Origin of the sequence: Mesorhizobium sp. M0074 (genome assembly GCF_040322975.1) — a bacterium.
GTDB lineage: Bacteria > Pseudomonadota > Alphaproteobacteria > Rhizobiales > Rhizobiaceae > Mesorhizobium.
In genome coordinates, this window is record NZ_JAMYUM010000016.1 from 1 (window position 1) to 109,981 (window position 109,981).

Here is a 109,981-nt window from a genome sequence, read left to right on the forward strand (position 1 = left end):
AACCGCTTCGACGCACCTCCTGCAACAAACAGAAGCGGACATCTGATGTGCTACAAAAACCGGACAACTTGAAAAGCTACCGACATGACCGCAGGGCTCGGTCGCGGACGCGCGCGCATCGAAGATGCGCGTCCGGCTGTGCCAGTGCCAAAAAATGTGAACTCCTGGAACGCGCTCTCGCATGGGCTCGACCGAAACAGGAATATCATTGTTGTCGACCTCAGACCGGCAGTCCGTTCTGCTTTCGCAGGCTCTTGTCGAAAGCGGATGCGGGGACGAAACGGCGCAGGAAACTGACCTGGCGCGCCATTTTTCCAGCCGCATAGCGCCCCTTCGGAGCGGGATCGGTCGCAGCCGCCAAAACGGTCCTGGCCACCACTTCCGGCGCATCGCCTTTTTCCATCGCTTTCCGCACAGCTGCATTCATGCCGGCGCGCGCAGAGTCATAGATGTCAAGCAACTGATCCGGCCTGGCGAGATTTTCTTCAAATGAGGTGCGGGTATAGGCGGGCTCCACCAACACGACGCGAATTCCGAAAGTACGCAGTTCGTGGTCGAGCGATTCGGAATAGCCCTCAACGGCATGCTTGGTCGACGAATAAAGCGCGAAATAGGGAGCTGGAATGAACCCCTGCACCGAGCTCAAATTGACGATTCTGCCCTTGCCTTGGCGGCGCATTGTCGGCAACACCGCTTTGGTTACTCGCATAACGCCAAAGACGTTCACGTCAAACAACGACTTGGCCTGGGCCATCGAGGACTCCTCCGCGCCACCAAGCAGGCCAACGCCGGCATTATTGACAAGCAGGTCGATGCGCCCGGTCTCGGCCAGCACGTCCTGGACAAGTTTCGCCACGGACGTGTCATCGGTCACGTCACAGGCCAGCATGGTAACGCCATCGGATCGGTCGACGACCGCGCGACGGCTGGTTCCGAACACGCGAAAGCCCCCGTTCTGCAGGGCTTTGGCCGTTGTGTGCCCGATACCGCTGGATGCCCCCGTCACCAGGGCGACGCCTAGATTGGTCTTGTTCATGGAGGTCACTTCTTTCTTCGTTTTGGATTGGCGTGGGAGAAGCACGACAGGTCGGAGCGAAAGGCGTCAATCATGAGCGCCTCCGGTACTCGCGCCGGCCAGATCATCCGTCCAGCGCCGGAACAGCGCGCTGGCATTAACGCCTCCGAAGCCGAAGCCATTGGAGATTGCATAGCCCATCGCCATCGGCCGGGCCCGGTTTGCGACGAAGTCGATCCCGTCGCCGGCCGGATCGGGAGCGCTCAGATTGAGGGTCGGCGGTGTCATCTGATCCCTGAGCGCCAGGATTGCGAAGATTGCTCCGAGCCCGCCGGCGGCTCCGAGCAGGTGTCCGGTCGCCGATTTCGTTGCACTGACAGCTATCGCGAAATCGCGCCCGAACACGCTCTTGATCGCTTCGATCTCACCCAGGTCGCCCACCGGCGTGGAGGTCGCATGGGCATTGAGATGACGAACCTCGCGGGGCGAAATCCCTGCTTGGGCGATTGCGATCTCCATGGCCCGGCGCGCACCGTCGCCGTCCTCGGGACCGGAGGTGACGTGATGAGCATCCGCCGTCGTGCCGTAGCCGACAAGCTCGGCCAGCGGTCTTGCGCCGCGCGCCAGCGCGTGGCTCAATTCCTCGATGACCAGCATGCCGGCTCCTTCGCCCATGACGAAGCCGTCCCGCGACTTGTCGAACGGTCGGGAGGCCTCATCAGGACGGTGATTAAAGGACGTCGAAAGAGAGCGTGCCGCGGCAAACCCACCGAGGCTGACAAGATTCATGCATGCTTCCGTCCCGCCGCACACGGCAATATCGGCCTCGTTGGCGCGGATTAGGCGAGCCGCATCGCCGATCGCCTGAATGCCGGCCGCGCACGCCGTCACGGGTGCACCGAGCGGACCTTTGAAGCCATAGCGGATCGAGACGTGGCCTGCCGCGAGGTTCACCAGGAAGGACGGCACCGTAAAAGGTGATAGACGGCGGACGCCGCGCCGGTCGACCGTGCGCACCGCCTCGGTTATGGCCGGGAACCCGCCGACGCCCGAGGCGATGATCGTGGCCGTGCGCAAGCGATCCGCTTCCGAGACGGGGGCCCATCTTGCTTGGGCGAGCGCCTCTTGTGCCGCGGCCAGCGCAAAGAGAATGAACCGGTCTACCTTGCGCTGATCCTTCGGCGGAAGGATGGCTTCCGGATCGAAACCAGCGTCCGGATCTTCTTCTGTCGAGGGCACCACCCCGCCGACCTTCGCCGGCAGGTCGCACACCACGTCATCCGCAAGCCTCCGGATCCCAGAGCGGCCGGCCAGGAGACGCGACCAGGACGCTTCAACATCGGCAGCAAGGGGCGTAACCGCTCCCATGCCCGTAACAACAATCCGTCGCATCTATTTTCCTGTCAGTTTGGGCGCGCCGCAGGCGCCGCGACGCCGTTCAAGTGCCGGCTGATTCACGAACTTGATTGGCCGCCGCATCCAGAAAGGCCTGCGCGAGGTCAGGATCGTTGATGAGGCGCGATAACATCAGCGCACCGACCATCGTCGAGAGAATGGCCATGGCCCTGCCATCGAACTCCCCGCCACTGGTCTCAGCAATGAAACGGCCGAGGATCTCGAGATGCTCCTTGATCCCGGCTTCGAACGGCGCTTTCACGTCCTTGCCCTGTCTGGCGGCATCCGAGCCGAGCGCCACGATCGGGCAGCCGTCCATCTTTTCTCCGCGATGGTCCATACTGAGGTAGAACGCGATCACCGCGCCAAGCGGATCATCAGGGTTTGCCGCAGTCGCGGCCGACCATCGATGGGTGGCGCTCTCCATCGCCCGCCTGGACGCCTGCGCCGCCAGGTCGTCCTTGGATGCGAACTGCTTGTAAAATGCGCCTTGGGTCAGTCCGGCACCCTTCATCAGATCCTTAAGGCCGATACCGTCAAAGCCGCGCTCCCGAAAAAGGCGGCTTGCCACGTTGATGACGGTTTCTCGGTTTTCCGCTGCCTGAGTACGACTTACGCGCATTGTTGACCTCTTTTTTAGATTGCGTTCGTAATCTATAGCCTATATAGAGTTCGAACGCAATCTAAAAAGGAGATACGAAATGATCCGCAAAACCCTGAGCGCATCGCTCCTGGCCGCGCTGTTTCTTGCGACCCCGGCTTTTGCCGAGGAAGCCACCATCGGACGCCCGATCGAGGGCGGCAGCCTGCACGAGGGACACCTTGACATGGTTGTCTACTACGTCCCGGTCGACGGCGACCTCCTGGAGGTCACCGCCACCTTCGCGCCGAAGACCGGGGGCGATCCGCTGCGCGTCGTCATGGGCCTCGCCGACGACGACTCCGTGGCATTTTCCATGCCGGGCCACCAGGACTCGCTCTACGCGTTCTCAAGGTCCGGGGATGAGGTGACGGTCTCGACCGAGACTGACATGCATCTGCGAGCCGACGCGACAATACGCTGATCCGAAGTTCAGACCGCAGCCGGCGTGCTGCTGGCCGTGGGCTCTCGCGTCCGCTCGGCTCGCCGCACGGTGCCTCGATCACGCCATCGAATAAGTTTGGGGAGAGGTCAAATGCTATACAGTTATTTTGTCGAGAAATCGATCCGAGAGAGCTTCGACCACGTCAACAACCATCGCTGGGATGAGGCGGTGAAGGCACTCGCGCTGCATGTCCATCACCGCGTTTCCGGCGCCGACGCACTTGGTGGTGAGCGCCGCGACAAAGAAGCCATGCGCCGCTGGTTTGAGCGCCTCGGCCGCGTCCTGCCCAATCTCCATCTCACGGTCAACCACATCTGGGTGAAGGGCTGGCCGTGGCATACCACCGTGTTTGCCCAATGGGACGGTACCGCAACGCTGCTCAATGGCGACGCGTCGTACGTCAACCGTGGTCTCCACGTGTTCACCCTGCGGTGGGGCAGAGTCTATGCACTTGAGGAATTTTACGATTCACAAGCAGCGGCCCGCGGTCTTGCCGCCCAAGCGGCAGCTGGCCTCGAAGAAGCTGTCGCCGAACCAATTGTAGGCTAGCAGACGCTCAGTCAGAGCCCACCCGTTCCGTGAACGCGGGGGCGCTACCGCGTGGGCCAGCGCTTGGAGGGCGGTCGACTCAGCTCCGCAAATGCGTGCCACCAGCGATGCCTCCCTATCCTCGGCGCGTGGACGTCGGTCTGGAGATCACAGCCGATCAGCCGCTGATACACACCATCGTTTATCTGAAGCGTTTGCCTGGACCGCGCGCCCTAACTCGCGCGACCTCTACTGTTCAGTTCCTCGTGCGGATAGAGCTTGCCGAACAGTGGCAGGTACATCGCGCCCTTGCGCATCAGAAAATCGTGGAAGGTCGCCATCGCCGGCGAGATCGCGTGATCGCTGCGCATCACCGAAAACCATTGCCGGCGGATCGGCATGCCGACGACGTCGAGGATGACCAGCCGGCCGGCTTCGGTTTCGGCAGCGATGGTGTGGGCAGAGATGAAGGCGATGCCGAGCCCGGCCATCACCGCCTGCTTGATGGTCTCGTTCGAGCCCATCTCGACGCCCAGATCGTCGATGCGGCCAGGCACGTCGCTCAAAAATATTTCCAGCGAGATGCGCGTTCCGGAGCCGGGCTCGCGAATGAGGAAATGCTCCTCGGCGATCCGCTCCTTGGAAATGTCGCGTGCCGACGCCAGCGGGTGGTCGGGCGGTGCGATGATGACCAGCGGGTGATCGCCGAAGACCGAAGCACGCACCGGGACTTCCTTGGCCGGGCGTCCCATCAGCGCGATATCGATGTCGTGGTTCTTCAGATTGTCGATCGTCTCGGCGCGGTTGCCGATGGCAAGGCGCATGTCGATATCGGGATGTTCCTTCATGAAGGCGGCCATCAGCCGCGGCGCGAAATATTTGGCCGTGGAAACGACGCCGAGCCGCAAGCTGCCGGCGCGCACGCCCTTGATCGCATCCATCTTGTCTTCGAGCAGACGAAGCCGTTCCTCGATGGCCTGTGCCGTCTCGACGAAGGCCAGACCTGCGGCAGTGGGACGCATGCCGTCCGACGTCCGGTCGAACAAGGCCAGTTGGAACTCCTCCTCCACCTGCCGCAACTGGATCGTCACCGCTGGAGGAGACAGGCCTAACACCCTGGCCGCGCTGACGATTTTTCCGTGGCTGATGATTGCCTGAACGGTCTTGAACTGCTTGAGCGTGAGGTTTCTCATAGGGCATACTAAAATTTTTTAAGTGCCTGAGTAAAGTTATTGAATTTTACTTATCCAGCGTCGTTTGTTCTCCTTTCCCAATCCGGCCGACCCGAGGAGAGGCGGCTGGATCGGGAGGTTACGATGCCAGCGGCAACGCTCGACGCTTTTCTGAACTCCTATCTTGGCGAGCCGGACGAACTGCGCTCCGCCGTCGTAGCGACCATCCGTCAGCTGACGCAGGCGGCCACCACGATCCGCAACACCATCAATCAAGGGGTGCTCGGCACGGCCTTTGCCGGAACCCGCGGCGCCAATGCTGACGGCGACATCCAGAAGGATCTCGATGTCTTCGCCGATGACATCTTCCTCGACGCCATGCGCCACGCTCCGGTCGCGCTCTACGCTTCCGAGGAACTGGAGCAGCCGGTGCTGCTCGACAGGCAAGCGCCTCTTGCCATCGCCATCGACCCGCTCGACGGCTCATCCAACATCGACACCAACGTGTCGATTGGAACGGTCTTCTCGCTCCTCCCTGCAATTGGTGCGCCGGATGGGAATCCGGCCGCCTCGTTTTTGCAGGCAGGCGTGAACCAGCTGGGCGCCGGTTTCTTCATCTACGGCCCGCAGCTGGCGCTGGTTCTGTCGCTCGGCAGCGGCACCCATGTCTTCGTTCTCTCAACCCGGCTCGGCACCTTCGTCCAGGCCTACGAGAGCCGGATCATCCCACAGCGAACCCAGGAGTTCGCCATCAACGCCGCCAACTACCGGCATTGGGACGAGGCGGTGCGGCTCTACATCGATGACTGCCTTGAAGGCACCGAAGGCCCACGCGAGAAGGACTTCAACATGCGCTGGATCGCCTCCCTGGTCGCGGACTGCTACCGCATATTGATGCGCGGCGGCGTATTCCTGTATCCAGGCGATAAGCGCAAGACTTACCGCCAGGGGCGACTGCGCCTCGTCTATGAGGCAAACCCGATCGCCTATCTCGTCGAACAGGCGGGCGGTGCCGCCACCGATACGATCAACCGCATCCTCGAAATCGAACCAGAGAACCTTCACCAGCGCGTGCCCATGGTTTTCGGATCGGCGCGGGAAGTCGCGCGCATCACCCGCTACCACACCGAGCCGAGCGCCATCGGCGAGCGCGCGCCGCTGTTCAGCCGCCGCGGCCTTTTCAGGGCCTGAAGACCATGTCGGCAAAGCACCCCATCATTACCATCACCGGGTCGTCGGGCGCAGGCACCACCTCTGTCAAGCGCATCTTCGAGCTGATCTTCCGGCGCGAGAACATCGGGGCCGCCTTCATCGAAGGCGATGCTTTCCATCGCTACGACCGCGCCACGATGAAGGCGAAGGTGGCCGAGGAGGAAAAGGCGGGCAATCCGAACTTCACCCACTTCCACGCCGAGGCCAATGAACTGGCAATCCTCGAAGAGGTATTCGAGGAATATGGCCGCCGGGGAACCGGAAAGACCCGCACATACATCCATGATGAGGATGAGGAGAAGCAGTACGGCACGCCGCCGGGACATTTCACCGAATGGCGCGAATTTCCGCCGAGCGACCTGCTCTTCTACGAGGGCCTGCATGGCTGCATCGTCACCGACAAGATCAACCTGGCCAGGCACGCGGATCTCAAGATCGGCGTGGTGCCGGTCATAAATCTCGAATGGATCCAGAAGATCCATCGCGACCGCGCAACGCGCGGCTATTCCACCGAGGCGGTGATGGACGTGATCCTGCGTCGCATGCCGGACTATGTCCGCTACATCGTCCCGCAGTTTTCGCAGACCGCCATCAACTTCCAGCGCGTGCCGATCGTCGACACGTCCAATCCATTCATCGCGCGCTGGATACCGACGCCCGACGAATCGATGCTGGTTATCCGCTTCGCCAATCCCCGCGGCATCGATTTCCCCTACCTGCTTTCGATGATCCACGACTCGTTCATGTCGCGGCCGAATTCCATAGTGGTGCCCGGCAACAAGCTCGACCTTGCCATGCAGCTGATCCTGACGCCGCTCATCCTGCAATTGATCGAACGCAAGAACCGTGTGTCGTGAGGAGGACGCCATGAACAGCCAGGCAGCAGCACCGAAGCCCGTCGCCGCCGTCTCGGAGCGCGACATGGCCAACGCCATTCGCGCACTGGCGATGGACAGCGTCCAAAAGGCCAATTCCGGTCATCCGGGCATGCCGATGGGCATGGCCGATGTCGCAACGGTGCTGTTCAGCCGCTTCATCAATATCGATCCGTCGGCCCCCAACTGGCCCGATCGTGACCGTTTCGTGCTGTCGGCCGGGCACGGCTCGATGCTGCAGTATGCGCTGCATTACCTGCTAGGCTTTGAAGACATGCCTATCGAAGAATTGCAGCGGTTTCGCCAGCTGGGCAGCCGCACCGCCGGACATCCCGAATATGGCCATGCGCTTGGCATCGAGACGACGACCGGCCCGCTTGGACAAGGCATTTCGACCGCTGTCGGCATGGCGCTGGCGGAGCGCATGCTTGCGGCCCGCCACGGCGCCGATCTCGTCGACCATTTCACCTACGCGATCGCCGGCGACGGCTGCCTGCAGGAAGGCATCAGCCACGAGGCGATCGATCTTGCCGGTCACCTGAAGCTCTCCCGGCTGATCGTCTTTTGGGACGACAATGCGATCTCGATCGACGGGCCCACTTCCCTGTCGACATCGATGGACCAGCCGGCGCGGTTCAAAGCCGCTGGATGGCATGTCCAGTCGGTGAACGGCCACGACACCGAAACCGTTGCGGCGGCAATCGAAGCGGCGCAGCAATCGGACCAGCCGTCTCTGATCGCCTGCCGCACGGTGATCGGCAAGGGAGCGCCCAATCTGGGCGGTTCGGAAAAGACGCATGGCGCGCCGCTGGGCGATGCGGAGATCGCCGCGACGCGCGAAAACATCGGCTGGGCCTTCGCGCCGTTCGAGGTGCCGGACGATATCCTTTTCGCCTGGCGCGAGATTGCCGGCCGCGGTCAAGCGGCACGCCGTGCCTGGGAGCAGCGGCTTGCCGCCTCACCACGGCGGCAGGCCTTCGAGAGCGCGGTCACCGGCGCCCTGCCCGACGCGGTCTTCGAAGCACTCGGCGCTTTCCGCAAGGAGCATGTCGGGAAGGCGACCAAGGTTGCAACGCGAAAAGCCTCGGAAATGGCACTCGCTGCGATCAATGGCGCAACCGAACTGACCGTCGGCGGCTCCGCCGATCTGACGCATTCGAACCTGACGATCACCAAGGGTATGAACCGCATCGCGCCGGGTGACTACGCCGGCCGCTACATCCACTACGGAATCCGCGAGCACGGCATGGCGGCAGCCATGAACGGCATCGCACTGCATGGCGGCTTCGTGCCTTATGGCGGCACGTTCCTGTGCTTCGCCGACTACGCGCGCGGCGCGATGCGGCTCTCGGCGCTCATGGGCCAGCGCGTCATCTATGTGATGACGCATGATTCCATTGGTCTCGGCGAGGACGGCCCGACCCACCAGCCGATCGAGCACCTGGCGATGCTGCGGGCGACGCCAAACCTCAACGTCTTCCGTCCGGCCGACATCATCGAAACGGCGGAGTGCTGGGAACTGGCGCTGAGAAGCGAGAAGCGGCCGAGCGTGCTGGTGCTCTCGCGCCAGAACCTGCCGATGCTGCGCCAAGCACCTAGCGGCGAGCCACACAGCGACGAGAACCGGTCGAGCCGGGGCGCCTACATCCTGCGCGAGCCAGCCGGGCACCGCGCGGTGACGCTGATCGCCACCGGCTCGGAGGTCGAAATCGCGGTTGCCGCCGCCCTACGGCTGGAGACCGAGCACGGCGTCGCCGCCGCGGTTGTCTCGATGCCGTGCTGGGAGCTTTTCGAGGAGCAGGATGCCGGCACCCGCAAGGCCGTCCTCGGCTCGGCGCCCCGCATTGCCATCGAAGCCGCAGCACGGCTCGGCTGGGATCGCTGGATCGGCGACACCGGCACTTTCGTCGGCATGGCCGGTTTCGGCGCCAGCGCCCCTGCCCCGGATCTTTACCGGCATTTCGACATCACGCCCGAAGCCGTCGCGGCAGCGGCGCTGAAGCTCATCATCTAGGAGGACGACCATGGCCCGCATCACCCTTCGCCAGCTTCTCGACCATGCCGCCGAGCACGGCTACGGGGTGCCGGCATTCAACATCAACAACATGGAACAGGGCCTCGCCATCATGGAGGCCGCCAGGGCCTGCGATGCGCCGGTTATCATCCAGGCCTCGCGCGGCGCCCGTTCCTATGCCAATGACATCATGCTGGCCAAGATGATGGAGGCGTTGACCGAAATCCATCCGGCCGTTCCGCTATGCATCCATCAGGATCACGGCAACAACGAGGCCACCTGCCTGTCGGCGATCCGCCACGGCTTCACCTCGGTGATGATGGACGGATCGCTGATGGCGGATGCCAAGACACCGGCGAGCTACGACTACAACGTCGCCATCACCGAACGTGTCGCACGCATGGCGCATTGGGTCGGCGCTTCAGTCGAAGGCGAGCTCGGCGTGCTCGGCTCGCTGGAAACCGGCCAGGGCGAGGCCGAGGACGGGCACGGCGCTGAAGGTGCGCTTTCCCACGACCAGCTTTTGACCGATCCCGACCAGGCGGTCGACTTCGTGACCGCCACCCGGGTCGACGCGCTGGCGATCGCCTGCGGTACCTCGCACGGCGCCTATAAATTCAGCCGCAAGCCTGACGGCGGCATCCTGGCCATGCAGGTGATCGAGGCGATTCACGAAAAGCTGCCCAACACGCATCTGGTCATGCACGGGTCTTCCTCCGTGCCGCAGGAACTGCAGGACATCATCAACAACTATGGCGGCGAGATGCCCCAGACCTTTGGCGTCCCGGTCGAGGAAATCGAGCGCGGCATCCGCTACGGCGTGCGCAAGGTCAACATCGACACCGATTGCCGAATGGCCATGGCCGGGCAGTTCCGCCGCGTTGCGACGGAGGACCCGCGCGAATTCGATCCGCGTAAATTCCTGAAACCCGCCATGGACGCCCTGCGCGACCTTTGCCGCGATCGATTCGAACGCTTCGGCACCGCAGGCCACGCGTCGAAGATCAGGGTGATCGCCATGGATGAGATGGCGAAACGTTACGCCGCAGGAAAGCTCGACCCCCAAATCGCAACAGCGAAAGCCGCCTGAGCGGCAAACAGGAGACCTGCCATGAACAAGATCGACATGCCCTCAGCAGGCACGCTCAAGGAAGGAAAGGAACGCTACAGGTCGGGCGTCATCCCCTACAAGAAGATGGGCTACTGGGAGCCGGACTACCGGGCCAAGGAGACCGACCTGATCGCCATGTTTCGGATCACGCCGCAGCCCGGCGTCGACCACGAGGAGGCGGCCGCCGCCATCGCCGGTGAATCCTCTACCGCGACATGGACCGTGGTGTGGACCGACAGGCTCACCGCCTGCGAGCTCTACCGCGCCAAGGCATTCAAATCCGAGCCGGTGCCGAACACAGGTCCAGGCACCAGGATCGAGCAACAGTACTTCGCCTATATCGCCTACGACCTCGACCTGTTCGAGCCCGGCTCCATCGCCAACCTGACTGCATCGATCATCGGCAACGTGTTCGGCTTCAAGGCCGTCAAGGCCTTGCGGCTCGAGGACATGCGCATCCCGGTGGCTTACCTCAAGACCTTCCAGGGCCCGGCGACCGGCATCGTGGTGGAACGCGAGCGGCTCGACAAGTTCGGCCGGCCGCTGCTCGGCGCGACGACGAAGCCGAAGCTTGGCCTGTCCGGCCGCAACTACGGCCGCGTCGTCTACGAGGCGCTGAAGGGTGGCCTCGACTTCGTCAAGGACGACGAGAACATCAACTCACAGCCCTTCATGCATTGGCGCGACCGTTTCCTCTACTGCATGGAGGCTGTGAACAAGGCGTCGGCCGCCACCGGCGAAGTCAAGGGCCATTATCTCAACGTCACCGCCGGCACGATGGAGGACATGTACGAGCGCGCCGAATTTGCAAAACAGCTTGGCTCCTGCATCGTCATGATCGACCTCGTCATTGGCTACACGGCAATCCAGTCGATGGCCAAGTGGGCACGCCGCAACGACATGATCCTGCACCTGCACCGGGCCGGCAACTCGACCTATTCGCGCCAGAAGAACCACGGCATGAATTTTCGCGTCATCTGCAAATGGATGCGGATGGCCGGCGTCGATCACATCCATGCCGGCACGGTGGTCGGCAAGCTGGAAGGCGACCCGCTTATGATCAAGGGGTTTTATGACACGCTGCGCGAGGAGCGCACGCCGCAGAACCTCGAAACCGGGCTGTTCTTCGATCAGGACTGGGCCTCGCTCAACAAGGTGATGCCCGTCGCCTCCGGTGGCATCCATGCCGGCCAGATGCACCAGTTGATCCATTATCTCGGCGAGGACGTCATCCTGCAGTTCGGCGGCGGCACGATCGGCCATCCGGACGGCATCCAGGCCGGCGCGACGGCCAATCGCGTCGCGTTGGAGGCGATGATCCTCGCCCGCAACGAGGGCCGCGACTATCTGCGCGAAGGGACCAAAATCCTCGAACAGGCGGCCAGATGGTGCACGCCGCTCAAGGCGGCCCTGGAGACGTGGAAGGACGTCACCTTCAACTACGAATCGACCGACACGGCCGACTTTGTGCCAACCGCAACGCCGAGCTTCTAGACGAAAGGAACCGTCGCCATGATGACCAATCCCGGAAACAAGGTCACGCAGGGACAGTTTTCGTTCCTGCCCGAGCTAACCGATGAGCAGATTTCGGCGCAGATCAAATACGCACTGAAAAACCACTGGGCGGTCAGCGTCGAATACACGGACGATCCACATCCGCGAAACACCTATTGGGAAATGTACGGCAACCCGATGTTCGACCTGAGGGACCCGGCGGGCATCCTGCTTGAAGTCAACAATTGCCGGAAAGCCATGCCCAACATGTATGTCCGGGTCACCGCCTTCGATTCGACCAAGGGCTGGGAAGCACCGCGCATGTCATTCATCGTCAACCGGCCACCCAATGAACCCGGGTTCCGGCTGCTGCGCCAAGAGCGTGACGGCCGCAGTCAGGGCTATTCGATCGTGCCTTATGCGACCGACAGGCCCGAAGGCGAACGGAGCTAGGCGAACCATGCTGGACGCGATAGCAAAGAGCGCTGCCGCGCAGGGCGAATCGGTTGATCTACAGGCCGAGTTCGAGGCGTCCAACATCGACGAGGTGATGGACAAGCTCGACCGCGAACTCGTCGGCCTGAAGCCCATCAAGACCCGCATCCGCGAGATCGCTGCGCTGCTCCTGGTCGACCGGCTTCGCCGCAAGTTCGGGCTGATCTCTGGCGCGCCAACGCTGCACATGAACTTTACGGGAAATCCCGGTACCGGAAAGACCACCGTGGCGCTCAGAATGGCCGAAATCCTGCATCGTCTTGGCTATGTCCGCGAAGGGCACATGGTCGCGGTGACGCGCGACGATCTCGTCGGCCAGTATGTGGGCCACACCGCGCCCAAAACCCGCGAAGTGATCAAGCGCGCCATGGGCGGGGTGCTTTTCATCGACGAGGCCTACTATCTCTACAAGCCCGAGAACGAACGCGACTACGGCCAGGAATCGATCGAAATCCTGCTGCAATGCATGGAAAACAACCGTGACGATCTGGTTGTGATTCTTGCCGGCTACAAGGACAAGATGGACCGCTTCTTCGACAGCAATCCCGGCATGCGCTCGCGCATCGCCCATCACCTCGATTTTCCGGACTACGGCGTCAGCGAACTCAAATCAATCGCCGAGATCATGCTGGCGGAACAGAATTACCGTCTCAGCGAAGCGGCGGCCAAGGCCCTCGAAGAGTATCTCCCGATCCGCATGCGGCTGCCGCATTTCTCCAACGCCCGCTCCGTTCGCAATAGCCTCGACCGGGCGCGGCTTCGCCAGGCCAGCCGGCTTTTCGCATCGCGCGACCGGGCGTTGACGAAAATCGATCTTATCACCATCGAGGAATCCGATATTCGCGGCAGCCGCGTGTTCGCGGAAGGTAAGCTCGAAGGCGAACCGGAGACGAAGGCGCGCTGACAAGATGACGGCGGTTGGTGTGCAGCGACCGGAAACGGACGACAGAATGGGAGCCGACGACCATGGATACCAAAACAATCATCGCGCCCTCGGTGCTTTCCGCGGACTTCTCGCGGCTCGGCGACGAGGTCGAAGCGGTCGTCCGGGCGGGTGCCGATTGGATCCATCTCGATGTGATGGATGGCCATTTCGTGCCCAACATCACCTTCGGTCCGCCGGTGGTCAAGGCGATCCGCAATCGAACGGACAAGGTCTTCGATTGCCACCTGATGATCGCGCCGGCCGACGCCTATCTAGGCGCCTTCGCCGATGCCGGCTGCGACATCATTACGGTGCATGCCGAGGCCGGACCGCATCTCGACCGATCGCTGCAGGCAATCAGAAATCTCGGCAAGAAGGCAGGCGTGTCGCTAAACCCGTCAACGCCGGAAAGCGTCATCGAATATGTACTTGACCGGCTCGATCTGGTGCTTCTGATGACGGTCAATCCGGGCTTCGGTGGCCAGGCCTTCATTGCGGCGGTCGTCGACAAGGTCAGGCGGGTCAAGGCGCTGGTCGGCCATCGTCCGATCGACATAGAGATCGACGGCGGCGTCACGCCCGAAACCGCTCCGCTTGTCACCGCGGCCGGTGCCAATGTGCTGGTCGCCGGCTCGGCCATCTTTAAGGGCGGCACCGAGGCGGCCTATCGCGCCAATATCGGCACCATCAGGCAGGCGGCCGACGGGGCGATCCGGAAAGCGGCGTAAACCGTTTCATCGGAGGGCAAACATTTCATCGGAGGAAATCTTGGCGGCAATCCCACCTGTCTGCGATTTCGGCTGGCGAGCCATCGACGCCGTTTTGCCCGGCGTCGACGGCACATCGCATTCGATCTTAAGCCACGCCGGCCCGAACGGGCTGGTGGTGGCCTTCATCTGCAACCACTGCCCCTATGTGAAGGCGGTGATTTCACGGATGGTGCACGATGCCAATGACCTCAAGGCCGAAGGCATCGGCTTTGTCGCGATCAACTCCAACGATAGCGACGCCTATCCGGATGATTCCTTCGACAACATGAAGCTCTTCGCCGGGACGAACGGCTTCACTTTCCCCTATCTCCATGACGAGCACCAGACGGTGGCGCGTGCCTACGGAGCCGTTTGCACTCCGGATTTCTTCGGGCTCAACAACGAGTTGACGCTGCAATATCGCGGCCGGCTTGACGCGTCGCGACGCGACGCCGAATCGCCCGGACTGAGGCGCGACCTGTTCGAGGCGATGAAGCAGGTTGCCCGAACCGGCGACGGACCGCTGGACCAGATCGCTTCGATCGGCTGTTCGATCAAGTGGAAGGATGCTGCATGAACGTCGGCGCAGTCAGGCCGTTTCGATCGCGCAAGGCGATCCTGTTCGATCTCGACGGCACGCTGGTCGATTCGGCGCCTGATATAGCGGCCGCCGTCAACGAATTGCTGGCCGGACACGATCTGCCGCCGCTGCGGCTGGATCAGGTCAAGGCCATGATCGGCGGCGGCATCAGGAAACTGGTCGAACGAGCCTTCGCGGCTTCCGGCACGCCGCTCCTCGGCACTGCACTCGATGAGGCCAACCGCGTCATGGCGCCGATCTATCGCAGGCATCTGACCGGCCGCACGAGGCTGATGCCTGGCGTCAGGGAGGTTCTCACGCACTTGCATTTGAGCGGAATAGCCTTGGGCGTGGTGACCAACAAGCCGCAGCTGGCAGCTCGCGAAATCCTGCTGCATTTTCGGCTGACGGACTATCTCTGCGCGATCGTCGGCGGAGACGCGGTGACATACTTGAAGCCGGCGCCAGACGCGCTGTTGCTGGCGCTCGACCTGCTTCAGGTCGAACCTCGTGACACGCTGATGGTCGGAGACAGTAGCGCCGACGTGGCCGCCGCCCGCGCCGCCGGCATGGCAGTCATTCTGCTGCGTGGCGGATACAGCCAAATTCCCGTTGAAGAGCTTGGCGCCGACCTCGTTTGCGACAGCCTGTTCGATCTGCCGTCAGCGATGCAGAGGCTGCAAGACGCTGCGTGACCCCATGCGCAAAGCCGAGCCAACGCCGGCCGAGCGCAGTCCAACGGCCGGCGGTACCGCGTTATTTTGAGAATTGCTTGAGATAAGCAATGACGTTGGCGATGTCCTCGTCTTTCTTGAGGCCGACAAACGCCATCTTGGTTCCTTTGACCATCGCCTTGGGATCGCGAAGGTAGGTCGTCAGCGTAGCCTCATCCCATTTGACGCCGGACTTGCCGGCCTCGGTCATGGCCTTGGAATAGCTGAACCCCGGATGCGTCCCGGCCGTTCGGCCGATAACGCCGTTCAAGGACGGACCGACCTTGTTCTGGTCCTTGTCTGCGACGTGGCAGACCTTGCATTTGGCGAAGACCTTCTCACCCGCCGCGGCATCCTGTGCCTGAGACTGGGTAGTGACAAAGGTGGCGACGGACACGGCGGCGAAAAATGCGACTGCGCGCATGGCATTTCCTCATTGATCGTGTGAGTGCCCGGGACACTTTACGCGTGTCGATGCCTTGATCGCCGGCATTCGTTTTAAAGCGGGAGAGCGAACTATTCGTCCTTCCTCCCCGGACTGGCAGCACCTGCACGCCTCGAAAAGCTAGACTGCCGATGAAGGAAGTCAATCGTACAAAGGTCCTGTTTCGTTTCCCGACTGCGCGAAGGGAGGTGTGTAGCGACACGCGGTCCACATCATTGACGCCTGTTGGCCGAACGCGTAGCCTCACTCCAACCGGTTTGCTGTTTGGGCACCTTCAGGAATCCGCGCAACTCCAAAGCACGAACTCTGGAGAGTTCGCCGCGCAGGCGACGATAAGTGCCAAATGGACATGGTCGATCTCATATTAACGGTGTGCCTTAGCGCCAATCCGGGCAATTGCCGACATGAACATCTCTATTTCGAGAGCCGCGGCTCTCTGTTCCAATGCATGTTCCTGGCGCCCACCGAGATCGCAAAATGGTCTCAGGAACATCCGAGTCTCAAGGTCGTGCGCTGGAAATGTGCCGTTCCGAGCAAGGAACGAGCGATTTGATCGACATTCCTGGTTCGTCGACGACCCTAAAAGAGGAGACGCCATGATGATTTCGCGGCGCACGACGCTGCGCTTGGCGGCTCTGGGGGCCATCCTCGCCTCAAAGCCGGTTGCCGTGTTTGCGGCCGCTAAGGTCCGAATTGGTGTCCTGAAGTTCGGCACCGTGAGCTGGGAACTCGATACGTTGAAACGCCACAAGCTCGACGAGGCCAACAGGATCGATCTGGAAATTGTCTACTTCGCCGGGGAGGATGCGACCAACGTCGCGCTGCTGGCCGGCGCGATCGACATGATCGTGACCGACTGGCTGTGGGTCTCGCGCCAGCGCTACGAGGGCGGCGACCTTACATTGGCCCCTTATTCGACCGCCGTGGGGGCAATCATGGTGAAGGAGGAATCGCCGATCCGGACGCTCGCCGACCTCAAGGAAAAGAAAATCGGTGTCGCCGGCGGCCCGCTCGACAAGAGCTGGCTACTGGTCCAGGCGCTGGCCAGACGCGATCACGGCCTCGACCTGCCGACAGCCTGTGACGTCGTCTTTGGCGCGCCGCCGCTGATTTCTGAAAAGGCGATGCAAGGCGAACTCGATGCCGTGCTCAATTTCTGGCATTTCTGCGCCCGGCTCGAGGCCAATGGCTTTCGTCGGTTGATCGGTGCGGATGACGCGACGAAAGCGCTTGGTGCCTCGGGCCCCGTGTCGGCACTCGGCTACGTCTTCCACGACCAATGGGCGAACGACAATCCGGATGCCGCCCGGGGCTTCGTCAAGGCATCCAAGCAGGCCAAGGACTTGCTGGCCAAATCCGATGATGAATGGCTGCGCATGGCGCCACTCATTCGCGCAGAAGGCAAGGAGCTGGAAAAACTGCGCGACCGCTATCGCCAGGGCATCCCAAGACGGCCGGTCGCCGAAGAAGCGGCCGATGCGGGCAAACTCTATCACGTGCTGGCCGCGATAGGCGGCGAGAAGCTGGTTGGCAGGGCGCCCGAGATGGCGCCCGGCACGTTCTGGCCGGAACTCGCGAAATGACCGCAACGGAAGACAAGTCGGGTCGATCCGGCTTTGCGACGCCGCTGACGCCAGCGCTGACGGTAACGGTTTCCCTGATTGGACTTTGCCTGCTGTGGGGCCTCGCGGCTCATCTGTGGCAAAGCCGTGCTTTCCCCCCACCAGGAAAGGTCTGGCAGGTACTGCTCAGGGAAGCGGCGAGCGGTGACCTTTTTTATCATCTTGGCGCGACGCTCGGACGGGTTGCTGCGGCGTACGTCGTCGCAATGATTATCGGCTCGGTCATCGGCGTCATCCTCGGGAGCTACCGCGGTGCGGACCGGTTCTTCAGTCCGTGGGTGGTCCTGTTTCTCAACATTCCCGCGCTGGTGGTCATCGTGCTCGCCTATATCTGGTTCGGCCTCAACGAGGCGGCGGCGATTGGCGCAGTTGCCGTGAACAAGATCCCGAATGTCGTGGTGACGATGCGCGAAGGCGCCAGGGCGTTTGATCCGCGTTATGCCGAAATGGCCGCCGTCTACCGCTTCGCCCCACTCGAGCGCATCCGCCATGTCCTGCTGCCGCAACTGCAGCCCTATTTTGCCGCGGCCTCGCGGTCCGGCATCGCCCTCATATGGAAGATCGTCCTGGTGGTCGAACTGCTCGGCCGCTCCAATGGCGTCGGTTTCCAGATCTATCTTTATTTCCAGCTCTTCGACGTCGCCGCCATTCTTGCGTACACGCTGGCTTTCGTGGCGGTGATGCTTGTCATCGAACTTCTCCTGGTGCAGCCCATTGAACGACATGCAACCCGTTGGCGCCGCCGTCCCGCTTAGGGTCGACATCGCCGAAAAGACCTTCAGGTCCGCGCAAGGCGTGTCGATCACGGCGCTTCAGGGTCTGTCCTTCGAGGTCCGGCCGGGCGAATTCGCTTGCCTGTTTGGGCCGTCGGGCTGCGGCAAGACCACGACGTTGCGCATCCTGCTTGGACTGGACAAAGACTTTTCTGGCTCTTTCCAACTGCCGCAAGGCGGCTCGAACCGCATTGCCGCCGTGTTCCAGGAGCCTACTTTGCTGCCATGGCGGACGGTGGAGCAGAATGTCAGGCTGGCGCTGCCGAAAAGCCTAAGAGCGAAGAGTCTCGACGAGCTGTTTGACACTCTCGGCCTCGCCGGTATGCGCTCGCTCTATCCGGCGGAGCTTTCGCTCGGCCTTGCGCGCAGGGCAGCGCTTGCCAGGGCTTTCGCCACCGAACCGGCGGTACTTTTCCTGGACGAACCCTTTGCCTCCCTCGACGAACAGAACGCCGAGCGGCTTCGGCAATTGCTTTTGACCGTCTGGTCAGCGCGGCCTACGACCGCCTTGATGGTAACGCACAATCTGCGCGAGGCACTGATGCTGTCGGACCGCATCATCGTGCTTGCGCAGCGCCCAACTCACGTGCTCGGCATGTTCGACGTAGGCTTGCCGCGGCAACATCGCAACCCACAGGTGATGAGCGACCTTTTGCTGTCGTTCCACCAAAAATTTCCGGGCGTGGCCTGATCGCCTTACGGCTCGAATGCGGATTGCAAGGTATTTCGCAGCCAATGGCCTATAGAAACGGCGAGACTGTGAGGCACCGCCACGCGCGCCTGTTTCGCCTGATTAAAAGCAACGTACGTCGGCTTCCGCCTGCGCGCGTTTCAGTTCCGTGCGCGCCGCCTTCGCTGGCGCGCTTTCGCGAAACAACCCTGCGGCCTCCCCTGTCGTCAGCGACATGCTTTTGAAGGTCTCCGCCCTCTCATAGTGATCGTAAGGAAGGATCGAGGCGATAACATCGATCGAGCAGGAACAGCTTTCAAGCGCCTGACGTGTCTGGCCATTTGTTTGCATGCAGCCGAGCACGTAGTCGGCAATCGTTGCCGTCGGGTAGTCTCCCGCCGCGTTGGCCAAGTTCGCAAAGGCCAGCGTCGCCGCAAAGGCCACCGGCAAGCTGAGAGATCCAACAGACCTTATCATGAGGAACCTCCAGTTGGCCTGGACACCATGCATCCAGACGGGATCATCGCTCCAGTTGGCGACGTGCCGCAAAGCCAGTCAAGCTCCCATGGCCTGCGTATACGACCAAAGGAGGAATGCCCTATCGACCGACAAGAGCCAGCTTCATGACCCCCTGAGCACCTCTTTCACGCGTTTATTTCATGCGTCGCTCACTATCGGCAGCCAGCGAGATGCACGCATACTTACTCCGATGTGCCTCGTGGAATATATCGAAATAACGTCAAATATATATCACCTTGAGAATACGGGAACAATATGGTTGCTATATATGCCGCAGCTGGCGGCCATTCTCTTATTAGTTTTTCACCCGATGCTTATTTTACTGGTTTCTAAATATTGCATCGCACCATAATCGATATTGCAGCGCAACGACGCATTGTAGGTTTTTGCTTGCCTGGTCTTTTACGATGACATAGCTTTTTCCTGTTTCCGGCTTCAAGAGCGCCACCGTCATCAGGGAGCGGCGGCAGTCTTTCGAAGACCAAGGGGGGCGGGCGGTAACGGTGCCCTCTGCTTCGGGGTAGGTCGTGACAGCTGCCGGAAAATAACTTCCCAACGTGAATTGCTTGGGCAGGCCCCTGTGGGGCTTGACGGTCGATTCTTCACTGTGAACCCGGGAGGATTTTGGATGCGTGTACTTGCGAAAACTACCTACATACTGACGACCGCGGCGTTTTTATCGCTCGGCGCTGCCTATACGGCTTCGGCCAATGAAGACCTTGCAAAGCTCGCATCGGATGCGAAGAACTGGGCGATGCAGACGGGTGACTACGCCAACACCCGCTATTCCAAACTCAACCAGATCACTGCCGACAATGTGAAGAACCTGCAGGTCAAATGGAGCTTTTCCACCGGCGTGCTGCGTGGTCACGAAGGCGGGCCGCTGATCATCGGCGACGTGATGTATGTCCATACGCCTTTCCCAAACAACGTCTTTGCTCTCGACCTCAAGAATGACGGCAAGATCCTGTGGAAATACGAGCCCAAGCAGGACTCGAACGTCATTCCGATCATGTGCTGCGACACGGTCAACCGCGGTGTCGCCTATGGCGACGGCAAGATCATTCTCAACCAGGCCGACACAACTGTCGTCGCGCTCGATGCCAAGACCGGCAAGGTCGTCTGGTCTGTCAAGAACGGCGACCAGACCGACGGCGGAAAGGGCGAATCCGGCACGTCGGCACCCGTAGTCATCAAGGACAAGGTGCTCGTGGGCGTCTCCGGTGCTGAATTCGGTGTTCGCGGCTGGCTGGCCGCCTACAATCTGAAAGACGGCAAGCTCGCCTGGAAAGCCTATTCGGAAGGTCCTGATGCAGACACCCTTCTCGATCCCGAAAAGACGACTCATCTCGGCAAGCCTGTCGGAAAGGATTCCGGCACGAACACCTGGGAAGGCGAACAGTGGAAGACGGGCGGCGGCACGACATGGGGATGGTATTCCTATGATCCCAAGCTGAACCTGGTCTATTACGGCACTGGCAATCCCTCGACGTGGAACCCGGTCCAGCGCCCAGGCGACAATCGCTGGTCCATGACAATCATGGCTCGCGATGCGGATACCGGTGTTGCCAAATGGCTCTACCAAATGACCCCGCATGATGAGTGGGACTATGACGGCATCAACGAGATGATTCTCGTCGATGGCATGGAGGTCAACGGCGCCAAGCACGACGTGCTGGTGCATTTCGACCGCAACGGCTTTGCCTACACAATGGATCGCGCCACCGGCGAACTTCTCGTCGCCAAAAAATACGATCCGGCAGTGAACTGGGCGACGGAAGTCAACATGGATCCCAAGAGCGACCAGTATGGCCGCCCGCAGGTCGTCGCCAAGTATTCGACCCAGCAGAACGGCGAAGACACCAACTCGACCGGTATCTGCCCGGCCGCGCTTGGAACCAAGGACCAGCAGCCGGCCGCCTACTCGCCGAAGACCGGGTTGTTCTACGTGCCGACCAACCATGTCTGCATGGACTATGAGCCTTACAAAGTGAGCTACACCGCCGGTCAGCCCTATGTGGGCGCCACCGTGTCGATGTATGCGGCGCCCGGTGGTGACGGCAACATGGGCAACTTCATTGCCTGGGATGCAGCCAAGGGTGAGATCGTCTGGTCGAAGCCCGAGCAGTTCTCGGTTTGGTCGGGCGCATTGGCGACAGATGGCGACGTCGTCTTCTACGGTACCCTCGAAGGCTACATCAAGGCGGTCGATAAGGACGGCAAGGAACTTTACAAGTTCAAGACCCCGTCCGGCATCATCGGCAACATCACGACCTATGAGCATGACGGCAAGCAGTACGTCGCCGTTCTGTCCGGCGTCGGTGGATGGGCCGGTATCGGTCTGGCAGGTGGCCTGCTTTCGCCCGATAACGCCGCTGCCTGGCATGGCGCCGTCGATCAGGGCCGTGCGCAGGGCGACGAGACCGCGGTCGTTGGAACCGCTGGTCTGGGTGCCGTCGGCGGTTACGCGGCACTTGCCGACTATACGACGCTGGGTGGTCAGCTCACCGTCTTCGGCCTCCCGGACTGATAACCGGGAAGAGCCTTACGACTAGGTTCGAAAACGAGAGCCCGGGTCACCCGAAGCCGGGAACTGGGCTCTCGATTACGCGCGCATCCAAACACCGATCAATGCCGCTGCACGACGGCAGCCAGTGTCCCTGGCAAATGAAGGAAGAGTCTGAATGATCGTTCGCATTGCAGTTTCCGCTCTCGCCCTGGTCCTGCTGCCTCTGGCCAGCTCAAGTCTGGCACGGGCCGAAGACAGCATGGAAAAAGCCAAGGCGGTGAAGCAAGAAGGAGGCAAGTATGTAGATGCGGACGGAAATCCGACCTACAAGATCGAAAACGGAACCGTCGATTGGTACACGTTCAGCGGGTACCGCCGGTATCACTCCGATTGCCATGTCTGTCACGGACAGGACGCAACAGGTTCGAGCTATGCGCCTGCCCTGGTCAATAGTCTGAAAACCATGGATTACGCCACGTTCCTGTCGATCGTCGCCGAGGGCCGCAAGAATGTCGGCGGCGGCAAGGAAAACGTCATGCCTGCCTTTGGCGACAACAAGAACGTCTATTGTTACCTGGACGATCTCTACGTCTATCTGCGCGCGCGCGCCGATGGCGCGGCACCCCGCGGCAGGCCGCCCAAGCACGAAAACAAGGCTCAGGCAGCCAAGGATGCCGAAGCATCCTGCATGGGTGGATGATATGATCGGCTGCACTGCATCGAAGCTGCGCGTCGTTCTGCCGATCCTCGGCGCGTTCGCCTTGCTGCCGTCGAACGTTCTGGCTCAAAATGCCGGGCTTGGCGCTGCGGGCGAACTTGTGGATCCCGACATTCTGCGCGTCTGCGCCGATCCCTCGAATATGCCCTTTACCGACAAGAACGGCCAAGGCTTCGAAAACAAGCTGGCTGAACTGGTTGCCAAGAAGACGGGGCGGAAATCAGTCGCTTACACGTGGTTTCCCACTGTCACCGGCTTTGTGCGAAACACGCTGGGGGCCAACCGATGCGACATCATCATGGGCTACGCCCAAGGCGATGAACTGGTGCAGAACACCAACGCCTACTATCGCTCCGCCTATGTGCTCGTATACCCCAAAGGCAACGGCATGGAAGGCATCGAGACGATCGAAGACCCGAAACTTTCCGGCAAGAGAATCGGCGTCGTCGAAAGCACGCCGCCAACCGCCAACATGGCCGCCAACAAGCTTCTGCGGACCGCCAAGATCTATCCACTCGCGGTGGATACGCGCGTCACTCCTTCCATGGGGGAGGTCATGATCAAGGACATGCTCGCCGGCAAGATTGACGCGGCGGTCCTGTGGGGGCCGATGGCAGGTTACTATGCCAGGGAACTCGGAGCCGATGTCACCATTGTTCCGTTGTTGAAGGAAAAAACCGGCTCGCGCATGTCCTACCGCATCACCATGGGCGTACGTCCGTCCGACCAGGAATGGAAACGGACGCTCAACCGGGTGATCAGGGAAAACCAGCCGGAGATCACCAAGCTCCTGCTGGGTTACAATGTGCCGCTGATCGACGAGCACGAGAATCCGATTACGCAATGTTGGGATGGGTCAGGAGGAGGAAAAACCTGCGCGATGAACAATTGAAGAGAAGACTACAGCTACTTTCGATAGTTTGTTTTTCGGGCCTTTCAAAACCTTGTGTTTCATTTGTCCATTTTGAGAACGTGATGGACGAGCCATTGCTTCGGTGCCCTGCAATGGTTGGCTAACCACCGGATCGGCCCCTTCGGGCTGGTAGAAGAGGAGAAATGTTATGAAGAAGAGCTGGACAAAACCGACCATGTGTCAGGTTGCTGCGGGCTTTGAAATTTCGCGGTATCTGCCTGCTGAAATTACTCCCAAGAAGTAGGCCGCAGAGGTGCGTGTCCCTGGCAACAGGGGCACGCATCCCCTTGCCGTATGGGATTTTCGTGAAAGAGTTTGAGGCGCGCAAAGCGGGCGGGCCGTTTTTTGCGGCTGCAAATTGGCTGCTGGTCAGAGAAGCCGCGGGGCGGGCGTTTTCATGCGCTTGAGAATCATCGGATCGGCGGCCGGCGGCGGCTTTCCGCAATGGAACTGCAATTATCGTCTGAGCCGTGCGGCTCGCACCGGGGTAGCTGGCGTGCATTCACGAACCCAATCGAGTGTCGCCGCGTCGGCGGATGGACTCGGCTGGGTTCTGTTCAACGCCTCGCCCGACATTCGCCAGCAGATCGCGGCAACGCCTGAATTGCAGCCCGCGCACGATGCGCCGCTGCGCTCGACGCCCATTCGCGCGGTCGTGCTGACCAATGCCGATGTCGATCATGTCGCCGGCCTGCTCAGCCTGCGTGAGCGGCAGCCTTTCGCTATCTATGCAACGACACAGGTTCTGGCGACGCTGAAGGCGAATTCGATTTTCAATGTCCTCGATCCGGCGCTCGTGCCGCGACGCATCTTGCCGCCGGCGCAAGAACTGTCGATCTGCGACACAGACGGCCACGACACCGGGGTGGCTGTCGAGAGCTTTCCCGTGCCCGGGAAGATAGCCCTCTATCTCGAAGAAAGAGGTCAGCCGGATGCGAATTTCAGCTCTGACACTGGCGACACGATCGGCGTCCGTATCGCCGGTGCCGGCAGTCGCGGCTCCGTCTTCTACATCCCCGGCTGCGCCCGCATCGATGCGGCCCTGCGCACGCGTCTAGCCGATGCCGCATGCCTTCTGTTCGACGGCACGGTCTTCACCGACGACGAGTTGATTGCTGCCGGCGTCGGCCAAAAGACCGGTGCGCGCATGGGGCATCTGGCAATGTCGGGAGACGCGGGGTCGATCGCCGGCTTGGCCGATGTGAGGATCGGCCGTCGTGTCTTCGTCCACATCAACAACACCAATCCTGTTCTGGACGAGAATTCTGCCGAGCATGCAGCAGTCGAAGCGGCTGGCTGGGAAGTGGCCGGCGATGGGATGGAGATGGAATTTTGAGTGATTTCCACCACGCAGCCAGCAACGGCCTGTCCTCCAGAGAGCTCGAAGCCGTGCTGCGGCAGGTCGGTGCCGAGCGCTATCACAACCACCATCCTTTCCATCACAGGATGACCAGCGGTGCGCTGTCGAGGACCGAGATGCAGGCCTGGGCGCTGAATCGCTATTGCTATCAGGCGGTCATTCCGCGCAAGGATGCCATGATCCTCGCTCATGCCGAGGATCCGGCGTTTCGCGCCGCCTGGCGCAAACGCATCGAGGATCATGACGGCGAGGACGGCTGGAGCGGCGGTATTGCGCGCTGGTTGCACCTGGCGACCTCGCTCGGTCTCGATGCCGACGCGGTGAAGAGCGAGAGGCTGGCCCTGCCGGCGACACGTTTTGCGGTTGGCGCTTACCTCTCCTTTTGCACGAACCGGACCCTGCTGGAGGCGGTCGCGTCGTCGCTGACTGAGATGTTCTCGCCGCTCATCATCGGCGAGCGGGTGCCCGCGATGCTGGCCAGATACGATTATATCACCGAGGACACGCTGGCCTATTTCACCCGACGGCCCGAACAGGCCTCGCGCGACGCCGACTTCGCGCTCGCCTATGTGCTCGAACATGCCGACACGGCAGAACGCCAGCAGCAGGTGATCGATGCACTGGTGTTCAAATGCGATATACTCTGGGCCATGCTCGACGCGCTTCAACACGCCTATGGCGAGCCGGGCAATATCCCGCCGGGCGCCTTCCGTCCGGAGGCAGCCCAATGATGGCACTGCGCGAAAGAGCCATGGTGTCGCTGCAGTCGGTTCCATCGCTGCCGAAGCATGTGCGCATACAGTATGACCCCGTGCGCCAGGCGTTCGCCGTGCTGTCGCCCGAAAAGGTGTTCTGGCCAAACGAGATCAGCCTCGACATATTGCGCCGCTGCGATGGGCGGTCCACGGTCGGCCACATCATTGCCGGCCTTGCCGCAGATTACGATGCCGAACAGGAGGCTGTGGCGGCCGATGTCATCGCCTTCCTGCAGGAATGGTCTGACAAGCTGCTGGTGAAGCTATGAGCGAGCCCCCTCTCCCCCCGATCGGCATGCTGGCGGAACTGACGCATCGCTGCCCGCTGCAATGCCCCTATTGCTCCAATCCGCTCGAATTGCTGAAGGCCAATCGCGAACTCGACACGCAGAGCTGGCTCGACCTATTCTCGCAGGCCGCCGATCTTGGCGTTCTCCAGGTGCATCTGTCCGGCGGTGAACCGACGCTGCGTCGCGATCTCGAGCAATTGATCGCCGGGCTTTCGGCGCGCGGCGTCTACACCAACCTGATCACCGCCGGTGTCGGCATTGCGGATGGCCGCATCGAGGCATTTGCCGAAGCCGGGCTCGACCATCTGCAACTGAGCTTTCAAGGTGCACGGCCGGCGACCACCGAGCGCATCGGCAATCACAGGGGCAGCCACGAAAAGAAGCTGGAAACGGCACGTCGCGCTCGCGCGGCCGGCTTGCCGCTTACCATCAACGCGCCGATCCATCGCCACAATATCGAGGAGGTACCGGAATTCATCGATCTGGCCCTTTCGCTGGGTGCGGAGCGTCTCGAGATCGCCAGCGTGCAGTACGCCGGCTGGGCGCTGACCAATCGCGATCAACTGATGCCCGAGCGTGCTGCCGTCGACCGCCAGGCGGAGATCGTCGCGGCGGCGCGCGAACGGCTCACCGGCATCATGAACATCGATTTCGTCACGCCGGATTATTTCGCCATCTATCCCAAGCCGTGCATGGGCGGCTGGGCGCGCGACGCCTTCATGGTGACGCCAGACGGCACCGTACTGCCATGCCATGCCGCCCAGACCATACCGTCGCTCGGCTTCGAGCGTTTTGGATCACGCAGCCTGGCCGCGATCTGGACCGATTCCCCGGCATTTAATGCCTTTCGAGGCACGGACTGGATGCAGGAGCCCTGCCGCAACTGTGAGCGGCGCGAGATCGACTGGGGCGGCTGTCGCTGCCAGGCGATGGCAATCGCCGGCGATGCCGCCGCGACGGACCCGGCTTGCGCGAAATCGCCGATCCATGCGCGCATGGCAATGCTGATCGACGAGGCCCAGCGCGCTGCGACGGTTCCTTCGAAGGACGAACCATTCGTCTACCGGCGCATCGGCATCGTCACCGAGCCCGCCTGACTGCCAACTATTCCTACGGCCTACCCTAGTGAAAGCCGTTCGGCATGCCACGTCATATGGTCATGCATGAATGTCGAAATGAAAAAATAGGAGTGATCGTATTCGTCCTGCATCCGCAATTTCAACGGAATGCCTGCCTTGGAGCAGGCGTCTTCGAGCAGCCAAGGCCTGAGGCCCTCCTGGAGGAAACCGTCTGACGTTCCGTGATCGACCAGGAATTCCGGGAAACGATGTCCATCCTCGAGGAGCGAAGTGGCATCGTAGCGCCGCCACGAGGCCTCATCCAGGCCGAGATATTTTTCGAAAGCCGGCTTCGACCAGCCGGCTGTGCTTGGCTGCACGATCGGCGCAAAGGCCGAGCAACTTCTGAAACGCGCGGGATTGTTCAGTGCGATCGTCAGCGCGCCATGCCCGCCCATCGAATGGCCGAAGATCGACTGGCGCGCCATATCGGCGGGAAATTCGCGCCCGATGACGGCTGGCAGCTCCTCGACGATATAGGAATACATGCGATAGTTCTTGGCATACGGCTCTTGCGTCGCGTCGAGGTAGAAACCGGCGCCGCTGCCGAACTGCCAATTGTCCTTTTCATCCGGAATGTCGGCACCACGCGGGCTGGTGTCGGGACAGACAACGATCAAGCCAAGTTCGGCGGCAATACGTCTGTATTCGCCTTTTTCCATTACATTCGCATGGGTGCAGCTGAGCCCGGAGAGGTACCACACCACGGGGCAACGGCTTTCCCGTGCCTGCGGAGGCACGAAAATGGCAAACGTCATTTCGCACGAGCAGCTCGTCGAAAGATGAGAGTAAACATGCTGGGCGCCGCCATGCGACTTGGCAGTCGAGACGAGTTTCGGGTGCTCTGGCATATATTCTTCTCCACCAATTGCCGCCGACCGTAGGCTCTACGACATCAAGGGTGATCGCGGCAACCTTGGTGGGCCGGCTGGCGCGCGGCGCTCTTGATCGGAGCCGGGATGGCCTGCCTTCGCCGACCGTCTTGGCGCAGCAAGGCGCGAGAGGCCACTCGCTGGCGCAGCGTTGCCCAGCAAGCCATACGGGCCAGGCTGGGCGATTGTTGGCGATGCTGGCTATAACAAGGACGCACTCACTGCGCAGGCATCGGCGATGCTTCCGGGACGCCGAACTCTGCGCAAATGCACTTGCCCTGGCTTTCAGTGGCGACAGCCGCTTCGACGCGGCTATGGCGGACGAGCACGCACGCGTCATCGCGTGGGCTCGCAGCAAGCGCGCCAGGGTACCGAGCAAGAACTTGTGAGCCGACGGCTATTCCCGACCGTCGAAAGCCACGGACAGGCCCAGGGCCTAGAAATAGCCGAGTATGGATTTTACCTCGAGATACTCCAACATGCCCTCGATCCCATATTCGCGTCCGTTTCCGGACTGCTTGAAACCGCCAAACGGGGCGTGCGGATCCCAGGCCGGGTAGTTGAGATGCACCTGACCGGAGCGGATCCGCGAGGCCACGCCCCTGACGGCGTCCACATCCTGGCCCTGCACATGGGCCCCCAGACCGTAGACCGTGTCGTTGGCGATGGTGACGGCCTCCTCGATTGTGTCGTAGGGGATGATGCAGAGAACTGGCCCAAAGACCTCTTCCTGGGCAATGCGCATGGTCGTGCGCACGTCGGAAAAGATGGTCGGCCTCACATAGAACCCGACGTTCAGATCGTGCGCACGGCCCGGTCCGCCGGTGAGAAGCTTGGCGCCCTCAGAAATGCCGACGCCGATCATGGTTTGGATGCGGTCGAATTGGGCACGGTTTGCGATTGCACCGTGAGTTGTGGCTTCGCAAAGCGGATCGCCAATGACGATCTGGGCTGCGGCCCTTTTGGCGATTGCCTCGATCTCGGAGAGCAGCGAGCGTGGCACGATCATGCGCGTCGGGGCGCTGCATGACTGGCCGAGATTGCGGAAGGCGGCGGCTACGCCCAGAGAAACGGCGCGATCGAGATCTGCGTCCGGCAGGATCACGTTCGGCGACTTGCCGCCCAGCTCCTGCGCGACACGCTTGACCGTCGTCGCTGCCGCCTGGGCCACCGCAATGCCCGCGCGGGTGGACCCGGTAATGGAGATCATGTCGACATCCGGATGGGAGGCGAGACCCATACCGACGCCTGGACCATCACCTTGCAGGAGGTTGAAAACCCCGGCAGGGAAGCCGGCTTCCTCGATTGCCTCGGCGAACAGCAGGGCGTCCAAGGGAGAAAGCTCACTCGGCTTCAGCACGATCGTGCAGCCTGCAGCGAGCGCCGGCGAAACCTTGGCGGTGATCTGGTAAAGTGGCCAGTTCCACGGAGTGATCAAGGCGCAGACACCGATCGGTTCGTGGGTGACGGCGGTTTGCCCCCGTTGCTTGACGAAGCGAAAGTCTGTCAGCACATCGCGAGCGACCTTAACATGCGTGATCGCCAGCGGCACCTGGGCGCTGCGCGCATAGCCGATCGCCGCGCCCATTTCGAGGCTCAGGCATTGAGCCAGCAGTTCGCCGCGCGCCTCGAGCAGCGCTTGCAGGCGATCGAGCAGACCCGCGCGGTCTTCTGGCGTGGTCCGACTCCAGGTGGCGAATGCCCGGCGAGCCGCTGCAACGGCCGCGTCAACGTCCTCGCCATTTCCAAGCGGAAACTGGCTCACAACCTCTTCTGTGGCGGGATTGACGACGACGCCCGTCGCGGTGCCGCTCGGCTCAACCCATTGACCGTCGATGAAGAACTTGTCCAGGTGGCCGTTGCGGGCCAGGCGTTCGAGGGGCGTCATCACCCTACAAGGTCCTTCATGCGGTAATAGGCGCCGAGAATCGGCAGGAACCAGGGGCGCCCGAAATAACCGGGGATCGCTGGCCAGTCGAAATCCTTCCAGGGATTGAGCTCGGGGTGCCCGTCCATGACGTCGGCCATGATGGTGCCCATCAACGTCGACATCTGGGTCCCGTGTCCGCTATAGCCCATCGAGTAATAGATGCCATCGCGCTCTCCGGCGCGCGGCAGGCGATCGCGGGTCATATCGACCATGCCGCCCCAGCAGTAGTCGATGCGGGTGCCGGCCAGTTCCGGAAAGACCTCGACCATCGCCGCCTTGAGTATCCGGCCGCTTTTTTGGTCGGATTGAGGGTTGGACACGGCAAAGCGCGCCCTCCCGCCGAACAAAAGGCGATTGTCCGGCGTGAGCCGCCAGTAGACAACGAGATTGCGCGTGTCGACGACCATGCGCCCAGTCGGCATGAGACGCCTAAGGTGGTCGGGCGACAGCGGCTCGGTCACGATCAGAAATGCGCCGACCGGGATCATGCGCCGGCGGATCCAGCCGAGCGGGCCAACCTGGGAAATGCCGCTTGCCAACAGGACCTGCCGCGCGACGATCTTGCCCTTTGGCGTCGTTACCTCATGCCCGCCTGAAACCTTGCGCATCGCAATGACGGGCGAGCGTTCATGAACCTCTGCGCCACGCCGGGCAGCGGCGGTCGCGAGGCCCCGGACGAACCGGCCGACATGCATGCCCGCGCTCTTGGGAAAGAGCAGCCCGCCATGGTAGCGGTTGGTGCCGACTTCGGTTCGCAGGTCCTCGCGCGCGATCATCCTGGTGTCGGGATCGACATTGGCAGCCAGTAGTTCCTGGCTGCGCGCCAGCATGGCGTAGTGCTCGGGCTTGGCGGCAAGCTTGAGTTTGCCGACGCGGGAGAAGCTGCAGTCGATCTTCTCTTCCTGCACCAGCCGCTCGACCATATCGACGCCGGCGTCAAAAGCCTTGTAGAGCGCATTTGCGGCCAGCTTGCCGTGCTTGCCAGCCATGATTGCATAGTTCTGGGCAAAGCCGTTGTTGCACATGCCGCCATTGCGGCCGGACGCGGCATTGCCGATCGTTTCGGCCTCCAACAGGGCAACCCGGGCGCCCTTTTTGGCAAGGGCCAGCGCTGCGGAGGAGCCGGTCAAGCCGCCGCCCACAATCGCCACGTCGTAGTGGCCTTCGAGCGGTTTGGACGACGCTTCATTGAACGGCTGAGACGTATCCAGCCAGTAAGAGGTAAACTTCATTTTCTTGACCACCAGTGTTGATTTGAGTGGGGCGACATCCGAGCGTAGTCGCGCGCCTACCAGCCGCGCATCCGCTCCCAACGCGCTTCAATCTTGGGGCTGTCCCCGTTGACGACGCTGTAGAAATCATGCTGGGCGGCCATCGCACACGCATGGTTGGGCAGAATCCGGACCCGAGTCCCGAGCGGCAACTCGGGCATGGACTTTCCAGAGCCGGCACGAATGGCGAGGATACCGTGTTCCTGGCTGGCCTGGGCCACGATCACATCTTCAAGCACCCGCCCCTTTTCGTCGCAGACCACGCCGTAACCCTGGTCGATCTGCTGGTTTGCGGTTCCCCGGTCGCGCGAAAGCGCCATCCATCCAGCGTCAACCAGCACCCATCCCTTTTCCGGCTTGGACCCGATCACCGTGGCCAATACGGAAATCGCGATGTCGTCGAGTTCGCACACCCCAACGCCGTGCTGGACCAGGTCGAAGAACATGTAGACCCCGGCGCGCAGCTCCGTGACCCCCTCAAGATTGCTGGCGAAATGCGCTGTCGGCGTCGAGCCGACGCTGACGATCGGGCAGGCATGGCCATGGGCGCGCAGGATTTCAGCCGCGCGCACCGTGGCTGAACGCTCGTTCTCGCCTGCCTTGACCAGCGCATCGGGCGTGTTCAAGCCATAGGATTCGCCTGCATGGGCGAGAACGCCGACGAGTTTGGCACTGGCCGCGACGACACTGCCGGCCACGTCAAGCAACTTCGGGTCGTCCGGCCTCAAACCACCGCGATGGTCATCGCAGTCCAGTTCGATGAAAACAGATGGGGTCATACCGGTGGTTTCGCGGACGCTGGCCAGGGCATCGGCCTGCCCGACCGAATCGAGCAACAGCTTCACATCAGCGCCGGTGCGGCGACAAAGCTCCATGGCCCGCGTGGCCGAGGCCGGCGAAATGCCGACCGCGTAGGTCATGTCTCGAAAGCCATGGCCCGCGAAATACTCCGCCTCGGCGATGGTCGAGACCGTGATCGGACCGCGTTCGCGATGGAACGCGCATCGGGCGACATCGATGCTCTTGGCCGTCTTCATATGCGGGCGCAGCACCACGCCAAGCTTCCTGGCGCGCTCAGCCAGACCCTTGATGTTGTGCTCGAGCCGGCCACGGTCTAGAAGCAGCGTCGGGGTGACCAAGGCGTCGATCGTCCTAGCCGTCTCGCTCACCGCCAAGCTTGCCGCCAGCTTATTCATAGTCTCGTTTCCTAAGTGAACGACTGGTTTGCCAACGCATACATATGGGCTGGCCCCTCGGCGCCGGGTCGTTGTCCTTTGACCATGGCGGTCGCACTGCCGGACCGCTGCAGGCCAAGGCTCGCAAGCCAGTCGCCCAATCCATCCTCGGCATAGACGTCGATGCGAACGAATTGATTGTGAAGCTTCGAAAGCTGGGCCAGGATCAGAAGCCGCGCGTCGTGGTCGCTCTCGGCTGCACAAGGGCCGACGACATAGCCGCGGCCAAACCTCCTCGCGACAGCGTAGCCTGCAATCCGTCCCCTGCGCTCAATGACCAATGCGTTGCCCACATCGGCGAGCGCAGCCACCATCGGCAGCCGGGGCATGCCCGTGGCCCGTTCGTCGAAGGCCTGGATTGCCGCGAGGTCAGAGGCTGTCGCTTGACGGATGTCGTCGCGGGTACTCCGCGTCACGGCGACAGCCAGCGAGCCCTGGTGCTGAAGCACCGTGCCCCATGCAGTGAAGCCGCGTCGCTTGTAGAGCGCCAGCCCCTCTTCGGTTGAGTTGAGCAGCAGGTTGCGACCGTGTGTCGCCTCAAGCAATCCATCAAAGAGCCGGGCGCCGTTGCCACCGCCTTGCGCGGAGCCAGTAACTATGATCATCCCGACCGAGGCATAGGACTGTCCGTAATTCCAGGACATGGCCGTGCCAATCACCTGTCCTGCCCGCTCAAGGACCAGGCCATTGCCGACCATCAGGGCAAATTCCCAATCCTCCTGACGGTAGGGCCAGGCCATCTCCTGCGACAGCTTCAGTGCGCCCGGCAAATGGCGGGTTTCCAATTTCATCAGCTCGATCGGGGCGCTGACGATATCTCTGTCATGATCAAAGGCCATAAGGTGCAACGCTGTCAGTTGATCCAGAGTCGGATTGAAGTCGGATCTGAGAGTCGCGCCCGGCGGACAGATTTCGCTGCTGTTTTGCCCCTTCAAATCAGCGGGATTATTCGTTTTATGCAGTTCCTCGGCATGCCAAATCGTGCAAATCGGGCGAGGAATACCTGGCACCTTGAATCGCCGCTTCGTGGTTGCCCGATCGGCGATGCCCAGGAGGAATTTTGGATGATCTACATCAGCGAAGAGGAGTCAGCCGCCCTCGTCACGCATGAACTTGCTTTCGAGGCGGCGCGCGAGGCTCTCGTGGCGGCAGCATCGCGGCAGAGCTGGGTCTTTCCGGCTGTTCTCGGGCGCACACAGGAGGTGACCAATACCTTCTCAATCAAATCCGGTTCGTCGGGCGAGCTGACCGGCGTGAAAATTGGCTCCTTCTGGTCGGGCAACCCGGCACGTGGCCTTCCGCGCCACAACTCGACCATCGTGCTGCTCGATCAGCATACAGGTCGGCTCGGCGCCGTAGTCGAGGCCGGGAAGGTCAACGCCTACAGGACGGCCGCCGCCGACGCGGTTGCGGCCGATCTTCTTGCGCGCAAGCAAGCCAAGGTTCTGGCGATTTTCGGGGCCGGCAACCAGGCGAGCTTCGAAGTGATGGCGCTGGCACGCATCCGCCCAATCGAAACCGTGCTGGTCGTGGCCCGGCCTTCGCCGCGGCGCGACGCTTTTGTCGATCAGATCGGCGAAAGGGGACTGAAGGCGCGCGCTGCCTTGCCGGAAGAAGCCGTGCGCACGGCCGACATCGTGGTGACGGCGACACCCGCACGCGAACCGCTGTTCGATGCCGCTTGGGTGGGACCCGGAACCCATATCGTCAGCATCGGGTCGGATGCTCCGGGTAAACGCGAATTGCCGAGCGAATTATTTCCCAAGGCACGTCTGTTTTGTGATCTGCTTTCCCAGTCCGTCCAGATCGGCGAGTTCCAATACGTGCGCGACGAGATCGACGCCGGCGTGCTTGTGGTAACACCAATCGGCGACGTTATTGAAAGGCGTGCGCTCGGACGCCGCTTCGACAATGAGATCACGGTCTTCGATAGTTCCGGCATCTCCCTGCAGGACCTCTACATGGCCGACGCGCTGATCCGCGCAAAGGCGTCCCACCGCTGATCAGTTTCGCACCACGCCCCAGTCCCGACGGATTTTTCGACACTCTCCGGCAACAAGGTGACCTCGCGCGATCCTGCAGTCGTGTCAGCGGCGGGCGCGCCAAAGGGTTTGCCCGCATGAACCACGGATCGCCCCCGATGTCGGCGACTAGCGTCTGGCGCGCCAGAAGGCGAGACGGTCCTGCAACCGATAGCCCTGGATAATCGCCGGCATGAACCACGGATTGCCACGATAGAGCGGGACGGCCGAAGGCGGTCGAAAGTCGAACGCAGTGCGCGACTGCTCGCCATGCCCCATCAACTTGTGGGCCGCACGCATGCCAATCCATGGCGCCCAGACCACGCCCGAACCGCAGAAGCCAGTTGCATAGACCACGCCGTCCTTCTCGAAGATGCGGGGCAGCATATCTCGGTTCATCGCCACATTGCCGAACCAGCAATGCGAAAGGCGCACGTTCTCCAACTCCGGGAAAAGGTTCACCAGGCCCTTGCGAAGGAGAAGTTTCGGCGCCGCCGGATCGCCGACGCGGGAACTGTCACGGCCCCCCAGCAGGATACGTTTTCCGTCGGGCGAGGGACGATAATAGAAACCGAGTTGCCGGTTCTCGGTGATCGTCATCAGCTTCGGCATCAGTCGCGCCATGACATCGGGCGCAAGTTCTTCGGTGACGATGATCCGGCTGCGGACCGGAACCAGGCGGCGGCGCAGGAAGGGAGCGGCGCCGTCGGTATAGCCGTTGGTACAGACCAGAACCTGCCGTGCATCCACCGTCCCTGCCGAAGTCGCGACGCGGAAGCCCGAACCGTTCCTCTCGATCGACTTGACCACTGTATGCGAATGGACCGTCAACCCGGATGCGAGCGCCACCCGCAGGAGCTCAGCATGGAATTTTGCGGGGTGCAGCCCGCCAATGTCCATCCGAACGGTTCCGCCGCGGTAGAAGTCGGTGCCGATATAATTTCGCTGCTCGGCATGCGGAACCGCGTAGGACTCGATCCCCAGTTTCTTCGCCAGCGTCTCGGCGCCGCGCGCCATCTTCTCATACTGTTCATATCCGAAAGCGCCTTTGAATTGGCCAACCAGTCGGAAGTCGCAGTCGAGCCCTTCGGTCTTGATGAAGTCGTAGAGGAATTCGCGTGCGACCTTGCCCTCGGCCTCGATCGCCATGGCCTTCTCTTCACCGAAGCGCCGGGTGATCGTGGCATGGTCCGGCCGGATGGTCCCGCTCGTAATCCCGCCGTTGCGCGTGGAAGCACCCTCGCCCGGATTCATCGCATCAAAAGCGGCGACCGAGCGTCCCTCGCGCGCCAGCGCAAGCCCGGCCGAAAGCCCGGCATAACCGGCGCCGACAATTGCCACGTCAAGCTTTGTTGCGACTGGCTGCCGCGGCAGCGGCATGACGGGCGCCGCTTCCCACCAGTAGGGTGTGTTCTTGTCGGCGATATGAGGCTCTTGCACGTGGCTGACTTCTCGCTGCATTGCAGGGGTAATCTACGGTCGGTGAAACTTCAGATGTGGTCGTCTCGGACGTCGAGCGCATCACGCAGCCCGTCACCGATGAAATTGAAACTGGTTACCGCGATGGTGATTGCAGCTCCGGGAATGATTGCCAGCCAAGGTGCGCTGCCGAGATATTGCTGGGCACCATTGAGCATGTTGCCCCAGCTGGGCAGTGGCGGCTGGATCCCGTAGCCGAGGAAACTGATGTAGGCTTCCATGAGAATGGCGCGCGCGACCGTCAAGGTGGAAGCGACGATAATCGGCCCCATGGCGTTGGGCAGTATCTCGCGGAACATGATGTGGGTGCCGCTCAATCCCAGCATTCGCCCGGCCAGGACGAACTCGCGTTCGCGTAACGAGCGGACTTCCGCTTCGACTATGCGGGCAACCTCCATCCAACTGGTGAGGGCGATAATGACGGTGATCATCACAGGACTGGGCTTCAGTGCGGCAGCCAGCGCCAGCAGCAGAAAGATCGATGGGAATGACAGGAATCCATCGACCGTGCGCATCAGCGTGGCCCCGACCCAGCCGCCGCGATAGCCGGCAATTACCCCGACCAGGGTGCCGATGAGTGTCGACAAAACCATGGCAAAGAAACCCACCAGCAGCGAGATTCGTCCCGCCATCAAAAGCCTTGCCGCCACGTCGCGGCCAAGCGGATCGGTACCTAGAAAGTGGTAGCCCGTCAGCGGAGGGGCAAAGCGGGCTCGCAGATCGATGTACAGTGAGTCATAAGGCAGGAGATGGGGGCCGAGGACGCAAGCGAGGCTCAGGAAGATGATCATCGCCAACCCGAGCAGCGCCAAGCGATGACGCATGAAACGACGTGCCGCGCGGTTGTTTCTCCATCGGCTTGGAGCTGCATTTGCGGTGAAAGCGGTCATATCGGCTGTCTCCTGTCGGGAAAGTTGCGCGCTCAAGCCAGACGAATGCGCGGATCGACAATAGCGACGACAATGTCGGCGATCAGGTTTCCAAGCAGAACGAGGATGGCGGAGAACATCAGCAGCCCCATCACAACCGGATAGTCGCTGTAACCAAGGCTATCGAGGAACAACCGTCCCATTCCTGGCCAGGTAAAGACGGTTTCGGTCACGAGCGCGCCAGTGAGGACACTGGGAAGCTGCATCCCGGCCAAGGTAATCATCGGCAAAAGTGCGTTGCCGACGACATGCTTCATCAGAATCCGGCGTTCACTCAACCCCTTGGCCCGAGCCGTCTTGACGAAGTCCTGGCTAATGGCGTCGAGAGTGGCCGTCCGCATGTAGCGGCTCCAGATCGCGACATGGACCAGCGACAGCACGATACTTGGCAGGATCAGATGGTGGAGGTAGCCCAGGATCGAGGCGTCGCCGATCTCGGACATATTACCCGCAGGCAGCCAACCCAACTTCAGGGAAAAGACGTAGATGCCGACGAGTCCGAACCAGAAGGTGGGGACCGACAACGCAACCATGGCCCCGACAGTTGCAAGATAATCGAACAGCGAGTAGCGGCGCGTGGCGCCTCGGATTCCAATCCAGGCGCCAATGGAGATCGCAATTGCGGTTGAGGACCCCATCAGCAGCAGCGTGGCAAAGAGATGGCTGCCGATGACCTCCAATACCGGCGCTCCGTCGCGGAAGGAGTGACCCCAGTCGCCCCGCACCAGCCGCCATGCCCAGTCCAGATATTGGATCCACATGGGTCGATCGAGGCCCAGCAGCCCCTTGAGACGCTCGATATCCTGCTGGGTCATTCCGGGATCGAGCCCGAATTGCGCCAGCGGGCCGCCGGGAAGGAGGTTCAGAATGCCGAAGCCGATGATCGAAACGATCACAAGCAGCACCAGGCTCTGCGAGAGGCGATTGAGCAGGAAGCCGCGCATTCGAGTCCCTCCATTGTGGGTTGATGATTTTAGTCTGTTGCCGCCGCCGCGGCGGAATCGGCGGGGCGGCGGCAACTGCGTGGATTAGGCCTTCCACTGCCAGGCTGCGGCATCCCACGAGGCGGTGCGGGTGTTGGCGTTGGGCTCGAAGCCGTCCAACCCCTTCTTGCGCCCGAGGACGATTGTGTACGCGAACAGCGGCAGGAAGGGCAGATCATGGCGCACCACTTCCTGCACGCGATTATAGATCCCGCGTCGTTCTTCCGGATCGAAGCTGCGAGCGCCCTTTTCGAGCAGGGCATCGACCTCAGGGTTGGAATATTGCCCGGTGTTCGAACCGTGTCCGCCTTGAGCGGCGATTGCCTTCGTATGGAGCCGGTTTGTGGCGTCGGGGTCCGCGGCAATCAGATAGGTGACGCCCACCATGGCGGTGTCGAATTGCGACTTCAGCCAGAACTCGCCCCACATAACTGCAGCCGGCAAATTCGAGATCGTCATCTCGACGCCGATCTCGGCAAACGTCTGCTGCAGGAACTGCTGCGTCTGCTCGCGGAGGTTGTTGCCAGAAGTTGTCGAGTTGGAGAAGGACAGTCGCACCCCATCCTTGGCGCGGATTCCATCCGGCCCCGGCGCCCAGCCGGCCTCATCAAGGATTTGGCGCGCCCGGTCCAGATTGAACTCCTGAACCGGCAGGTTCGGGTCGTAGTAGTAGGACTCCTTCGGCATGAAAGTCTCGGTGAGAGTGCCCACGCCGTAATAGATCGTGTCGACGATCGCTTTCCTATCCAAGGCGGCGTAGAGCGCCTGGCGCACTGCCAACTCCTTGAACTGCGGGCGGCCCAAATTGAGGTAGATCGACTCCAGGGATGACCCAGTCTCAAGTGTCACCACGCGGTCTGCTAGTTCGCGGGCTTCAGTATAATGGTCGGCGGTGATGTACGACTGATCGACCAGGTCCACGTCGCCGCTCTTGAACTGCGTGTAGAGCACCGTCATGTCGGGGATGTATTTGAAGATGAGTTGCTCGACATAGGGGCCTTCGCCGGCGTACTCAGGATTGGCGACGAGCTCGATATGATCGCCCGCAACACGCTGTCCCCATTTGAATGCGCCGGTGCCGACCGGCGCCTGGTTGAACGCGGCTGTGTTCGGATCGGCTTCTTTCCCCAGAATGTGCTTGGGCACGATGAACGTTTCGGCCAAGAACGAAAGATAGGGCGCAAAAGCCTCCTTCATCCGCCATGTGATCTCGGTGGGCGAAACCACTGTGATGTCCTGCACGAGCGAATGGCCGCTCGTGCGCCAAGCGCGAAACTTCGGGTTCGTGATGAGTTCAAGGGTGAATTTCACGTCCTCGGCCGTGAAGGGCTCACCGTCGTGCCAGCGGGCATTGTCACGCAACCGGATGCGCCAGTTGAGACCGTCCTCCGAAATGCCGCCGTTCTTTTGGCTTGGCACCTCGGCTGCGAGGTTTGGATGTAGGCCACCTTGGGGATCCATGCGGACCAGCGCGTCGAAAACCGAGAAATGGACCGCGTCATCGACTTCGATATGCGCCATCAGCGGATTGAACACGGTCGGCTCTTGGGAGAGGCCGACGATGACGCGACCGGCCGGGCCTGCAGGAGGGGTCTTGGCGAAGGCGGGCTTGCCCAACAGATTGGGCGCGATGAGGCCTGCAGCCCCACCTATCGCCATCAGTCGCAGCGCTTCGCGCCTCGAGTAGTTGGACGTAGTCGATGAATTTTTGGTCATGGTAGTTCCTCTCTTGTTATTTCTTATGCGTTTGCTGCTACTGGACGGGCATTGCCCGGCCGCTCTCCTGGAATTGCCGCTACCAGTTGGCGCGTGTAGGCTGCTTGCGGGTTCAGGAATATTTGCGAGGGCGGTCCGCGCTCGACGATCCGGCCCTTCTGCATCACCGCGATTTCGTCGCAGATCTGGCTGGCGACGCGCAGGTCGTGCGTGATGAAGACCATCGACACGCCCGTCTCGCGCTGGATCTGGTCCAGAAGCTGCAGGATCTGCGCCTGGATCGACACGTCGAGTGCGGAGACTGCCTCGTCGGCAATCAACAGCTTCGGCTTGAACATCAGCGCACGAGCGATGCCGATGCGCTGGCGTTGCCCACCCGAGAACTCGTGCGGGTAGCGGCCAAAAGCGCCGGCATCGAGACCGACATGGGCCAGAAGCGCACGCGCTTCATCGCGCGCTTGGACATGAGGCATCCCGTGCGCCATCGGGCCCACCGTCATGATGTGACCGACCGTCGAGCGTGGGTTCAGAGAAGCGAAGGGATCCTGGAAGATCATCTGGATCCGCGGTCGAAGTGGGCGGAACTTCGCTTCGGAAAGCTTGGCTATGTCACAGCCCTCGAACAAGATCCCGCCGCCGTCATTGTCCAGCAGCTTGATCAGCAGCCGGCCCAGCGACGATTTCCCCGAACCGCTCTCGCCTACGACCCCAAGCGTGCGGCCGGGCGCCAGTTCGAACGAAACCTCGTTGACCGCTGTCACAACTCGTTGCGCGCCGAACAGCGCGCTGCCGCCGCGATAGGTCTTCACCAGACCCTCAACCTTCAGGATCGGCTCCTTGCTGGCAGCCTCCGGACGAGGGCGATCTTCGCCGGTCAAATGCGGTACGGCTGCAATCAGGCGCTGGGTATAAGGGTGCTTGGGCGACTTCAGCACCTGTTCGGCGCTGCCCTGTTCGACGACATTGCCCTTTTCCATCACCACGACGCTGTCGGCGATCTCGGCCACCACGCCGAAATCGTGGGTGATGAACATAACGCTCATGCCCTTGCGCCGCTGAATGTCACGGATTAGTTGCAGGATCTGAGCCTGGGTGGTGACGTCGAGCGCGGTGGTTGGTTCATCCGCAATCAGCACCGTCGGCTCGAGCGCCAACGCCATGGCGATCATGACGCGCTGCCGCTGCCCGCCCGAAAGCCGGAAAGGGTACTGGTGATACATGAGTTCGGGATCTGGCAGGCCTACTTCAGTGAGCAGTTCGATTGCGCGGTTTCGACAGATTTGTGGCGTGCCGAAGCCATGCGCGGCCATGACCTCGTCAATCTGCGCGCCCACCGTCATCAGCGGATTGAGCGCCGAGAGCGGGTCCTGAAAGATCATCGACACGACCCGTCCACGCAGGTTGCGCAGCTTGTCGGGCGACATGCCGATGATGTTCATCCCCTCCAGCTGGATTATTCCCGATGAGAGGCGGATCACCTTGGGCAGTAGCCCCATGATCGCGTTCGCCGTGACCGACTTACCCGATCCGGACTCGCCTATGATGCAGAGTATCTGGCCGCGTTTCAGATCGAAGGAAATGTCCTTGACAGCATGGGTCCGTTCCATGCCTTGCGGCAAATTCACCGTGAGGTCGCGCACCGAAAGCGCCACATCGTGGGGGGCTACAGCCTGGATGCTTGCGACCATCGAGATCACCTCCCCTTTCAACCGAGCGCGTCCACCCTGTTGCGGACCGCTTCATCGCCCTTTGAGCAGAAGCGCCTCACCGTAGCGGCCGTAGTCTGGCCTTCTCGGCGCTTCGCGCGCTGAGGCTGCGAGAGACGGGTTCTGCTCATCCTGGCGGCTCCCTTATGAAATCCGGTCCGTGTACCGGACTCTGTTCCCTTTTTCTTGGAGAACTCTCCGAAGGGGCAAGCCTTGCCTGTCGAATGTCCTCTGGAGCCTGCCTGCCATAAGGAAGGGTTGCTCCGCTCTCCAGCCAGTTTGACTGTTCTGTTTCCGCAGAGTCTTCGAAACTTGGCCCTCGCGCGGCAGGAACTTCTGAAAAGAACATCCAGTTCGGCATTTCACTCTGTTCCCGTTTCGACGCGGAAACCGGGATCAGGCAACCATATCCTTCACCCGGCAATACGCGCCCATGAGGAATAGGACCAAGGCTTTCCGGTGTACATCGGCACCATGTCCAGGCTGCCGCCGAGCGGATTGGTGACCGTGCGGCCCATCGCAATGTGGGCAAAGGCGCTGCCGATCATGGTCGACAACTGCGCCGTGTGCCGCCCATGCCGCAGATGACGCGACTGCATGAAGTGTACTCCTGCTTGGCTGGCAGCGAGCTTTTCGCGCAATAATTGCCTGTCCTGGAGGCTGCTAAACGCAGGAAATTCCGTCCAGGCACAAACTCCGCAGCCTGCCTCTGCGGGCGGCAGGTTAGGCTGCTTCAAATTACCGGAGTCCCATCCATGCCCGCGCCGCTCATGCACATCGACTGCAGCCCTTCCCTCCCTCGCGAGGCGGACGTCGTCGTCATCGGCGGCGGCGTGGTGGGCGTGTTCAGCGCATACTATCTGGCGCGCCGCGGCCTCAAGGTCGCCCTGGTCGAGAAGGGGCGCATCGCGGCCGAGCAGTCCAGCCGCAACTGGGGCTGGTGCCGCCAGCAGAACCGCGATGCGCGCGAGTTGCCAATGGCAACCAAGAGCCTCGATCTCTGGGAGAAGGTGGCACAGGAGACCGGCCAAGACACCGGCTTTCGCCGCTGCGGGCTCCTCTATCTCTCACAAGACGAAAATGAGCTGGCAGGCTGGGCGAAGTGGCGCGATTTTGCGAGAACGGTCGGGATCACCACGCACATGCTGAGCGCGGAAGAAGCCACCGAACGGGGCAAAGCGACGGGCCGCAAATGGAAAGGTGGCGTGTTCTCGCCAACTGACGGAACGGCGGACCCTTCCAAGGCAGTGCCGGTTGCCGCGCGCGGCATCATGGCAGCGGGCGGCACCGTACATCAGCACTGCGCGGCGCGCGGGCTCGAGTTGAGCGCCGGCCGGGTGAGCGCTGTGGTGACCGAAGCAGGCCCCATCCAGACAAAGACCGTTGTCATGGCCGGAGGCGCGTGGGCTTCTTCCTTCTGCAACCAGCTCGGTATTCGTTTTCCGCAAGCTGCCGTGCGTTCGTCCATTCTGGCCGTGGCACCCGGCGCAAACAGCCTGCCGGATGCCCTGCATACCGCGCGCGTCTCTCTGACGCGGCGTAGCAACGGTGGATACGCGCTGGCGATCAGCGGGCGGGCGCGTGTCGATCCAACGCCGCAGCAGTTCAGGTTCAGCCGCGAGTTTGTACCTATGTTCGCCCGCCGCTGGCGCAATCTCGCCCCGGGCGCCTTAGAGGGCTGGCGTCAAGGCCATGAAAGCCTGCGCAAATGGGCCCTCGACGACATCACGCCAATGGAACGGAACCGCATTCTCGACCCGAAGCCCGACATGGGACAGATTCGGCTGACATATCGAAGAGCCTGCGAATTGATCCCCGAACTCCAACGCGTCGCGATCTCCGATGTGTGGGCGGGTTATATCGACAGTACACCCGATGGCATTCCCGCCGTCGGCGAAGTGGAGGGGATTCCGGGCTTCATCCTGGCGGCGGGATTCAGCGGTCACGGCTTCGGGATTGGCCCCGGCGCGGGGCATATGATCGCCGACATCATTACAGGCAGCGAGCCTATCGTCGATCCGCGTCCTTATAGGCCCGAGCGCCTGAAGACTGCTGCGTGGGGCAAGGTCGCTGAATTCTGAGAAGACCGTCTTGCCAACATACAATCGATCGCACACGAGATTGAGGTCACGAGGCGGCCAGCACCAAAAAACAGGGAAGTGACGATGCGCGAATATGAGATTGCCGCCATTCCTGCCGACGGGATCGGCCCAGAGGTGATTGCCGCAGGTCTCCAGGCGCTTGAGGCGCTGCAGCAGCGCTGCGGCGACTTCAAGCTCCGCGTCCAGCACTTCGACTGGGGCTCAGACTATTACAAGGCCCACGGTCGGATGATGCCCGAAGATGGGGTGGCGCAACTGAAGCGCTTCGACGCCATCTTCTTTGGCGCGGTGGGCGCCTCCGATCTGCCTCACAACATCACGCTCTGGGGCCTCCGGCTGCCGATCTGCCAAGGCTTTGATCAGTACGCCAACGTGCGGCCGACCAGGATATTGCCTGGGATTGTTTCGCCGCTGGCGGGCGTTGGCCCTGGCGATCTGGATTGGGTGATCGTGCGGGAGAATTCCGAGGGCGAGTATTCGGGCCACGGCGGCCGCGCCCATCGCGGACTCCCCGAGGAGGTCGGAACCGAGGTCGCGATCTTCACGCGCGTCGGCGTCACCCGCATCATGCGCTATGCATTCCGGCTGGCGCAGTCACGGCCGCGAAAGCTCCTGACAGTTGTTACGAAATCCAACGCGCAGCGTCACGGCATGGTAATGTGGGACGAAATCGCAGCCGAGGTGGCGCAGGAATTCCCGGACGTCGCGTGGGACAAGATGCTAGTCGATGCTATGACAGTGCGTATGACGTTGAAACCTCGGAGCCTCGATACGATCGTCGCCACCAATCTTCACGCCGACATATTGTCGGACCTTGCAGGCGCGCTCGCGGGCAGTCTCGGCGTTGCACCGACCGCCAACATTGATCCCGAGCGGCGCTATCCCTCGATGTTCGAGCCAATTCACGGCTCGGCATTCGACATCGCCGGTAAAGGTATTGCCAACCCGGTCGCCACCTTCTGGACCGCTGCCCAGATGCTCGAACATCTGGGCGAGAGCGCAGCGGCGGTGCGGTTGATGAGCGCTGTGGAAGCGGTGACGAGTGAAGGCGTGCTGACGCCGGACGTAGGAGGGACAGCGACCACGCAGGAGGTGACGGACGCCGTCTGTCGGGCGATCCGCGGTTCGAACCTGTGACAGGTTTCCAATGAAGCTCGACAGGATCGACATCAAGATCTTATCCCAACTGCAAAAGAACGGGCGGGTCACGAATGTCGAGCTTGCCGACCTGGTCAACCTTTCGCCGAGCCCTTGCCTGATGCGGGTGAAGAAACTTCAGGCGGAAGGCTTCATCACCGGCTATTCCGCCCAGATCGATGTGTCCAAGCTCGGACAGACTCTAACGATCTTCACCGAAGTCACGCTCAAGCACCATCAACAGAACGACTTCGCGAGATTTCTCACCGCAATTCAGAAAGTCGATTCTGTCATCGAATGCCATCTGGTTTCAGGCGGCTACGACTATCTTGTGAAGTTTGTCACAGCGGGCATCACCGAGTACCAGACGATCATGGAGCGCATGATCGAGTTGGATATCGGAATCGACAAATATTTCAGCTTCGTCGTGCTGAAGTCACCGATCGTGAAATCCCATTTGCCTCTCGACATCATTTTCGACAAATGAGAAAGCTGCTCCGGCTCGGTCCTCAAGCGGCGGCGCTCGTGCCAAGCTCCATCTTGTTGCGCGCGCGGCATTTGTCGAATGACGGTGTCACGATTCGGCGGAGGCCGTCATTGCCACTCGCCTGAACGGCGCTTAGCCTAAAACTTCGACTGCATCTGGACATTTCCAGCGAACGCCTGTTTTCGCCTTGTCCTCGTCAAATGGCTTGAATATATCATACAATGATATATAGGCAGGTAGCACGCACAGCTTGCGGAGTTGCGACAATCGCGCCTCGGGTCACCAAAGGCAACAGGCGAAAAGATGAACAAGATCAAAACTTTGATCCACCGAAGAGCTGACGATCGCCGGAAGACCGCGCAAGCCTGTGTATCGCGTATTCTCCGGAACGCCAAAGCCCGCGGCGTCGATATCTCCGTTGTCGGATCCCTCGCGAAAAACCGTTTCCGCGTCCACTCGGACTTAGATCTGCTGGTGAACGGACGCACTGATCCCGCGCGCCGGGCCATGGTAGAGCGCTTGGTCGCAGACCAGCTTCGGGGAACGAACATTCCTTATGACCTGATCTTTGCCTCAGACGTTTCGGCCGAACGAGTGCAGGAATTGCTTAATGACAGCGTTTAAGCATCCGGCATTCGCAAAACTGTCGCCAAAAATCGACCGCGCTGCGAAGGAACTGCAGCAAATCGAGGAATGTCTGGCGGCTCATCGGAGTGAGCTGTCACGCGGCGAATGGGGCGCGGTCGCAGCAGTTTCGCTGGGAGTCCACGATGTCTACAACGGCATCGAGGACATCCTGCTCAGCCTCTCCAACGACATAGACGGCCTCGTTCCCCAAGGGCCTACCATGCACCAGGACGTGCTCGATCAGATGTCGGCGGAAGTTGCAGGCATCCGGCCGGCTGTGCTCGACCCCGAGCTTTATCAGTCCTTGAGTGAGTTAAAGGGATTCCGTTACCTGGTGAGGCATCGGTACGGTTTTGACCTGAAAACAGACAAGGTGCAGGAAAGCCTCGACAGAGTAAAAGAGGCATTTCCGTCTTTCGTCGAGGCCATTGTTTACTTGGAAAGCACCCTTACTGAGGAAAACACGCACGACAGTGATGGCGGCGGCGACGGCTCAGGCGGCGGGGCATCTGGTGGTCCCTGAACCAATGGCTCAGTCGTGCGCGCCGGAAGAGGTTCTGCGGGCGTTGACCCCTGAGAATTGTCGGCTGGTGGCGCTGATCCATCGGTATCGACCGCAAAGCATCACGGAACTGTGCAGGTTGGCGGCGCGTCCGCAGCCGAACGTATCCCGCTCCTTGGCGGCCCTTGAGCGGGCGGGAATTGTCTCAATGGCGGGCTCCAGGCCGAAGAGACCCGAACTCGCCGTGCAACGAGTCACGATCGACCTCGCTGAGCTTCAGAATGGCCGATGCGAGGTCGACGATTCGTGGAGACAAATCGCCGGACCATCATCTTTGCTGCGCGATGGGTGACAGGGGCAAAAGTCGATAAGTGGGATGCGAAACCGCCGCTGACCAGGTTTGGCAAGTATTGGAGGTGAAGCCTCGGTGACGCCGAGCCGATCGCCAAGCTAGTCCCAAAAGGAGGGCCGGAGGTTTTAGCGGTTTTCATTTGGCCCAGGAAGATATCACGACAGGCGCGTCCTGCCTGTAAGCGGGTTTCGCCGGAAATCTTGGGCCGGGCCACATGGCGTTGAATGTCGTTCTCGGAGCCGTTCGTATAGCGGAGAAAGAAGCGTCCGGCCTGATACTTAGGCCGGGAAACATGCGAAAGACCCGGACGGCGTGAGTTTAGCCCTGGTCGATGCAATGCGCCCGCTGATCAGCCCTTCATCGCTGCCCGCACATCCTTGTCTTCGAGGGTTTGGTCCAGCGTCATCCGCGTGCGTTCGAGGATTCCATCAATATCGTCGTCCGTGCAGCAGAGCGGCGGCGCATAGCCGAGAATGCCGCTGTTGAAGGCACGGATGACAAGGCCGTTCGCCCACGCGCGCTCGAAGATGCGGCGCCCCGGATCGGCCGCCACCGGCAGCGGCGTCTTGCGTGCCTTGTCGGTGACCAACTCGATTGCTGCCAGCATGCCGCGACCGCGAATGTCGCCCACCAGCGGGTGGTCGGCGAGCGAGCGAAGGCCTTCCATCAGGCGCTTGCCCGCCTTGCGCCCATTCTCGAGCAAGCCATCTTCATAAAGACGCAGGCATTCGAGCCCGACCGCCGCGCTCACGGGATGGGCCGAATAAGTATAGCCATGGCCGACAGCCGCTTTGCCGGCTCCGTCCGCGATCGTATTGTACACCTGGGCCGACATAAAAACGGCGCCCATCGGCACGTAGCCCGAGGTCAGTCCCTTCGCCGTGGTCATGAAATCCGGCACGACCTCGTCTTCCTCACACGCGAAGAGGGGGCCGGTACGGCCAAAGGCAGTGATGACTTCGTCGGCAACGAACAGAATGTCGTGTTCCTTGCACACGGCGTGCAGAGCCTTCAGCCAACCTGTCGGTGGAACGAGGACACCGCCCGAACCCTGGATGGGCTCGGCGTAGAAGGCCGCGACGCGGCCGGCGCCGAGTTCCGCGATTTTGGCCCGCAGCGCCGCGACCGATGCATCGATGATCGCCTGCGGGTCAGAACCAACCGGATTGCGATAGGCGTAGTGCGAAGGAATCTTGTGCTGCCAGTCGTATGGCACGCCGAAACCGGCGTGGAAAGCCGGGATCGCGGTCAGACCTGACCCTGCCGTCGAGGATCCATGGTAGCCATACTCGACCGAGATGAACTGGTCCTTTTGCGGCGTACCCTTGGCATGGTGGTAATAGCGAATGAAGCGGATCGTACTGTCGACTGCGTCGGAGCCGCCAAGCGTGAAATAGACATGGTTCAAATCGCCGGGCGCCAGTTCGGCAAGCCTGGCAGCAAGGCGAATGGCAGGCTCGGATCCCAGCCCGAAATATCCCGTCGCATAGGGAAGCTCTCTTAGCTGCTTTGCGGCTGCTTCAACGACGCTTTCCTGGCCGTATCCGATGTTGACGCACCATAGACCGGCGAATCCGTCCAGCAGGGTTTTCCCGCTTGCATCGGTCACGGTTGCGCCCTTGGCGGATTTGAGCACCCGCACGCCCGTGTCCTCGTGGCTCCGATAGCATGAAAACGGGTGAACCAGATGTGCGCGATCGAGTTCGATCAGTGAGTTTGCCAGCATTTCTTCCTCCGATTCAGCGCAGGGCCCGACTGACGAGAGCATAAGTCCGGTGTGGTGTGGTTTCGTCCTTCAGCTCGTTTTCCAGCGTGATCTGCTGCGCGGTCATGGTTCATTCCGGGCCTGAATTCTCTAGGTCCAAGATAGGCTGCCGCGGGCAGCAGTTCCTCCCGACCAGAACCTGAGCGATAGGCGTTTTGACTTTCCTTTGCCGCTGACACCGCATCTTATGCCACGCACGGCTGAGAGATCGCGCGCCCGCCGAAGCTCGAAACGAACTCAGGCGCAACTCTCTGCCAAAGCTCTCACGCAATACAAAACAATCTGCTTCAGGGCGCATCGAATGCGGCGACTAGTCTTCTCCGGTCCTCATTATGATCCTTGCTGTTAAAGGCACGCAGTGCCGACAGGATTGGAAGGATCGACGCTCATGACCCAGTTCAGACCGAAATACATCACCTTCGACTGCTACGGCACACTGACCAACTTCGACATGGCCGGCGCGGCGAGACGCGTATATGGTGCCCAGCTCTCCCCAGTTGGGATGGCGCAGTTCATCAAGGATTTCTCGGCCTATCGCCTCGATGAGGTCCTTGGCGCCTGGAAGCCGTACAGCGAGGTCGTGCACAATTCCGTGGAACGGACCTGCAAGCGCAACGGCGTCGCATTCCGGCCCGAGGATGCCCAGCGCATCTATGCGGAAGTGCCGACATGGGGTCCGCACCCGGATGTCCCGGTGGGCCTGGCCAAGGTCGCCAAGGAGATTCCGCTGGTGATCCTGTCGAACTCCATGAAGAGCCTGATCATGTCGAACGTGGAGAAACTCGGCGCACCCTTCCACATGGTCATCACGGCCGAAGAGACGGGCGCCTACAAGCCGCAGATGAAGGGCTTCGAATATATGTTCGAGAAGCTCGGCTGCGGCCCGGAGGACATTACGCACGTGTCGTCCTCATTTCGCTACGATCTCATGACCGCCTGTGATCTCGGTATCAAGAGCAAGGTCTGGGTGAACCGCGGCCACGAGCCTGCGAACCCCTTCTACGAATATACCGAAATCAAGGATATCGGCGGTCTGGCCGGCGCCGTCGGACTGGAGCCCGTTCGGGAATTCGCCTGAACGTTTGTTTGCTGGCGCAGTCGCACCAGACTGAGGCGCTCCCAAAACGCTAATGCTCACTGGTCGCAATAGAGAAGGGACGGTTTTCACGCCCCCTTCTTTGTTGTTCCAACGCTTTAGGGGCTGCAAGTGTTTCCACCTGCTTGCAAGATAACTAGTGGTTAAGATCTAACGATTGGTACCCGATCGTAAGCGCGGCCACATCGCGAGCGCCTCCGTCTTCCTATCGGAAGAAATGTCTGACGCCATCTTGCCGCAAATGTTATCTCTAGCGATCCGTCCTCGATCGAAGAAGGATCGCATCAATGGACGATTGGAGAATCGGGAATATCTGGGTAACCAGAATTCTGGAGATGTGCGACCCTCTGGGGACGCCGTCGGAATGGTTCCCCGACTGCACCGACGAAGCACTCGAACCGCATCTTCATTGGCTCACGCCCCGATTGATATCGCCGGCAACCGGCCGGCTTATTCTTCCCATCCAGAGTTTTCTGGTTCGTACCGGCCACCACACCATTCTGGTCGACAGTTGCGTCGGCAACGACAAGACGTGCGCATACTTCCCGCATTGGCATCGCCGCAATGACGGCACCTTTTTGGCGCGCTTGGCGAATGCAGGTGTTGCTCCCGAGCAGATCGACTATGTGCTGTGCACCCATCTTCATATCGACCATTGCGGCTGGAACACACGATTGGTGGACGGGCGTTGGATACCGACATTCCCGAACGCCCGCTACATCATGGCGCGGCGCGAGTTCGAGGCCGCACAGGCCGCCTCCGGCGATGCCGACGAACGGACCTATCAGGACAATGTGCTGCCAATCGTCGAGGCTGGTCGGGCTGTGCTTGTCGATATGGATTATGAACTCGATGGCGAAGTGTGGCTGGAGCCGACGCCGGGCCACACCCCGGGGCACGTAGCCATCGGCCTGAGATCTCGAGGCGTAGGGGCAGTGTTTTCCGGCGATCTCATGCATTGGCCGATGCAATGCCTATACCCCGACTGGAGCTTTCGGTACGACACGGACCCTGACCAGGCACGTCGGACGCGGTGGGCATTCCTGGAGGCTTGCTCGGACAATGGACGTATCGTCATGACATCGCATTTTCCCTTGCCGTCGGTGGGAACAATCTCGCGACGCCAGTCATCATTCTGGTTCGAGGATCATCAGCCGCCGTAATCGCCGAGGACGCCGACCACGCGAACCCGAACGGCGGGGGCGATCGCGCTCGGCATGTCCGGCGCGCGGATCGCCGGGAGGGCCGCGCTGGAGGCTTAGCAAATGCAAGGCTGGCTCGCGCTCACCACGATGTGCATCGGCGTCGGACAGGGCGTGACATAAGAGTGGGGTGGGATTCCTTTTCACGAGTGCGCATGCGAGTCTGTTGCATCCGCGCAGGAATATCGTTCACCGTTTCGCCAACCGATCGCCAGCGACTGACGGCGCTCATCCGGGATCGCAATACGCCGCAGAAGCATGTCTGGCGCGCCGAGATCATCCTGCTGAGCGTCAACGGCACCGGCACCGTCGAGATCATGCGGCAAACCGGCAAATCGAAGACCTGCGTGTGGCGCTGGCAGGAGCGCTTCGCCACTGAAGGCTTCGAGGGGCTGTTGCGCGACAAGACGCGGCCCTCTCGCGCATTCCGCCTCTCGGACCCGAGGTGGCCGAGCGCGTGGTGGCGCTGACGCTTGCCAAGCTGCCGGGCGAGACGACGCACTGGACCGCCGACATGATGGCGCAAGCGGCTGGCATCAGCGCAAGCGCTGTGCGTCGCATCTGGAAGGCGCACGGGCTGCAGCTCAACCGCTGGCGCCAGTTCAAGCTCTCCAACGATCCCCAGTTCGTCAACAAGCTGCGCGACGTCGTCGGCCTCTATGTCGATCCGCCGGCTCACGCCATCGTGCTGTCGGTCGATGAGAAGAGCCAGATCCAGGCGCTCGACCGCACCCAGCCCGGCCTGCCTATGAAGAAGGGAAGGCTCGGCACCATGACCCACGACTACAAGCGGCATGGCACGATCACCCTGTTTGCCGCCTCAACGTGCTCGACGGCACCGTTATCGGCAAGAACATGCAGCGGCATCGCCATCAGGAGTTCATCCGCTTCCTCAACGCCATCGAGGCGCAAATGCCGGCCAGCAAGGCCGTCCACGTCGTCCTCGATAACTACGCCGCCCACAAGCACCCCAAGATGCGCGCTTGGCTCGACCGCCATCAGCGCTTCACCTTCCACTTCACGCCGACGTCGTGCTCGTGGCTCAACGCGGGAGAGGGTTTCTTCGCCAAGTTGTCAAAGCGTCGCCTCAAGCGCGGCGTCTTCCATTCCGTTGTCGACCTCCAAGCGGCAATCAACCGCTTCCTCGCAGAGCACAACCAGCAACCCAAACCCTTCTCTTGGATCGCCGGACCCCGACAAGATCATTGCCGCCGTCAAACGCGGGCACCAAGCGTTAGATTCCATCCACTAGTTAAGCCCGCCAACATGAAGCGCCTTGACCTCGAGATATTCCTCGATGCCGAGCTGCGATCCTTCGCGCCCCACTCCGGACTGCTTGACACCGCCGAAAGGCGCAACCTCGGTCGAGATCATGCCTGTGTTGAGCCCGACCATACCGAACTCCAGCGCCTCGGCAACACGCCATGAACGCTTGAGGTTGTCGGTGTAGAAGTAGGCGGCAAGGCCGAACGGCGTACCGTTCGCAATGGCGATGACCTCTTCCTCCGTCTCGAAGCGAAAAAGCGGCGCCACCGGACCGAACGTCTCTTCCGATGCCAGGAGCATCCCCGTAGTAGCTTCTCCCAGCACGACGGGCCGTGCATATTGCTTACCCTCCGGCATCGTCTCGCTTTGGGCGATGATCTGCGCACCTTTCGCCCGTGCATCCGCGATGTGACGCTCGATCTTGTCGATCGCGGCCGCGTTGATCATCGGGCCGATCTCAGTGCCCTCGTCGGTCCCTGCGCCAACCTTCATCCGCGTGACGCGCTGGCTCAGCTTTTCGGCGAACGCGTCGTAAACGCCTTCCTGCACAAGAATCCGGTTCGCGCAGACGCAGGTTTGACCGCCATTGCGGAACTTGGATGCGATCACCCCTTCAACTGCCTTATCCAGATCGGCGTCGTCAAAGACGATAAAGGGTGCGTTGCCGCCAAGCTCCAGGCTCAGCCGCTTGATACTATCGGCCGCACCACGCATGAGCAGCGCACCGACCCGGGTCGAACCGGTGAACGAGATCTTCCGCACCGTCTGATTGGCCATCAGTTCGTTGCCGATTTCGACGGGCATGCCCGTCACAATGTTGATCACGCCTGCAGGGATACCTGCCCGTTCCGCCAGAACGCCGAGCGCCAGCGCCGAGAATGGCGTAAATTCCGACGGCTTGATGACAACCGTACAACCTGCGGCCAGCGCCGGTGCTACTTTGCGTGCGATCATCGCGTTGGGGAAATTCCACGGCGTGATGATGGCGCAGACGCCGACGGGTTCTTTCAGCACCAGAATGCGGCGATCGGCCGTGGGTGACGGAATGGTCGAGCCACCGATCCGGCGCGCCTCCTCCGCAAACCATTTCACAAAAGATGCGCCGTAGCGGATTTCCGCCACCGCCTCGGCAAGCGGCTTGCCCTGTTCCAGCGTCAGCAGGAGCGCGAGATCCTGTTCGTGCTGGCGAATGAGGTCGTGCCAGCGCTCCAGAAGTCCTGCACGCTCGGCATGGATCTTCTTCTTCCAGCTTTTGAAGGCCTCAGCCGCGGCAGCGATTGCCGCTCTCGTCTCGTTCTCGCCCATTGCGGGAACGGTGCCGAGAACACTTTGGCTGGCAGGGTCAATGACATCGACCACGCCCTTCGTTTCGCCATCCCGCCAGACACCGCCAATCAGCGCCTGCTGGCGGAAAAGGTCGGAATCGTTGAACATGCCAATCTTCGTCATCGCATTCATGGTCTTTCCTCTGCTCTTTCAGCTCAATCGTGCCAGCACGGCCTGCGTGATTGTTTCAGTCCTGTCCTTGCCCGCGATCGTGCCAATCCCCCGCGCGGTTGCGGACTCGATTGCCGACATCACTTCGGCCGCAGCCTGCCCCTCGCCCAGATGCTCGAGCATCATCGCACCGGACCAGATCGCGGCGATCGGATTGGCGACACCGAGATGCGCGATGTCGGGCGCCGAACCGTGGACCGGCTCGAACATGGAAGGCGCGCTGCGATCGGGATTGATATTGGCGGAGGCGGCGTAACCCAGCCCGCCCTGAATGGCCGCTCCAATATCCGTGAGGATGTCGCCGAAAAGGTTCGATGCGACGATTACGTCGAGGCTTTCCGGCGCCAGGACCATGCGGGCGGCAATGGCGTCGATGTGGTAGTGCGAGACCTCCACATCGGCATAGTCTTTTGCCAACTCGCGCGTGACCTCATCCCAGAAAACCATGGTGTGTTTCTGCGCGTTGGATTTGGTGACAGATGCGAGCTTCCTGCGACGCACCCGCGCCTGTTCGAAACCGAAACGGATGATCCGTTCGACACCCGTACGCGTGAAGATCGCAGTCTCAACCGCGACCTCATCGGCCGTGCCGGAATGAACGCGCCCACCGGCGCCGGAATATTCGCCTTCCGTATTCTCGCGGATGCACAGGATATCGAAGCCATCGGAGCGGAGCGGCCCCTGAACGCCCGGCAACAGCCGGTGCGGTCGTATGTTGGCGTACTGCGTGAACCCTTTCCGGATCGGCAGGAGCAGTCCGTGAAGCGATACTGAGTCGGGCACTTCCGCGGACCAGCCCACAGCGCCGAGATAGATAGCATCGAATTTTCGAAGTGTCTCGATGCCGTCTGACGGCATCATTGCACCGGTCTCCAGGTAGTGGGCGCACGACCACGGGAATCTTGTGTCATCAAGGGCGAAACCGCCCCGCTTAGCCGCCGCCTGCAGCACCTGCCATGCCGCCTGCGTGACGTCCTTGCCGATGCCGTCGCCGGGGATGAGCGCTATCTTGTAGGTCTTCATTGATGGAGGTCCTCATTCGCACTAACGTCATCGGAAGAATAGTCGACCGCCTGCCGCATTTTCCGTCGAGGATGAGCCGTGTGACGGCGTCGAATCGCGTCAGGCGGAACTTGAAAAGCCGATTGTTCTGAAGCCTCCGCGCGCTATTCGGCGGGACTTTGAGCGCTGAACTCAGTCGTAAACGCAGACGTAGATCTTGCGCACGGTCTCGATAGTGCGCCAGACGCCGACGAAACCAGGCTTCATCACGAAACTGTCGCCGGCGCGGTAGGTCTTGGTCTCACCGCCCTTCTCTTTGATTTCGACGAGACCCGAAACTATGTGGCAGAACTCGTAGATAGTGCCCTTGATCGAATGCGTCTCGCCGGGCGTCGCCTCCCAGACACCGGTGAGCACCTTTTCGCCCTTCGAGGCATCCTGCGCCCAGGTCTTGAAGGATGGATTGCCGGAAATGAGCCGCTCCGGAGCCGGTAGTGCCTCCTTCGGCGCGAAGTCTGGAACTGTGTCGATCGTGATCAGAAGTGACATGTGATGTTTCCTGGTTAGTAGCCGAGTGTCCGATCGACGAGGCCGATCAGTTCTTCTCCGGCGCGGTGGCGCCGGATGTTGTCAACGACGGATTGTGCCGCCGTATGCGGTTGCGTCACCGAGGCGATGTGCGGCGTTATCATCACCTTCGGATGCGACCACAGCGGATGGTCTTCCGGGAGCGGTTCTGGATCGGTGACATCAAGCATCGCCGCAGATACGTGACCGGTGTCGAGCGCGTTGATCAGCGCGGCCTGGTCCAGTTGCGGACCCCTGCCGACATGCAGCAGCTGCGCCCCGACGGGCAGTAAGTCGAAGAACTCTGCATCGAGCATGCCGTGCGTTTGTTCCGTGAGCGGAAGCAGGCAGACGAGAATATCCGTTTGCTTCAGAAAGCCCGCGAGTTGGTCCGTGCCGTGAAAACAGGCGACGTCCTCGATCCGCTTTTCGCTGCGGCTCCAGCCGGCAAGCGGAAACCGGAAGGGCTTCAAGCGCTCGATAGCCGCCTGCGCCAGCATCCCAAGGCCGAGGAAGCCAACCCGGCGTTCGGCCGCCTGTCGAGCGGCAATCGGTTGCCAGAGGCATCTTTTCTGCTGCTCGAGATAGGCGGGCATCTCCCGGTGGAGCGCCAACACGCCGAGCGCGACGTATTCCTGCATCATGCGTATGATGCCGTCCTCGACCATGCGCACGAGCTTCACATGGCTTGGCACCACGTCCTGCTTGAACTGGTCGACGCCCGCTCCGATGGAAAACAGCACTTCCAGATTGTGGTAGCGCGAGATCTCGTCCGGCACCGTCCAGGTGATGAGATAGCGCACCTTCTCCGGCTCCATCTCGTCCCCGGAATGGACGAATTCCAGATCCGGGAGCTGGCGCGCAAAGGTCTCGCGGAAGACCGCAGCACGCGCCGTATCGGAATTGAAAAGAAACGCCATGGTGACCGCCCTTCCTTCAGGCCGCAAGACGCGCGCCGAGCCCCTCGATCATCTTCCGGCAAGCGGCGAGTTCACCAATCTCGATATATTCGTCGGTACGATGGGCACGGCCGATGTCGCCGGGTCCGCAAACGACCGCATCGATGCCGGCCTGCTGATAAAGTCCGGCCTCCGTGCCGTAACTCACAGCTGTCAGCGGCTCCTGCCCCGTCAGCTCCGTCAGAACGGCCGCTAGCGCGCTCCCGTTGGCGGGCGCAAGGGCGGGATAGGTGCTCAACTCGTGCCACGTCACATCGAAGCCGCTGTCTCGCAGGGCGAAAAGCCGGGCCTTGACCGGCTCAAGCAGGGAGGCTGGAGAAACGCCGGGCACGGCACGCGCCTCGATATCGGCTGTGCAGTGGCCAGGGATGATGTTGACCGCCTGTCCACCGGCGATGACGCCCACCTGCAAGGAAGAATAAGGGGGCTCGAAATTTTGATCGAGCGGCCCGTCGGCGAGGGATCGGCCGTAGGCCACGGCGTGCGCGATGACGCCGGCCATGGCATGCACGGCATTGAGTCCGAGATCGGGGCGTGAGGAATGGCCGGATCGCCCGATCACCTCGAGTCGCGCGGCGGCCTTCCCCTTGTGCGCGCGCACAGGCTGCATCCGGCTCGGCTCACCGACAATCGCGCCAAGCGGCCTCTCGCATAAGCTCGGCAACGCGGCTAGGAGATGCGGCACACCACGGCACCCCGCCTCTTCGTCATATGAGAATGCGAGGTGAACTGGCTGCCGCAGGTTCATCGCCGCAAGTCCTGGGAGCGCCGCTAATGCGCAGGCGAGGAAGCCCTTCATGTCGGAGGTGCCGCGGCCGTAAAGCCTGCCGCTCTCGCGGCGCAGAACGAACGGGTCCGAGCTCCATTCCGGCTCGCTGGCCGGGACGACATCCATATGCCCGGAGATGATGTAGCCCCGACCCTGGCGCGGGCCGATCGTGAGGAAAAGGTTGGACCGGTCGCCCTCGGGACCGGGGAGAACCGTCACCTCGGCTCCGGCTGCCTGACAGTAGTCGCGGATCCAATCGACGATCGCGCCGTTTGGCGTGCCCACAACAGAGGGAAATGCAACCAGGGTCGCGAGGATTTCTTCCACGTTCATGGCGGTCCGCTCTGCTTGCACACTATCACCGGGTGCAACCAGCCTATCCGCGGGCAGCAGTGTTCCCTGCCGAATTGCGTCGTGCTTTGGCCGAAGATTGCGAAAAAGCACCTCGAACCAGCGAAACCTGCTGGCTTTCCCGTATAATGCTGCGGCAAAAGAGGTATGTCGCGACATGGCGATCGATGACAGGATCAACACCGCGTGCCTTGCGCATTCGTTGAAGGAGCGGATCGATTGAGATGCAGAGATCAGTACGCCTGAAATCCTTCGAACTGGTCGCGCGGGACATTGATGATGTCGACGTCAAGCTACTGCACGCGCTGTCGATCTCAGTCCGCTGGCCTCACCGGCCGAAGGATTGGGACTTTCTGCGCCGTGCCGGACGCGGCATTGTTGCCGTTGATGGTATTGGACGCGTTTTCGGGAGCGCGATGTGGTTTCCCCACGGGGACGACTTTGCCACCATTGGCCTGGTGATCACAACGCCGCGCACACAAACGCAAGGAGGCGGCCGATGGCTCATGGACCTAGTCCTTGAGCAGTGCGGCGATCGCAATTTGGCACTCAACGCGACCCATGCTGCCTACCCCCTCTACGTTTCACTCGGCTTCACGACCGAGGCGATCGTATACCAGCGCCAGGGGGAGGTCCCACAAACACTCCCGGCTATGCCGGCCTTGAACGGTGAATTGCAGGCGCTGTCGAGCGACAGACTTAAGGACATCACGCCGCTGGATACGCGCGCGTTAGGGATAAACCGCGAGAGGCTGCTCGCGTTGCTCGCAGTGGATGCCTCAATCTGCACTTTGAGCCGCGGCGGCGAAATCGTCGGCTATTCCATGTGTCGCGAGTTCGGTCGTGGTCACGTGATCGGCCCCATGGTCGCGCGAAACGATCTCGACGCGGTCCATCTTACAGCCCTGCATCTGAAGGAACTGGCAGGACGATTCGCCCGCGTCGACACCCGCGAGAAGGATGGCGTGTTTGCCGCGTTTCTCCAGCAGAGCGGCCTCGGCATTGCCGAGACCGTTACGACCATGTCCAAAGGGCGCCGCTTCCTGAACCGGCAAGACAATGGGCCTTGGGTCTATGGATTGGCCGGCCACGCCTTGAGCTGAATGCAAGCATACTGTCGCCTTCAACCAGCCGTCAGAGAATCAATGAGCCCGGGCTAATCTGGAAGTGTGGACCGAGGCGCCCGATCGAGATGTCGCGGGCGGGTCTATTTGTTCGACAGCGTCGAGCACGCGCAAGCGTATACCGAGAAACATTCCGCGCACCTGAACTGTTTCGGTATCGCCGATATCGGCGTTCGCTCGTACGCTGTCAACGAACGGCTGTCGATGGCCACCCGTGGACGATAAGCCGATAGATATGTAATAATTTGGTGGGCCCGGAGGATGTGCCGAAAGGTTGATTTGTTGGGTTTTTGGAGGCCACAATCAGAAAGCTTCCCGTATTGTTCCGCACGATCCCGCAGCTGATTATGGTCAGCCGTCTTTGCTATGGATCAATGAATGCCCAGTTCATACCGGTAGGCTTGCGGGGATCAGCCGAACAGTTGCCTGGAAGAGAGAGAGTGTGTGTGGGGGCACAGGCGAGGACGACTACCATTGGCCAACGTCACTGACTGACAGGAAAACATAGCGGATGTCTGGTTCTTCTGTCGAATTGACAGTGCGGTGATCGAAAGCGGAACTTGGCAGGACACCAGCGTTAGCTTGCCTTGAAGCAGCCGTGGTCTAGTAGCCGACAGGAAGAGAGCTGGGGTTCTGGGAGGACAAGCATGGGTGAGGATCTATCCGGTCATCACGCCGACCGCGTTCAGGCCGCGATCGCTTCGGACGCGGCGGCGAAGTCCGCGCTGGTCGCTTCCTGGCGACGGTCTTCCAGTCTGCACCGGCTCGATCCGGCCGATTGCAGCCCCCCACGCTATCTGACAGAGGCGGAATTGGGAGAGGCCCGGCAACGCATCGGGCCGCTCGTCCGGGTTGCTCAATCAAGCCTGGACCGGCTCTATCTTGCGGTGGGCGGCGTTGGATGCTGCGTCCTGCTCGCCGATCGCGACGGCGTGCCGGTCGAACGGCGCGGCGCGCCTGTGGACGACGAGACGTTTCGTTCCTGGGGGTTATGGACAGGGTCCGTCTGGAACGAGGAGAGCGAGGGCACCAACGGTATCGGCACCTGTCTGGTGGAACAGCGCGTCCTGACGATCCACCGTGATCAGCATTTTCACACGCGCAACACCGGGCTGAGCTGCACCACGGCTCCGATTTATGATCACCGTGGAGACCTTGCGGCTGCCCTTGACGTGTCTTCCTGCCGGGCTGATCTGACCGAGGTCTTCTCCAACCTTATTTCCATGGCCGTCGTCGACGCGGCGCGTCGGATCGAGGCCGAGAACTTCAAAATGGCATTCCCCAAGGCGCGCATTCTGCTGGCGCCGGTGCCCGACAGGGGTTCCGGCGCGTTGATCGCGGTTGATGCGGACGACCTTGTGGTCGGCGCGACCCGTTCGGCTCGCCTGGCGCTTGGAATTACGCAACAGTGTCTCGACAAGCCGATGCCTGCGGCCGATCTGCTCGGTTGGGCCGAGAGCCGCCCCGAAGTCCTCGCCGAGGCGGAGCGCGGCGTTCTGCAGCGGGCGCTGGCGCGGGCAGACGGAAATGTCTCGGCCGCGGCCCATGCGCTCGGCATCAGTCGCGCCACGCTTCACCGCAAACTCAACCGCCTGGACGTCCACAGGTCCCACTGACTTTTGAAACGTCGCATGACTGTCGCAATTCTGCGACACACCCGCCCGCCCACTGTCCCCGGCGCATTGGCAATAGCGGTGGGAGATCGCAAGTGTCTTCCCGAAGCGTCGCATTCCGCGGCGCCAGCTTTGCGGAGGAAGACACATGAACAAGGTAGAATTCTCACGCCCGGTCAAGGCGCCCTTCGATAAGCGCTACGGCAATTTCATCGGCGGCAAATGGGCCGAACCGCGTTCGGGCCGTTACTTCGAGAACTTCTCGCCGATAAATGGTCAGCTGCTCTGCGAGGTGGCGCACTCGGATGCCCAGGACATCGAGGCGGCTTTAGACGCTGCCCATGCCGCCAAGGACGCCTGGGGGCGCACCAGCGTGGCCGAGCGCTCACTCATCCTCAATCGCATCGCCGATCGCATGGAGGAAAACCTCGATCTCCTCGCATGCGCCGAAACCTGGGACAACGGCAAACCGATCCGCGAAACGACCGCCGCCGACCTGCCTTTGGCCATCGACCATTTCCGCTATTTCGCTGGCGCCTTGCGTGGCCAGGAAGGCAGCCTTTCGCAGATCGACGACGATACCGTCGCCTATCATTTCCATGAGCCGCTCGGGGTGGTTGGCCAGATCATCCCGTGGAACTTCCCGCTGCTGATGGCCTGCTGGAAACTTGCTCCCGCGCTTGCCGCCGGAAACTGCGTCGTGCTGAAGCCTGCCGAGCAGACCCCGGCTGCCATCTTGCTGTGGGCCGATCTTATCGGCGATCTGCTGCCGCCCGGTGTGCTCAACATTGTCAACGGCTTCGGCCTCGAAGCCGGTAAGCCGCTCGCGTCGTCGCCGCGCATTGCCAAAATCGCCTTTACCGGAGAAACGACGACCGGCCGGCTGATCATGCAGTATGCCAGCCAGAACCTGATCCCCGTCACCCTGGAACTGGGCGGCAAGTCGCCCAACATCTTCTTCAAGGACGTTGTCGCCGAAGACGACGATTTCTTCGACAAGGCGATCGAAGGCTTCGTCATGTTCGCGCTGAATCAGGGCGAAGTCTGCACCTGCCCGAGCCGCGCGCTCATTCATGAATCGATCTACGACAGGTTCATGGAACGTGCGCTGAAGCGTGTCGAGGCGATCGTGCAGGGCGATCCGCTCGACCCGGCAACGATGATCGGTGCCCAGGCATCATCCGAGCAGTTGGAAAAGATCCTGTCCTACATCGACATCGGCCGCCAGGAAGGCGCCGAGTTGCTGACCGGTGGCGAGCGCAACGTCCTGCCCGGCGATCTCGCCGGCGGCTACTACGTGAAGCCGACGGTGTTCAAGGGCCACAACAAGATGCGCATCTTCCAGGAAGAGATCTTCGGACCGGTGGTCTCGGTCACGACCTTCAAGGACGACGACGAAGCGCTCAGCATAGCCAACGATACGCTCTACGGCCTCGGCGCCGGTATCTGGACACGCGACAGCAACCGCGCCTACCGGTTCGGCCGCGCGATCCAGGCGGGCCGCGTCTGGACCAACTGCTACCACGCCTATCCCGCGCATGCGGCCTTCGGCGGCTACAAGCAGTCCGGCATCGGCCGCGAGACGCACAAGATGATGCTCGACCACTACCAGCAGACCAAAAACATGCTGGTCAGCTACAGCCCGAAAAAGCTCGGCTTCTTCTGATCGCCGCTTTGACCCACAGGCGCGGCTCCGCGAGGGGCCGCGCCAAAGGCTGGAAATCGGAAGACATGATGCGAGCGAAGGTCACAGCGACACCGGCAGCCCTCGAACTGATCGCCGAGATTGTCGCCGAGCACGGTCCGGTGCTGTTTCATCAATCCGGCGGCTGCTGCGACGGCTCTTCGCCGATGTGCTATCCGCGTATCGGCTTCATCGTGGGCGACCAGGACGTGCTGCTCGGCCACATCGGCGACGCGCCGTTCTACATCGGTGCGTCGCAATTCGAGGCTTGGAAACATACCGATCTCATCATCGACGTGGTGCCGGGTCGCGGTGGCATGTTCTCGCTGGATAACGGGCGGGAGAAGCGGTTCCTGACCCGGTCGACAATCTGCACCGCATAGGCGAAACCTGCCGGTTTGATTTCGAGCAAGGAAGGCACCGCAGCAATCTCTACCTTCCGAAGATGATCCTCAATCTGCTCATCGGCACCGTCGTCATTAGCCTTACGGTCCTGGTTCACACCTTTGGTCTGATCGTGGTCACACATGTGATGGGTCACCTGGTCGCCCGGTTTCGCATGCACGGGCGCCGCAGCCGCATCGTTGCGATGATCAGCGTGGTGATGGGGCTCTTTGCCATCATGACCGCAGAGGTGTGGCTCTGGGCAGGACTATACCGGCTGCTCGATATCTTTGCTGACTTCGAAACCGCGCTGTACTTTTCCACCATCACCTTCTCGACCGTCGGCTACGGCGACATTGTGCCCGCTCACGCATGGCGCGTCCTCGCGGCTCTAGAGGGCGTGAACGGATTTCTTCTGATTGGCTGGTCGACCGCCTATCTGATCGCGGCCGGCACCCGCATTGGCCCATTCAAGGCCGGCGAGCATTTCTGAACGGGCGATCGTTCAGACCGCTACGGAATGCCTGGCTGTACCGGTTTCGAAATATTTATCGAACTTCGCCGCGATGCTTCTGACAAAGGGCCGGCTTTCCGCCGGCACGACGAAGAGGTCACCATCAAGTTCAAGCAGCCGCGCAGGACCATGAAGAGCCGTGGAACTCGCCTTGAGGAGAAGTCTTTGGCCGGCTTCGCCAAAGCGCTCCACCAGCTCAATCGCCGAGAAGGCGAAGTCACACATCAATCGCTCGATGATCCAGCCGCGAACACGGTCGTCGTCGGAAAGCGCGATACCCCGAACAGCGGCCAGCCCGCCATCAGCAACCATGCGTCCATACTCGGCGGTCGAAGGCATGTTCTGTGCATAGCCCTGGCGAAACTGGCTGATGGATGACGGGCCAAGGCCGATCAAGGTCTCGCAGCGATCCTCGGTATAGCCCTGGAAGTTCCGGTGCAGTGTTCCGGCGCGGGCGGCAAGCGCGAGGGCATCGCCCGGTTTGGCGAAATGGTCGAGCCCGATTGCTTCGTATCCCTGGTCCACGATCGCCCGCGCCGCAAGTTGCGATTGAGCAAACCGCTCTGCCGGACCCGGCAGCCATGCCTCGTCGATCATCGTCTGATGTTTCTTGAACCACGGCACATGGGCGTAGCCAAAAAGCGCTATCCGGTCCGGTTCCAGGGTCAGTGCCTGCGCGACGGTGGAGGAGACACTCTCCCTGGTCTGGTGTGGCAAGCCGTAGAGCAGGTCCAGATTGACCGATTCGACGCCGCGCGAACGAACGCCGTCGACTACCGCTTTGGTCTGCAAAAAGCTCTGCTCGCGGTTAATTGCCTTTTGCACCTTCGGGTCAAAATCCTGGACGCCGAGGCTCGCACGGGTCATGCCGATTTCGGCGAGTGCGTCGAGGCGGGCATCGTCCATATCATTGGGTTCGATTTCGACGCTGATCTTGGCGCCGGGAAGAAAGGTCAAGCTGTTGCGCAGGGCGGTTCCCAGCGCCACCAGATCCTCCGGTTTGAGCATCGTTGGCGAACCGCCGCCGAAATGGACGGCACGCACGCGGCCCTTGCCTGCGACAAGACCGGCGACGGTGGCGATCTCGGCATGCAGTGAGCGAAGATATGTGGTCACCGGTTCGTAGTGGCGTGTCTGCTTGGTATGGCAGGCACAGAACCAGCAAAGCTTGTCGCAGTACGGGATGTGCAGATAGAGCGATATCTCGTGGCCCTCGTCGAGCGCCTGCAGCCAGCCCCGACAAACGGCAGCATCGACGCTTGCATTGAAATGCGGCGCTGTCGGGTAGCTCGTATAGCGCGGCACGTTCTCACCAAGTCTGGCAACTAATTCTGGCCGCACGTCTCTATCCGCTCCACTTTGCATGGCCCGACGTTGACCACATTACTGGCCGGCAGCCTTGATTTCGGTCAAAGTCCGCGGTGGACAAACTGCCGCAAGGATTTTCCTGCCGCCGATGCTATCTTGCCGGCACTTTGGGTCCTCGGACGATCATGATGACAGTGCGTCAGGATATTCACAGCGCCGGCATTCCAGTGCTTTGCCGATCATGCGAAGCGCGCCACCATGGCGTCTGCGGCGCGCTCGATCCCGATCAACTGGTGGGCCTCGCCAAGACCTCATCGAAGCATACCGTTGAACCGGGCGCAGAACTGATTGGTGACACCGAGACCGTCGACCGTTATTCGAACGTGCTTTCCGGCGTGGTGAAGCTCACAAAGAGCCTGTCGGACGGACGCCAGCAGATTGTCGGCCTCCAGTTCGCCCCCGATTTCCTGGGCAGGCCCTTCAAGCTGGAAAGCGCGATCAACGCCGAAGCCGCAACGACCGTTTCCCTGTGTTCGTTTCCAAAAGCCGCCATCGAACGCATGATGAAGGAATCGCCACAGCTAGAGCATCGTCTCTTCAAGCAGACGCTCAATGAACTAGACGAAGCACGAGACTGGATGGTGACGCTGGGGCGCAAGAGTGCTGCGGAAAAGGTGGCGAGCTTTCTCCTGATGATCGCCAGGAACATCGATCCCACGCTTGCCCCGGCGGCCCAGTCGACAAGCTTTGACCTACCGCTGACGCGCGCCGACATCGCCGATTTTCTCGGCTTGACGATCGAGACGGTCAGCCGCCAACTGACCAGGCTGAGAACAGACAGCGTAATCCGGATCGACAACAACCGGCACGTGACGGTGGAGAACATGAGCCGGCTGCAGCGACGGTCCGGCGCCTAACCGGCATCGACGACCCCGATCATCGGCAAGACGTGCTCGCGTTCGAAGGCGATATGCCGGCGCAAGCTTTCGAATAAGCCGCGCAGCATGAAGCCGACAGCCTCGCCATTCTCGACTGTCTCGCCATGGCCGATCGCCAGCAGGATTTCAGTCACCTCGCCGGCAAAGCATTCGTCCTCGACGTGTTCTGCGCGCAATCGACGAGTTGAAGCAAGGTTGGCATCGCTGCCAGTCAAAGCAGCCTCGTAGGCCGGAAAGATAACCGTCTCCTCGTATTGGTGAATGTTGCGCAACAGCGGAACGATCGCGTTGGCCACGCCAATACAGGTCAGGCGATCTGCGGCCGGTAACGTATCGGCGATCTTTTCCAAGGCGTCACAGAGCCGCAGCTTTTCCCCATGGGCACGTTTCATCACAGCGCCAGGGAGGAACTCTCGATCGAACCGTGCGACCGGCATGGAAATCTCGCGGCGGGCTTCAAACAGCGACGATTTCCGCTCGTTCTCCCCGTCCAATGAAAGCCTCCTGATAGTTTGCGAGTTGGAAGCTGCCCAATCCAAAAGCAAATGGCTTTGACATGGATCAAGGCAGCGACGACGCGACTGCTGAATTGGTGTCAAGCGGATTGGTATCCGCGCATCCCAATCCGAGGTCGGGGACAGGTCATGAAGTTCGGCACGCAAATCTTCGCCTTGGGCCTGTTCACATTTGCGGCCCTTGTGGCAGCCGGGTTCGGTGTGGACGAGCCATTCCGGCAGCATATGTGGGTACTGTTTTTTGTGCTGCTCGGCTTTGTCGCCATCCTCATCCGCAACACGAATTTCGAAGTGGCTGCTCCGATCGACCCGTCCGCCTATATGGATGGGCCAATCCGCTATGGCGCCATCGCCACCATGTTCTGGGGTGTCGTCGGTATGCTGGTCGGCGTCGTCATTGCGCTGCAGCTTGCCTACCCCGATCTCAACATTCAGCCCTGGTTTAACTTCGGCCGTTTACGGCCATTGCATACGTCGGGCGTCGTCTTCGCCTTCGGCGGCAATGCGCTGCTCTGCACGTCCCTGTATGTCGTCCAGCGCACCTGCCGCGCTCGGCTGTTCGGCGGCGATCTCGGTTGGTTCGTGTTTTGGGGCTACCAGCTCTTCGTCGTCATGGCGGCGACCGGCTATCTGCTGGGCATCACCGAGAGCCGCGAATACGCCGAACCCGAATGGTATGTGGACATCTGGCTGACCATCGTCTGGGTCGCCTATCTCATCCTGTTCCTCGGCACGATCCTGAAGCGCAAGGAGCCGCATATCTACGTCGCCAACTGGTTTTACCTGTCCTTCATCGTCACCATCGCGATGCTGCATGTGGTCAACAACCTGTCGATGCCGGCCTCATTCCTGGGTTCCAAGAGCTACTCCGCCTTTTCCGGCGTCCAGGACGCCCTGACGCAATGGTGGTACGGCCACAACGCCGTCGGCTTTTTCCTCACCGCCGGCTTCCTCGGCATGATGTATTACTTCGTGCCCAAGCAGGCGAACCGGCCGGTCTATTCCTACCGGCTGTCGATCGTCCATTTTTGGGCGATCATCTTTCTATACATCTGGGCCGGCCCCCATCACCTGCACTACACCGCCCTGCCCGACTGGGCGCAGACACTCGGCATGGTGTTCTCGATCATGCTGTGGATGCCGTCATGGGGCGGCATGATCAACGGCCTGATGACGCTGTCGGGCGCCTGGGACAAGCTGCGCACCGATCCGATCATCCGCATGATGGTGATGGCCATCGCCTTCTACGGCATGTCGACCTTTGAAGGTCCGATGATGTCGATCAAGACGGTCAATTCGCTGTCGCACTATACCGACTGGACCATCGGGCACGTCCATTCGGGCGCACTCGGCTGGGTCGGCATGATCTCGTTCGGCGCGATCTATTACATGGTGCCGAAGCTTTGGAACCGCCAACGTCTCTATTCGCTGCGGCTCGTCACCTGGCACTTCTGGCTGGCGACGCTCGGCATCGTCGTCTACGCGGCCGTCATGTGGGTGTCCGGCATCATGCAGGGCCTGATGTGGCGCGAATACGACGAGCAGGGCTTCCTGGTCTACTCCTTTGCCGAAACCGTGGCCGCCATGCACCCCTACTATGTCATGCGCGCCATCGGCGGGGCCATGTACCTCTCCGGCGCCCTGATAATGGCCTGGAACATCGCCATGACCATCCTCGGCTACCAGCGCGAGGAAGAGCCGATGCCGGGCTCCCTGCCCGTCCTGCAGCCTGCCGAATAAGGAGCCAGACAATGGGCTTAATGGACAAACACGCGCTCATTGAGAAGAACGCCACGCTTCTTCTCATCGGCTCTCTTCTTGTGGTGACTGTCGGCGGCATCGTCGAGATCGCACCGCTCTTCTATCTCGACAACACGATCGAGAAGGTCGAGGGCATGCGCCCTTACTCGCCGCTCGAACTTGTCGGGCGCAACATCTATGTGCGCGAGGGTTGCTACCTCTGCCATAGCCAGATGATCAGACCGTTCCGCGACGAGGTCGAGCGCTATGGTCACTACAGTCTGGCGGCCGAGTCGATGTACGATCATCCTTTCCAATGGGGATCGAAGCGCACCGGACCGGACCTCGCCAGGGTTGGCGACCGCTATTCCAATCAATGGCATGTCGAGCACCTTACGGATCCTCGTTCGGTGGTGCCTGAATCAATCATGCCGAGCTATGCGTTCCTGAAAGACACGCCGATCGAGGTGAAGGATTTCTCGACGCATCTGGTCGCCAACAGCCGTGTCGGTGTCCCCTACGGCGACGACATGATCGCACACGCCAACGCCGACTTGATGGCGCAGGCTGATCCCAACGCCGACACATCCGGCCTCGAGGCCCGCTACCCCAGAGCCAAGATCGGCGACTTCGACGGCAACCCGCAACGGGTCACCGAGATGGATGCCCTCGTCGCCTATCTCCAGATGCTCGGCACACTGGTCGACTTCAAGAACTACGACGAAGCCGCCGGCTATCGCTGAGGAGTTTTATTTATGGATTACAGTGTGATGCGAGAGTTTGCCGACAGCTGGGGCCTGGTCGCCATGGCGCTTTTCTTTGTCGGCGCAATTGCCTTCGCCCTGCGCCCCGGCAGCCGCAAGCTGGCCGACGAAGCTGCCCGGATTCCCCTTGAGGACGAGTGATCATGAGCGACGAGCACATCGATGAAATCTCTGGCATTTCGACCACCGGCCACGAATGGGATGGCATTCGGGAGCTGAACAACCCGCTTCCGCGCTGGTGGGTCGTAACCTTCTACGCCACCATTGTCTGGGCAATCGGATACACCATCGCCTATCCGGCATGGCCTTTGCTGCATTCGGCAACAACGGGCGTGCTCGGCTATTCGAGCCGCAACGAAGTCAAGAACGAGCTATCGGTGGCTGAAGCGGCGAAGGGCAAATATGTCGCGGCGATAGAATCGAAGAGTGTTTCGGAGATCGCGGCGGACGATGGTTTGCGCGAATTCGCGATCGCCGCTGGTGGCGCCGCGTTCAAGGTCAATTGCGTGCAATGTCATGGCTCCGGCGCCCAGGGCTCCAAGGGCTTCCCCAACCTCAATGACGACGACTGGCTGTGGGGCGGCAAGGCGGATCAGATCCAGCAGACGGTCACGCATGGTATCCGCTTCGCATCCGATCCGGATACGCGGCTTTCGGAAATGCCAGCTTTTGGCGACATTATCACTGCCGACCAGATCAAACAGGTCAGCGCCTATATTGCCGGCCTGTCCGAAACCGTCAGCCACGAATCTTTGGTGGCGCCCGGTGCCAAGGTTTTTGCGGAAAACTGCGTTGCTTGTCACGGCGACAACGCAAAGGGCAACAAGGAGCTCGGCGCTCCTGATCTAACCGATGCCATCTGGCTCTACGGATCGGGCGAAACGGCCATTGCCGCCCAGGTCACAGCGCCGAAACAAGGCGTGATGCCGGCCTGGGGGGCGCGCCTGGGCGAAACCAGGATCAAGGAGCTGGCGGTCTACGTGCATTCGCTAGGCGGTGGAGAATAGGTACGGGGGCCTATTCTCCGGCCCTCACCGCCGAAGCGACGAGGCCCGGCTCTGCCGGGGCTCGATTTGTTTTCCGTGGGCCAGGCGATTGACCTGCATCAACGCGGCGCAATCCAGTCGGCAGCAAAATCCGCTCGACGCTGTATTTCGCTGACCTGCCTGTGCCCAGTCAGAACATTTGCCCGGCGAAATCAAAGCTGCGCGACGGGAGAAACCAGTGCTGGACAATACGCAGGTAGAACGGCTCGAAGCCGAGGCGGTCAACTCGGCCAAAGTGCGACAGCCGATGTATGCCGCGCGCAAGAAGATCTTCCCGAAGCGGGCCTCGGGCAGCTTTCGCCGATTCAAATGGCTGGCAATGGCGGTCACGCTTGGTATCTACTATCTGACACCTTGGCTGCGGTGGGACCGCGGCCCGTTTGCCCCTGACCAGGCCGTGCTGCTCGATGTCGCCAACCGGCGTTTCTACTTCTTCTTCATCGAGATATGGCCGCAGGAATTCTACTATGTGGCCGGCCTTCTGGTCATGGCCGGCGTCGGTCTTTTCCTGGTTACGTCGACTGTCGGTCGTGCCTGGTGCGGCTATACGTGTCCGCAGACCGTGTGGGTCGATCTGTTCCTAGTCGTCGAGCGAGCTATCGAGGGCGACCGCAACGCGCGCATGAAGCTCGATGCCGGGCCTTGGACCGCCCGCAAGCTCGCGCTGAGAATGTCGAAACACGCCATCTGGCTGATCATAGGTGCAGCGACCGGCGGCGCCTGGATCTTCTATTTCGCCGATGCGCCGACCTTGCTCGTCGAACTCTTCACCGGCACGGCAGCGCCTGTCGCCTACATCACCGTCGCTGTGCTCACAGCGACGACCTATACGTTCGGCGGGCTGATGCGCGAGCAGGTCTGCACCTATATGTGCCCATGGCCGCGCATCCAGGCGGCCATGCTCGACGAAAGTTCGCTCACCGTCACGTACAATGACTGGCGCGGCGAACCGCGCACGCGTCACACCAAGAAGGTCCAGGCCGCCGGACAGTCAGTCGGCGATTGCGTCGACTGTAACGCCTGCGTGGCTGTCTGCCCGATGGGGATCGACATTCGCGATGGCCAGCAGCTCGAATGCATCACCTGTGCGCTCTGCATCGACGCCTGCGACGGCGTCATGGACAAGCTCGGCAAGGAGCGCGGCTTGATCTCCTACGCGACACTCTCCGACTACAATGCCAACATGATGCTGGCGACCGCGGGCGGCGCCTGTTCGGTCAATCCGTCATCGGTCAGGACCGCTGACGGCCTGTTTTCGGACAGGGTGGCGCATTTCCATGTCCGCAAGATCTTTCGGCCACGCACCTATGTCTACATGGCCATGTGGTCGCTGATCGGCCTGGGTCTGCTCTTTTCGCTGCTGACGCGCGACCGGCTCGAGATCAATGTTTTGCACGACCGCAATCCACAATTCGTGACGCTGTCCGACGGCTCGATCCGCAATGGCTATACCGTCAAGCTGCTGAACATGATCCCCGAACCAAGAACGATTATCGTCACCATTGGAGGCTTGCCAGGCGCAGAGATGAGCATCGTCGGTGTCGACCTCCCCGCCGATCGCTCTTTTGCGATCCCGGTCGAACCCGACCGGCTGAAGATGTTGAAGGTTTTCGTGCGCCTGCCTGCTGATCAGATCCATGGCGTAGCGCAGACCTTCACACTCCGGGTCGAGGACAACGCGAGTTTCGAGTCCAGCGAATACACCGCCACCTTCAACGCACCGGAGACCGCCAGATGAGCGCCACCACGCGAAAATCCCGCGAATTCACCGGCAGGCACATGTTGGCTATCATCCTTGCCTTTTTCGGCGTGGTGATCACGGTCAACCTGACCATGGCGACGCTCGCCAACACAAGCTGGACCGGCCTTGTCGTCGAAAACACCTATGTGGCGAGCCAGCAATTCAACAGGAAGGCCGAGGAAGGGCGCGCGCAGGCAGCCCTCGGCTGGACCGGCAAGTTGACCATTGCATGGGGCGAAGTCCGCTATGGCGTCACCGACGACGCCGGCAAGGCGGTTCCCTTGCATGGCGTCAAAGTGCTGTTTCGCCATCCCGCTTACGAGAAAGAAGATGAGTCCATCACGCTCGCCGCCGCCTCGGGCCAGGAGTTTGCAGTGCAGCACATGCCAAGGGACGGTGTGTGGATCGTCGAAATCGACGCCGATGCCGGTCTGGCAAGGCCTTTCCGCGACGTGCGCAGGATCATGATCTCCGATGGAGCGCTGAAATGAGCTGCTGTGCACCGGGCGCGGAAATGGCGCTGGATCTGGGCAACGCTACATCCGACCTGCCGTCAAGCGAAGAGATCAAGCTGGCGAGCCGGTCGCTTGGCGATGGCCTTAGCCAGACCGATCTTTCAGTTCCGACGGTTCATTGCGCAGCCTGCATGCAGACAATCGAGACGGCGATGGCAAAACTCGATCACGTCGAGGCCGCTCGCGTCAACCTGTCAACGAAGCGGGTCTCGGTCCGGTGGCGCGGGGACGAGGCCCCACCATTCGTCGCCTTGCTGGGGCGGCTGGGTTACCAGGCGCATTTGTTCGAACCCGAGATTGGTGAAAAGGACAAAACGCTTTCGGAGCTTATCCGCGCCGTCGCTGTCGCCGGATTTGCGGCGGGCAACATCATGCTGCTGTCGGTTTCGGTCTGGTCCGGTGCCGAGGGCGCGACCCGCGACCTGTTCCACTGGGTCTCGGCACTGATCGCCATCCCCGCACTCGCCTTCGCCGGCGGCATCTTCTTCAAGTCGGCCTGGAATGCCTTGCGTCACGGCCGCATGAACATGGACGTGCCGATCGCGGTCGGCGTGTCGCTGGCCTATGCGATGAGCCTCTATGAGACGATCACCCATGGCGACCACGCCTATTTCGACGCGTCGGTGTCTCTGCTGTTCTTCCTGTTGATCGGCCGCACGCTGGATCACGTGATGCGCGCACGCGCCCGCACCGCCGTGAAAGGCCTGTCACAACTGGCCGCGCGTGGCGCCATGGTGCTGCGCGACGGTGGCGCACGCGACTATCTGCCGGTTGGCGAGATCGAACCGGGCATGCTGTTGCTGATAGCGGCCGGCGAAAGGATCCCCGTCGACGGCAAGATCACGCGTGGGACATCGGACGTCGACTGCTCGCTGGTTTCGGGAGAGAGCACGCCCAGAAGCGTGGCTCCAAACGATGCCGTCCAGGCCGGCGTGCTCAACCTTACCGGCCCGCTGACCATCGAGGCGACAGCCGCCGCGAAGGATTCGTTCCTGGCGGAAATGGTTCGGCTGATGGAAGCCGCCGAGGGCGGTCGCGCACATTACCGCCGCATCGCCGATCGCGTTTCAGCACTCTATGCTCCAGTTGTTCATCTCACCGCCTTCGTGACATTCCTTGGCTGGATGGCGGCAACCGGCGACTGGCATCGGGCGATAACCATCGCCATCGCCGTTTTGATTATCACATGTCCGTGCGCGCTCGGGCTCGCCGTGCCGATCGTCCAGGTGGTCGCCGCGCGGCGGCTGTTCGAGAACGGCATCATGGTCAAGGACGGTTCGGCCATGGAGCGCCTGGCAACGATTGATGCAGCGGTGTTCGACAAGACCGGCACGCTCACGCTCGGCCAGCCCCGTCTCGTCAATGCGGCCTCGATCGATCCGGCCATGCTGACGATTGCGGCCGACATGGCCGCGCATTCGCGTCATCCCTTTTCAAAGGCCATGGCCGGCCTTGCCGCTGGCGGCGGGCAGCACAAATTCGATGCCGTCACCGAGCATCCGGGGTTCGGTATCGAAGCAACTGACGTCGGAAGTATCTGGCGGCTGGGCAGACGCGGATGGGCTGGATGGAAGGCCCGCACCGGCGGCGAAGGCAAACATGGCTATGGCGGGACGGTCCTGACGAAAGACGGGATCGTTGTCGCGACCTTCAATTTCGAGGATGCGTTGCGTGCCGACGCCAGGGCGGCGATCGAGCGATTGAACGATGCCGGGATGTCGGTTCAGATGCTGTCGGGCGATAGCGCGGGCGCCTGCAGCGAAATCTCGAAAATGCTGGGTATCGGCGATTTCGTTCCGTGCCTGCTGCCGTCCGGCAAGGTCGAATGCATCGAAACCCTGGCGAAAGAGGGACACCGGGTTCTGATGGTTGGCGACGGCTTGAACGACACGCCTGCGCTGAGCGCGGCGCATGTTTCGTTCGCGCCGGCCACGGCCGCCGACATTGGCCGCAATGCGGCGGATTTCGTATTCCTGCGCGAAAGCCTTCTGGCAATCCCCCTCGCGCTGGACGTCTCGCGCAAGGCGGGAAGCTTGATTCGCCAGAACATCACGATCGCCATCGTCTACAATGCCGTCGCCGTGCCGATCGCGATCCTGGGGCACGTCACCCCTCTTATCGCTGCGATCGCGATGTCCGCGTCTTCCCTGCTTGTCATCGGAAATGCGCTGCGTCTGCGAGGTTCTATGCCAGATTCGCCGGCGAAAGATGTCCGGCGCGACAGGCTGTCCGACAGCAGCAAACTGGCCCAATCCTCATGACCACCCTTGCCTACCTCATCCCTGTCGCCCTGTTCCTTGGTGCGCTTGGCCTGGGGGGCTTCCTGTGGGCCTTGAGGAGTGGCCAGTACGAAGATCTTGACGGAGCTGCCGAGCGGATCCTTATCGATCGGGAAGACAGACTGGAGCGCTGATCCAGGGCCGAGGGCTGACAAACAGCGCCGGTGCAGCCAACCGCTCCCACCCCCTTCCCCACTGCGACTATGCCGCGCACGATTGCTGTTTCCGGGGTTGTTGCTGCCTAACACTGAACGCCACCAATTTGCGCCAGCGCAAAGAAACGCTGCGTCAGGCCAGATACCTTCTGCTCATCCGCAACGGTTGAGAGATAGGAGACTGACATGATCACGCGACGCGACGCCCTTTTCGGAGCAGCGATTGGCGCTGCCACCGTGGCGGCACTGCCGGTATTTTCGGCAACGGTGACAAAGACGGACATTCGAGGGCTCGCCCGCGAAAAGATCGAGCTCGTGGCACCGCCCTTTGTGCATCCGCACGATCAGATCGCCACGGGTGGACCGAAAATCGTCGAGTTCACCATGACCATCGCGGAAAAGCCCGTCGTCATCGATGCCGACGGCACGACGCTCAATGCGATGACCTATAACGGCTCGATTCCTGGCCCTCTGATGGTCGTGCATCAGGACGACTATGTCGAACTGACGCTCATCAATCCCGACACCAACTCACTCGCTCACAACATCGATTTCCACGCCGCAACCGGCGCGCTGGGCGGCGGCGCCCTGACGCTGATCAATCCCGGCGAGCAGGTGACCTTGCGCTTCAAGGCAACCCGAACGGGTACGTTCGTCTATCACTGCGCACCTGGCGGCGCGATGATCCCATGGCATGTCGTCTCCGGCATGAGCGGCGCCATCATGATCCTGCCGCGCGATGGGCTCAGGAACGACAAGGGCGAACCGGTAAAGTACGACAAGATCTTCTACATCGGCGAGAACGACTTCTATATTCCGCGCGACGAGAAGGGCAACTTCAAGACCTACGAATCGGCCGGCGACGGTTACGACGACATCGTCAAGGTCATGCGCGGGCTGATCCCGACGCATGTGGTGTTCAATGGCAAGGTCGGTTCGCTGACCGGCGACAATGCGATGAAGGCGAAGGTCGGCGAGACCGTGTTGATCGTCCATTCGCAGGCCAACCGCGATACGCGACCGCATCTGATCGGTGGCCACGGCGACTATGTCTGGGAACAGGGCAAATTCGCCAATCCGCCTGCCAAGGATCTAGAAACCTGGTTCATCCGTGGCGGCTCCGCGGGGTCGGCGCTCTACACGTTCCTGCAGCCCGGCGTCTACGCCTATGTCAATCACAATCTGATCGAGGCCGTGGAACTCGGTGCGACCGCTCACTTTATGGTCGAGGGCGAATGGAATGACGACCTGATGACGCAGGTCGAGGCGCCGACACCCCTCGCCACCAACTGACGGCACTCCAATTTGCCCGGACAGCGATGCTGTCCGGGCATGGACAAAGCGATGTCTCCATTGATCCTCAAGGTTCTTCCGGTCGCCCTGGTCGCCGCTGCCGTTCCGGCAGGGCTCTCGATACAGACGGTCTTCGGGGATCGACAACCTCACCCCATCGCTATGACGATTACCTTGCTTTCCGGTTCGATCACCTATCCGACGCCAGGGGAGTTCCTGATGGAGGGACGCCCGCAAGCCAATCCCCGCCTCAAGCGGCAACTCAACAGACCTCTCGAAATCATGGCCTACCAGATCAGCACGGCCGACTATGCAGACTGCGTGTCGGCAGGAAGCTGTCAGCCGGCACAGGAGACGCGCGCGATCCCAAGCAACGCTCCCGTAACTGGAGTGAGCTATCTCGATGCCAATGCCTACGCCCGGTGGTATTCGCAAGTGACGGGCGACCAATGGCGGCTGCCATCCGACGAAGAATGGGCGTTTGCCGCGGCGGAGCGGTTCGCAGGGGAATTTGAGGGTGTCGAAAACGATGCCAACAACCCCGCCAGACGCTGGCTCACCAGCTACAAGGCCGAGGTGGACCTCGATCGCAAACCGGACCCGTTGCCCAAGAGCCGCGGCTCTTTTGGTTTCAATTCCCTGGGCCTCGCCGACTTTTCCGGCAATGTCTGGGAGTGGACTTCGACTTGCTATGTCCGCACCACATTGGCTGCGGATGGAAGCGGCGTTGCGAGTTCGGTCGACAATTGCGGCGTCCACGTCCTTGAAGGGCTTCACAGAGCCTACATGTCGAACTTCGTCAGCGACGGAAAAAGCGGCGGCTGTGCCGTTGGCACGCCTCCCGACAATCTGGGTTTCAGGCTGGTCCGGGACCATCGGGGGTGGGCGAACCGTATCGTCGGCTACCTCGGCATTGCCTGACAAATCAGAAGCGGCTTTTCCATTCGCGTTTCGACGGTCGCCTGCTCTCCCCGCCGCCTCACCGCACCTTTGGCCTCATCAACGCACTTCCATAGATCAGAATGAAGCCGGCAAATGCCGCCACCCATGCGGTGCCGGCCATGTCGATCACTATGTCATAGGGGACGAAGGCAGCCAGGATTCTCAATGATCCTGCGAGGAGGACGGCTCCAAAAATGAACGAGGCGCCTTTTCCAGCCTTGAGCTCTCGCCCGGTGTGACCGAGCGTTGCGCGGGTCATCACGGCAAGCGTCATCGCGCCGACCGCGCCAGTTCCGAGTGCGTGGAGTCCCGCCGCCGCCGGCACGGCATCGGGGAAGAAGATCGACACCGAGACAAGGGCGAGACCGACCGGCACGAAGGCATATGCGAGATGGAGTACGAGCACCAGCGGATCCCGCAAGGTGCGCTCGCCGGCCCACCGCGACAAGCGCCACGCCTGGCTGATTGCAGCGGCCGCCAGGAGCATTCCTGAGGCGCTGTTGTCGGGCGCGAACGTCCATGCTCCCAGCGCGATGGCTGAGATGGCTATCGATGCCATGTCAAAACGGTCGAACGGAGCAGGCAGCCGGCCAGGATTTTCGCGGACGAGCCAGTTGCGGGTGAAGCTCGGAATGATGCGCCCGCCAATTAGCGAGATGAGCATGATCGCCGCGGCCATGCCGAGCCTGCGGCTGATGTCCGATGTGCCTTGGCGATGCGCCTCGATATGGAACGTGCCGTTGGCGCCAGCCAGGACGGCAAGCGGCAGCAGTACTTTCAGGTTGCGCCAGTTCCGTCCTGCGACGATCTCGCGGGCCGCCGCGGCAGCAACCGCAAGCAGAAATGAGCCATCGATCACGGCGGCTGCTTCCCAGCCGATATCCGCCGAGACAAAGACAGCGACACGGCCGGCAAGCCACAGGACCACCAGCGCCAGCAGCGGCAGGCCTTGCACAGGCAGCCGGCCGGTCCAGTTGGGAATGGCGGTCAGCAAGAACCCGGTAACGATCGCCGACAGATAGCCGAACAGCATCTCGTGAATGTGCCAGTCGACGGGAACGAACGCACTGTGGGCATTGAGTTCGCCGGCATACATCGGCAGCCAAAGCAGAATGGAGAGCGCCGCATACAGCGACCCAAGGAAGAAGAACGGCCTGAATCCGTAGGAAAGAAATGCGGGCCCGGTGTAGGCCCGCAGGCGTGGAATCCCCATGATTTGCGTCTCCAAATGAACAGGGCCGGATGAACCGCCGCCCTCGGTCCGTCCGGCCCGCGCCCGCGCTTTATGTGGCGGGCATGGCTGTATCGAATGCTGTCAGTTGGCCGGGATCTGGGTGAACAGGTCGGCGAACACTGTCTTTGCCTTCCCGGGATGCTTGACCGCTTTGGCGGTATCGAGATTGACCGGCTTGCCGACAACGATCAGCGCGACCATGCCCATGCCGTAGTGCGGCGCGCATTTGACGCCATACACACCTTCCTGGGTGAGTGTGACGGTGATCTCCTCGCTGGGCTTTCCCTTGAAAGGCTCAGCGCCATCCGGAAGCATGCCCTTGATCGACTCTGCGTCATGGCTCTTGTCGGTCGGCACGAACTTGACGGTATCGCCGGGTACTGCCTTGACGAAGGCCGGCTGGAAAACCATTGCGCCCTTTTCGCCCTTGTTGAGCATTTGCACCACATGCTCTTCCGCGCTTGCGCCGCCGGCCAGCGCGAGGATGGAGATTGCGGCGGCGAGAATGGTGAGTTTCATCGGTTCGTCCTTTTGTTTCGTCGTCACGGCATTTGGCCGTTCCATGCCTTTTAGCCTGACAAGCCCCGGCAGAATTTGCGCTGGCGCAAACTCGGAGTAGAAAGGTCTCCCGCATGACTGATGCGGAACCAGAGGGCTGTGAGGGATCCGCTTGGCTGCGCTAGACCGATCGCTGATATCGCGGCTGCCGCTCTTCCAGGGACTGACGCCCGACGAGCAGAGCGAGATCCTGCGAGATGCGCGGTCGTCTCGCTATGCCAAGGAGACGACGATCTTCGCGCAGGAAGCCGATGCCCATTCCTTCTTCGTGCTGATCGCCGGGCACATCCGCGTGGTTCGCACCACGCCGGATGGACAGCAGGTCATCGCTAGATACATCAGCGAAGGCGAGATCTTTGGCGTCGCCGCAGCCCTTGGCCGGACGACTTACCCCGCCAGCGCAGTCGCGGCGGTGGACTGCGTGGTGTTGGCCTGGCCCAACGCGCTATGGCCGGAACTGGCGAAGCGGTTTCCTGCGTTTGGGGCGACCACCTACCGGACAGTCGGAAACAGGCTGCAAGAAACCCAGACGCGGGTTGTGGAGATGTCCACTGAACAGGTGGAGCAGCGCGTTGCTCACGCGCTGCTGCGACTGGCAAATCAGACTGGTCGGAAGACCGACAGCGGCATCGAAATCGACTTTCCGATCTCGAGGCAGGACATTGCCGAAATGACGGGGACGACACTGCACACGGTCAGCCGGCTGCTCAGCAAATGGGAAGAGAATGGGATAATTGCCAGCGGACGCCAGAAAGTCACTGTCAAGGACGCGCACCGGCTTGTGGTCCTCTCAGGGAGTCGAACCAAGCGCTGATTTATCACCTGCGCGCTCGAACAGCCGATTCCAAATCCACCAGGAAGGCGGTCTCATTGGTCTGATGCTCTCGGCACGCCTCAGCGACCGTATGGAAGGTACCGATTGGACAACCGACGCAAAGCATCCTGTATCTCAGCACGACAGCCACCGTTGCCGGCCATTTTCTCATGATCTCGTCGACGACCATGTCGGAATTGAACGAACTGAGCTCCTTCACGATGAAGTCTCCGCCATTGCGAAGCGTCTTAATAGATTCCTCTCAGGCCGCCTTCTTTGCGCTTTCGCAACTTTGATGAGCATTGCCGTTTGGCTAGGAAAAGCTAGACAAACGTCATGACCATAATTGCACCGATGACAATCAGAACAAGCCCGCCGATCAGCATAGGGAGCAGCGTGTTGTTCAGGTCGACGCCCGACTCGAATTGGTTGGCCACCGGTGTGTCATTTTTGTCTGGGTCAGTCATGCTTGTCTCCACGGGCCGGCAGACGCGAACCGCGCGGCGTTGTGGTTGAATTGTCGATCGAGGCCTTACCCATGCTTATCGTACGCCGAAGCTTCGTATGCAGGCAGCCCGCCGACAAAGTCCTGGGGCATCAATGCGACGTCGGCCAGCGTGTAACGATCAAGGGTGTTCTGGAAGGAGGCCATCGCGTCGCCGAACATTCCTGAAAGTTTGCAGCGGCCGGTGAGCACGCACTGATTTCCGGTCCCGAAGCACTCCACAAGCGCGAAATCTGGCTCCGTCAGCCGTACCACGTCGCCGATCCGGATCATCTCGGGGCTCCGCCCGAGGGCTAGCCCACCGGAGCGACCGCGGACCGCTTTCAAGTAACCGCCGCGAGTCAGGGTGTTGGCGACCTTGTTGAGGTGCGTTTTGGATACCTTGAACGTGCGTGCCACCTCCTCGATCGTGATCAGGCGATCACCGGCAGAGGCCGCGTACATTAGCATCCTCAAGGCGTAGTCCGAGAAATTGGTCAACCGCACTAACGGTTCCTCTTCGCAATTCTGGTACAGGAGCCACTTACAATCCAACCCCGCATCACAGGTCCTTCTCGACGATCGGTTCTATGCCCATCGTAGTCTCGCCACGGCTGAAGGCGACCGCGAGACGGAAGCTGTGAGCTATGCGCAGTGCGCGGTCCATGAACAGCGCCGCAACCTCGGGTGGGCAAACACGGCGCACCGTTGCGCGAAACAGCTTTAGCCAACGCCGGAAATGCGCCACTCCAAGGCCGGAGATCGCCAGGTGTGGCGGTAATGGACGGCCCTCATAACGGGACGACCGGAGCAGCGTAGCGGACCAGAAGTCGCACATCTTAGCCAGATGGCGCGGCCAAGCCTCAGGATGGATAGCGTTATGAAAGATGGGGCCGAGAAGGTCGTCGCGGCGAATCTCATCATAAAAGCCGTCAACCACAAGACGGATCATGGCCTCGTCAAGCACGTCTGGCAACGGGGTACCACCGATGACGATCGTTTTGTTGCTCCGACCATTCGCAATCATGTGCATGCTCTTGGTTTTCGAAGACCCAAAGACCTCAAAATAATTCCCACACTCAAACAGCTCCGCAACGCACCGAGTGAAGTCGCGTCCACGATGACGATTGATGCATTGGCTTCAAAGGAGACCTTCGTCGGTATGGGTCGGAATCGCGCCTTAAAGAAACATTGTCAATATATCTTATTGGCGGGCAGCTCGTGGCTAGAGGGCCGGTCGGCTGTTTAATGAGAGTGGAGTTGCAGGCATTCGCGGGCGGTGTCCGCCGGAACGCCATCAGCCAGCAGGTGCGAAACATTGGGCGAGCAATGACCGCCCAGGAAATCGAGGAGCTGCAGCACGCGGCCTTGGTGACGCGATCTGCGGTATGCCTGCACGACCGCTCTATCGTTGGCCGGCTGCGTGCTGCAGCCGTGCGATCAGGTCGCGGTTACGGCAATAGTCTGGCGGATCATCAGCTTGCTGGTGTTCATCAAGCCAAGTCGAGCATTCATCCTGGTGCCCGCAGGAGCGACACCGGTCGACCGCTCGATTGGTGACGGCAATATGGTCCGGAACGATCTTCAAATATTTGTCGACGCCGAGCTTCTGCATCATGCGGCTCATCAAGGCGGTCCTGGCGTCAACTGAAATCAAGTAGTCGAGAAAACTCATGTCGTTTCGCTCCCGTTTTCTGGCAGATCATTGCGATATCGGCGACCGCTGCATTGATCTCGGTCAACAGGCGTCTCCCTCGTGGCGATATCGTGCGTGACTCAAGCGACGGGCGTGAAGGTCCTGATGCGACCGGCGGCTAATACAACATGAAGCGGTTGATGCTGCTCTCTTCGATCAGCGTACGCGTGACGCCGCCGAACGCCTATTCCCGCAGGCGGCTATGACCGCATGCGTGATGCCGTGGTGCTCGAGAAAGACGGGGACGTCCGCGAGGCTGTCATAGATGCTTTCGTCGCGTTTAGTACCGATTGCAGCGACAGGACTTCATTTGGCCTTGGCCAGAAAAGGGAATGCATCGGCTATCGCTCGCCGCGCTGCCGGTGTCTTTCCAGGCAGCCAGCACGGTTTTTGCAATGACATGTTCGACATTGCTTGCGGTGACCAGGACTGGCCGGCCGGTGCCGAGTGTCGAATTCGGCACCCAGTTCGGCGAGCCGCTTTCCAATTTCCGTTCGCTGAAACTGCATGATTTCACCTTCATGGACCAACCATGCCGTCGCCGGCCGCGATGAGCTGCGGGACGTCTGCAGCCGCCAGGCCGATAAGGTGAGCCCCGAACCGTTCCGCAGGCTCGATCCCCAACTTCACCATGGCTGCAGGAGGTGCATCTACGGCAAGATTTAAATAATTGACTTGTAGCACATTTGTGGTCGGCTTTCGCTGGAGCGTTTGGATGCTATGATGAAGTGCATCCGCCGGCACTCGACGCCTTGATGCGTGTCAAATGACACTACTCACCGGATCCCGAACCTCTGACTACGCCGGTTTTTGCGTGTGCAGAAAGAGCGATGAATGATAGTTAGACTGCGTTGCGGGTTCCCTGATCAAAGGACTTGATTTGGACGACAAACAAACACGTGACCTGTCGACCGGCGTTCGCGCCGAAGGGCGGGTCGCGGCCGAACACGACCGGCTCTCCCAGATGTTCGAGCAGGCCCCTGGTTTCATGACCTTGATGCGTGAGCCGGGTCATGTCTTCGAGCTGACCAATGCCGCCTATCAACGTCTGATTGGCCACAGGCAAGTGATAGGAAGGTCGGTACGCGAGGCCCTGCCCGAGCTCGAAGGCCAAGGATTCTATGAACTGCTGGACCAAGTATACGAAACGGGCAAGCCCTACAGAGGTCAAGGCGTGAAGGTCGCCCTTCGCAACAAGGACGGCGAGCCGGTCGATGAACGCATCCTCGATTTCGTATATCAGCCCATCAAGGCTGACGATGGTCGCATCACTGCGATCTTCGTCGAAGGCACCGACGTCAGCGAACTCTCCTATGCAAACGCCGCACTTCGACTGCGCGAAGATCATTTGCGTTCGATCCTGGCGACAGTGCCCGATGCAATGGTGGTCATCGACGAACAAGGCCGTATTCAATCCTTTAGCACGGCTGCCGAAACGCTGTTCGGCTACCAGTCCAGCGAAGTCATCGGCCAGAATGTCAATCTGCTGATGCCGTCGCCCTACCGCGAAGAGCATGATGCCTATCTTCACCGCTATTTGGCGACAGGGGAGCGCCGGATCATCGGGCTCGGTCGCATCGTCACTGGAATGCGCAAGGACGGCTCGACCTTTCCGATGGAACTCTCTGTCGGCGAGATGCATCCGGGAACCGGGCGCTTCTTTACCGGCTTCTGCCGCGACTTGACCGAACGCCACCGGGCGGAGGCAAGAATACAGGAGCAGCAGCTGGAGCTTCTCCACATGGCGCGGTTTACTGCGCTCGGCGAAATGGCCTCGACACTTGCCCACGAGATCAACCAGCCGCTCACCGCCATTACGAACTACCTTAAAGGCAGCCGGCGGCTTCTCGAAAAAAGCATGGAAGATAACGCGCCGATGCTGAGGGAGGCCGTCGAAAAGGCAGCGGAACAGGCCTTGAGGGCCGGAGACGTCATTCGCCACCTTCGGGACTTCGTCGCAAGAGGCGAGAGCGAGCGCCAGGTCGAACGGCTGCCGGCGATTATCAAGGAAGCCTCGTCACTGGCCCTGGTCGGCGCAAGAGAAATAGATGTCCGCGTCAGCTACAACCTTGATCCCGCCGCCGAACTGGTCTTGACCGACCGCATCCAGATTCAGCAGGTTCTGCTCAACTTGATGCGCAACGCGATAGAAGCCATGCAAGGCGTGCCACGCCGCGAGTTGCAAGTCATAACCGCGGCCCGTGACGACGGCATGGCAGAGGTAAGCGTGATCGACACCGGCACTGGTCTCGCGCCGGAAGTCTCCGCCCAGCTTTTCCAGCCATTTGTCACCACCAAGAAACAGGGCATGGGCGTCGGCCTCTCTATTTGCCGTACCATCGTTGAGTCGCATGGTGGCCACATCTGGGCCGAGGCAATACCGACTGGAGGAACCGCGTTCCGGTTCACCTTGCGCATCGTGGAGAAGGAAGAGGTCGCCGATGACCGGTAACCATCTGGTGCACGTGGTCGACGACGACGTCGACGTTCGCAAATCGCTTGGTTTTCTCTTGGCGACGGCTGATTTCGCCGTGCGCCTGTACGAATCGGCGACAGCTTTTCTGGCTACGGCCACGGGCAATCTCGACGGCTGCATTGTGACCGATGTGCGCATGCCGGGCATTGACGGCATCGAGTTCCTGCGACAGCTCCGGAGCCGCGGGCATACGCTTCCGGTCATCGTCATGACGGGTCATGCCGATGTGGCCCTCGCTGTTCAGGCGATGAAGGAAGGTGCCGCCGACTTCATCGAAAAGCCGTTTGACGACGAGGTGCTGATCGAAGCGATCCGCTCCGCATTGGACAGTCGCAATCGGACGGAGGCGACACACCCACAAGGCGTGGAAATCCGTGGTCGTCTGGCGGCCCTGTCGGAGCGGGAGCGACAAGTGCTGGACGGCCTTGTGTCCGGCCTGCCGAACAAGACGATTGCCTATGACCTCGGCATCAGCCCGCGCACGGTCGAGATCCATCGCGCCAATGTCATGAGCAAGATGGCCGCGAGCAGTCTGTCGCATCTCGTGCGCATGGCTTTGGTTGTGGAGTCCAAACGTTAAAGCGAGTCAGTAAGAGACCTGTGGTTGTTTGCCGGGATCGCATCCGGCACCCAGTCTCGCCAGTGGGTCGGGTGAACGTCGATGCGTGCGCGGGTGGCGGCGTTCTTCCAGCCTTCCCGCTCCTTGATGCAAGGAAAGACAAGCGCATGTTCGCCGTCCTCGTCGAGGACGGCCAGTTCCAGCTCACGATCGAACGGAGCGCTTGAGATCGGCTTCCACATCATCCCCTATGATGGGTGGGAGCAGCAGGCCCCGCCTTGATCTGGATCATTTTCCAAATCCCCACTCCGGTATGGACGCTGACACTGACGTGGGCCGCCATGCGAGTCCCCGGCGGGCCTAGCCATGGTTGTCGATTCATCTGTCGGCCGACCGACTCCTTGATCGTGATCAATGACCTCCCTGGCGGCAGGGCTACGATCCGCGATGCCGAATACCAGAGTCGATGGAGCACCGGCGACACCGTGCTGTCACGAAAAACAGGAGATCGCGCCGATGCTGATCCGCACGCTTTCTGCTTTGGAATGTACAAAATTGCTGACGGCCAACCGGGTCGGCCACTTGGCATGCGCTAAGGATGGACACCCCTACGTCGTGCCATTCTACTATGCCCACGCCGACAATCACCTCTATGCATTTTCCATGCGGGGCAAAAAGGTCGACTGGATGCGTGCCAATCCGCTGGTGTGCGTCCAGGTCGACGAACGCGGCCAAGGGCGGGCATGGAGAAGCGTGGTTGTCGATGGTGTCTATGAAGAACTGCCTGATCGGATCGGCTACAAAGTTCAGCGCGACCATGCGTGGTCGGTGTTGAGCAAGCACGTCGACTGGTGGGAGCCTGGCGCTCTGAAGCCGGTTACGCCTCCTGTTTCGGACAGCACTCCGCATGTTTTCTTCAGGATCGTTATCAAGCAGGCATCGGGTCGGGAAGCAAAGGAATAGCGTGCTTCCCGTTCCGAACAGCGCGGGCGCACAGCCGCTGTGGATTGTGCCGTGCAATCCGTTTTCACGCCAATTCGTCCATCGCGCAAAAAAACATTGGAAGTCCGAGCCAGCTTGGGGATAGGCACTCTGTGGCGCATGTATACCAGTGGTGAAGGGCGATGGCGCAGGAAAATCTGGTGGTGTGCAGCAAATGCGCGGAATCAATCGACTGCCGCCAGCGCGCGATGCCAAAAACGCAAAATGCGGAAAGTGCGGGAAAAAGCTGTTCTCAGGCCACCCCGAGGACGTCGATGCACGAACGTTCGATCGTCAGCTCAAGCGAGGCACCCTTCCCGTTGTCGTGGATGTCTGGGCGCCATGGTGCGGGCCCTGCAAGATGATGGCGCCCGCATATGAAGCCGCAGCAAACGAACTGGAACCGCATGTTCGCCGCGCTCGGCCTCATGTTCGCAACATGTAGCGTTGTCATGTTCGCGGTCCAGGGACTTGTCTTCTCGCCGCTCGTCAGCCCGGCAGCGGCGAGGCTGCTTGTGGCTCCTGCCTTCCTGGTGATGGCGATGGGTCTGGCGGTTGTGCCGATACTTGCCGGGCTCACAGAAATGCTGTTTGCGGTTTCCGTTGTTTCGGCTTCGGCCGGCGTGATCAGCCCGCTGCCCGCCTACTGGGTGTCGCGCATCAGTGCACGACGCCAAGGTATGGAACTCGGCATCGAGTCGGCAGCGGTCAGCCTCGGGCGTTAGTGGACTCCGCGGCCGCCGGCCTGCTGTTCGGGGTTCCCCGGGCTGGAAGGCGCCGCCTTCTTCGCCGCTGCCGCAGCAATGGGCCTCGCCGCGATTGCAAGCCTGAAGCTGCCGCTGCCATTGGCGCGCGCACATTCCGAGGCGCGGTCGAGCCCTGCCGACCGAGCGGACGCAGCAGTTTGATCCACGTCATTGCGAGTGCGGCTGCCAGGATGTGAAATACAAAAAACAGGAGATCGCATCGATGCTGATCCGCACGCTGTCTTCACTGGAATGTACGAAGTTGCTAGCGGCCAATCGTATTGGCCACTTGGCATGCGCGAAGGACGGGCAACCCTACGTCGTGTGTTTCAACTACGCCTACGCTGACACTCACCTCTACGCGTTTTCCTTGCTAGGCAAGAAGATCGAGTGGATGAGAGCCAATCCCTTGGTGTGCGCCCAGGTCGAGGAACACGGCCAAGGACGCGGATGGAGAAGCGTCATTGTCGACGGCCGCTTTGAAGAACTGAGTGACCGGACCGGCCACGAGTTTCAACGCGGTCATGCATGGGCAGTGTTGAGCAAGCACACGGACTGGTGGGAGCCTGGCGCGCTCAGGCCGATCACACCTCCCGTGTCAGACAGCACACCGCACGTTTTCTTCCGGATTCTCGTAGAAGAAATTTCGGGCCGGGAGGCAATAGAATAGGCTGTTTTCCGGTAGATTGACGCGTTGCACGGAACGCAAGCACCTGGCTGACAGTGGATTGCGCCGGGCCGATCGTTTTCAGCCTTTGAATTCTCAGCTCGACATTTCGATCGGCGCCGATGATCGCGAACGTGTGCCGGTGGCAAGGGGAAGCTATAGATCGCGCGAACTTGGCCGCTTTCGATGGACCATGCCCGCGCCCAACTCAAGGAAGTTTCTTCTCTACCTGCCCTGGATGAGGTCCATGACAGGCGGGAACGTTAGCAATACGCCTACCGCCAGCAACGCGAAGGACACAGAAAGGACCTTTGTCATTTCCACGTTCTTTGGGCCCACCTGCGCGAAAGGATAAACCAGGCAATCAACCAGACGATGACTGCGCTGGTCGAGACGCCGGACAAGGCGCCGGTTGGTGTATAAAACGTGAAAAAGTGGTTGAGTGATGTAAAGGCATCGCCGGCCAAGGCGAATATCCCCATAGCGGCAGATCCAATTCCAGCGGCCAGGATGGCGGCCGCACCGGGACCGTTGGGAATCTCGTCAGGCCTGATAGGCTTGATATTGGCCATGACTATTCGCCCTCCTGTTCACCGGCGATGATTTCAATCATCGCGCCACCACGAACCGGGGCGTATTTGTTGAGAAACGCCCCGAAAGCACCCGCTACACCAGCCGCCACGAAGGCAACAACCGCGAAGCCGATGACGGCCGTGCGGATTTCTTTCTGCCTGGCCAAAGCCGGTCCGTATTTGGCGAAGACATAGGCGACCATCGTCATGGCAATTGGCGCAAGCCAAGCCACGTGTTCTTTCCACTCCATCCCCAAGCTATGCCACGCGGATGTCTTCGGGTTGGAGGTCAGCAGAAATTTTGGATAGTCCGCCAAATCGGTAACCCCTGGGGGCACCGCCGATCGATAGCACGGATACACTATCTAGGCACCCGACAGCACCGCACCCCAGGCAAGGAAGACCATTATCGAGAGATAAAGCAAAAGCAGATTGTGTTCTCTGGCGCTTGGGATGGATGGGGCTCCAGGCGCAGACATTCGATAAAGTTCGGCAAGCGCCGCCGAAAACGCCAGCATGAACAGCGCCCCAAACCCCATGCCGTGGAATACTGTCATAGACTGGAATCAATTTGCGATATTTTGTGGCTTCATTTCCTGCTTCGTTATCCAAGGCACCTAGCCGCAGCTATTGGCGGCCGGTGCCAATAAGGTCGCGAGCACGGATTCGATCCCGCATCCGTCGAACGTGATTTCCATAGCGGTTTGCTGGCCGGGGCCGGCGCCGAATTGTCCGGGAACGCTTCGCCAAAGGAAAGGTCGTGACTACGACGCTCCCCTGTTTCAGGGCTTTGTTCATTCGCCCGCGGCCAAGCCGATCAAGCAGTTGGTGCCGGACCTGGTTCAAGCTCCCTCAACCAGCCGCCCTCGAACCCCGCCCGTTGCAAGCCGCTGCGGATGTACCGGCACGAGCGCATCAGCAGCCACAAGAGGCCGCTGCGGTCGTTCTCGATCATCAGGACAACCGGGCCTTCGTTGAGGCCGAAGTGCCAAGGCGAAACCCACCATCCAAAGGCGTTGCCGAATGTCCCCGGATGCGTCGGGTTGAAGGCCGCCTTGAAGCCATAGGCCTTGGCGGCCTTGAGCTTGGCCTGGTGGATGCAGAAGCTGATCGCCGGTCGGACGATTTCAGGAGCAAACGGCAAGGATGCCGCGACAGCCCACGGGGCGAGCGTGCCATCGTCGGGACCATAAGGAACACCGCGCCCGACATAGCCCTCGAACCGGCGCTCGATGCCGTTCAAGTTGAGTGTCGAAGGGCCGGGACCCTCGCTTGCGGTGATGCCCCAGCAGTTTTCGCCATAACCCTCGAATCCACGCGGATTGTCCACGGCGTAGCGCTGCTGGACGAAGGTGGCGCGTCGGCTGTTTTCGAAATAGTCGCTTCCTTTGCAGCGCATGAAGGCATCCTGCACGCCACGAAAATCGATCCATACGTGCGAGAGCTGGTGGATGAACAGCGGTCCCGCATAGAGGTAATCGTAGCCGTAACAGGTCTCCCATCGGAAGGTCGCGGTCCACGCAGTGTAGCTGCTCGGGGGCAAAGGGTGTGTCGGCGAACCTAGTCCCAGGACATAGAGCAAGAGCGCTTCGTCGTAGCCTTGCCAGCGATATTTCAGGAACCCGTGCTCAGGAGTCCAGCCATGGGTTACGGTGTCTCCCCCGTCCTGTGCCCAGCGCCAGTCGGCCCGGTGGTAGAGCGCTTCCGCTAAGCCGCGGATCTCGGCTTCGGCCTCGGTCTCTTCGTCGAAATACTGCCCTGCAGCCAGCGCGCCAGCCAGCAGCAACGTGCTGTCGATGGTCGACAACTCGCATTGCCAGGCCCGTCGGCCGGTCTGCATATCCAGGAAGTGGTAGAAGAAGCCGCGATATCCCGTGGCGTCCGGTTCCAGGCCCTGTGGACTGTTCCAGAAGAAGCGCAACGTTGTCAAAGTGCGTTCAACAGCCGCGGCTCGCGTCATGAACCCGCGCTCGACGCCCACTGGATAGCATGCCAGCGCAAGGCCGGTGGCCGCGATGCTTGCCGGCCAATTCGCCTCGGTCTTGTCCACGATGAGACCGTTGGCGGGGTTCGCCTCATGGATGAAGTAATCGAATGTCTCCCGCTGCAGGGCCGCAAGATCGTCTTGCATGGCTGAGGTGTTCGCGACGCTGTTGGTCTCGGGAGAATGCGCTCGCATCGCGGTGCGTTCCCCCCCGCTGTTCACGGATGCGCCAGACACAGATGGTCGAACACACCTTTGACGCCCCTGACGCCTTCGGCAACCACGCGCACAGCATCCCGTTCACTCTGCGATCTGACCGCACCCGAAAAATGCACCAGGCCATCAGTCACCATAAGCGTTAACGCGTCTGCTTCGACCCCTGCGTCCTCTCGCAGCCGTGTAAGAATGCTGCGCCGGATCGCATCGTCACCTGCCGCCGTAGCGTCGTCAAACCTCGTCGCAACGACGACGCGCAGAAGATCGGCGCGGCTGACGACGCCGACCAGACGCTGTCCTCTCATCACCGGAATGCGCTTTATGCCGTGCTCCTGCATCAGCGCAACAATTCGCGCTATCGGGGTTTCCTCGTCCGCCACGATGACATCCGAGGTCATCAGATCCGCCACTTTCCAGCTGTGGCCCTTCACATAGCTGCGCGGTGCACCTATCGGAAATACTGGGGCACCCAGTTCTGACCTGCGCAGGAAATCACCCTCGCTCACAATTCCAGCCAGGCGGCCTTCGTCATCGACGACAGGCATGCCGCTGATGCGATGATCCAGCATGATCCGCGCTGCATGTCTTACGCTGTGGTCAGGCGACACGGCAACAATGTTTGGACTCATTACATCCTTTGCTTTCATCTGCCTCATCCTTGGCTCAGTTCAAGTGAACAGGCGCCCGAGCGCCAATCGGCGGCATCGTACCGTAAATGCCGCCGACCTCTTTGAGGCAAGTCAATGCCGGTTCCGAACCGACCGGTGCGGGCGACTCGACTGCTCCCACAACATGTCGAGCGGCTACCGGAACACATGACCGCCCCCGAAGCGGTTTTGATTTGTATCAATGTCGCGCTCACCTCGACGGGTGACTGTGCCATGCGACCTCGCGGATTGATGTCTGCGCCGACGCGACAAGTGCCTCGAACATGCGATCCCTGGCGGCCATGGCTGATACTGTCTTCACCGCAAGAGCGCTGACCAAAACCTACACGTCGGGCGAGACGCAAGTGCTTGCGTTGCGTAAGCTGGATCTTGAGATCGCGGCGGGAGAGATGGTCGTTCTGCTTGGACCGTCGGGCAGCGGGAAGTCGACCCTGCTCAACATCATGGGCGGGCTTGACCACGCCACGAGCGGCCAGTTGTTCTTCAGGGACCAGGTACTGACCAACCTCGATGATCGGGGGCTGACTGCCTATCGGCGGCAGCACGTCGGGTTCGTTTTCCAGTTCTACAACCTGATCCCCAGCCTGACCGCTTATGAAAATGTCGCTCTCGTCACGGAGATTTCCGATCATCCGATGCGCCCGGAGGAGGCTTTGGCGCTAGTCGGGCTTGAACCGAGGATGCACCATTTCCCGGCTCAATTGTCCGGTGGCGAACAGCAACGCGTGGCCATTGCCCGTGCCATCGCCAAGCGCCCGGACGTGTTGCTTTGCGACGAGCCGACAGGCGCGCTGGATTCCAAGACAGGCATCCGGGTAATCGAGGCACTGCTCGGCATCAATGCCCAGCTTGGCACCACGACACTCATCATCACGCACAACGCCAGCATCCAGGATGTCGCCGACCGCGTGCTGTTTTTCGCCGACGGGCAGATCTCCAGAATCCGCAAAAACGAGGTTCGCCGGACTGCTGCGGAACTTGTCTGGTGAACAGGATGGGCGCGCTGGACATCAAGCTCCTCCGCGACTTCGGGCGGCTCTGGGCGCAAGCGCTTGCCATCGCCCTCGTCATTGCCGGAGGCGTGGCGACGCTCATCCTCGCCGTCGGATCCTACCGTTCCCTCGACGAGACGCGCACTGCCTACTACGAACGCTACCGCTTCGCCGACGTCTTTGCTTCGGTAAGCCGCGCGCCAAAAACGCTTGTCGACCGGATTGCCGAGATTCCCGGCGTTGCTTCGGTCGACACACGAATTGCCAAGCTCGTGCTGCTTGACATATCGGGTTATCTGGAGCCGGCGACAGGTGAAGTCATATCCCTGCCCGAAACCCAGGAGGCTTCGCTCAACCTGCTCTACATGCGTGTTGGTCGCATGCCGGAGCCCGGACGCGCCGAAGAGGTCGTCGTCAACGAGGGCTTTGCCTTGTCCCACGGCTTTCAGCCCGGGGCCCGATTCTCGGCAATATTGAACGGCCGGAAACGTGAATTGACGATTGTCGGGATCGCGCTGTCTCCCGAGTTCATCTACGCGGTCGGGCCAGGCGACATCATGCCGGACGATCGCCGCTTCGGCCTCATCTGGATGTCGGAAAAAGCGCTCGCCAGCGCCTACGATCTCGATGATGCGTTCTCGTCCGTGTCGTTGAAGCTGCTGCGGGGCGCGTCCGAGAGTGAGGTCATGATGCGCCTCGACGCCCTGCTTGAGCGCTATGGCGGACGAGCGGCCTACGGGCGCAAGGACCAGACTTCGCACGCCTGGCTGAACCACGAACTCGATATGCTCAACAACATGAGTCGGACGCTGCCGCCGATTTTCCTTTTGGTGTCGGCATTCCTGGTCAATCTCACACTGAGCCGGCTCGTAGCTCTGGAACGCGAGCAGATCGGGCTCATGAAGGCGCTGGGATACAACAACGCCAGCATCGTCATGCACTACCTCAAATTCATCACCGTCATCGTGATGATCGGCATTGTAATCGGCAGCGCAGCGGGCACTTGGCTGGGGATGCGCATCACCGGTCTGTTCGGCGACTTTTTCCACTTTCCGTTCCTCGTCTTCACAAAGAGCCCGGACCTCTACGTCATCGCCGCCTTCCTCAGTCTGGCGGCTGCAATCATCGGGGCGGTGCGCGCGCTTCGCGAGGTCGTGCGATTGGCGCCTGCCGTCGCGATGCAGGCGCCGGCGCCCCAGCGCTATCGCAGACTGCTGCCTGCGAGCTTCAAAGTCGACAGGTTGATGTCGCAGCCGACCACGATGATGTTGCGCAACATCACTCGTCATCCAGTCAGGTCGTTGTTCACGACGCTCGGAATTGCACTGGCGACAGCCATCCTGATCGTTTCCCTTTTCACGGGCGATGCGATGGAGCACCTGATCGACGTGACGTATTTCCTGGCCGACCGACAGGACGCCACCGTCAGTTTCGTGGAAAGACGCCCGCTCGACGTCGTCCTTCAGATAGCACGGCTTCCGGGCGTTCTCGCCGCGGAGCCGTACCGCGAGGTCCCCGTCCGCATAAGGAACGGCAACGTTCAGCGCCGCATCATGATCAGCGGCAGGCCGCGTAACGCCGATCTCAACCGCATCATTGATGTCGACCTGCGGCCGGTCGGCCTGCCAGAAGGGGGTCTGGCGATTTCGAGCATGCTTGCGAGTATCCTGGGAGTGAGGGTTGGCGATCCCGTCGAGCTCGACTTGCTGGAAGGAACAAGGCGGACCGTTGTCGTCCCTGTGGCAGCCCGGGTCGAAGACTACTTCGGCATCCGCGGGATGATGGATTCAGACACGCTCGCGCGCCTGATGCGCGAAGCGCCGTCACTGAACAGCGTCAATGTCAGCCTCGACCAGACCAGCCGTGAAGCGTTCTATGCTGCCATCAAGGACATGCCGATTGTCGGTGGCCTGGCTTTGCAGCGCGTCTCGCTTGCGAATTTCCGCAAACTGGTTGCCTTGCTGATCACGACAATGGCCAGCATCTACACCGGGCTGGCTGCCGTCATAGCGTTCGGTGTCGTCTACAACAGCGCCCGGATCTCGCTTTCCGAACGGGCGCGGGAGTTGGCCAGCTTGCGCGTCCTTGGCTTCACCCGGGGTGAAGTGTTGCGCATCCTCCTATTGGAACTCGCCCTGCTCACATTGATCGCGCAGCCGCCTGGATGGCTCATTGGCTATGGTCTTGCCTGGATTATGCAGAAGAACCTGGCCGGCGAACTGATGCGGGTGCGCCTGATCGTCGAGCAACCCACCTACGTCTTCGCCAGCACGATTGTGATCGCCGCGGCCGTGCTTTCTGCGCTCGTCGTTCGCCGAAGGCTCAACGAGCTGGACCTTGTCACCGTTCTCAAGACACGAGATTGAACCATGCGCACGATCTGGATGAAGCGAACGTTGGGCATTGCAGCGTTGACCATCTTGGGCGCCAGCGCCGTCTGGTTCGCATGGCCGCGGCCGATTGCAGTGGATCTTGCAACGGTGACGAAAGGTTCCATGGAAGTCACGATCGACGACGAAGCGAAAACGCGCGTGCGCCACGTCTATACAGTGTCGGCTCCCATCGCCGGCAAAGTCCTGCGCATCTCTCCGCCGCGTCACGTGGGAGATCAGGTCACCAAGGACGAAACCGTCGTGGCTGTGATGCAGCCGACACTGCCGAGCTTTCACGATGCGCGCACCCACGAGGAACTGCTGGCGGCGCTGGCTGCGGCCGATGCGACGGTAAACCTTGCGGCAGCCGAAATGCGCCGGATCGAGGCTGCGCTTGTATTTTCGAGAACGGAGTTGGGGCGGGCGGAGGCGCTGGCGCGCACAGAAGCGATCTCCCTAAAGGTTCTCGACACAGCCAAATTCGACGTTGAGACCAATGAAGCAGCGCTTGCCAGTGCGAAAGCCCAACTCGAGGTCCGCCGAAACGAGCGTAACAGCGTTGCAGCCCGGCTTGGTGAGCAGTCGGGAACCGCGCCGGAGCCAGATCCCGCCTGCTGCATACAGTTGCGCGCTCCCGTGGCAGGCAGCGTGCTGAAGATCATTCAGGAGAGCGAAGGGGTAGTCCAAGCCGGTGCACCGCTGATCGAAATCGGCGACCCGCTCGATCTCGAAATCGTCGCGGACCTGTTGTCGACCGACGCTGTCCGCATAAAGCAAGGCGCGCCGGTCTGGATCGACAACTGGGGTGGACTGCCGGTCCAGGGCCGCGTCTCCCGCGTCGATCCGGCGGGCTTCACCAAGGTTTCAGCCCTTGGCATCGAGGAACAACGGGTCCGCACGACGATCGACTTCACCGACCCTCCGGCGAAGTGGTCGGGGCTAGGACATGATTACCGCGTGATCGTGCATGTCACGATCTGGAAGGGCGATGACATCCTGGCCGTCCCGGTGGCTGCCCTGTTCCGACAAGGAGACGACTGGGCGGTATTCGCGGTAAGGGACGGCCATACACGGGTATCTATCATCAAGATCGGTCAGCGAAACAGCCGTACGGCGGAGGTTCTGTTGGGCCTTGCCCCAGGCGATCGCGTGGTACTGCACCCGAGCGACAGGGTCACGGACGGCGTGACCGTCGCGGAGCGCGATGTCCAATACTCTCAATAGCTAGTGTCGGAACGGCAAAGTCGATGGGAAAGGCGGCAACCAGCGGGAACTGGCGGGTGGACAACAAAGGACGACATTTATGGCGAGACGGCACTTCGACGGATTATGTTTGAACGTCTTCTTTTTAGTCCTCTCGCGGCGTCCCTCCGGTGAGTAGCAACGATGCCTCGGGTCAGGTCACGACATCGTCGTGATGACCTGAATGTCGGCCAGCTCTCATGTGTCGTCCCCGCCTAAAGCCAACCTGTCGCAATCAGCCCAAGGCTGACGAGCGGGCATGCGCCGCATATCGGCCGTTGAGGTCGAGCTTTGCTACCACGGGACCGGTCGATAGTGTCTCCTGATCTTCTTGTGAAACCGCTCACAAAGCCTAGGATCGCCAACGCTTCTACTCATGCTATGATCTCTTTAAGGCCATGCAAGAACAAGTAGTTTGTTCTTGCGGAGTCTATCGCCGCGCAAAGACATTGTGCTTAGCACCCGCATAATGAGCCTGCCAGCCGCCTTGTGCGCTGCAGGCGACGAGGACTATCCAGCCTCTGAACGTCTCCGCCAACGCCGACATGGACATTCGATTCGAACATTGACGCGAGAGGTGATAGTCTGACCTTGGAACCTTGGAAGGAGGAAAATGCGCGCCATTGCACTATTTGCCGGCGTGTTGGTGACTCCGCCCTCGATGGCGGCGGAGCAGCTGATCTTTTACACAGCTAGTTTTCCAGATGCCACGTCGGTCCAGCTCAGCGTCGTGAACAACAATGTCTCGCTATATGGGGACTATGACTTTGACGTCGCTATTGGCCTAGTCGAGACGGACGCGAACGGCGCCATCAGGTATGAAGATGGCGGCAGGCACCGTGCACAAGTTCGCTGTAACTATCCGGCATATGTGAGCGTAGGTGCGCGAAAATATCCCATAGAGATGCCTCTGAGCCGCTCCGCACGTGACGACTGGAAAGAAAATCTCTGGAGGATTTTCTGCCCGGCACCTTCATCCTGACTTCCGTACCCATGGCATTGCTCGACCGGGTTACTTGATACCGGTGACCGTGATGCGTCCGTTGACGCGATCGGCTGTGAACTCGATCGCCTGACCCGTTTTGACCTTGTCGAGCAGGCCCTGCTCGGCGACGACGAACACCATCGTCATCGCTGGCATGTCGAGATTGGTCAGCGGCCCATGCTTAATCGTCAGCTTCTGCTGTTTGGCGTCGACCTTGATGACTTCGCCCTTCACGTATTCCTGCGCAAGCGCGCTCCCGCCGATGGCGAGAACGAGCGCGAGCGTTGAGAGTGTCTTTACCAATAGTGTCATGACTGCTTCCTTTGTGTTTTCGAATTCAGTTGGCGACGCTGATGTCGCCCTTCATGCCGGAATCGTAGTGACCCGGCACAAGGCAGCCGAAACCGAATTCGCCGGCATTGGCGAACGTCCAGATGATCTCGCCTCTGGCGCCGGGCGCCAGCCGGATCGCGTTGGGATCGGCGTGCTCCATCTCGGGGAACTTCTCCATCAGCGCCTTGTGCTCCATGATCCCCTCATGGACGTCCATGACGAACTCGTGGTCGACTTGGCCTTTGTTGACGAACTTCAGGCGAACGGTCTCGCCCTTCCTCACCTTGAGGACGGCCGGCTGGAACAACATTTTTCCATCGTCCTTCTCCGACATCGAGATGTTGATAGTCCGCTTTGCCTTGCTCGCCTCGCCAGGGTTGCCGATCGGCATGGTGGCGGCTTTACCGCCATGGCCTCCGGCGTGGCTTCCACCGGCAAGAGCGGCTCCGGAACTGAGCGCCGTCAAAACGGCCGCTACGATCATACGTTTCATGCTGCACTTTCTCTCATTGTTGAGGTTGCGAGGTTCGGTTCTCATCCCTGTTTGCCGTGCGCTGCCGGGGCCATGTATTCGGGCCGGACCCGCCGTACCTTGTCGGTGACGTTCGACTTATCGAGGCCGAACACCGTCGGCACATCGTGATCCACCACGTTGGATCGTGTAATGCGACTTGTGGCCATCGATGCCAGTTTCTCGCTTTTCTGGTATCGAGCTCAACATCCACATGGCGCCGACGGGGTGTCGAGCGACATCTCCGACGATGCTAGGATCTTGTTTCAAACCGAGGTTCGCGCACTCGCGAGCGAAGGCCGTTGCAAGAACGCTATTGCTCGACGACACCATGCGCCACAACATTTTTCATACATTTTTGTAAGGCTTGCGTATGGCTCGTGGCCACCCGCGGGTGGTTGTCGACCTCGATGCAGATCTCTCAGGAACGGAATAGTGGACGACCCAGGCAACCCCGTGTGCGGCAATCTCCCAGCGCCTCAAGCAGACGCGACAGTCAAACATTCGTTTTCATTGATGTCTGGTTCCGCGCGCGCCCTTTTGCCTTTGAAGCATCATTGGATAATTGGATAGACATGCATCCCCGCAAAGAAACTGTGTCAGCCAGCAGCATGTGCCATTTCATAAGCTGACCTTCCGGACTTTGCTTTTGTCATGGCCACGCATGAGAATCACAAAAATGTAAATCGGAGCGAAGGTGCCCGTGAATTCGACCCGATAGCCTGTTGTTGCTGAGCGTTGGAACGCTCACTTTCGACAAGAGGACTGAACCATGAAACACACTATCGGATATGCATTGATTGTCTTCGCCGCAACGACCGGTGTCGCCAACAGCGGCACGAACTCGACAAGCCCGCGCATCGGCGAGGTCTTGCACGGCCATGGATCGACGGGCGAAACCACGAAATCGGCATCCAACCCCGACATATCTTCCCAAGTGCTCGACAATGGCGATATCGAGAAGACCGATTCCCCCTATAACCGAGTCGAAGCTGTGAGCCCCTCATCGTGGCAGGGCGGGAGCCCCCGCCAGCGCGCCAGTTGGGCGGGCCGGTAGCAGGACCAACACCGCAGTTCCGCATCTTCCCACGGAGCCAGTGCAGGGCAAACCAGCTGGCAGCACTGCCGGCTGGTTTGCCTTTTTTATAATTTCGTCTCAAGTGATATGAACATCCGTCTAAGTGACTGATCTCAATTATGGTTACGGGGGAACTCTGTTTCCACAATTAAGCCGGGGCTATTGTCCTTCAGGGAAATTGTCGCGCCATGCATGTCCGATATCGCCTTGACCAGGCTGAGGCCGAGCCCTGTCCCTTCGGTGGTCCGGCTCTTTTCTAAGCGATAGAAGCGTTTGAACACCTTCTGCCGCTCCGCCGCCGGGATGCCCGGTCCGTTGTCGCTGACGACGATTGCGCAGCGATTCGCCTGCGTCGTGACACCGATCGCAATCCGAGATCCTCGTTGTGTGTGGCGCATTGCGTTGACGATAAGGTTCACGCACATCTGCTTCAGCAGATCGGCATCGCCCCATATAAATGAGGCCGTGTTTCGGCTGTCATTGGACTGAACCAGCGAACGCTCGGCGTCTTCCACGATGTGACTATAGATATCGTAGATTTCGGCGACCAGTTCCGAAATGTTCACCTTCGCAAATCGAGAACGGCGGGCGCCGGACTCGATCTGCGAGATGCGCAGCAAGCCCTCGAAGGTGCCTGCTATATGCGAGACTTCGCTCATCGCTTTTTCGACAAGGGATCTCGTGGTCGTTTGGTCTTTGCTTTCGGAAGCAGCCTCAAGCGTTAGAAACAGCCGGCCGACCGGCGTCTTGAGGTCGTGAGCGATGTCGGTCGTTACCTGCGTCATCGCCGCGACACTAGCCTGTAGCTGTGCCAGCGCGACGTTGACCTCAGTTGCCAGCACGTCGATGTCATCGGTGCGTAAGGAGACCGGCAAGCGGGTAGCGAGATCGCCGGCGCCAACGGACTTCATCGCATCCGAGAGTCTGGCGATGCGCCGTCGCGTGCGGAACGCCAAAACTGCGCCCGCGCCGAGACCTCCAGCAAGCACGATCGCCGTTGCCCAGCCGAAGCTGATAAGCGCAATGCTGCGCAAGCGATTTGTGTCGTCATAGCTTACCCCGACGGTCAGGTCGTAGCCGTCCAGGTTCTTCCGGTAGAGCCTGTAGTTATTGGGCGCCGCCTCGTGGCTTGTCGGTGCGCGCGTGGAAAATCCGGGCGGCACAGTGGAAACATCAATGTTGCCAGCCAGGAAGCCGCCTTCGGGATCCTTCAGTGCGTAAAGCGTCTCCTGTCCCCTGATTGCCGGACCATGGCTTCGGATCATGGCAGCAGCGCCATCGACACCGTTCGCGTCATAAGCGAAAGAAATCTCCCGGAATCGCTCCATCACATGGGAATCCAGCCGCTCGTAAAGGTAGGCGGCGACCATGTTGTAAGCGACGAAATTGGCTCCCAGAAACGAGAGCAGAAACAGGGAGATGTAGAACGCGGCGAGTCGGATGGACGTACTTCTGGCGATACTAGCGTTGGCCATGGATGGAGTAGCCGGTATTGCGTGTATTGCGCAGGAGCGGAACATCGAATGGTCTGTCGATCTTCGCCCGCAGTCGGCTGATATGGGTTTCCACCACGGTGCTTTGCGGGTCGAAGTTGAAGTTCCAGATCCGCTCAAGGAGCATGGTCTTCGTCAGTATGCGGCCCTCGTTACGCATGAGGAGTTCAAGCAGCGCGAATTCCCGAGGGAGCAACTCGATCGTCGTTCCGCCGCGGGTGGCGAGGCGGCTGAAGAGATCCAGTTCCAGATCAGCCACCTTCAGCTTTGCCTTTTCGGGGGTGATCGGAGGGCGCCTTTGCAGAGCATTGATCCGAGCCAGGAGTTCGGAGAATGCAAAGGGCTTGATCAAGTAATCGTCCGCACCTGCCTCCAATCCCTCAACTCGATCGTTGACACCGCCCACCGCCGTCAGGAAGATCACTGGGACCTTTCCGCCGGCGCCTCGAAGACCCCGCACGAGCGACAAACCATCGAGGCCTGGCAGCATCCGATCCACAATTGCGACGTCATAGGGCTCGCGCAGTCCGACAAGCAAAGCATCGCGCCCGTCTGTCAGGACATCGACCACATGGCCGGAAGAGCTCAGTCCATTTTCGACGTAACGGCTGATTTGTTCGTCGTCTTCGACTAGAAGAATTTTCATAATAGCAATCTCTCATCTGGCCTGGCGCGCCAAGCGTTGATGACCTTTTATCCTTTGCTTCTGTCAGCGATGCGGACGAAGCGATGTCTCAGTGGGGCCTTGCCTGGCTCGGCGCCATTGGTCGGTGACGCAGTTTTCCATCAGCTAGGTAGTGGGTTTTGCTGTCTCAACATCCATAGACTGGATCGACAACACGGTTTGCAAGCGAAAGCGCCTTGCAGCTTTCACGACTATTGACCACTTGTAGCGTCATTTGGCGTATCCCTTCATTGTGCCGCAAATCCAGCACAAGGCTGATCCGCGGCGCTCATCACCTCGCAAGCGATCGCGCCGGGATCGCTTGCGAGAGCGGTCAGTTGCGCTTCGGATTGGTTTTCACCCCGCGACGCTGGCCGGGTTACTTGATACCGGTGACCGTGATGCGTCCGTTGACGCGATCGGCTGTGAACTCGATCGCCTGACCCGTTTTGACCTTGTCGAGCAGGCCCTGCTCGGCGACGACGAACACCATCGTCATCGCTGGCATGTCGAGATTGGTCAGCGGCCCATGCTTAATCGTCAGCTTCTGCTGTTTGGCGTCGACCTTGATGACTTCGCCCTTCACGTATTCCTGCGCAAGCGCGCTCCCGCCGATGGCGAGAACGAGCGCGAGCGTTGAGAGTGTCTTTACCAATAGTGTCATGACTGCTTCCTTTGTGTTTTCGAATTCAGTTGGCGACGCTGATGTCGCCCTTCATGCCGGAATCGTAGTGACCCGGCACAAGGCAGCCGAAACCGAATTCGCCGGCATTGGCGAACGTCCAGATGATCTCGCCTCTGGCGCCGGGCGCCAGCCGGATCGCGTTGGGATCGGCGTGCTCCATCTCGGGGAACTTCTCCATCAGCGCCTTGTGCTCCATGATCCCCTCATGGACGTCCATGACGAACTCGTGGTCGACTTGGCCTTTGTTGACGAACTTCAGGCGAACGGTCTCGCCCTTCCTCACCTTGAGGACGGCCGGCTGGAACAACATTTTTCCATCGTCCTTCTCCGACATCGAGATGTTGATAGTCCGCTTTGCCTTGCTCGCCTCGCCAGGGTTGCCGATCGGCATGGTGGCGGCTTTACCGCCATGGCCTCCGGCGTGGCTTCCACCGGCAAGAGCGGCTCCGGAACTGAGCGCCGTCAAAACGGCCGCTACGATCATACGTTTCATGCTGCACTTTCTCTCATTGTTGAGGTTGCGAGGTTCGGTTCTCATCCCTGTTTGCCGTGACCACCGTGCGCTGCCGGGGCCATAGTTCTTGCGTCGCCTGACTTCGTCGGAGCGGGGACATCCCGCTTCCACTCATAGGCCACGGTTCCCGCGGGGTGCTGGTACCAGCCAGGATCGGTGTAGTCGTTCGAGGCGAGCCCCTCGCGAACCTTGACGACTGAGAACATGGAACCCATCTCGATGGGGCCGAATTGCCCCCAGCCATCCATCATCTTGATGGTGTTGTCGGGCAGCGGCATTTCCATTTCGCCCATATCGGCCATGCCGCGATTGCCCATCGGCATATAGTCGGGCTGAACCTTTCGGATCTTGTCGGTCACCTTTGTCTTGTCGACACCGATGAAGGTCGGCACATCGTGTCCCATGGCGTTCATCGTGTGGTGCGATTTGTGGCAGTGGATCGCCCAGTCGCCCTCATACTTGGCTTCAAACTCATAGGCGCGCATCGCTCCGACCGGAATGTCGATCGACACCTCCGGCCAGCGTGCCTCGGGGCGAACCCAGCCGCCATCGGTGCAGGTCACTTCGAAGTCATAGCCATGCATGTGGATCGGGTGATTGGTCATGGTCAGATTGCCGACCCTCACCCGCACCCTGTCGCTCTTTGACACTACCAGGGGACTGACTCCCGGAAAAATGCGGCTATTCCAACACCACAGGTTGAAGTCGGTCATCTCCATGACCTTAGGGACGTAGGATCCCGGTTCGATGTCGTAGGCATTCAGCAGGAAGACGAAATCCCGGTCGACCCGCATGTATTTCGGGTCCTTGGGATGGATCACGAAGAAGCCCATCATGCCCATGGCCATCTGGACCATCTCGTCGGCATGAGGATGGTACATGAAGGTGCCGCTCTTCACGAGGTCGAACTCGTAGACGAAGGTCTTGCCAGGCTGGATGTGCGGCTGGGTGAGGCCACCGACGCCGTCCATGCCGTTGGGCAGGATCATGCCGTGCCAGTGGATCGTCGTGTGCTCCGGCAGCTTGTTTGTTACGAAGATGCGGACGCGGTCGCCTTCAACCGCTTCTATGGTCGGGCCGGGGGACTGGCCGTTGTAACCCCAGAGATAGGCGGTCATGCCGGGCGACATTTCGCGCTCGACCGGCTCGGCCACGAGGTGGAACTCCTTCACACCGTTGTTCAAGCGATGAGGGAGTGTCCAGCCGTTGAGCGTCACGACCGGTTGGTAGTCAGGTCCGCTCGTCGGGACAATCGGAGGCTGCATGTCTGGAGAGTCCATGAGCGGAGCGTCGGGCAGCCCCATTGCGGATGTTTTGGTCCATGCAGTGGCGCCTGCGAGCAGGGCTCCCGCGCCTAGCAACTGACGTCTTGAAAGCATTTTGTTCTCCTTGAGTTCAGTGGCCTTCGGCGCCCGCTTCGGCTGGGGCCGGTGCATCGCCGGCTCCAGATGAGCCTGTGCCGCCACCGTGGATGGCGGTTCCGAGATTGACGTCGGCCAGCCAGAAATTGCGCTTGGCATTGAGGGAAAGCATGATCGAGCTGATTTTCGCGCGTGTGTCCGCCAGCAGCTCGAACGTGTTGGTGATCATGCCGTTGTAGGTGAGGACCGTTTCCGCCTCGATTTTTGTGCGCAGCGGCACAACATTGTTCCGATAGTGCCGGGCAATGTCGTAGGTCGAACGGTAGGCATCATAGGCGGATCTAGCCTCTGACCGGATATTGACGGCCCTTTCCGCGATCCGGTTTGCGGCTTGCATGTAGGCAAGCTCGGCCTTGCGAATGCGCGCCTTGCCGGTGTCGAAGATCGGAATGACGAACTCGAGTTCGAGAGTGGGTGAGACACTCGTCTCGGTTCCGCCCTCCTCCGTATCCTCGCGTTCCACCTCCACGCCGGAAAGTAGTTCCAGGTCGCTGACATAGCGCGTTGCCTCGGTCAGACCGTAGGATTTCGCCAGAGCTTCCAGCTCAAGTTTCGCGATCTCGAGGTCGACGCGATTTTTTAGCGCCTCCGCCTCGATCGCGCGTTTGGCCTTGGCGCCTTTGGGCAGGGCTGGAAGCATGTTGGGGATTGAGTAATCGACATCCGGTCCCCATAGACCCATCAGCCGGGTGAGCTCTTCCTTGGCGGTCCGTGCCGCAAGCCGCGTCTCCGCCGCCTGACCGGTGATCTCGGCATAAAAAACGTGCTCGCGGGCTTGCCCGGTCTTTGTGAAGGCACCCGTCTCGCCGAGTTTTTGCGCGAGTTCAGAAGCAGCATCGGCGGCAGCCTGCGCCTTGTTCAAATAGGAAACGCTCTCACGGGCCGAGACAGCGTTGATCCAGGCCCGCCGCGTGTCCGCGGCCAGCCGTAGCGTTTCCTCGGCGGCGCGGAGCTGGGCCTGACGGAAACGGGCATCCGCGACCGCAACGCGCCGCTTGTGCGTCGCCATGGCAAGAATGTTGCTGACCACCGCTCCTTCGATCGTCCGCACAGGATCGACGCCGATCATGCCGACCGAGATCGTCGGATTGACGAGCATCGATTCCTGCCACATGTCGGCCGCCGACAGGCCGATCTCGGCGTAGGCGGCCTGCAGGCCTTTATTGTTGAGCAAGGCGACCTGCACCGCGGTGTCTGGACCGATTGTCTCCTTCTGGACCAGGCGCTTCACGTGCTCCGAGACCGTCCGCGCTTCATCGCTGGACTGAACCCACACCGTTTGGTTGCCGGTTACGGCTTCGGCACGCGCCGCGACTGTCGTGAAGCCGGCCACGGGGGCCGAGATGCCATCAAGGGTCCCGCTGGACACGCATCCGCTGGCAATCAGCGGGACAGTCAATACCGCAGCTATGGTCAGTAACCGGCGCGTCATGATCCGGCCCCCGGGTTCGCGGGAGAGAGTTCTTCATTAAGACGCCGCCAATTCTTCGGATCGACCGGCTCCCGACGGTTATAGTCGACGACGGCCGGGTGGTGACGCGCATCACGGACGCCCATTGCGGGATCGGCCGGATTGAAGACTGGAAGGATGTCTGGCGGCGTGGTTGCCGCGCATCCGGCAACTAACAGCGATGCGAGCATCGCGGAGCTTGCGATTTTCATTGTAGACCTGAATCTTGACGTGTGCATTTGGCCGCGCGGGAGCGAATTCCCAACGCTGCGCGCGAACGCCCTCAAAAGAGGCGTCAGTTCAGATGTATCTTGGGGGTCTAATCAGCGCTTTATATTCGCCGAGCGGCAAAGTGACGGCAATGACGGGCGCAAAGCAGCGGGAGATCACATGCTCCAACTCGGGACAATCGACTGGCACCGCATGTGCCGGCGCGCAATGCACTTCACAGCTCTTGTCGGCGGATTGCTTGTCGCCGTGCTGATGCTCCGACGTATCCGCCTCATTCACCGTGGCGCCGTGATGGCTCATGTCGTGTGCAGGTGTCTCGGCTTGCAGATCCGCGCTGGCGTGAAAACCCGTGGCATTGGCTGTGGCGAATAGACCAGGCTGAAGCGCCGACATGACCAGGAATACGACCGCCAGCAGAGCGCGGAGCGGTACGCTTCCTAGGATCGCGATTCGACCAACAGTCCTCATCGGCCCTTCCCACAATTGTTCGGCTGATTTGTCAAGGCCGCCTTCAACCAGTTTGCTGCAGTGCAACCAAAAGTGAGGATCGTTGCAAGAACGGTATGGCTCGAAGCCGCCATGCGCCACAATATTTTTCATACATTTTTGTATGGCCTGTTTATGGCTCATGCCCAAATGAACGCAACCGCGCTGCGATGTCGGCGATTTCGGTTTTACGTCAGGCTCAGCACCGCTCCGGCAACAACCAAATAACGCGAGACCTTCGCGAGAGCGACGATTACGACAAAGCTCCACTCGCGCAAAACCCCAGCGACCACGCTCAGCGGATCGCCGATGATCGCATCCTGCTCAACAAGAGCGACCATCTTCCATAACGGCAATACCAGTTCGTTGCGCGGTTGAGCGTCGCAGGACGCAGGGGAAACCAGGGCCTATCCCGCAAGCGTTCAATCCCTCGACCAAGCCCCCAGTTTGCCGCAGAACCCAGGACGTTGCCCATGCTGGCGAGAAAAATCAGCATTGCCGGCGAGAGGGAGTCCCGCAAGGGCGGCCTCCGACTGCGACGGAAGGATCGTCGCCGCAGCGAAGGCAACAGCAAACGAATCGTCTTCGGCGGCAGCCCGGACTTTTCGGAGGCAGCTCCAATGTTCATTCGTGTCTCCTCGTATTTGATACGAGAGAGATACTCTTTCCAGCTGCTGGAAGGTCAAGAGCATCCGGAAAAACTGCGCGAGCCTGTCAGGACCATAGGCAGGGATCAGGCGGCCCGTGCCGAAGACTGCCCGGGCGACGTGCTGCCGCCAAATCGCCGCGTTAGGCGACGGACCTCACGGGTTCAAACGTGACATCGAGAACCGCGTCGAGCTGCTGATCCATGAAACGCTCCGGTATGCTCTTTACCAGGAAGTTGCGAAGAGGGACGACAAGCGGGTTCTGCCATTGCGCGACTTTGGCATAGAGGCGTGATTCAGCCGCGACCCTACGTGCCCTGTCGAGGCGGCGCTTGTCATATTCGCGGAGGGCCTCGTCGGCCGGAAGCCGTCCGAACAACGCTGTAAGAACCTGCCGCGTCTTCCATGGCAAGTCCACCTCCTTGCCCTAGATCGGGTGTCACGGCATGCGCGGCGTCGCCAAGCAAAACCGCATTTCCGCGCGTAAACGAGGGTATCGGATCGAGATCAAGTATATCCGTCCAGATCAGCGAGTCCGCCGGTGTCCGATCGAGGACCTCAGGGACGGGATCGTGAAAGCCGGAAAACATCGCCTTCACTCCGGCAAGATCGGCCTGAGCCAGCTTGGGATCGTGTAGGCGCTCGGCCCCGCAGCACGCAAACCAGTAGACCCTTTCGCCGGGAATCGCGGCCAGCCCGATGCGTTTGCCGGCCCCCCAGCTCTCGGTAAGACGCGCAGGGTCCATTCCCTGGGGGAGACCGGGCGAGATGGCGCGCCAGCAGGCGTAGCGGGCGAAATGCTCGCGCGACTTTGGAAAGAATGCCCTACGAACAGCGGAGTGAATGCCATCGCAAGCGAGCACCAGCTCGCTTTCCACTATCTCCCCATCCGCGAAGTGCAGGACGATTTTCTCGCCGACCTGGCGGGCATCCACGCATTCCATGTCGGTGCGAATAACAGAGCGCGGCAGCTCCGTAAGAAGCGCCCGATGGAGATCGCCGCGGTGCAGCACGGCCATACTGAGGTGACCATATCGCTGGCTGAAGCGCTGAAAATCCGTCGATTGAAGGACTTGTCCTTCGTCGTCGAGAAGATCGAGTCTGTGTATCGGCTGCGCCTCGGCAACAACCGTTTCGTAGAGCCCGAGCACACGAAGGGCACGAAGCGCATTAGCGCTAAGACTGAGGCCCGTACCCAGAGGCTTTAGTTCGCTCGCCTGCTCGTAAATCTCGGTCTCCCATCCGAGGAGTCGCAGTCCCTTGGCAACTGCAAGTCCGGCGATTCCTGCGCCAATGATGACTGCGCGCATGTTCACGGTCCTTCGCCTTCTTCACGCGGGAACACTTTGCGACATCAAATTGTTCCCGGCGAAAGGCAGGTGAAACACGCCACACGCTTTCTCCAATTTCGCTCGAAGTGAGTTCTGCCGGGCCGAGCCAGGCTCTAGATGTGCTCGAGATTGCCAGGGCATGGTCAAAGGGCGGGCGATCCATTGCCGGTCCGCTGCCACGGGCATTTTGGTGCGGGATCTCGGAGAGGTGGCTCATTGATCCGTAGCTGATGAACTCTCTCTATGCGATCGAGCTAGTTCAGGATCTGGGCAAGGAACAGTTTGCTGCGCCGGTGACGCGGATGCGAGAAGAATTCCGAGGGCGTGTTCATCTCAACGATCTCGCCCTGGTCCATGAAGACGACGCGGTCGGCGACCTGGCGGGCAAATCCCATCTCGTGCGTGACACACAGCATGGTCATGCCATCCCCCAGCCAGCGCGACCATCGTGTCGAGCACTTCTTTGACCATTTCCGGATCGAGTGCCGACGTCGGCTCGTCGAAGAGCATGATTTTCGGGCTCATACAGAGCGCACGCGCGATCGCAACCCGCTGCTGCTGACCGCCTGAAAGCTGGCCGGGATATTTGTGCGCCTGGTCCGGAATCTTCACCCGTTCCAGATAATGCATGGCGGTCTGCTCGGCTTGTGCGCGCCGCATCCTGCGCACCCAGATCGGCGCCAGCGTCAGGTTCTCCAGAATGGTTAGGTGCGGGAACAGGTTGAAATGCTGGAACACCATGCCGATGTCGCGGCGAATTAGGTCTATCTTCTTCAAATCATTGGTGAGTTCGACGCCGTCGACGACGATCTGTCCCTGCTGGTGCTCCTCCAGCCGGTTAATGCAACGGATCATGGTCGACTTGCCCGAGCCCGAGGGCCCGCAGATCACCAGCTTTTCGCCGCGAAGGACTGTCAAGTCGATGTCCTTCAGCACATGGAAGTTCCCGTACCACTTGTTCATCCCGGTCATTTCGATTGCCGGCGGATCATTGGGATCGGTCATGGGCGGAACGCGCTTGGCGGCGGACGACAACATCACAACATTTCCTAGTGAGCGGTTGGGCCGCGCCGCTCCAGGAAGTCGGCGAAGCGGGCGAATGAGAATGAGAGTGCGAAGAAGATCGCCCCGATAAACAGGAACGTCTCGGCCGCTGGCGATGGCCAGTCCGGGTCGGCCAGCGCCGCTTTACCGGAGCTGATCAGGTCGAACAGGCCGACCACCAGGACAAGGCTGGTGTTCTTGATCATGACGATGATCGTGTTGGCCAGCGCCGGGATCGCCACCCGGATCGCCTGCGGCAGGATCACCAGATATTGAGTGCGCCAGAAGGGCAGGCCAACCGCAGCCGCGGCCTCGTACTGGCCATTCGGAATGGCCTGCAGGCCGCCGCGGATCACCTCGGCGAGATAAGCCGCGGCGAAGATGGTGAGGGCGACCAGCGCGCGCACGAACTTGTCAGGCAAGAGGGCCTCGGGCAGGAACAGCGGCATCATGATCGATGCCACGAACAGGATGGACAAGAGCGGTAGTCCGCGCACCGATTCTATCAGGACCACAGCGCCGATGCGTATCATGGGCATGGTCGAGCGCCTGGCCAGCGCCAGGAGGATGCCGACGGGGAAGGCGACGCCAATCGCAACGACGGTGAGGATGAGTGTCACCGGCAGGCCGCCCCAGGACGAGGTCGGAACCTCGGCTAGGCCGAAACCGCCGGCCATCAGCCAGAAGATCAAGACGAGCGCCGCCATCCAGAGCGCTGCCAGCCGCGGCGCCCAGCTGGCGGGCCGCACCGACCAGGCAAGCAGCGCCAGGATAAGCACGCAGACGATGGCGGGGCGCCAGCGTTCGTCGAGCGGATAGATGCCGAACAGCAACTGCCCGGACTTGGCATAGATGAAGCTCCAGCACGCTCCGGCGGCCACCCGGCACGCGCGTGGACTGGGGTCGAACAGCACGGCGTCGATTACCAGCCAGCGCAGCATCGGCGGTACCGTGGCGACGAGCAGAACGCCGAACAACAGCGTCAGGACGGCATTGAGTGGCGTGCCGAACAGGAGCATGGCTGACCGCCGCAAAGCGCCGAAGCGGATCTGTCCTGGCATTGGCTCGGCCGGAAGGGGAAGAGACAGGGCCTTCATGGTTCAGCGCTCCACGATGGCGATGCGACGGTTGTACCAATTGGCCGCGCTCGAGAGGCTCAGGTTGAGGGCGAGATAGACGCCGAGGATGATGAACACGCCCTCGATCGAATGGCTGGACTTGCTGATGATGGTGTTCATGACCGCAAGGAAGTCCGGATAGCCGACCGCGATCGCCAGCGTCGAATTCTTGACGACGTTGATGTATTGGCTGTTGAGCGGCGGGACGATCACCCGCAGCATCTGCGGGATGATGATCAGACGCAATATTTTGCCGCGTGGCAGGCCGAGCGAATGACCTGCATCCCACTGACCGCGGCCGACCGAAAGCACGCCGCCACGCACGATCTCGGCGACGAAGCCGGTGGTGTAGATGGTCAGCCCGATGAGGATGGTGCTGAGTTCGGGCGTCAGGTCCTTGCCGCCTTTGAAGTTCGACCCAGTGAAGGTCGGCCAGTCGACGGAGAACTTCGCATCGGCAAGCCAGAGCCCGGCAATGCCAACCGCGAGGATCGCCGGCGCGGTCAGCGGTGGCAGCCATCCTCTTCTCGCCGCCGCCCAGCCAGCGGCCGCCAGTGCCAGAGCGAGAGCAATGACGAGCAATCCCGCGGTGGCGACGTCCATGCTGACGGCCGGCACCACAAAGCCGCGCATGGAGGCGTAAACGCCTGGCAGCGGATTGAGCGCTTCGCCGACCGGCGGCAGCACCTTCCACCACAGCGAGTAGAGAAAGATCAGAAGCACGATCGGCGGTGAATTGCGTGCAACCTCCACCCATACGCGGCAGGTGCCCGCCGCCAGGGGATTGCTGCTCAGCCGGGTGATGCCGACGACGAGGCCGAGCGCGGATGAAAAGACGATGACGAGCGCGGAGATGAAGACCGTATTGGCGAGCCCGGTCGCGATCGCCCAGTAATAGGGGTCCCGCGACTTGTAAGTGAGGATTGCTTCGGAGATGACGATCCTTGACGGCATCGTCAGGAAATCGAAGCCGATCGGGATGCCGCGTGCCCTGAGATTGGCGAAAGTCGTGCTGACGAGCAGGGCAGCGAAGGCGGCAGCCACGGCCACCAGGGCACACTGGATGATGATCGATCTGGTCCTGGCGTCGCTCAGCATTTCGACCTCGACGGTTCGCGGCGTTGGCAGGGAAAGGGAACGGCGGGCGCGTCCCCTTCATGTGCAGCTCAATCCCAAGGGAAAGGATAGTTGAGGCCGCCGTCCTTCCACAACGCGTTCAGGCCGCGCTCGACCTTCAGTGGGCTGTCCTTGCCGAGATTGCGATCCCAGATCTCGGCGTAGTTGCCCATTTGTTTGATGACGTTGTAGGCCCACTTGTCGTCCAATCCGAGCGGCTTGCCGAAACCGGGCTCCTCACCCAGCACGCGTTTGACTTCCGGACTGCCCGAGGCAAGCTTTTCATCGACGTTTTGCGAGGTGATGCCGTTGGCCTCGGCCCAGAACAGCGCATTGAGTGTCCAACGCACGACGTCGAAAAGCTGATCGTCACCGCGGGCGACCGCGACTCCATTGGGTTCGGCGGCCCTGCCGACTCGGATGATGTCGTAGTCGTCCGGGTTCTTGGCCACCGAGGCACGCTGTCCTGCTGCCGCGGTGCCGTCGGTGACGTAGGAATCGCAGCGGCCGCCAAAGAAGGCGTCGCGCGCTTGAACGGTCGAGTCGTAATAGACTTTCTCCATCGCGATCCCGAACTCTTCCTCGGTTTCCTCGATCGCTTTCTCGGTCAGGCTGCCACCGCCTTGCAGGCAGACGGTCTTTCCGTCCAGCAGTTTGGGCTCGGTGATGTTATCGGCCTTGCGCACGAGCATGCCGTCCGTGTCGTAGAGATTGATCCAGACGAAGCGGACAACCGTATCACGACTGTAGGTGATGGTGGATGTGCGCGACAGAACGTCGATTTCCCCAGTCTGTAGCGCAGCAAAACGCTGGCCTGCGTTAAGGGGCACGTAACGGATCTTGTCTCTGTCGCCGAGGATGGCGACCGCGAAAGTGCGGCAGATGTCGGAATCGAACCCGCGATAATACCCCTTCTCGTCCGGCCGGGATAGACCGGGCACGCCCTGGCTGGCGCCGCAGCTGACATAGCCGCGCTCCTTGATCTTGTTGATTACCGCCTGCGCGCTGGCGTCCACGGCGCCCGTAGTCAGGCTGGCCAATCCTATCGCCAGACCCGTGAGCCATTTCAGACCTTGATGTTTCATAATCATTCCCCTTGTCGTTGAGTTGTCGTCATTCTGCGGCGTTGACGTCGGCCGCGGCGGTTCCGTTGCGCCGGGCTTCAGCAAAAAGTTCGAAG

General features: G+C 60.9%; 115 protein-coding genes and 4 pseudogenes (1 of these 119 cut by a window edge). 62 read left to right on the top strand and 57 right to left on the bottom strand.

What is annotated here, in order from left to right; genetic code table 11:
* Window positions 1–220 precede the first annotated feature (220 nt).
* From NKJ73_RS21015 to NKJ73_RS21025, 3 genes are all read right to left on the bottom strand, one after another.
* Window positions 221–1,036 (bottom strand): oxidoreductase, encoded by an 816-nt coding sequence (locus tag NKJ73_RS21015; RefSeq protein ID WP_352570938.1) that lies wholly within the window; start codon window positions 1,034–1,036, stop codon window positions 221–223.
* Window positions 1,037–1,102: 66 nt separating this feature from the next.
* Complete coding sequence (gene fabF, locus NKJ73_RS21020) at window positions 1,103–2,407, bottom strand: beta-ketoacyl-ACP synthase II (protein WP_352570939.1); 1,305 nt, start codon at window positions 2,405–2,407, stop codon at window positions 1,103–1,105.
* A 46-nt stretch (window positions 2,408–2,453) separates the two neighbouring features.
* A complete protein-coding gene (locus NKJ73_RS21025; protein WP_352455619.1) occupies window positions 2,454–3,032 on the bottom strand; it encodes a TetR/AcrR family transcriptional regulator in 579 nt (192 codons plus the stop codon).
* Between the two features lie 79 nt (window positions 3,033–3,111).
* Between NKJ73_RS21025 and NKJ73_RS21030 the strand changes: the two genes are divergently transcribed.
* Both NKJ73_RS21030 and NKJ73_RS21035 read left to right on the top strand, forming a co-directional pair.
* Entirely contained in the window at window positions 3,112–3,474 is a 363-nt protein-coding gene (locus tag NKJ73_RS21030) for a hypothetical protein (protein WP_352455618.1), read from the top strand.
* Between the two features lie 111 nt (window positions 3,475–3,585).
* Entirely contained in the window at window positions 3,586–4,044 is a 459-nt protein-coding gene (locus NKJ73_RS21035) for a nuclear transport factor 2 family protein (RefSeq protein WP_352455617.1), read from the top strand.
* A gap of 212 nt (window positions 4,045–4,256) precedes the next feature.
* On the opposite strand, the gene NKJ73_RS21040 is transcribed toward NKJ73_RS21035, so the two are convergent.
* On the bottom strand, window positions 4,257–5,216 hold the full coding sequence (locus NKJ73_RS21040; RefSeq protein WP_352455616.1) for a LysR family transcriptional regulator: 960 nt from the start codon (window positions 5,214–5,216) through the stop codon (window positions 4,257–4,259).
* 123 nt (window positions 5,217–5,339) lie between these two features.
* On the opposite strand from NKJ73_RS21040, the gene NKJ73_RS21045 reads away from it, so the two are divergent.
* The 10 genes from NKJ73_RS21045 to gph all read left to right on the top strand — a co-directional run bounded on the left by NKJ73_RS21045 (window position 5,340) and on the right by gph (window position 15,345).
* Complete coding sequence (locus NKJ73_RS21045) at window positions 5,340–6,386, top strand: class 1 fructose-bisphosphatase (RefSeq protein WP_352455615.1); 1,047 nt, start codon at window positions 5,340–5,342, stop codon at window positions 6,384–6,386.
* Between the two features lie 5 nt (window positions 6,387–6,391).
* Window positions 6,392–7,264 (top strand): phosphoribulokinase, encoded by an 873-nt coding sequence (locus NKJ73_RS21050; protein ID WP_352570940.1) that lies wholly within the window; start codon window positions 6,392–6,394, stop codon window positions 7,262–7,264.
* A 10-nt stretch (window positions 7,265–7,274) separates the two neighbouring features.
* On the top strand, window positions 7,275–9,296 hold the full coding sequence (tkt, locus tag NKJ73_RS21055) for a transketolase (protein WP_352570941.1): 2,022 nt from the start codon (window positions 7,275–7,277) through the stop codon (window positions 9,294–9,296).
* Between the two features lie 10 nt (window positions 9,297–9,306).
* Complete coding sequence (gene fba, locus NKJ73_RS21060; protein ID WP_352455612.1) at window positions 9,307–10,386, top strand: class II fructose-bisphosphate aldolase; 1,080 nt, start codon at window positions 9,307–9,309, stop codon at window positions 10,384–10,386.
* A 21-nt stretch (window positions 10,387–10,407) separates the two neighbouring features.
* A complete protein-coding gene (locus NKJ73_RS21065; protein ID WP_502903574.1) occupies window positions 10,408–11,901 on the top strand; it encodes a ribulose-bisphosphate carboxylase large subunit in 1,494 nt (497 codons plus the stop codon).
* 18 nt (window positions 11,902–11,919) lie between these two features.
* Window positions 11,920–12,354: a ribulose bisphosphate carboxylase small subunit gene (locus tag NKJ73_RS21070; RefSeq protein WP_023678835.1), complete on the top strand. Its 435-nt coding sequence runs from the start codon at window positions 11,920–11,922 to the stop codon at window positions 12,352–12,354.
* A 7-nt stretch (window positions 12,355–12,361) separates the two neighbouring features.
* Entirely contained in the window at window positions 12,362–13,300 is a 939-nt protein-coding gene (gene cbbX, locus NKJ73_RS21075) for a CbbX protein (protein WP_352570942.1), read from the top strand.
* A gap of 62 nt (window positions 13,301–13,362) precedes the next feature.
* Window positions 13,363–14,049, top strand: coding sequence for a ribulose-phosphate 3-epimerase (gene rpe / locus NKJ73_RS21080; RefSeq protein WP_352455610.1), 687 nt, complete (start codon window positions 13,363–13,365; stop codon window positions 14,047–14,049).
* A 40-nt stretch (window positions 14,050–14,089) separates the two neighbouring features.
* Window positions 14,090–14,647, top strand: coding sequence for a thioredoxin family protein (locus tag NKJ73_RS21085; RefSeq protein WP_352455609.1), 558 nt, complete (start codon window positions 14,090–14,092; stop codon window positions 14,645–14,647).
* Window positions 14,644–15,345, top strand: a complete 702-nt coding sequence (gene gph / locus NKJ73_RS21090; protein WP_352455608.1) for a phosphoglycolate phosphatase — start codon at window positions 14,644–14,646, stop codon at window positions 15,343–15,345. Before NKJ73_RS21085 ends, gph begins: the two co-directional genes overlap by 4 nt.
* Window positions 15,346–15,406: 61 nt before the next feature.
* On the opposite strand, the gene NKJ73_RS21095 is transcribed toward gph, so the two are convergent.
* Window positions 15,407–15,787, bottom strand: a complete 381-nt coding sequence (locus tag NKJ73_RS21095; RefSeq protein ID WP_352450669.1) for a c-type cytochrome — start codon at window positions 15,785–15,787, stop codon at window positions 15,407–15,409.
* 617 nt (window positions 15,788–16,404) lie between these two features.
* Between NKJ73_RS21095 and NKJ73_RS21105 the strand changes: the two genes are divergently transcribed.
* The 3 genes from NKJ73_RS21105 to NKJ73_RS21115 are packed head-to-tail and all read left to right on the top strand — an operon-like array spanning window position 16,405 to window position 18,894.
* A complete protein-coding gene (locus NKJ73_RS21105) occupies window positions 16,405–17,391 on the top strand; it encodes an ABC transporter substrate-binding protein (RefSeq protein WP_352570944.1) in 987 nt (328 codons plus the stop codon).
* Window positions 17,388–18,185: an ABC transporter permease gene (locus tag NKJ73_RS21110; protein ID WP_352455605.1), complete on the top strand. Its 798-nt coding sequence runs from the start codon at window positions 17,388–17,390 to the stop codon at window positions 18,183–18,185. The genes NKJ73_RS21105 and NKJ73_RS21110 overlap by 4 nt, the downstream gene beginning before the upstream one ends.
* Window positions 18,154–18,894 carry an ABC transporter ATP-binding protein gene (locus NKJ73_RS21115; RefSeq protein WP_352570967.1) on the top strand — a complete coding sequence of 247 codons (741 nt, stop codon included), beginning with the start codon at window positions 18,154–18,156 and terminating at the stop codon, window positions 18,892–18,894. Before NKJ73_RS21110 ends, NKJ73_RS21115 begins: the two co-directional genes overlap by 32 nt.
* A 102-nt stretch (window positions 18,895–18,996) precedes the next feature.
* On the opposite strand, the gene NKJ73_RS21120 is transcribed toward NKJ73_RS21115, so the two are convergent.
* Window positions 18,997–19,350: a hypothetical protein gene (locus tag NKJ73_RS21120; protein WP_352455604.1), complete on the bottom strand. Its 354-nt coding sequence runs from the start codon at window positions 19,348–19,350 to the stop codon at window positions 18,997–18,999.
* Window positions 19,351–20,020: 670 nt separating this feature from the next.
* Between NKJ73_RS21120 and NKJ73_RS21125 the strand changes: the two genes are divergently transcribed.
* The 3 genes from NKJ73_RS21125 (at window position 20,021) to NKJ73_RS21135 (ending at window position 23,511) form a co-directional block, all read left to right on the top strand.
* A complete protein-coding gene (locus NKJ73_RS21125; RefSeq protein WP_352455603.1) occupies window positions 20,021–21,922 on the top strand; it encodes a methanol/ethanol family PQQ-dependent dehydrogenase in 1,902 nt (633 codons plus the stop codon).
* A gap of 154 nt (window positions 21,923–22,076) precedes the next feature.
* Complete coding sequence (locus NKJ73_RS21130; protein WP_352455602.1) at window positions 22,077–22,601, top strand: c-type cytochrome, methanol metabolism-related; 525 nt, start codon at window positions 22,077–22,079, stop codon at window positions 22,599–22,601.
* A 1-nt stretch (window position 22,602) separates the two neighbouring features.
* Window positions 22,603–23,511, top strand: coding sequence for a substrate-binding domain-containing protein (locus NKJ73_RS21135; protein WP_352455601.1), 909 nt, complete (start codon window positions 22,603–22,605; stop codon window positions 23,509–23,511).
* Here the strand turns inward: NKJ73_RS21135 and NKJ73_RS21140 are convergent.
* Window positions 23,476–23,709: a hypothetical protein gene (locus tag NKJ73_RS21140; protein ID WP_352455600.1), complete on the bottom strand. Its 234-nt coding sequence runs from the start codon at window positions 23,707–23,709 to the stop codon at window positions 23,476–23,478. The two genes, NKJ73_RS21135 and NKJ73_RS21140, sit on opposite strands and share 36 nt — an antisense overlap.
* Window positions 23,710–23,929: 220 nt before the next feature.
* On the opposite strand from NKJ73_RS21140, the gene pqqB reads away from it, so the two are divergent.
* The 4 genes from pqqB to pqqE are packed head-to-tail and all read left to right on the top strand — an operon-like array spanning window position 23,930 to window position 27,034.
* Complete coding sequence (pqqB, locus tag NKJ73_RS21145) at window positions 23,930–24,868, top strand: pyrroloquinoline quinone biosynthesis protein PqqB (protein ID WP_352455599.1); 939 nt, start codon at window positions 23,930–23,932, stop codon at window positions 24,866–24,868.
* Window positions 24,865–25,623, top strand: a complete 759-nt coding sequence (pqqC, locus tag NKJ73_RS21150) for a pyrroloquinoline-quinone synthase PqqC (RefSeq protein ID WP_352455598.1) — start codon at window positions 24,865–24,867, stop codon at window positions 25,621–25,623. The genes pqqB and pqqC overlap by 4 nt, the downstream gene beginning before the upstream one ends.
* Complete coding sequence (pqqD, locus tag NKJ73_RS21155; RefSeq protein WP_023678820.1) at window positions 25,620–25,916, top strand: pyrroloquinoline quinone biosynthesis peptide chaperone PqqD; 297 nt, start codon at window positions 25,620–25,622, stop codon at window positions 25,914–25,916. Before pqqC ends, pqqD begins: the two co-directional genes overlap by 4 nt.
* The gene (pqqE, locus tag NKJ73_RS21160) at window positions 25,913–27,034 is read left to right on the top strand and encodes a pyrroloquinoline quinone biosynthesis protein PqqE (RefSeq protein WP_352455597.1); all 1,122 of its coding nucleotides are present in this window, start codon (window positions 25,913–25,915) and stop codon (window positions 27,032–27,034) included. The genes pqqD and pqqE overlap by 4 nt, the downstream gene beginning before the upstream one ends.
* A 20-nt stretch (window positions 27,035–27,054) precedes the next feature.
* Here pqqE and fghA read toward each other — a convergent pair whose 3' ends face one another.
* The 5 genes from fghA to NKJ73_RS21185 form a co-directional block, all read right to left on the bottom strand.
* Entirely contained in the window at window positions 27,055–27,906 is an 852-nt protein-coding gene (fghA, locus tag NKJ73_RS21165) for an S-formylglutathione hydrolase (protein ID WP_352570946.1), read from the bottom strand.
* Between the two features lie 457 nt (window positions 27,907–28,363).
* Entirely contained in the window at window positions 28,364–29,818 is a 1,455-nt protein-coding gene (locus NKJ73_RS21170; RefSeq protein ID WP_352455595.1) for an aldehyde dehydrogenase family protein, read from the bottom strand.
* Complete coding sequence (locus NKJ73_RS21175; RefSeq protein ID WP_352455594.1) at window positions 29,815–31,089, bottom strand: NAD(P)/FAD-dependent oxidoreductase; 1,275 nt, start codon at window positions 31,087–31,089, stop codon at window positions 29,815–29,817. Before NKJ73_RS21175 ends, NKJ73_RS21170 begins: the two co-directional genes overlap by 4 nt.
* A 56-nt stretch (window positions 31,090–31,145) precedes the next feature.
* A complete protein-coding gene (locus tag NKJ73_RS21180) occupies window positions 31,146–32,324 on the bottom strand; it encodes an alanine racemase (protein ID WP_352455593.1) in 1,179 nt (392 codons plus the stop codon).
* An 11-nt stretch (window positions 32,325–32,335) separates the two neighbouring features.
* The gene (locus NKJ73_RS21185) at window positions 32,336–33,133 is read right to left on the bottom strand and encodes a GNAT family N-acetyltransferase (protein WP_352570947.1); all 798 of its coding nucleotides are present in this window, start codon (window positions 33,131–33,133) and stop codon (window positions 32,336–32,338) included.
* Between the two features lie 54 nt (window positions 33,134–33,187).
* Between NKJ73_RS21185 and NKJ73_RS21190 the strand changes: the two genes are divergently transcribed.
* On the top strand, window positions 33,188–34,366 hold the full coding sequence (locus NKJ73_RS21190) for an ornithine cyclodeaminase family protein (RefSeq protein ID WP_352455592.1): 1,179 nt from the start codon (window positions 33,188–33,190) through the stop codon (window positions 34,364–34,366).
* 147 nt (window positions 34,367–34,513) lie between these two features.
* Here the strand turns inward: NKJ73_RS21190 and NKJ73_RS21195 are convergent, their stop codons facing one another.
* The 6 genes from NKJ73_RS21195 to NKJ73_RS21220 all read right to left on the bottom strand — a co-directional run bounded on the left by NKJ73_RS21195 (window position 34,514) and on the right by NKJ73_RS21220 (window position 41,796).
* The gene (locus tag NKJ73_RS21195; RefSeq protein WP_502903572.1) at window positions 34,514–35,845 is read right to left on the bottom strand and encodes an NAD(P)/FAD-dependent oxidoreductase; all 1,332 of its coding nucleotides are present in this window, start codon (window positions 35,843–35,845) and stop codon (window positions 34,514–34,516) included.
* Between the two features lie 29 nt (window positions 35,846–35,874).
* Window positions 35,875–36,753 carry an ABC transporter permease gene (locus NKJ73_RS21200; protein WP_023678809.1) on the bottom strand — a complete coding sequence of 293 codons (879 nt, stop codon included), beginning with the start codon at window positions 36,751–36,753 and terminating at the stop codon, window positions 35,875–35,877.
* Window positions 36,754–36,785: 32 nt separating this feature from the next.
* A complete protein-coding gene (locus tag NKJ73_RS21205; protein WP_352570948.1) occupies window positions 36,786–37,736 on the bottom strand; it encodes an ABC transporter permease in 951 nt (316 codons plus the stop codon).
* Between the two features lie 84 nt (window positions 37,737–37,820).
* Window positions 37,821–39,491: a peptide ABC transporter substrate-binding protein gene (locus NKJ73_RS21210; RefSeq protein WP_352455589.1), complete on the bottom strand. Its 1,671-nt coding sequence runs from the start codon at window positions 39,489–39,491 to the stop codon at window positions 37,821–37,823.
* Window positions 39,492–39,514: 23 nt separating this feature from the next.
* Window positions 39,515–41,179, bottom strand: a complete 1,665-nt coding sequence (locus NKJ73_RS21215; RefSeq protein WP_352455588.1) for an ABC transporter ATP-binding protein — start codon at window positions 41,177–41,179, stop codon at window positions 39,515–39,517.
* A 431-nt stretch (window positions 41,180–41,610) separates the two neighbouring features.
* Window positions 41,611–41,796 (bottom strand): hypothetical protein, encoded by a 186-nt coding sequence (locus NKJ73_RS21220; protein WP_352455587.1) that lies wholly within the window; start codon window positions 41,794–41,796, stop codon window positions 41,611–41,613.
* 156 nt (window positions 41,797–41,952) lie between these two features.
* Here NKJ73_RS21220 and NKJ73_RS21225 point away from each other — a divergent pair, with 156 nt between their 5' ends.
* From NKJ73_RS21225 to NKJ73_RS21250, 6 genes are all read left to right on the top strand, one after another.
* A complete protein-coding gene (locus tag NKJ73_RS21225) occupies window positions 41,953–43,278 on the top strand; it encodes an NAD(P)/FAD-dependent oxidoreductase (protein ID WP_352455586.1) in 1,326 nt (441 codons plus the stop codon).
* Between the two features lie 84 nt (window positions 43,279–43,362).
* The gene (locus NKJ73_RS21230) at window positions 43,363–44,436 is read left to right on the top strand and encodes a tartrate dehydrogenase (protein WP_352455585.1); all 1,074 of its coding nucleotides are present in this window, start codon (window positions 43,363–43,365) and stop codon (window positions 44,434–44,436) included.
* A 10-nt stretch (window positions 44,437–44,446) separates the two neighbouring features.
* Complete coding sequence (locus NKJ73_RS21235; RefSeq protein ID WP_352455584.1) at window positions 44,447–44,923, top strand: Lrp/AsnC family transcriptional regulator; 477 nt, start codon at window positions 44,447–44,449, stop codon at window positions 44,921–44,923.
* Window positions 44,924–45,226: 303 nt separating this feature from the next.
* Window positions 45,227–45,547, top strand: coding sequence for a nucleotidyltransferase domain-containing protein (locus tag NKJ73_RS21240; RefSeq protein WP_352455583.1), 321 nt, complete (start codon window positions 45,227–45,229; stop codon window positions 45,545–45,547).
* Window positions 45,534–46,073 carry a ribonuclease toxin HepT-like protein gene (locus NKJ73_RS21245; protein WP_352455582.1) on the top strand — a complete coding sequence of 180 codons (540 nt, stop codon included), beginning with the start codon at window positions 45,534–45,536 and terminating at the stop codon, window positions 46,071–46,073. The genes NKJ73_RS21240 and NKJ73_RS21245 overlap by 14 nt, the downstream gene beginning before the upstream one ends.
* Before the next feature lie 4 nt (window positions 46,074–46,077).
* Window positions 46,078–46,404, top strand: coding sequence for an HVO_A0114 family putative DNA-binding protein (locus NKJ73_RS21250; protein ID WP_352570968.1), 327 nt, complete (start codon window positions 46,078–46,080; stop codon window positions 46,402–46,404).
* 349 nt (window positions 46,405–46,753) lie between these two features.
* Here NKJ73_RS21250 and NKJ73_RS21255 read toward each other — a convergent pair whose 3' ends face one another.
* Window positions 46,754–48,130, bottom strand: a complete 1,377-nt coding sequence (locus tag NKJ73_RS21255) for an aspartate aminotransferase family protein (protein ID WP_352455581.1) — start codon at window positions 48,128–48,130, stop codon at window positions 46,754–46,756.
* 427 nt (window positions 48,131–48,557) lie between these two features.
* Here NKJ73_RS21255 and NKJ73_RS21260 point away from each other — a divergent pair, with 427 nt between their 5' ends.
* The 3 genes and pseudogenes from NKJ73_RS21260 to NKJ73_RS21270 all read left to right on the top strand — a co-directional run bounded on the left by NKJ73_RS21260 (window position 48,558) and on the right by NKJ73_RS21270 (window position 51,719).
* Window positions 48,558–49,247, top strand: coding sequence for a haloacid dehalogenase type II (locus NKJ73_RS21260; RefSeq protein ID WP_352455580.1), 690 nt, complete (start codon window positions 48,558–48,560; stop codon window positions 49,245–49,247).
* A gap of 305 nt (window positions 49,248–49,552) precedes the next feature.
* On the top strand, window positions 49,553–50,428 hold the full coding sequence (locus tag NKJ73_RS21265; RefSeq protein WP_352455579.1) for an MBL fold metallo-hydrolase: 876 nt from the start codon (window positions 49,553–49,555) through the stop codon (window positions 50,426–50,428).
* A gap of 209 nt (window positions 50,429–50,637) precedes the next feature.
* Window positions 50,638–51,719: pseudogene (locus NKJ73_RS21270) on the top strand (IS630 family transposase).
* Here the strand turns inward: NKJ73_RS21270 and NKJ73_RS21275 are convergent.
* The 5 genes from NKJ73_RS21275 to argE form a co-directional block, all read right to left on the bottom strand.
* The gene (locus NKJ73_RS21275; protein ID WP_352455578.1) at window positions 51,716–53,191 is read right to left on the bottom strand and encodes an NAD-dependent succinate-semialdehyde dehydrogenase; all 1,476 of its coding nucleotides are present in this window, start codon (window positions 53,189–53,191) and stop codon (window positions 51,716–51,718) included. The pseudogene NKJ73_RS21270 and the gene NKJ73_RS21275 overlap by 4 nt on opposite strands.
* Before the next feature lie 18 nt (window positions 53,192–53,209).
* Entirely contained in the window at window positions 53,210–54,253 is a 1,044-nt protein-coding gene (locus tag NKJ73_RS21280; protein WP_352570949.1) for a tartrate dehydrogenase, read from the bottom strand.
* Between the two features lie 171 nt (window positions 54,254–54,424).
* Window positions 54,425–54,781, bottom strand: a complete 357-nt coding sequence (locus NKJ73_RS21285) for a cupin domain-containing protein (protein ID WP_352455576.1) — start codon at window positions 54,779–54,781, stop codon at window positions 54,425–54,427.
* 14 nt (window positions 54,782–54,795) lie between these two features.
* Entirely contained in the window at window positions 54,796–55,719 is a 924-nt protein-coding gene (locus tag NKJ73_RS21290) for a 2-hydroxyacid dehydrogenase (RefSeq protein WP_352455575.1), read from the bottom strand.
* 16 nt (window positions 55,720–55,735) lie between these two features.
* Window positions 55,736–56,860 carry an acetylornithine deacetylase gene (argE, locus tag NKJ73_RS21295; RefSeq protein ID WP_352455635.1) on the bottom strand — a complete coding sequence of 375 codons (1,125 nt, stop codon included), beginning with the start codon at window positions 56,858–56,860 and terminating at the stop codon, window positions 55,736–55,738.
* Window positions 56,861–57,102: 242 nt separating this feature from the next.
* Between argE and NKJ73_RS21300 the strand changes: the two genes are divergently transcribed.
* The 6 genes from NKJ73_RS21300 (at window position 57,103) to NKJ73_RS21325 (ending at window position 62,176) form a co-directional block, all read left to right on the top strand.
* Entirely contained in the window at window positions 57,103–57,981 is an 879-nt protein-coding gene (locus NKJ73_RS21300; RefSeq protein WP_352455574.1) for a GNAT family N-acetyltransferase, read from the top strand.
* A gap of 66 nt (window positions 57,982–58,047) precedes the next feature.
* Window positions 58,048–58,227 carry a YdhR family protein gene (locus NKJ73_RS21305; RefSeq protein WP_352455573.1) on the top strand — a complete coding sequence of 60 codons (180 nt, stop codon included), beginning with the start codon at window positions 58,048–58,050 and terminating at the stop codon, window positions 58,225–58,227.
* Between the two features lie 422 nt (window positions 58,228–58,649).
* Window positions 58,650–59,618 carry a helix-turn-helix domain-containing protein gene (locus NKJ73_RS21310; RefSeq protein WP_352570970.1) on the top strand — a complete coding sequence of 323 codons (969 nt, stop codon included), beginning with the start codon at window positions 58,650–58,652 and terminating at the stop codon, window positions 59,616–59,618.
* A gap of 145 nt (window positions 59,619–59,763) precedes the next feature.
* On the top strand, window positions 59,764–61,281 hold the full coding sequence (adh, locus tag NKJ73_RS21315) for an aldehyde dehydrogenase (protein WP_352570951.1): 1,518 nt from the start codon (window positions 59,764–59,766) through the stop codon (window positions 61,279–61,281).
* A gap of 68 nt (window positions 61,282–61,349) precedes the next feature.
* Complete coding sequence (locus NKJ73_RS21320) at window positions 61,350–61,682, top strand: DUF779 domain-containing protein (RefSeq protein WP_352455633.1); 333 nt, start codon at window positions 61,350–61,352, stop codon at window positions 61,680–61,682.
* Window positions 61,683–61,744: 62 nt separating this feature from the next.
* Window positions 61,745–62,176, top strand: coding sequence for a potassium channel family protein (locus tag NKJ73_RS21325; RefSeq protein WP_352455571.1), 432 nt, complete (start codon window positions 61,745–61,747; stop codon window positions 62,174–62,176).
* 12 nt (window positions 62,177–62,188) lie between these two features.
* Here the strand turns inward: NKJ73_RS21325 and hemN are convergent, their stop codons facing one another.
* Entirely contained in the window at window positions 62,189–63,538 is a 1,350-nt protein-coding gene (gene hemN, locus NKJ73_RS21330; RefSeq protein ID WP_352455570.1) for an oxygen-independent coproporphyrinogen III oxidase, read from the bottom strand.
* Window positions 63,539–63,693: 155 nt separating this feature from the next.
* Between hemN and NKJ73_RS21335 the strand changes: the two genes are divergently transcribed.
* The gene (locus tag NKJ73_RS21335) at window positions 63,694–64,422 is read left to right on the top strand and encodes a Crp/Fnr family transcriptional regulator (RefSeq protein WP_352455569.1); all 729 of its coding nucleotides are present in this window, start codon (window positions 63,694–63,696) and stop codon (window positions 64,420–64,422) included.
* Here NKJ73_RS21335 and NKJ73_RS21340 read toward each other — a convergent pair.
* Window positions 64,419–64,835, bottom strand: a complete 417-nt coding sequence (locus NKJ73_RS21340) for a hemerythrin domain-containing protein (RefSeq protein WP_352455632.1) — start codon at window positions 64,833–64,835, stop codon at window positions 64,419–64,421. The two genes, NKJ73_RS21335 and NKJ73_RS21340, sit on opposite strands and share 4 nt — an antisense overlap.
* Before the next feature lie 252 nt (window positions 64,836–65,087).
* Here NKJ73_RS21340 and ccoN point away from each other — a divergent pair, with 252 nt between their 5' ends.
* The 10 genes from ccoN (at window position 65,088) to NKJ73_RS21390 (ending at window position 75,412) form a co-directional block, all read left to right on the top strand.
* On the top strand, window positions 65,088–66,698 hold the full coding sequence (gene ccoN, locus NKJ73_RS21345; RefSeq protein ID WP_352455568.1) for a cytochrome-c oxidase, cbb3-type subunit I: 1,611 nt from the start codon (window positions 65,088–65,090) through the stop codon (window positions 66,696–66,698).
* Between the two features lie 11 nt (window positions 66,699–66,709).
* A complete protein-coding gene (ccoO, locus tag NKJ73_RS21350) occupies window positions 66,710–67,441 on the top strand; it encodes a cytochrome-c oxidase, cbb3-type subunit II (RefSeq protein WP_352455567.1) in 732 nt (243 codons plus the stop codon).
* A 12-nt stretch (window positions 67,442–67,453) separates the two neighbouring features.
* Entirely contained in the window at window positions 67,454–67,603 is a 150-nt protein-coding gene (locus NKJ73_RS21355; protein ID WP_352455566.1) for a cbb3-type cytochrome c oxidase subunit 3, read from the top strand.
* A 2-nt stretch (window positions 67,604–67,605) separates the two neighbouring features.
* On the top strand, window positions 67,606–68,469 hold the full coding sequence (gene ccoP / locus NKJ73_RS21360; protein WP_352455565.1) for a cytochrome-c oxidase, cbb3-type subunit III: 864 nt from the start codon (window positions 67,606–67,608) through the stop codon (window positions 68,467–68,469).
* Window positions 68,470–68,686: 217 nt separating this feature from the next.
* Complete coding sequence (gene ccoG / locus NKJ73_RS21365) at window positions 68,687–70,246, top strand: cytochrome c oxidase accessory protein CcoG (RefSeq protein WP_352455564.1); 1,560 nt, start codon at window positions 68,687–68,689, stop codon at window positions 70,244–70,246.
* Window positions 70,243–70,740: a FixH family protein gene (locus tag NKJ73_RS21370; RefSeq protein WP_352455563.1), complete on the top strand. Its 498-nt coding sequence runs from the start codon at window positions 70,243–70,245 to the stop codon at window positions 70,738–70,740. The genes ccoG and NKJ73_RS21370 overlap by 4 nt, the downstream gene beginning before the upstream one ends.
* Window positions 70,737–73,025 carry a heavy metal translocating P-type ATPase gene (locus tag NKJ73_RS21375; protein ID WP_352455562.1) on the top strand — a complete coding sequence of 763 codons (2,289 nt, stop codon included), beginning with the start codon at window positions 70,737–70,739 and terminating at the stop codon, window positions 73,023–73,025. The genes NKJ73_RS21370 and NKJ73_RS21375 overlap by 4 nt, the downstream gene beginning before the upstream one ends.
* Window positions 73,022–73,177, top strand: a complete 156-nt coding sequence (gene ccoS / locus NKJ73_RS21380) for a cbb3-type cytochrome oxidase assembly protein CcoS (RefSeq protein ID WP_352455561.1) — start codon at window positions 73,022–73,024, stop codon at window positions 73,175–73,177. The genes NKJ73_RS21375 and ccoS overlap by 4 nt, the downstream gene beginning before the upstream one ends.
* A gap of 207 nt (window positions 73,178–73,384) precedes the next feature.
* Window positions 73,385–74,491, top strand: coding sequence for a copper-containing nitrite reductase (gene nirK / locus NKJ73_RS21385; RefSeq protein WP_352570952.1), 1,107 nt, complete (start codon window positions 73,385–73,387; stop codon window positions 74,489–74,491).
* 39 nt (window positions 74,492–74,530) lie between these two features.
* Window positions 74,531–75,412, top strand: coding sequence for an SUMF1/EgtB/PvdO family nonheme iron enzyme (locus tag NKJ73_RS21390; protein WP_502903571.1), 882 nt, complete (start codon window positions 74,531–74,533; stop codon window positions 75,410–75,412).
* A 58-nt stretch (window positions 75,413–75,470) separates the two neighbouring features.
* On the opposite strand, the gene NKJ73_RS21395 is transcribed toward NKJ73_RS21390, so the two are convergent.
* Together NKJ73_RS21395 and NKJ73_RS21400 are read right to left on the bottom strand one after the other, a co-directional pair.
* Window positions 75,471–76,646, bottom strand: a complete 1,176-nt coding sequence (locus tag NKJ73_RS21395) for an NnrS family protein (protein ID WP_352455559.1) — start codon at window positions 76,644–76,646, stop codon at window positions 75,471–75,473.
* Between the two features lie 102 nt (window positions 76,647–76,748).
* A complete protein-coding gene (locus tag NKJ73_RS21400) occupies window positions 76,749–77,186 on the bottom strand; it encodes a pseudoazurin (RefSeq protein ID WP_352570953.1) in 438 nt (145 codons plus the stop codon).
* A 151-nt stretch (window positions 77,187–77,337) separates the two neighbouring features.
* Here NKJ73_RS21400 and NKJ73_RS21405 point away from each other — a divergent pair, with 151 nt between their 5' ends.
* Window positions 77,338–78,039 carry a Crp/Fnr family transcriptional regulator gene (locus tag NKJ73_RS21405; RefSeq protein WP_352570954.1) on the top strand — a complete coding sequence of 234 codons (702 nt, stop codon included), beginning with the start codon at window positions 77,338–77,340 and terminating at the stop codon, window positions 78,037–78,039.
* 4 nt (window positions 78,040–78,043) lie between these two features.
* Here NKJ73_RS21405 and NKJ73_RS21410 read toward each other — a convergent pair whose 3' ends face one another.
* The 5 genes from NKJ73_RS21410 to NKJ73_RS21430 form a co-directional block, all read right to left on the bottom strand.
* Window positions 78,044–78,229, bottom strand: coding sequence for a DUF1858 domain-containing protein (locus NKJ73_RS21410; RefSeq protein WP_352455630.1), 186 nt, complete (start codon window positions 78,227–78,229; stop codon window positions 78,044–78,046).
* 133 nt (window positions 78,230–78,362) lie between these two features.
* Window positions 78,363–78,506, bottom strand: a complete 144-nt coding sequence (locus NKJ73_RS21415; RefSeq protein ID WP_352455556.1) for a hypothetical protein — start codon at window positions 78,504–78,506, stop codon at window positions 78,363–78,365.
* A gap of 65 nt (window positions 78,507–78,571) precedes the next feature.
* Window positions 78,572–79,030 carry an RrF2 family transcriptional regulator gene (locus NKJ73_RS21420; RefSeq protein WP_352455555.1) on the bottom strand — a complete coding sequence of 153 codons (459 nt, stop codon included), beginning with the start codon at window positions 79,028–79,030 and terminating at the stop codon, window positions 78,572–78,574.
* Between the two features lie 55 nt (window positions 79,031–79,085).
* A complete protein-coding gene (locus NKJ73_RS21425) occupies window positions 79,086–79,556 on the bottom strand; it encodes a group III truncated hemoglobin (RefSeq protein ID WP_352455554.1) in 471 nt (156 codons plus the stop codon).
* 372 nt (window positions 79,557–79,928) lie between these two features.
* A complete protein-coding gene (locus NKJ73_RS21430; RefSeq protein ID WP_352455553.1) occupies window positions 79,929–80,198 on the bottom strand; it encodes a DUF6455 family protein in 270 nt (89 codons plus the stop codon).
* 353 nt (window positions 80,199–80,551) lie between these two features.
* Here NKJ73_RS21430 and NKJ73_RS21435 point away from each other — a divergent pair, with 353 nt between their 5' ends.
* The 3 genes from NKJ73_RS21435 to fixJ all read left to right on the top strand — a co-directional run bounded on the left by NKJ73_RS21435 (window position 80,552) and on the right by fixJ (window position 83,275).
* Window positions 80,552–80,773, top strand: coding sequence for a hypothetical protein (locus tag NKJ73_RS21435; RefSeq protein WP_352455552.1), 222 nt, complete (start codon window positions 80,552–80,554; stop codon window positions 80,771–80,773).
* A gap of 410 nt (window positions 80,774–81,183) precedes the next feature.
* Window positions 81,184–82,671, top strand: a complete 1,488-nt coding sequence (locus NKJ73_RS21440; protein WP_352455629.1) for a PAS domain S-box protein — start codon at window positions 81,184–81,186, stop codon at window positions 82,669–82,671.
* Window positions 82,661–83,275: a response regulator FixJ gene (fixJ, locus tag NKJ73_RS21445; RefSeq protein ID WP_352455551.1), complete on the top strand. Its 615-nt coding sequence runs from the start codon at window positions 82,661–82,663 to the stop codon at window positions 83,273–83,275. Before NKJ73_RS21440 ends, fixJ begins: the two co-directional genes overlap by 11 nt.
* Here fixJ and NKJ73_RS21450 read toward each other — a convergent pair.
* Window positions 83,272–83,496, bottom strand: coding sequence for a hypothetical protein (locus NKJ73_RS21450; RefSeq protein WP_352455550.1), 225 nt, complete (start codon window positions 83,494–83,496; stop codon window positions 83,272–83,274). The genes fixJ and NKJ73_RS21450 overlap by 4 nt on opposite strands.
* A gap of 274 nt (window positions 83,497–83,770) precedes the next feature.
* Here NKJ73_RS21450 and NKJ73_RS21455 point away from each other — a divergent pair, with 274 nt between their 5' ends.
* The 4 genes and pseudogenes from NKJ73_RS21455 (at window position 83,771) to NKJ73_RS21470 (ending at window position 85,651) form a co-directional block, all read left to right on the top strand.
* Window positions 83,771–84,217 carry a pyridoxamine 5'-phosphate oxidase family protein gene (locus NKJ73_RS21455; protein WP_352455549.1) on the top strand — a complete coding sequence of 149 codons (447 nt, stop codon included), beginning with the start codon at window positions 83,771–83,773 and terminating at the stop codon, window positions 84,215–84,217.
* A 161-nt stretch (window positions 84,218–84,378) separates the two neighbouring features.
* A pseudogene (locus tag NKJ73_RS21460) lies at window positions 84,379–84,650 on the top strand (thioredoxin domain-containing protein); the annotation flags it as partial.
* The gene (locus NKJ73_RS21465; RefSeq protein ID WP_352455639.1) at window positions 84,613–84,960 is read left to right on the top strand and encodes a hypothetical protein; all 348 of its coding nucleotides are present in this window, start codon (window positions 84,613–84,615) and stop codon (window positions 84,958–84,960) included. The pseudogene NKJ73_RS21460 and the gene NKJ73_RS21465, both read left to right, overlap by 38 nt.
* A 244-nt stretch (window positions 84,961–85,204) precedes the next feature.
* Window positions 85,205–85,651, top strand: coding sequence for a pyridoxamine 5'-phosphate oxidase family protein (locus tag NKJ73_RS21470; RefSeq protein ID WP_352455548.1), 447 nt, complete (start codon window positions 85,205–85,207; stop codon window positions 85,649–85,651).
* A gap of 311 nt (window positions 85,652–85,962) precedes the next feature.
* Here the strand turns inward: NKJ73_RS21470 and NKJ73_RS21475 are convergent, their stop codons facing one another.
* From NKJ73_RS21475 to NKJ73_RS21495, 5 genes are all read right to left on the bottom strand, one after another.
* Window positions 85,963–86,220 carry a hypothetical protein gene (locus NKJ73_RS21475; protein WP_352455547.1) on the bottom strand — a complete coding sequence of 86 codons (258 nt, stop codon included), beginning with the start codon at window positions 86,218–86,220 and terminating at the stop codon, window positions 85,963–85,965.
* A gap of 2 nt (window positions 86,221–86,222) precedes the next feature.
* Window positions 86,223–86,537, bottom strand: coding sequence for a hypothetical protein (locus NKJ73_RS21480; RefSeq protein ID WP_352455546.1), 315 nt, complete (start codon window positions 86,535–86,537; stop codon window positions 86,223–86,225).
* A gap of 48 nt (window positions 86,538–86,585) precedes the next feature.
* Window positions 86,586–86,777: a hypothetical protein gene (locus NKJ73_RS21485; RefSeq protein WP_352455545.1), complete on the bottom strand. Its 192-nt coding sequence runs from the start codon at window positions 86,775–86,777 to the stop codon at window positions 86,586–86,588.
* 260 nt (window positions 86,778–87,037) lie between these two features.
* The gene (locus NKJ73_RS21490) at window positions 87,038–88,399 is read right to left on the bottom strand and encodes a glucoamylase family protein (RefSeq protein WP_352455544.1); all 1,362 of its coding nucleotides are present in this window, start codon (window positions 88,397–88,399) and stop codon (window positions 87,038–87,040) included.
* A gap of 23 nt (window positions 88,400–88,422) precedes the next feature.
* Window positions 88,423–89,067 (bottom strand): CBS domain-containing protein, encoded by a 645-nt coding sequence (locus tag NKJ73_RS21495; RefSeq protein WP_352570955.1) that lies wholly within the window; start codon window positions 89,065–89,067, stop codon window positions 88,423–88,425.
* Window positions 89,068–89,369: 302 nt separating this feature from the next.
* Between NKJ73_RS21495 and NKJ73_RS21500 the strand changes: the two genes are divergently transcribed.
* The 4 genes from NKJ73_RS21500 to NKJ73_RS21515 all read left to right on the top strand — a co-directional run bounded on the left by NKJ73_RS21500 (window position 89,370) and on the right by NKJ73_RS21515 (window position 94,676).
* Complete coding sequence (locus tag NKJ73_RS21500; RefSeq protein WP_352455542.1) at window positions 89,370–90,077, top strand: ABC transporter ATP-binding protein; 708 nt, start codon at window positions 89,370–89,372, stop codon at window positions 90,075–90,077.
* 5 nt (window positions 90,078–90,082) lie between these two features.
* Window positions 90,083–92,446, top strand: coding sequence for an ABC transporter permease (locus NKJ73_RS21505; RefSeq protein WP_352455628.1), 2,364 nt, complete (start codon window positions 90,083–90,085; stop codon window positions 92,444–92,446).
* 3 nt (window positions 92,447–92,449) lie between these two features.
* Window positions 92,450–93,676, top strand: a complete 1,227-nt coding sequence (locus tag NKJ73_RS21510; protein WP_352455541.1) for an efflux RND transporter periplasmic adaptor subunit — start codon at window positions 92,450–92,452, stop codon at window positions 93,674–93,676.
* 631 nt (window positions 93,677–94,307) lie between these two features.
* Window positions 94,308–94,676 (top strand): hypothetical protein, encoded by a 369-nt coding sequence (locus NKJ73_RS21515; RefSeq protein ID WP_352455540.1) that lies wholly within the window; start codon window positions 94,308–94,310, stop codon window positions 94,674–94,676.
* A 30-nt stretch (window positions 94,677–94,706) separates the two neighbouring features.
* On the opposite strand, the gene NKJ73_RS21520 is transcribed toward NKJ73_RS21515, so the two are convergent.
* Genes NKJ73_RS21520 through NKJ73_RS21530 form a run of 3 tightly spaced genes read right to left on the bottom strand, consistent with a single transcriptional unit; the run spans window position 94,707 to window position 95,693 of the window.
* Window positions 94,707–94,991 (bottom strand): copper-binding protein, encoded by a 285-nt coding sequence (locus tag NKJ73_RS21520; RefSeq protein WP_352455535.1) that lies wholly within the window; start codon window positions 94,989–94,991, stop codon window positions 94,707–94,709.
* A 25-nt stretch (window positions 94,992–95,016) separates the two neighbouring features.
* Window positions 95,017–95,505: a cupredoxin domain-containing protein gene (locus NKJ73_RS21525; RefSeq protein ID WP_352455534.1), complete on the bottom strand. Its 489-nt coding sequence runs from the start codon at window positions 95,503–95,505 to the stop codon at window positions 95,017–95,019.
* Between the two features lie 41 nt (window positions 95,506–95,546).
* Entirely contained in the window at window positions 95,547–95,693 is a 147-nt protein-coding gene (locus tag NKJ73_RS21530) for a hypothetical protein (protein WP_352455539.1), read from the bottom strand.
* 602 nt (window positions 95,694–96,295) lie between these two features.
* Here NKJ73_RS21530 and NKJ73_RS21535 point away from each other — a divergent pair.
* The gene (locus NKJ73_RS21535; protein WP_352455538.1) at window positions 96,296–96,580 is read left to right on the top strand and encodes a hypothetical protein; all 285 of its coding nucleotides are present in this window, start codon (window positions 96,296–96,298) and stop codon (window positions 96,578–96,580) included.
* Window positions 96,581–96,714: 134 nt separating this feature from the next.
* Here NKJ73_RS21535 and NKJ73_RS21540 read toward each other — a convergent pair whose 3' ends face one another.
* The 15 genes and pseudogenes from NKJ73_RS21540 to NKJ73_RS21610 all read right to left on the bottom strand — a co-directional run.
* Entirely contained in the window at window positions 96,715–98,076 is a 1,362-nt protein-coding gene (locus NKJ73_RS21540; protein ID WP_352455537.1) for a sensor histidine kinase, read from the bottom strand.
* On the bottom strand, window positions 98,063–98,740 hold the full coding sequence (locus NKJ73_RS21545) for a response regulator (RefSeq protein WP_352455536.1): 678 nt from the start codon (window positions 98,738–98,740) through the stop codon (window positions 98,063–98,065). The genes NKJ73_RS21540 and NKJ73_RS21545 overlap by 14 nt, the downstream gene beginning before the upstream one ends.
* A gap of 397 nt (window positions 98,741–99,137) precedes the next feature.
* A complete protein-coding gene (locus NKJ73_RS21550) occupies window positions 99,138–99,422 on the bottom strand; it encodes a copper-binding protein (RefSeq protein WP_352455535.1) in 285 nt (94 codons plus the stop codon).
* Between the two features lie 25 nt (window positions 99,423–99,447).
* Window positions 99,448–99,936, bottom strand: a complete 489-nt coding sequence (locus NKJ73_RS21555; RefSeq protein WP_352455534.1) for a cupredoxin domain-containing protein — start codon at window positions 99,934–99,936, stop codon at window positions 99,448–99,450.
* Window positions 99,937–99,977: 41 nt separating this feature from the next.
* Complete coding sequence (locus NKJ73_RS21560; protein WP_352570956.1) at window positions 99,978–101,336, bottom strand: multicopper oxidase family protein; 1,359 nt, start codon at window positions 101,334–101,336, stop codon at window positions 99,978–99,980.
* Between the two features lie 16 nt (window positions 101,337–101,352).
* Window positions 101,353–102,810, bottom strand: coding sequence for a TolC family protein (locus NKJ73_RS21565; protein WP_352570957.1), 1,458 nt, complete (start codon window positions 102,808–102,810; stop codon window positions 101,353–101,355).
* Window positions 102,807–103,040 (bottom strand): hypothetical protein, encoded by a 234-nt coding sequence (locus NKJ73_RS21570; RefSeq protein ID WP_352455531.1) that lies wholly within the window; start codon window positions 103,038–103,040, stop codon window positions 102,807–102,809. The genes NKJ73_RS21565 and NKJ73_RS21570 overlap by 4 nt, the downstream gene beginning before the upstream one ends.
* An 88-nt stretch (window positions 103,041–103,128) precedes the next feature.
* Window positions 103,129–103,689: a hypothetical protein gene (locus NKJ73_RS21575; protein WP_352455530.1), complete on the bottom strand. Its 561-nt coding sequence runs from the start codon at window positions 103,687–103,689 to the stop codon at window positions 103,129–103,131.
* A 44-nt stretch (window positions 103,690–103,733) separates the two neighbouring features.
* Window positions 103,734–104,093: pseudogene (locus NKJ73_RS21580) on the bottom strand (YqaA family protein).
* A gap of 434 nt (window positions 104,094–104,527) precedes the next feature.
* Window positions 104,528–105,502, bottom strand: a complete 975-nt coding sequence (locus tag NKJ73_RS21585; protein ID WP_352455529.1) for an FAD-dependent monooxygenase — start codon at window positions 105,500–105,502, stop codon at window positions 104,528–104,530.
* A gap of 275 nt (window positions 105,503–105,777) precedes the next feature.
* Window positions 105,778–106,528 (bottom strand): annotated as a pseudogene (locus NKJ73_RS21590) (amino acid ABC transporter ATP-binding protein).
* 44 nt (window positions 106,529–106,572) lie between these two features.
* A complete protein-coding gene (locus tag NKJ73_RS21595; protein WP_352455527.1) occupies window positions 106,573–107,664 on the bottom strand; it encodes an amino acid ABC transporter permease in 1,092 nt (363 codons plus the stop codon).
* A gap of 3 nt (window positions 107,665–107,667) precedes the next feature.
* Window positions 107,668–108,783, bottom strand: coding sequence for an amino acid ABC transporter permease (locus NKJ73_RS21600; RefSeq protein ID WP_352570959.1), 1,116 nt, complete (start codon window positions 108,781–108,783; stop codon window positions 107,668–107,670).
* A gap of 68 nt (window positions 108,784–108,851) precedes the next feature.
* Window positions 108,852–109,970 carry a transporter substrate-binding domain-containing protein gene (locus NKJ73_RS21605; protein ID WP_352455525.1) on the bottom strand — a complete coding sequence of 373 codons (1,119 nt, stop codon included), beginning with the start codon at window positions 109,968–109,970 and terminating at the stop codon, window positions 108,852–108,854.
* Window positions 109,915–109,981 carry the 3' portion of a trans-sulfuration enzyme family protein gene (locus tag NKJ73_RS21610; protein ID WP_352455524.1) on the bottom strand. Its footprint extends 1,148 nt past the window's final position, so the window shows 67 of its 1,215 coding nt (coding positions 1,149–1,215); its start codon lies beyond the right edge, outside the window — the gene reads right to left on this strand; its stop codon occupies window positions 109,915–109,917. The genes NKJ73_RS21605 and NKJ73_RS21610 overlap by 56 nt, the downstream gene beginning before the upstream one ends.

What these genes read in the sequence shown, in the direction of transcription:
- NKJ73_RS21225 (WP_352455586.1), top strand. Translation starts at nt 41,953, where the DNA reads ATGCCCGCGCCGCTCATGCACATCGACTGCAGCCCTTCCCTCCCTCGC.
- NKJ73_RS21550 (WP_352455535.1), bottom strand. Translation starts at nt 99,422, where the DNA reads ATGACACTATTGGTAAAGACACTCTCAACGCTCGCGCTCGTTCTCGCC.
- NKJ73_RS21390 (WP_502903571.1), top strand. Translation starts at nt 74,531, where the DNA reads ATGGACAAAGCGATGTCTCCATTGATCCTCAAGGTTCTTCCGGTCGCC.
- NKJ73_RS21475 (WP_352455547.1), bottom strand. Translation starts at nt 86,220, where the DNA reads ATGGCCAATATCAAGCCTATCAGGCCTGACGAGATTCCCAACGGTCCC.
- NKJ73_RS21285 (WP_352455576.1), bottom strand. Translation starts at nt 54,781, where the DNA reads ATGTCACTTCTGATCACGATCGACACAGTTCCAGACTTCGCGCCGAAG.
- NKJ73_RS21135 (WP_352455601.1), top strand. Translation starts at nt 22,603, where the DNA reads ATGATCGGCTGCACTGCATCGAAGCTGCGCGTCGTTCTGCCGATCCTC.
- NKJ73_RS21400 (WP_352570953.1), bottom strand. Translation starts at nt 77,186, where the DNA reads ATGAAACTCACCATTCTCGCCGCCGCAATCTCCATCCTCGCGCTGGCC.
- NKJ73_RS21535 (WP_352455538.1), top strand. Translation starts at nt 96,296, where the DNA reads ATGAAACACACTATCGGATATGCATTGATTGTCTTCGCCGCAACGACC.
- NKJ73_RS21200 (WP_023678809.1), bottom strand. Translation starts at nt 36,753, where the DNA reads ATGACCGCTTTCACCGCAAATGCAGCTCCAAGCCGATGGAGAAACAAC.
- NKJ73_RS21335 (WP_352455569.1), top strand. Translation starts at nt 63,694, where the DNA reads ATGACAGTGCGTCAGGATATTCACAGCGCCGGCATTCCAGTGCTTTGC.
- NKJ73_RS21540 (WP_352455537.1), bottom strand. Translation starts at nt 98,076, where the DNA reads ATGGCCAACGCTAGTATCGCCAGAAGTACGTCCATCCGACTCGCCGCG.
- NKJ73_RS21545 (WP_352455536.1), bottom strand. Translation starts at nt 98,740, where the DNA reads ATGAAAATTCTTCTAGTCGAAGACGACGAACAAATCAGCCGTTACGTC.
- NKJ73_RS21210 (WP_352455589.1), bottom strand. Translation starts at nt 39,491, where the DNA reads ATGACCAAAAATTCATCGACTACGTCCAACTACTCGAGGCGCGAAGCG.
- NKJ73_RS21440 (WP_352455629.1), top strand. Translation starts at nt 81,184, where the DNA reads ATGTTCGAGCAGGCCCCTGGTTTCATGACCTTGATGCGTGAGCCGGGT.
- NKJ73_RS21525 (WP_352455534.1), bottom strand. Translation starts at nt 95,505, where the DNA reads ATGAAACGTATGATCGTAGCGGCCGTTTTGACGGCGCTCAGTTCCGGA.
- NKJ73_RS21110 (WP_352455605.1), top strand. Translation starts at nt 17,388, where the DNA reads ATGACCGCAACGGAAGACAAGTCGGGTCGATCCGGCTTTGCGACGCCG.
- NKJ73_RS21255 (WP_352455581.1), bottom strand. Translation starts at nt 48,130, where the DNA reads ATGCTGGCAAACTCACTGATCGAACTCGATCGCGCACATCTGGTTCAC.
- NKJ73_RS21485 (WP_352455545.1), bottom strand. Translation starts at nt 86,777, where the DNA reads ATGACAGTATTCCACGGCATGGGGTTTGGGGCGCTGTTCATGCTGGCG.
- NKJ73_RS21310 (WP_352570970.1), top strand. Translation starts at nt 58,650, where the DNA reads ATGGGTGAGGATCTATCCGGTCATCACGCCGACCGCGTTCAGGCCGCG.
- NKJ73_RS21320 (WP_352455633.1), top strand. Translation starts at nt 61,350, where the DNA reads ATGCGAGCGAAGGTCACAGCGACACCGGCAGCCCTCGAACTGATCGCC.
- NKJ73_RS21415 (WP_352455556.1), bottom strand. Translation starts at nt 78,506, where the DNA reads ATGACTGACCCAGACAAAAATGACACACCGGTGGCCAACCAATTCGAG.
- NKJ73_RS21425 (WP_352455554.1), bottom strand. Translation starts at nt 79,556, where the DNA reads ATGCACATGATTGCGAATGGTCGGAGCAACAAAACGATCGTCATCGGT.
- NKJ73_RS21105 (WP_352570944.1), top strand. Translation starts at nt 16,405, where the DNA reads ATGATGATTTCGCGGCGCACGACGCTGCGCTTGGCGGCTCTGGGGGCC.
- nirK (WP_352570952.1), top strand. Translation starts at nt 73,385, where the DNA reads ATGATCACGCGACGCGACGCCCTTTTCGGAGCAGCGATTGGCGCTGCC.
- NKJ73_RS21230 (WP_352455585.1), top strand. Translation starts at nt 43,363, where the DNA reads ATGCGCGAATATGAGATTGCCGCCATTCCTGCCGACGGGATCGGCCCA.
- NKJ73_RS21130 (WP_352455602.1), top strand. Translation starts at nt 22,077, where the DNA reads ATGATCGTTCGCATTGCAGTTTCCGCTCTCGCCCTGGTCCTGCTGCCT.
- NKJ73_RS21220 (WP_352455587.1), bottom strand. Translation starts at nt 41,796, where the DNA reads ATGCAGTCGCGTCATCTGCGGCATGGGCGGCACACGGCGCAGTTGTCG.
- pqqE (WP_352455597.1), top strand. Translation starts at nt 25,913, where the DNA reads ATGAGCGAGCCCCCTCTCCCCCCGATCGGCATGCTGGCGGAACTGACG.
- ccoP (WP_352455565.1), top strand. Translation starts at nt 67,606, where the DNA reads ATGAGCGACGAGCACATCGATGAAATCTCTGGCATTTCGACCACCGGC.
- NKJ73_RS21520 (WP_352455535.1), bottom strand. Translation starts at nt 94,991, where the DNA reads ATGACACTATTGGTAAAGACACTCTCAACGCTCGCGCTCGTTCTCGCC.
- ccoS (WP_352455561.1), top strand. Translation starts at nt 73,022, where the DNA reads ATGACCACCCTTGCCTACCTCATCCCTGTCGCCCTGTTCCTTGGTGCG.
- NKJ73_RS21585 (WP_352455529.1), bottom strand. Translation starts at nt 105,502, where the DNA reads ATGCGCGCAGTCATCATTGGCGCAGGAATCGCCGGACTTGCAGTTGCC.
- NKJ73_RS21565 (WP_352570957.1), bottom strand. Translation starts at nt 102,810, where the DNA reads ATGACGCGCCGGTTACTGACCATAGCTGCGGTATTGACTGTCCCGCTG.
- NKJ73_RS21215 (WP_352455588.1), bottom strand. Translation starts at nt 41,179, where the DNA reads ATGGTCGCAAGCATCCAGGCTGTAGCCCCCCACGATGTGGCGCTTTCG.
- NKJ73_RS21065 (WP_502903574.1), top strand. Translation starts at nt 10,408, where the DNA reads ATGAACAAGATCGACATGCCCTCAGCAGGCACGCTCAAGGAAGGAAAG.
- NKJ73_RS21470 (WP_352455548.1), top strand. Translation starts at nt 85,205, where the DNA reads ATGCTGATCCGCACGCTGTCTTCACTGGAATGTACGAAGTTGCTAGCG.
- NKJ73_RS21300 (WP_352455574.1), top strand. Translation starts at nt 57,103, where the DNA reads ATGCAGAGATCAGTACGCCTGAAATCCTTCGAACTGGTCGCGCGGGAC.
- NKJ73_RS21395 (WP_352455559.1), bottom strand. Translation starts at nt 76,646, where the DNA reads ATGGGGATTCCACGCCTGCGGGCCTACACCGGGCCCGCATTTCTTTCC.
- ccoO (WP_352455567.1), top strand. Translation starts at nt 66,710, where the DNA reads ATGGGCTTAATGGACAAACACGCGCTCATTGAGAAGAACGCCACGCTT.
- fixJ (WP_352455551.1), top strand. Translation starts at nt 82,661, where the DNA reads ATGACCGGTAACCATCTGGTGCACGTGGTCGACGACGACGTCGACGTT.
- NKJ73_RS21275 (WP_352455578.1), bottom strand. Translation starts at nt 53,191, where the DNA reads ATGAATGCGATGACGAAGATTGGCATGTTCAACGATTCCGACCTTTTC.
- NKJ73_RS21370 (WP_352455563.1), top strand. Translation starts at nt 70,243, where the DNA reads ATGAGCGCCACCACGCGAAAATCCCGCGAATTCACCGGCAGGCACATG.
- pqqB (WP_352455599.1), top strand. Translation starts at nt 23,930, where the DNA reads ATGCGCTTGAGAATCATCGGATCGGCGGCCGGCGGCGGCTTTCCGCAA.
- NKJ73_RS21530 (WP_352455539.1), bottom strand. Translation starts at nt 95,693, where the DNA reads ATGGCCACAAGTCGCATTACACGATCCAACGTGGTGGATCACGATGTG.
- NKJ73_RS21555 (WP_352455534.1), bottom strand. Translation starts at nt 99,936, where the DNA reads ATGAAACGTATGATCGTAGCGGCCGTTTTGACGGCGCTCAGTTCCGGA.
- NKJ73_RS21505 (WP_352455628.1), top strand. Translation starts at nt 90,083, where the DNA reads ATGGGCGCGCTGGACATCAAGCTCCTCCGCGACTTCGGGCGGCTCTGG.
- NKJ73_RS21355 (WP_352455566.1), top strand. Translation starts at nt 67,454, where the DNA reads ATGGATTACAGTGTGATGCGAGAGTTTGCCGACAGCTGGGGCCTGGTC.
- NKJ73_RS21205 (WP_352570948.1), bottom strand. Translation starts at nt 37,736, where the DNA reads ATGCGCGGCTTCCTGCTCAATCGCCTCTCGCAGAGCCTGGTGCTGCTT.
- NKJ73_RS21050 (WP_352570940.1), top strand. Translation starts at nt 6,392, where the DNA reads ATGTCGGCAAAGCACCCCATCATTACCATCACCGGGTCGTCGGGCGCA.
- NKJ73_RS21125 (WP_352455603.1), top strand. Translation starts at nt 20,021, where the DNA reads ATGCGTGTACTTGCGAAAACTACCTACATACTGACGACCGCGGCGTTT.
- NKJ73_RS21435 (WP_352455552.1), top strand. Translation starts at nt 80,552, where the DNA reads ATGCATCGGCTATCGCTCGCCGCGCTGCCGGTGTCTTTCCAGGCAGCC.
- NKJ73_RS21235 (WP_352455584.1), top strand. Translation starts at nt 44,447, where the DNA reads ATGAAGCTCGACAGGATCGACATCAAGATCTTATCCCAACTGCAAAAG.
- NKJ73_RS21195 (WP_502903572.1), bottom strand. Translation starts at nt 35,845, where the DNA reads ATGCAGCGAGAAGTCAGCCACGTGCAAGAGCCTCATATCGCCGACAAG.
- NKJ73_RS21325 (WP_352455571.1), top strand. Translation starts at nt 61,745, where the DNA reads ATGATCCTCAATCTGCTCATCGGCACCGTCGTCATTAGCCTTACGGTC.
- NKJ73_RS21490 (WP_352455544.1), bottom strand. Translation starts at nt 88,399, where the DNA reads ATGCGAGCGCATTCTCCCGAGACCAACAGCGTCGCGAACACCTCAGCC.
- NKJ73_RS21140 (WP_352455600.1), bottom strand. Translation starts at nt 23,709, where the DNA reads ATGGTCGGTTTTGTCCAGCTCTTCTTCATAACATTTCTCCTCTTCTAC.
- argE (WP_352455635.1), bottom strand. Translation starts at nt 56,860, where the DNA reads ATGAACGTGGAAGAAATCCTCGCGACCCTGGTTGCATTTCCCTCTGTT.
- NKJ73_RS21500 (WP_352455542.1), top strand. Translation starts at nt 89,370, where the DNA reads ATGGCTGATACTGTCTTCACCGCAAGAGCGCTGACCAAAACCTACACG.
- cbbX (WP_352570942.1), top strand. Translation starts at nt 12,362, where the DNA reads ATGCTGGACGCGATAGCAAAGAGCGCTGCCGCGCAGGGCGAATCGGTT.
- NKJ73_RS21180 (WP_352455593.1), bottom strand. Translation starts at nt 32,324, where the DNA reads ATGAATAAGCTGGCGGCAAGCTTGGCGGTGAGCGAGACGGCTAGGACG.
- NKJ73_RS21595 (WP_352455527.1), bottom strand. Translation starts at nt 107,664, where the DNA reads ATGAAGGCCCTGTCTCTTCCCCTTCCGGCCGAGCCAATGCCAGGACAG.
- tkt (WP_352570941.1), top strand. Translation starts at nt 7,275, where the DNA reads ATGAACAGCCAGGCAGCAGCACCGAAGCCCGTCGCCGCCGTCTCGGAG.
- NKJ73_RS21450 (WP_352455550.1), bottom strand. Translation starts at nt 83,496, where the DNA reads ATGTGGAAGCCGATCTCAAGCGCTCCGTTCGATCGTGAGCTGGAACTG.
- NKJ73_RS21575 (WP_352455530.1), bottom strand. Translation starts at nt 103,689, where the DNA reads ATGAGCCATAAACAGGCCATACAAAAATGTATGAAAAATATTGTGGCG.
- NKJ73_RS21015 (WP_352570938.1), bottom strand. Translation starts at nt 1,036, where the DNA reads ATGAACAAGACCAATCTAGGCGTCGCCCTGGTGACGGGGGCATCCAGC.
- NKJ73_RS21070 (WP_023678835.1), top strand. Translation starts at nt 11,920, where the DNA reads ATGATGACCAATCCCGGAAACAAGGTCACGCAGGGACAGTTTTCGTTC.
- ccoN (WP_352455568.1), top strand. Translation starts at nt 65,088, where the DNA reads ATGAAGTTCGGCACGCAAATCTTCGCCTTGGGCCTGTTCACATTTGCG.
- NKJ73_RS21495 (WP_352570955.1), bottom strand. Translation starts at nt 89,067, where the DNA reads ATGAAAGCAAAGGATGTAATGAGTCCAAACATTGTTGCCGTGTCGCCT.
- NKJ73_RS21290 (WP_352455575.1), bottom strand. Translation starts at nt 55,719, where the DNA reads ATGGCGTTTCTTTTCAATTCCGATACGGCGCGTGCTGCGGTCTTCCGC.
- NKJ73_RS21260 (WP_352455580.1), top strand. Translation starts at nt 48,558, where the DNA reads ATGACCCAGTTCAGACCGAAATACATCACCTTCGACTGCTACGGCACA.
- NKJ73_RS21465 (WP_352455639.1), top strand. Translation starts at nt 84,613, where the DNA reads ATGAAGCCGCAGCAAACGAACTGGAACCGCATGTTCGCCGCGCTCGGC.
- pqqD (WP_023678820.1), top strand. Translation starts at nt 25,620, where the DNA reads ATGATGGCACTGCGCGAAAGAGCCATGGTGTCGCTGCAGTCGGTTCCA.
- gph (WP_352455608.1), top strand. Translation starts at nt 14,644, where the DNA reads ATGAACGTCGGCGCAGTCAGGCCGTTTCGATCGCGCAAGGCGATCCTG.
- NKJ73_RS21120 (WP_352455604.1), bottom strand. Translation starts at nt 19,350, where the DNA reads ATGATAAGGTCTGTTGGATCTCTCAGCTTGCCGGTGGCCTTTGCGGCG.
- NKJ73_RS21265 (WP_352455579.1), top strand. Translation starts at nt 49,553, where the DNA reads ATGGACGATTGGAGAATCGGGAATATCTGGGTAACCAGAATTCTGGAG.
- NKJ73_RS21240 (WP_352455583.1), top strand. Translation starts at nt 45,227, where the DNA reads ATGAACAAGATCAAAACTTTGATCCACCGAAGAGCTGACGATCGCCGG.
- NKJ73_RS21515 (WP_352455540.1), top strand. Translation starts at nt 94,308, where the DNA reads ATGCGCGCCATTGCACTATTTGCCGGCGTGTTGGTGACTCCGCCCTCG.
- NKJ73_RS21250 (WP_352570968.1), top strand. Translation starts at nt 46,078, where the DNA reads ATGGCTCAGTCGTGCGCGCCGGAAGAGGTTCTGCGGGCGTTGACCCCT.
- NKJ73_RS21040 (WP_352455616.1), bottom strand. Translation starts at nt 5,216, where the DNA reads ATGAGAAACCTCACGCTCAAGCAGTTCAAGACCGTTCAGGCAATCATC.
- NKJ73_RS21095 (WP_352450669.1), bottom strand. Translation starts at nt 15,787, where the DNA reads ATGCGCGCAGTCGCATTTTTCGCCGCCGTGTCCGTCGCCACCTTTGTC.
- NKJ73_RS21375 (WP_352455562.1), top strand. Translation starts at nt 70,737, where the DNA reads ATGAGCTGCTGTGCACCGGGCGCGGAAATGGCGCTGGATCTGGGCAAC.
- NKJ73_RS21175 (WP_352455594.1), bottom strand. Translation starts at nt 31,089, where the DNA reads ATGAAGTTTACCTCTTACTGGCTGGATACGTCTCAGCCGTTCAATGAA.
- NKJ73_RS21190 (WP_352455592.1), top strand. Translation starts at nt 33,188, where the DNA reads ATGATCAAAGGCCATAAGGTGCAACGCTGTCAGTTGATCCAGAGTCGG.
- NKJ73_RS21035 (WP_352455617.1), top strand. Translation starts at nt 3,586, where the DNA reads ATGCTATACAGTTATTTTGTCGAGAAATCGATCCGAGAGAGCTTCGAC.
- NKJ73_RS21560 (WP_352570956.1), bottom strand. Translation starts at nt 101,336, where the DNA reads ATGCTTTCAAGACGTCAGTTGCTAGGCGCGGGAGCCCTGCTCGCAGGC.
- NKJ73_RS21510 (WP_352455541.1), top strand. Translation starts at nt 92,450, where the DNA reads ATGCGCACGATCTGGATGAAGCGAACGTTGGGCATTGCAGCGTTGACC.
- fba (WP_352455612.1), top strand. Translation starts at nt 9,307, where the DNA reads ATGGCCCGCATCACCCTTCGCCAGCTTCTCGACCATGCCGCCGAGCAC.
- NKJ73_RS21025 (WP_352455619.1), bottom strand. Translation starts at nt 3,032, where the DNA reads ATGCGCGTAAGTCGTACTCAGGCAGCGGAAAACCGAGAAACCGTCATC.
- NKJ73_RS21570 (WP_352455531.1), bottom strand. Translation starts at nt 103,040, where the DNA reads ATGAAAATCGCAAGCTCCGCGATGCTCGCATCGCTGTTAGTTGCCGGA.
- NKJ73_RS21045 (WP_352455615.1), top strand. Translation starts at nt 5,340, where the DNA reads ATGCCAGCGGCAACGCTCGACGCTTTTCTGAACTCCTATCTTGGCGAG.
- NKJ73_RS21455 (WP_352455549.1), top strand. Translation starts at nt 83,771, where the DNA reads ATGCTGATCCGCACGCTTTCTGCTTTGGAATGTACAAAATTGCTGACG.
- NKJ73_RS21340 (WP_352455632.1), bottom strand. Translation starts at nt 64,835, where the DNA reads ATGAAACGTGCCCATGGGGAAAAGCTGCGGCTCTGTGACGCCTTGGAA.
- adh (WP_352570951.1), top strand. Translation starts at nt 59,764, where the DNA reads ATGAACAAGGTAGAATTCTCACGCCCGGTCAAGGCGCCCTTCGATAAG.
- rpe (WP_352455610.1), top strand. Translation starts at nt 13,363, where the DNA reads ATGGATACCAAAACAATCATCGCGCCCTCGGTGCTTTCCGCGGACTTC.
- NKJ73_RS21600 (WP_352570959.1), bottom strand. Translation starts at nt 108,783, where the DNA reads ATGCTGAGCGACGCCAGGACCAGATCGATCATCATCCAGTGTGCCCTG.
- NKJ73_RS21245 (WP_352455582.1), top strand. Translation starts at nt 45,534, where the DNA reads ATGACAGCGTTTAAGCATCCGGCATTCGCAAAACTGTCGCCAAAAATC.
- NKJ73_RS21410 (WP_352455630.1), bottom strand. Translation starts at nt 78,229, where the DNA reads ATGGTCGTCGACGAGATCATGAGAAAATGGCCGGCAACGGTGGCTGTC.
- NKJ73_RS21430 (WP_352455553.1), bottom strand. Translation starts at nt 80,198, where the DNA reads ATGAGTTTTCTCGACTACTTGATTTCAGTTGACGCCAGGACCGCCTTG.
- fabF (WP_352570939.1), bottom strand. Translation starts at nt 2,407, where the DNA reads ATGCGACGGATTGTTGTTACGGGCATGGGAGCGGTTACGCCCCTTGCT.
- NKJ73_RS21115 (WP_352570967.1), top strand. Translation starts at nt 18,154, where the DNA reads ATGCAACCCGTTGGCGCCGCCGTCCCGCTTAGGGTCGACATCGCCGAA.
- NKJ73_RS21280 (WP_352570949.1), bottom strand. Translation starts at nt 54,253, where the DNA reads ATGAAGACCTACAAGATAGCGCTCATCCCCGGCGACGGCATCGGCAAG.
- fghA (WP_352570946.1), bottom strand. Translation starts at nt 27,906, where the DNA reads ATGCCAGAGCACCCGAAACTCGTCTCGACTGCCAAGTCGCATGGCGGC.
- NKJ73_RS21030 (WP_352455618.1), top strand. Translation starts at nt 3,112, where the DNA reads ATGATCCGCAAAACCCTGAGCGCATCGCTCCTGGCCGCGCTGTTTCTT.